This is a genomic window from Nonomuraea sp. NPDC049624, assembly GCF_040675255.1.
GTDB lineage: Bacteria > Actinomycetota > Actinomycetes > Streptosporangiales > Streptosporangiaceae > Nonomuraea.
Map to the genome: position 1 here is coordinate 712,706 of NZ_JBFAOR010000001.1, position 110,062 is coordinate 822,767.

The following is a 110,062-nucleotide window of genomic DNA, read 5'->3' on the forward strand; positions in this document are numbered from 1 at the left end:
AGCCCGAACGCCCACCTCCACGCGGCCCTGGCCACGGGACCGTCCCCGAGCGGGCAGCCATACCCGCAGGGGGGCTACCTCACCGCCTCCTCCACCCGCCAGGACGGCCTGGTCACCATCACCGACCTCACCGCCACCGCCGTCCAGCTCCTGGGCCTGACGGCCCCCCGCGACGTGGTCGGCCGCGCCTGGCAGCCCGACGGCAACGCCCCCGCGCCGGCCGCCGCCGCGGTGACCCGCCTCGCCGACGGCGACCTGGCCAGCCAGGTGCTCCGGGAGGTACGCGGGCCGTTCTTCACCGTCCTGGTGAGCGTCCAGCTGCTCTTCTACGCCCTGGCCGCCCTGGCGCTGCGCCGCCGCCGCTCCTCCCGCGTCCGGCAGGCCGCACCCGCGTCCGACGTCGGCTCGTCCGCCGCCGCCGACCGCACGCCCCCGGCGACCGCCGCCGTGACGGGCGCTCCCGAGGCCGACGGCCGCCCCGCCCCGGCTGCGGGCGGCGACCCGGCCGGCGCCTCGAAACTGCTGGCCGCCATCCAGGTGGTGGCGACCGTCAGCGGCGCCATCGCCGTCTCGACGTTCCTGGCCCAGCTCGTGCCGTGGTGGAGCCTGCCGAAGCCGATGGTCTCGGTGATCGTGACGATCCTGGCCATCGCCGCCCTGATCACCGGTCTCGCGTTCGCCGGTCCCTGGCGTGCGCACGTGCTGGGACCGCTCACCGTGGTCGCGGCCGTCACCTCGCTCGCCCTCCTCATCGACGTGATGACCGGCTCGGCCCTCCAGGTGAACGCCGTGACCGGCTACGAACCCGTCACCGGCGGACGTTTCTACGGCTTCAGCAACATCGCCTTCGCCGTCTACGCGACCGGCACGGTTCTCGGCCTGGCCGGGGTGGCGCATTGGCTGCTCGGCAGAGGCGTCTCCAGGACGGTGGTCGTGGCGCTGTGCGCCCTGTACGGCGCCTTCGCCGTCTTCGCGGACGGTTCGCCCTCGTGGGGCGCGGACTTCGGCGGTGTGCCGGCGTTCGTCATCGGGGTGGCGGTCTTCCTCATCCTGCTGTCCGGCAGGCGGGTGTCGGTGGTGAAACTCCTGCTCGTGGGGGTGGGCGCGGTCGCGCTGATCGCCGCCATCTCGGTCTTCGACTGGATGCGCCCGGCCGACAGGCGCACGCACCTCGGCGCGTTCGTGCAGCAGATCATCGACGGCCAGGCGTGGACCGTCGTCGGACGCAAGTTCGGGGCCATGATCGGCGTGACCGTGGGCAACTGGCCGCTGACCCTGCTCTCGCTGGTCGCGCTGGCGTTCCTGTTCCTGGTGCTGGCCCGCCCGTCGCGCTGGGGCGCCTCGGCGCTGGGTCAGGCGTACACGCTGGCCCCGCCGCTCAGGGCCGGCCTGTTCGGGACGCTCACCTGCGCCTTCATCGGCTTCCTGATGAACGACTCGGGCATCGCCATCCCGGCCATGGCGCTCACGGTGGCGGTGCCGCTGACGCTCGCGGCCTGCGTACGGGCCCTCCAGCTCGCCACGCCCACACCACCAGCAGAACGGTCAACGCCAGCAGCGCCCACCCGATCTGAGGCCTGAGCACGCCGCTGAGCCATTCGACGCCCGGCGGCTGCCCGTCGACCCGGGCGGGCAGGTAGGCCAGGGACAGGACCAGCAGGTGGGCGACCATGAACCCGTCGACGGCCGAGGCGCCCACCAGGGCGAGCATGCCGAACGCCAGCCCGTCGTACCAGGGCAGGATGTACGGCGTGGCGAACAGGTAGGCCACGACGAGCGCCGCCGCCACGACCGGCGCCTCCAGCCCTGCGGAGGTCCCCGGCCCCTGGAGAGCGGCGGACCGCCGGGACGCCAGCCGGAGCAACGACCAGGCGACGAGCGCGAGCACTGCCAGCGCGCCGACCTGGATCTCGCCCCGGTACGCCCGCCCCGGGCCGACCAGGGCCCAGAGCCACCCCTGAACCAGCTTCCAGAACGAGGCGTGCGAGATCGCCTTGCTGGTGGTCGTCACCGGCGTGATCGCCTCGGGCCCGACGACCGCGTAGCCGACGACCACCACGGCCAGCGCGGCGGCCGCCATGACGGCGAGCCGCCCCGGACGGCGGCGCAGCTCCCACGCGGGCCCCAGCGCCACCAGCCCCGCGTTGAGCTTCGTCGCCACCCCGAGCCCGAGCAGCACCCCCGACGCGACCGGACGTGCCCTGGCCAGCAGCGCGGCCACCATGCAGGCGATGGCCAGCGTGTCGGCGTGCATGCCCGCGACCAGGTGGTAGAGCAGCAGCGGATTGACCGCCCACAGCAGGGCGGCGCGCAGCCGCCGGGCCGGGTCGTCCCTGGTGAAGCGGTCGATGAGCAGGGCCGTGACGACGAAGGCGGCGGCGTTGAACACCGCCAGCACGAAGATGGTCAACCGGAGCGAGTCGCCCCCGATCCAGCTCGCCAGCGCCTGGAGAGCGGTGGCGACGGGCCCGTAGACGCTGGGTTCCTCGCGCCACGGCCGCTCGACCGCGTCGGCGATGGGATCGCCCGGCAGGTCGACGGCGCCGTGCGTGTAGGGGTTCAGCCCCAGCGTGACCATCCGGCCGTACACGGCGTAGTTGAGATGGTCGCCGGAGCCCGAGGGAGGCAGGAACGCGAGCACCCCCGCGGCGAGACAGCCGAGCAGCACCAGCGGCCGAGCACGCAGCCCGGGACGCGCCCCGGCGGCCAGCGCCGCCAGCAGCCCGACCCCGCCGATGACCAGAGCCGCGGCGGCCAGGAGGAGCACCGCATAAGGATCAGGACGGGCAGCCAGCCAGTACGGCGGCTGCCACCCCGGCCCGCCCAGCGCGGGAACCATGGGAGAGGGCCCGAGCAACCCGATCGTGATCGTCAGGAGCACGGAGACCGCGATCATCACCAGCCCGGGAACCGCGAGCCGCGCTCGAACGGCGTCGACGAACCGCCCCTGTCGAGGAGTCACCGCCCGCCCACCGGCCGCGGAGGCCCGCGCGAACACCGGCCGCCCACCCCACGCGAGAACCCCGCCCGCCGAGAAGCGGCGCCGGTCGGCGGCGGACCACGGAAGCCGCAGCGATACCACCCACAAGGGTGGGGCTTGTGCCTGTTTGCGGCGTCTCTCCGAAGTCACCCGCAAATTCCAGCACACTCCTCACGGCCGCAGCCCCAGATCATCCACGCCTGTGGACAACCCGGAGGCCGACCTCACCGCTTGGGGAGAAGTTTGCCGAGATTTTCGACGACCACCGGCTCCCGGCTCGCCAGAGCCAGAGCGACGTCCCGCAACTGCCGGGCGCGGTGCAACTGGGCCCGCCAGTCGTTGCCGGTGGCCCGGTGGGACATCTCCACCTCGACCTCGACGACCCTGAACCCCTTGCGCAGCAGGTCGATCGTGAGCGCCGTCTCCACGCCGAACCCGTGCGCCAGCGGCCGGGCGGCCTCGAAGGCGGCTCTGGTCAGGCAACGCTGGCCGTTGAGCGGCTGGGCGGCCTCGAAGCCGGTGGCGCGGCGGATGCCGTCCTTGGACACGCGCACGACTAACCCATGGCCGCCGAGCTTCACCCGCGTGCCGAACAGCGCGATCGTCATGTCGGCCTTGCCCTCGCGCACGGGCTCCACCAGCGGCGCCGCAGCGCTGGCCGTGTCACCCAGGTCGGCGTCGAGGAAGAGCAGGTGGCGAGGGGTACGGCCGTCGTCGAGGAGGCGTACGGCCTCCGCGCCCGTCTCCATGGCCGCGGCCTTGCCGCGGTTGCGGCTGTGGCGGACCACCCGCGCGCCCGCCGCCCGCGCCACCTTGCCGGTGCGGTCCGTCGAGCCGTCGTCGACGACCACGACGAGATCGACGCCCGGCAGGCCGGCCGCCGCCGCGACGGTGGCGGCGATGCGGTCGCCCTCGTTCACCGCGGGAATGACGACAGCCGTGTCAGCCTGCGTCATGATCCCTCGGTGATGAGGAACTCCTGCGGCAGCTCGTCATGCACGGTGAACACCGAGACGAGCCCCGTCACCTGCAGGATCTTGCGGACGGCCGGACGCGGCGCGGCCACCTCCAGCACACCTCCCCGCTCTTTCATGCGCTTGAGCGCCGAGAGCAGCACGTTCATCCCCGTGGAGTCGCAGAAATCCACGGCGGACATGTCGATGACCACCCGGCTGGGCTCGTCCTGCAGCAGCCGAGTGAACTCGGCCTGCAGGTGAGGCGCCGTATAGAGGTCGATTTCTCCGGTGATGGCAACGAGTGCGCACCCGGCATGTGATCGAGTCGAGACCTTGAGCTCCACATGGGCAGGCTAGCGGCGCGGAGGCTTCCGGTCACGTTGTCACGCCGAGAGGGGAACGACAGGTTTTTGTCCTCCGTTTGGGCTCCATCAAAACGGAGAGTACGCGAAGCTTGACAGCGTGACACCGGAACCGGCAACGCTTCACGGAGAAGGAGGGGCTGTGGCCCGCCCCATGGGCCTCGTATCGATGAATGCAGAGAAACCTGAAGATCCACAGCGTCAGGGGCTCCGGGAACGGCTGGAGACCATCCTCATCCGCACAGAAAAGGCCACGTCATGGCATGACGAAGCAGCGCGCCTGCGCGGTCTGCTGAACCACGAGGGCTACGTCCCGATCCGCACCAGGCTGGCGAGCGAAGACCTCGACTTCCTGGCCGGCTCCCGCGCCGACCTGCTCAGGTTCGCCGAGCTCGGGCTGCGGCTGCTCGACCTGCACCAGCCGCGCGACGCGGGTGGCATCACGAGCGACACCGCCAACCCGATCCTGCGGTGCCGGAGCTGCATGTGGCGCTGGCCCTGCCCGACGTTCCGGGCGATGTCGGAGTCGTTCGGGCAACGCGACACCGCGCTCCCCGAACCCGCCTGACCCGGGCGACCCACGTTCGAGGAAGCGAGATCACAGCGGAAGATCGAGGCAGGACACCATGCGGGAACGTCAACTTCCGGACACCAGGGGCAACCGGATCTCGAACCGGCACCCCGGTCCTTCGTTGACCACCCCGATCATCCCATCATGCGCCTCGACGATCCCCTGGGCGATCGCCAGCCCGAGCCCGGCGCCGCCGTCGGCGGTGGGCGTACGCGCGGCCTCCCCCCGGAACGCCACCTCGAACACCCGAGGCAGATCCTCCTCGGGAATCCCCCCGCAACCGTCGGCCACCGAGAGGCAGGCCATCCCCTGCTCGTCCACCCCGACCCGCAGCACCACGGCCCGTTCCGACGGCGTGTGCCGGATGGCGTTGACGACCAGGTTCCGCAGGGCCCGGCCCAGCGCCGCCGCGTCGGCCTCCACGGGCACGGCCCCCGCCGCCTCCGCCGTGAGCACCACCCCCTTGGCCCTGGCCAGCGGCTCGACCCCGGCCAGCGTGTCCGCGACGAGGTCGGCGAGCCCGATCCTGGCCCGCGAGAGCCGCAACGCGCCCGCGTGGATGCGCGACAGCTCGAACAGGTCGTCCACCATGGCCGAGAGCCGTTCGACCTCCAGCTTGATCTGGCCGTGGTAGCGCGCGACCGTCTCGTGGTCGGCCACCACCCCGTCCTCCAGGGCCTCGGCCATGGCCCGCAGGCCGGCGAGCGGTGTGCGCAGGTCGTGGCTCACCCAGGCGACCAGTTCCCGGCGCGCGCCTTCGAGCGCGCGTTCCCGCGCGTACGCCTCCTCAAGGGTGCTCGCGATCTCCTGGAGCTCGGCCGGCAACCCCTGCGGCGCCCTGAACGGCACGTCGCGCACGGCCGCCACCAGCCGCCTGCTCTCCCCCACCACCCGCCTGGCCAGCACGAACGCGACCCCGAGCCCCACCAGCCCGCCCACCGCGACCACGCTGAGCACGAAGTCCTTGACCGCCCCCTCGATGATCATTTTCATGGTGATCGCGACCACGCCCGCCAGCGTCGCCGCCACGGCGACCACCACCACGACGGCCAGCATCACCCCGATCGACCTGGTCCGCAGCCGTCCCATGGCCCATACGCCGGCGGCGGCGACCAGCAGCCCCAGCCCCGCCGAGACGGCCACGACCATGGGCAGCTCGCTCACCGACACCATGGCCGGCGGGCACGTCCCGCCCAGGCAGGGCTCGGGAGGCGTCACCCCGCGCTCTCCAGCGGCTCGTACCGGTAGCCGACACCCCAGACCGTGACGATCCGCCGCGGCTCGGTCGGGTCCGCCTCGACCTTCTCCCGCAACCGCCGCACGTGCACGGTCACGGTCGAGGAGTCGCCGAACGACCACCCCCACACCTGGTCGAGCAGCGCCGACCGGCTGAACGCCTGGCGCGGGTTGCGCATGAGGTAGGCCAGCAGGTCGAACTCCCTGGCCGTCAGCAGCACCTGCGCGCCGCCGAGCCGCACCTCGTGGGCGCCGACGTCCACGACGAGGTCGCCGTCGCGCAGCACGCCGGTGCCGGCCGTGACGGACGCCCCCCGCGCCCGGCGCAGCACCGACTGCACGCGCAACGCCAGCTCCCGGGGGCTGAACGGCTTCGTCACGTAGTCGTCGGCCCCGGTCTCCAGGCCCACCACCCGGTCGATCTCCTCGCCGAGCGCGGTCAGCATGATCACCGGGACCGGCCACCGCTCCCTGAGCTTCCTGCACACCTGGAGCCCGTCGATCCTGGGCAGCATCAGGTCGAGCACCATGAGGTCGGGCGGGTCGGCCAGGGCCCTGCGCAGCGCCTCGGCGCCGTCGCCCACGCACTCCACCTCGTGCCCGTCGCGCTCCAGATAGCGCGCCACGACCTCGGACACGGTCGGATCGTCGTCGACCACCAGGATGCGGGTGTTCACCGTCTCACCGTACGGCCAGGCCCACGTGGCGGACATGGTGGCGGACGTGGACGTCACAGGTTCGTAAGCCTCGCGGATCATGCTCGGAGGACGTACGGTGGCCTCATGAGTAGAGTCGTGATGCTCGTTTTAGGGACCCTTCTCGGTCTCTTCGTGCTGTTCAACTTCCTCCTGCCCCTGCTGGCAGGTCTGTTCAAGCTGGTCCTGATCGTCGGGGTCGTCGCCCTGGTGGTCTTCATCGCGGTCACCGTCGTCGGTAAGTCCCGTTCGTCGCAGTGACCTCGCTTCTGTTCGATCCGTGGCTGGTGGGGATCACCATGATGGCGATCCTCCTGCTGGCCACGTGGGCGGCCACGTTGCCGCCCGTCCTCGGCGGTGAGTCTCCCGGCTTCCCGCTGACCTACGCGCGCCGCACGGCCTTCCAGCGGCTGCGCGATCCTGACGCGGCTGGACGCCCGCGTCCACGAGCGCCTTAGGCGAGCCCCGCTTCCGTCAAAGCGGGGCTCATCGTCATGTGTGAGCCCTGATCCGTCGTCATGTCTGAAGGGCTCATGATCGATTCACTTGTCACGTTCGTCATCGGCGCGTCCGGGGGCCATGCCGCGCTCGCCATCGTGCTGTTCACGCTCGCCGTACGCCTGCTTCTGCTGCCGCTCAACGTCCGGCAGGCGCGGGCCGGCCAGGTCCGGCAGCGGCTCGCGCCCAAGCTGCAGGAGCTGCGCGAGCGCCACGGGCGCGATCCGGAGCGGTTGTCCAAGGAACTGACCGCTCTGTACGCCCGGGAGGGCACGTCACCGTTCGCGGGGATCTTGCCGATGCTGGCGCAATTGCCGTTCCTGTGGCTGATGTTCAGGGTGGCCACGCATCCGACGGCACTGGCCGGTCACACTCTGTTCGGGGCACCGCTGGGACAGCAGCTCGCGGGTGTGGTGGCCAATTTCGGTCTGATCAGTTGGCCGGTTTCGGTCTTTGTCGTCGTGATCGCGGGGCTCGTGCTGCTGGCATGGCTGTCGGCACGCTCGATCAAGGTGTCGGAGGAGCAGCCGGAGTTGCTGCGCAAGGTCATGCCGCTGATGCCGTACGGCTCCGCGCTGGCCGTGCTCGTGCTCCCCCTGGCGGCCGGCCTGTACCTGCTGGTCTCCACGGCGTGGGCCGTCACCGAACGGGCCGTACTGGCGGCCAGGACCGCCTAACCGGCCTCCTTCAGGGCCGCGACCTGCCCGTTCACCGCCGCCCCGTGGGGTGCGGGCAGGATGGCCCACACCGTCGTCGTGTCACCGTCGTGACGAACCCCCCAGCTCTCAGCCACGTATTCGACGATCCCCAGCCCCCGGCCCCCGAGCGAAGACAGGGTCGGGCGGCCCGCCCGCGGCTCTGTCGCCGCACCCCCGTCGCTGACCGCCACCTCTATGTGATCGTCGCTACGCATCCAGGCGACCCTCACCATGCCTGAAGGCAGCGGATGCGCGTGCCGCAGCGCGTTGCTCAGCAACTCGCTCACCACCAGCACCGCATCGTCGATCGCGGCGGTGTAGACCCCACAATCCTGCAGGTCAGTGCTCAGACGCTGGCGGGCGACGGCGACGCTGGACGGCGCGTACGGCAGCAGCACCACGCTTGACACACCCACCTCCCCGTTCCCTGTGCCCCCCGCGGGAACACTCCCCGGTACGACCGAAATGCCCCGTTAGCCAATCGCAGAAACCGCATCTCGATCACAGCTTGTACACATTGGACGATAGATCAGCTCAACTGTGACCACCTCGTTACCGCATCGGTGTGTCGGATCGGATAGGGGAAGCGCGCCTCAGGATCAACCGCATCCTCGTACCCCCTCCGGGCCTCGGTTGAGCACTCACTTCTCCCCCCTGCGCCCTGGCCAGACTGCGGACGATGTAGAGGCCGAGCCCCACTCCACCAAAGCGCCTCCGGTCCCCGCTGTCCACCTGGACGAAGCGCTCAAAGATCCGTTCGCGGTCAGGCGGTGCGATTCCGACCCCCTCGTCATCCACCACTACGACCACGCCGTCGTCTTCGGGCCAAGCTTCAACACAGATCAATCCACCCATTGGGGAATATTTAAACGCGTTCTCCAGCAATTGCCCCAAAACGATGTCGGTTGCCAGGGCGTCCCCCAGCACCGGTGGCAAGTCGTCCGGGATGCGCACTTCGACGCGGTGGCGGTCGGACAACACGGGGAGGCCGAGCGTGGCCGCGTGGATGCGGGCCGCGAGATCGAACGCCTCGATGCGGACGGCCAGCTCGTCCGCGCCCGCCCTGGCCCCCAGCAGCAGGTGGTCCATGAGCTGGCCCAGCGATCCGGCCCGCTCGGCGATCGTGTGCACGGCCGACCGGCGTTCCGCGTCGCTCATCTTGTCCCAGCGCGCGTCGAGCGTGCCGGCGAACCCGCGCACGATCGTGATCGGCGTGCGCAGCTCGTGGCTGGTCGTGGCCAGGAAGAGGTCCTTGGCCTCCTCCAGCTCCTTGGCCTGGGTGACGTCGCGGAAGTCGATGACGATCTCGCCGGTCTCCTCGATCCGCGCGCTCACCACGTCCAGCCAGCGGCCGTTCTCCATCTGGAAGGTGAGCTTCTCGCCGGGGCTGGGCAGCGGGAACGGCGGCGGACCGCCGATCACCGCGTCGGCGGGGAAGGCGGTCAGCTCGGCCGCGGCGGGGTTCCAGCGCACGACCCGGCCGGCGCCGTCCAGCACGGCGATGCCGTCGGCGCTGGCGTCGAACACGGCCCGCTCGTGCGCCCGCTGCCGCACCGCCTCCTGGTAGGCCACCGCGTTGCCGACCGCGATGCCGGCGTGCCCGGCCAGCAGCTCCAGCAGCTCCAGCTCCAGGTGGCCGGGGGCGGGCCCGGCGAACAGCGCGTAGAGGGCGCCGTAGGGGCGGCCGCCGACCGCGGCCAGGCCGAGCGCGATCGTGTGCAGCCCGTCGAGGCTGGCCCACACCAGGTCGCCGAGCCCCTGGGACTCCAGCATGACGGTCTTGCCCGTGCGTAAGAGTTTGTCCACCAGGCTCGTCCGCAGGCCGGTGGTGGTGCCCCTGAGCGTCTCCGGCAGCCGGTACGTGCTGACCAGCCGCAGCCGCTCCCCCTCGATCAGCACGAACCCGCCCGCGTCCGCACCCGTGAGCTCGGTGAGGCTGGCCGAGATGCGGTCGAGCACGGCCGGCAGCTCCAGCTCCGAGTTGATGTCGCCGACCACGTCGGTGAGCCGGCGCACCAGCCTCGCCCGGCGTTCCATGCGCAGCCCGGCGACCTCGTCGGCCCGCGCGGGATGGTGGGCCAGGACGTAGCCGACCACGGAGTTGCCCATGCGCAGGGCGTTGATGTCCACGCGCAGATCGAGCGGCCTGCCGTCCTTGTGGACGCGCTTGGTGCGCAGCGACACCTGCCCCCCGGTGCGTACGCGCTCCAGCACCGCGTTGTGCTCGGCGGCCAGCTCGTCGGGGACGATCGGCGCCCGGCGACCCAGTATCTCGGCCGCCGTCCAGCCGAACAGGTGCTCGGCCGCCGCGTTCCAGACCAGCACGCTCTGGTCGCGGTCGAGCGCCACCACGGCGTTGGGGGACCCGGCGAGCACGGCGCGAGCGATCTCCTCGTCACTCCCGACCCATGCGTATCCCACACCTCCATAGTGCACGTGGCGTGGTGGGTCTGACGGGCGATCCGTCCGATACGCTGCGCTCACGAAGATTCCGGTGGCTGAAACGGGTGAGCGGCATGTCGAGCAGCGATCTCGATGCCCTGCTGAGAGTGACCTCCAGTACCTACAAGGGCGAGGGGCCCCCGGACATCGCGTTCGGCACCTACGACGGCGCGGTGGGCAGGCTGGTGCTCGCGGTGACCGGCAAGGGCATCGCGGCCTGCAGTTTCGAGGCCGAGAACACCGTGTTCGAGCGGGTGGCCAAGGAGGTCGGCACGTTCATCGGGCCCGACGCCCGCCGCCTCGACCCGGTGCGCCGGGAGCTCGACGCGTACTTCTCCGGCCGGCTGCGCACCTTCGCCACGCCGGTCGACCTCGCGCTGGCCACGCCGTTCGCCCGTACCGTGCTGCAGAAGACCATGGCCGTGCCCTACGGCACGACCACGACGTACGAGGAGATCGGCGCGAGCATCGGGCGGCCGCGCGCCCTGCGCGCGGTGGGCAACGCGGTCGGCGCCAACCCCGTGTGCGTGATCGTGCCCTGTCATCGGGTGGTCCGTGAGGACGGCGAGCTCGGCGACTACGCCGGAGGCGTGGCCGCCAAGCAGCACCTGCTCAACGTCGAACGCCGGGCCTCAGCGGGCCGCTGAGCGACGCCGGCCGAGCACGCCGATGACCAGCGTCACCACGGCCGCGACCAGCGCGCCGCCGAGCGCGCCGTTCATCCACGGCTCCCGCGTGAAGCCGACGGCGTCGCGGGCCGACGCCCAGAAGCCGTCCCAGCCCGCGACCGTGGGCGTCGAGGTGGTGAACCAGTAGGCGGCGAAGCCCAGCGCCCACGGCAGCAGCATCAGCCAGCGCGAGGGCGCGTCCTCGGCGGTGTTCCAGCGGGCGGCGCCGCCGAGCACGAAGTAGTCGACGGCCAGCACCGCGAACATCGGCACGAACACCGCGCCGATCACCCCGAGGAACGCGCCGTAGGAGGTGACGTCCACGACCAGGGCGATCGCGGTGGTGAGCACGCCGATCGCGGTGGAGACGATCCGGCGGTCGACCTTCGGCATCAGGTTCTGCAGCGAGACGGTGGTGGAGTAGACGTTGGCGAAGGACTGGTCGGTCTCGCGCAGCACCAGGATGCCGAAGAACAGCGCGCCCAGCGGCGCCGCGACGAACGGCTGGAAGACGACCATGCCGTCGGCCGCGACCGCCTGGGCGCCCGCGATGGCCACCGCGTACACGCCGAGGGCCAGGCAGGCCACCTGGGCGACGGTGTAGCCGCCGACGACCCCGGTGAAGGCGGCCCTGCTGGAACGCGAGTGCCTGGCGAAGTCGGCGGCCATCGGCACCCACGACACCGACAGGGCGATGACGTAGTCGACGGCCGGAGCGAAGGCCGTCCACGACCCGCCCGTGTACGTCGGCGCCTCGCCCAGGAACGACACGGTGAACCAGATCAGCGACACGATCACGCCGGCGGTCACGTACCGGCGCAGCAGCCTGATCGATCCGAGCGGCCAGACGGCGAGCGCGGTGGTCAGCACCCCCGCCACCACCACCCACACCTGGTACGGGACGCTCCCGAAGATCGCGTTCGCGGCCTTGGCGATCACCCAGAGCTCGAAGGCCCCCCAGCCGAGCATCTGCACGATGTTCAGCACGGACGGGACGTACGACATCTTCGCCCCGAACAGCCCGCGCAGCAGCACCATCGCCGGCCGCCCGGTCTGCGTGCCGGGGATGGCCGACAGGCCGACCATGGCCGTGCCGATGAGGCTGCCGACCACGGCGGCCGTGAGCGCGGCCACCAGGCTGAGCGGCGCGTTGCCCAGAGGGTCGATCAGGACGAGCGCGCCGGAGAAGCCGAGGAGGCTGACACCGAGGTTGGCCCAGAGCGCGCCCTGGTCGAGGACGCCGAGGGTCTTGGGGGGCGCGCCGTCAAGGGTCAGCGGAACTTCGTCGACGACATGCGTCATCGCACACTCCCTACGCCGGCATTACCCGGACAGGTTCAGGCGGTCGGCAGCGGCTGTGTTGCTGCCCTCTCAGCCCGGCACCCCGAGCTCCCGCGACTATGCAGTTGGCGCCCTCATCATGCCTCAATGGCGGCGGAACCGCCACAGTGGGGCATTCAGGCCACGAAAGGATCCTGCCCGGTCTCGCTGACCATCGGACGGCGCGCGAACTCCCACGACTGCATGCCGCCGCCCACGTTGACGGCGTCGCGCCCGAGCTGGTTGAGCCACGCCGTGACCTGCATCGACCGGCCGCCGACCCGGCACACGACGTAGACCGTGCGGTCGGCGGGCACCTCCTCGACCCGGCCCTGGATCTGCGACATCGGGATGTGCACGGCCTCGGGGGCGTGGCCGGCGAGCCATTCGTCCTGCTCGCGGACGTCGAGCAGGTAGGCGTCGTCGGGAACGGCGGTGACGTCGATCTCTGGAACGGTCATGCCTCCATCATCCCGCGCCTGGGACCCTACTTGAGCAGGCGCGACATCCGCCGGTCGGCCAGCGGCTTGCCGCCCGTCTGGCAGGTCGGGCAGTACTGGAGCGCGGAGTCGGCGAAGGACACCTCGCGGATGGTGTCGCCGCACACGTCGCACGGCTGGCCGGCCCGGTTGTGCACGCGCAGCCCGGACTTCTTCTCCGCCTTGAGGTCTTTGGCGGCCAGCCCGTGCGCCCGTTCGACGGCGTCGCGCAACGTCGTCACGATGGCCTCGTGCAGGTCGGCGATCTGCGCGTCGGTCAGCGTCGCGGCGATCTTGAACGGTGACATCCTCGCCGCGTGCAGCACCTCGTCGGAGTAGGCGTTGCCGATGCCCGCGATCACCTTCTGGTCGCGCAGCAACCCCTTGATCTGGGTGCGGTTGCCGCCCACGATGCGCTTGAGCGCCTCGACGGTGAAGGCGTCATCGAGCGGGTCGGGGCCCAGGGCGGCGACGCCGGGCACGTCCTCCGGTTTGTCGGTGACGTAGACGGCCAGCCGTTTCTGCGTGCCGGCCTCGGTCAGCTCGAACCCGGGGGCCAGGCCGTCGTCGTCGGGCGCCAGCCGTACGCGTACGGCCAGCGGCCCCTTGCCCGGCCGCACCGGCCGCGCGCCGGTCAGGTCGTCGCGCCAGCGCAGCCAGCCGGCGCGGGCCAGATGGATGATCAGGTGCAGGCCGTCGCAGTCGAGGTCGATGAACTTGCCGTGCCTCGACACGCCCGTGACGGTGAGCCCGCCGAGCGCGGTGACCGGCGGGTCGAACGTCTTGAGCGCCTGGAAGCCGACGACGTCTACGCCGGCGATCGAGCGGCCGACCGCCCGCTCGCGCAGGAAGTTGGTGAGCGACTCCACCTCGGGAAGTTCCGGCATGCCCCCAGGGTATGGCGCGTACCGGACCGGCACGCGACTACGGCACGTCCCAGAAGGCGAGCTCGTGTGCCATGCCCTCGGCGAACAGCGCCTCCGCCCGTACGGGGTCGGGGTCGGCCTCGTCGATCATCTGCCCGATCCGTACGGTCAGCGCCGCGAACGCCGGGTCGGCGTAGGTGTCCACCCAGGCCCGGTAGCGCGGCTCGGCGGGCGGGTTCTCGGCGAGGATCTTCCCAAGACTCGAATATCCCCACATACACGGATAAAGCGCCGCCAGCCCCTCCCCGTACGCCCCCGCCGCCTCCAGCAGGAACGCCGTGTACGCCGCACACGCCGGCCCCTTCACCGCATTGTCCAGATCGGCCCCGAACTCCGCCGACAACGACCGATGCAGACGCAGTTCGTCGTGGTACGTCGAGTACGCCAGATCCACCAGGTCGCCCAGATGCCCGTCCGGCGCCTGCCAGGCCAGCCTGGAGAACACCCGCACGTAGTCGAGCAGGTACAGGTAGTCCTGCTCCAGCCAGGACCGGAAGACCGGCTCGGCCAGGTCGCCGCGCCCGATGCCGGCCACCGTGGGATGGTCGAGCTGCGCCTGGAGCAAGGGCCAGCCGATCGCGTGAAGTCTTTCCGAAATGCTCATGCCTGGGAGGTTAGTGTCGGGACATGACCGTGACGATCGCTGAAGAACTCCTCCTCCTCGCCCACGACGAGGCAGAAGGCAAGCAGCTCATCGGGGGCGTGCAGCTCGACCCCGCGCTCGGCGGCGCGATCCTCGCCGAGCTGGCCGCCGCGGGCCGCGTCGAACTGGCCGACGACAAGGTGACGGTGACGGACCCCACCCCGCTGGGGGACGCCGAGCTCGACGCCGCCCTCGCCCGCATGGCCGAGGACGGCAAGGCCAGGAAGCCCGCGTGGTGGGTGCAGCGGCTGCAGTCGGACAAGCTGCGCAGGCGCCTGCTCACCAGGCTCGCCGAGGCGGGCGTGCTGGCCGAGGAGCGCGGCCGGGTCCTGGGCATCTTCCCGACCACGCGGTGGCCGGAGGCGGACCCTCAGGTGGAGGCCGACGTGCGCGAACGCGTCACGGCCGTCCTCGCGGGCGCCGACCCCGACGAGCGCACCGCCACGCTCATCGCGATCATGCACGCGGCGAAGCTCGACCGCAAAGCCTTCCCGGGCGCCGACCGCAAGCGTGTCAAGGAGATCGCCGAGGGCGAGTGGGCCGGCCAGGCGGTCGCCAAGACGATCACCGCCATCACCGCGGCCATCGCCGCCACCGCCTCCACCGCCGCGGTCGTCGCCGCCACCACGACCTGAGCCGGGCCCGGCTGCTTCCCGCGAGGCTCGCGCCTACGCGGGAAGCGGGTCAACCGGCGTCGACGATCTCCTTCGGCACCGGCTTGTCGGCCTTCAGCGCGTCGAAGAGGGCCAGCGCCTTGAGCCGGTCCCACTTGACCGCCGCACCGCCGCCGGCGACGATCTCGTTCCCGCCGAACGGCACCACCGTCGTGACCGGGCTGTCGCCCATCGCCAGCCCCAGCGAGAGCATGTCGAACGCGCCCGTGCTGGAGTCGACCTCGACCGCGTCCGTGGCGCTCATGGCCAGCGGGATCGAGGTGAACGGATTGATCAGCACGCCCGGGCTGGCGGCCTTCTTCACCACCGCGCCGAGGAACTGCCGCTGCCGCTTGGTGCGCTCGAAGTCCGGCAGCGCGCCGCCCTTGCGGGTGCGTACGTAGCCGAGGGCCTGGGCGCCGTTGAGCACCTGCTTGCCCTTCTTGAGCTTGAGCCCGGCCTTGGGGTCGTCGACGTCGGCCCGGACGTTGATCTCGACGCCGCCGATGGCGTCCACGATGTCCACGAAGCCGGCGAAGCCGATCTCCATGTAGTTGTCGACGTGCACGCCGGTGACCGTCTCGACCGTGCGGACCAGCAGCTTCGGCCCGCCGGACGCGTACGCCGCGTTGAGCTTGTCGCGCCCGCGCCCCGGAATGGTCACCGCCGAGTCGCGCGGAAGGCTGACCAGGGTGGGCTTGTCGCCGTTGTCGGAGATGTGCAGCAGCATCATCGAGTCGGTGCGCTGCCCGACCGCGCGCCCGGTGGCCAGCTTCTTGCGCTCGGCCGCGGTCAGGCCCTTGCGGCTGTCGGAGCCGACCAGCAGCCAGTTGGTGCCGGGTGTGTCGGCGGGCCTGCCCTCGTAGTCGTCGAGCACCCCGTCGATGCCGGCCAGCCGGGAGTCGATCCAGAAGAACAGGCCCACGGCCGCCACCAGGAGCAGCGCGACCAGGCCCGCGACGATCTTCAGGACGGTCCGGCCGCGCACCCGCGGCCCCCTGGGCCCGCGCGGCTCCTTCGGCGCGGGCTCGCCCGCCGCCCTGAGCGGTTTGACCGGGCTGCTCCCGGCGCGCTCGCGTCCGTAGACCTTGCCCGACCGGGAAGGCGGCGGAGGCGGCGGCGACTGCTGGTCCTCGGAGTAGGCGGGCAGCTTGGACGTGGCCGCGTTCGGCACGCCCGGCGGGACCCGGTGGGCGGGTGCGCCGCCGGAGCGCGGCCCGTCGCCGGGCCTCGGCGGCAGCGGGCGGCCGTCGCCCGGCGAGCGCATGGCCCGCGTACGGTCGTCCTCAGACACTTCGCCTTCTTCCCTTCGGTATGCCATAGACGCTACGTCCAACCCCCTGGCAGTGAAGACATCTCACCAAGTTTCTTCCACGGACAAGTACACACAACTGGCGGAGAGTCACTGCGGAAACATAGACGCGGACTGCGTCGTTAGCGTTATGGACGACCTCTATCGAAGGGATGATCGTGTCCGCTCCGGACTCGTGGAGTCTTGGCCCGTGCCTCGGCACGGGTTTCTCTGAGGGCTCACTCAGGTGAGCGCCTATCTCGGCCTGCTGGCCCTTTTCCTGCTCACCGCCGCCACCGGGTACTTCGTCGCCCAGGAGTTCGCCTTCGTCGCCGCCGACCGGGGCCTCCTGCGCGAGCAGGCCGCGGCCGGTGACACCCAGGCCGAAAAGGCACTGCAGGTGACCTCCCGGCTCTCGTTCATGCTCTCGGGCGCCCAGCTCGGCATCACCGTCACGGCCCTGCTCGTCGGCTTCCTGGCCGAGCCGGCCATCTCCGTCCTGGTACGGCCCTGGCTCGACGGCACGGGCCTGCCCGACGCGGCGATCACGGGGCTGTCCGTGGCCGCCGGCGTGTTCGTGGCGACCGTGGTCCAGATGGTGCTCGGCGAGCTGGCGCCGAAGAACCTCGGCATCGCCAGGCCCGAGCCGGTGGCCAAGTTCCTGGCCGGCTCCACGCTGGTCTACCTGGCGGTCGTGGGGCCGGTGGTCAAGCTGTTCGACTCGGCCGCCACCGGGCTGCTCCGCCGCGTCGGCATCGAGCCGGTCGAGGAGGTCGAGCACGGGGCCACCCCCGAGGAGCTCTCCCGGATCATCGAGGAGTCGACCCAGGCGGGCGAGCTGCCCCCGAGGTTGTCGGAGCTGCTGGAGCGCGCCCTGGAGTTCGGCGACCACAGCGCCGAGGAGATCATGGTGCCGCGCCCCCGCGTGGTGGCGCTGCGCGACTCCCAGCCCATCTCCGAGCTGCTGGAGGTCATGCGCGAACGCGGCCACTCCCGCTACCCCGTCGTCGGCGACGACGGCGACGTGGTGGGCGTGACGGGCGTGCGCGAGCTGCTGGAGTCCGGCCTGGACGAGGGCCTGGTCGCCAGCATCACCCGCCCCGCGCTGCTGGTGCCCGACTCGCTGCCGCTGCCGGCCGTCCTCGACCGGATGCGGGCGGCCAACGACGACATCGTCTGCGTCATCGACGAGTACGGCGGCCTGGCCGGTGTGCTCACCGTCGAGGACCTGGCCGAGGAGCTGGTCGGCGAGCTCGTCGACGAGAACGACCCCGAGCCCGCGGGCGCCGTGGAGCGGCCCGGCGGCGTCTGGGAGGTGCCCGGCTGGCTCAGGCTGGACGAGGTCGAGCGCGCGACCGGCGTCGCGCTGCCGGAGAGCGACGACTACGACACCCTCGCCGGCCTGGTGCTGGCCCGACTGGGCCGGATGCCCGACCCCGGCGACGTGGTGACCGTCCCGATCGAGGGGGACGCCGACCCGTTCGCCGACGACGCGGCCGAGCACCTGGCCGAGCTGACCGTCATGTCGCTCAACCGCCGGGTGCCCGAATGGGTGCGGCTCGCGCCCGTGCAGCACGCGGAGGCGTCCCGATGACGATGATCCTGGTCAGCCTCGCGCTGCTGTTCTTCAACGCGCTGTTCGTGGCCGCCGAGTTCGCGTTCGTCTCCTCCAGGCGGCACCGTCTGGAGGAGATGGCCTCGGGCGGCAACCGCCTGGTCCGGGTCGCGGCCAAGTCGGCCGTGGGCGGCGGGCGTCAGCTCTCGCTCATGCTGGCCGGCGCGCAGCTCGGCATCACGCTGTGCACGCTGGGCCTCGGCCAGGTCACCGAGCCGGCCATCGAGCACTTCCTGGAGCCGGTCTTCGCCGCCGTCGGCGTGCCGGAGTCGCTGCGCATGCCGATCGCGCTGACGATCGCGCTGGCGCTGGTGACGTTCCTGCACATGGTGGTGGGCGAGATGGCCCCCAAGTCGTGGGCGCTGACGCACCCCGAGCGGGCGGCGCTGGTTCTGACGCTGCCGTTCCGCGGGTTCACCCAGCTCATGCGCCCGCTGCTGTCGTCGCTGAACGCGCTGACCAACCTCATCCTGCGCCTGTTCGGCGTGCAGCCGCGCGACGAGCTGGCCACCACCAGGACGCCCCGGCAGCTCGCCATGCTGGTGGGCGAGTCGGGCCGGATGGGCCTGCTCGACCGGGAGGAGCACGACCTGCTCACCCGCGCGCTGCGGCTGCAGGCCGAGGGCATCGAGCGGCTGATGGTGCCGATCGACCGGGCCGTGAAGGTGCCGCCGGCCGCCGGGTCGGCCCAGATCAGGGCCAGGGCGGCGGGCAGCGGCCACCTGCGGCTGCTGGTGGGCGGCCCGGCCGGCATCGAGGGCGTCCTGCACGCCCGTGACGCCCTCCTTCAGCCCACGCGTACGGCCGGTGAGCTCGCCAGGCCGCTGCCGAGGCTGGCGTGCGTCACGCAGGTCCCCGAGGCCGTGACGGCCCTTCAGGAGGCCCGCGCGCACCTGGCGCTGGTCACCGGCCAGGGCGGCGCGGTCATCGGCATGGTGAGCCTCACGGACCTCCTGGGCGAGCTCCTGGACACCAAGGCCGCCTCGCGCGCCTACTCCCCGGCGGCGAACCCGTCGAGGTAGGCGGCGTGCTGCGCCCGCTCGGCCTCGACGAGCGGGTGCGGCTCGGCGTAGACGTGTTCGAAGATCGCCGAAGGGGCGGGGTCGGGCAGTTCGAGGAGCCGCCTGCGCAGCTCGGCCCCGACCTTGGCGGCGTCGGCCTCGACCGCGCGGAAGAAGTCGTCGCCGGTGCCGGCCGCGGTCAGGTACGCCCTGACCCGCTCGATGGGGTCGCGCCGCCGCCACGCCTCGACGTCGTCCTTGGCCCGGTAGCGGGTGGGGTCGTCGGAGGTGGTGTGCGCCCCCATCCGGTACGTGAACGCCTCGACGAGCGTGGGCCCCTGCCCCGACCGGGCGTCGGCCAGCGCCTTGCGCGTGACCGCGAGACAGGCCAGCACGTCGTTCCCGTCGACCCGGACGCCGGGGAACCCGAAGCCCTCGGCCCGGCGGTACAGCGGGATCCGCGACTGGCGTTCCTGGGGCTCGGAGATCGCCCACTGGTTGTTCTGGCAGAAGAACACGATCGGCGCGTGACAGGCGCCGGCGAAGACGAACGCCTCGTTCACGTCGCCCTGGGAGGTGGCGCCGTCGCCGAAGTAGACGATGGTCGCCCCGGCCTTGTCGGTGCCGATGACGCCGTCGCGCTGCATGCCCATCGCGTAACCGGTGGCGTGCAGCGCCTGCGTCCCGATGACGATCGTGTACAGGAAGAAGTTGTGCCGGGACGGGTCCCAGCCGCCGTGGTTGACGCCGCGCCACATGGCGACCACGTCGAGGGGGTCCATTCCCCGGCAGTAGGCGACCCCGTGCTCCCGGTAGGAGGGGAAGACGGCGTCCAGATCGCCGACGGCGCGCCCGGAGCCGACCTGGGCGGCCTCCTGCCCGAGCAGGGACGTCCACAGCCCCAGCTCCCCCTGCCGCGCGAGCGCGACCGCCTCGGAGTCGATCTGCCGGACGGTCACGAGATCCCGATAGAGGTCCCGGATCTCGTCATCCGAGACGACCAGCGGATATTCCGGATGCTCCACGCGCTCACCTGAGGGCGTGAGCAGCTGAACCATCGAGTCATCCATGTGCGGCAACCCCCTGAACAGAAACCCAGCGGCCACAGTTTGCCGTAGCCCTCAGGATCACCCGAACTCGCCCACCACACCAATGTGACCTAAATCACGCAAGCCACCGGAAAGTTCCCTGCAAGGCGCCTGACCTAAAGTCCAAGAGCCACGTCACAAGAAAGAAATCCCAGGACCCTTGCGCAGCAAGACCCGGTACGAAACCGTGGGCCAGCCCCAGAAACCAGGGGCCAGGCCCAGGAGACGAGCAACCCTCATGGACGGGGGCCCGGGGGAGAATCCCCCGAACGCTTGTCCCCCTGGGGGTCCGGGGGTTATCCCCCGGGCAGATATGACGAGGGGACCCGAGGAAGCCGACCTGTAAGGCCGGCGACCAAGGATCCCCTAGTCACCGAGTGGGCGAGGAGGGATTTGAACCCTCACGTCCTTTCGGACACACGGACCTGAACCGTGCGCGTCTGCCGTTCCGCCACCCGCCCGTTTGTGGGTGCGGAGAAACAGTAGCACGGAACAGCCACTGGTACTGAACCCGGATACGATCGCAGAAGACACGGAAGCGGAGGAGCTGGGCGCGACTGGCAACGAGCGTCACGACGCCGCCACGTGGGACGAGCGGAAACCGGGCGCCGGAAGCGTCTGGGGCCGCGATCATATGCAGGGAAGAAGGGAGGTACCCGGTGGGAGTCCTTCAGCGCTTCGAGCGAAGGCTCGAAGGCTTGGTTGAGGGGGCCTTTGCGCGGGCGTTCAAATCTGACCTTCAGCCGGTCGAGGTCGCCAGCGCGGTTCAACGGGAGATGGACGAGCGGGCGGCGATCGTCGCACAGGGCCGGACGCTCGTGCCCAACGACTTCGTGGTGGAGCTGTCCACGACCGACAGCGAACGGCTTGAGGTCTACGCCGACAGCATCAGCCACGAGCTGGCCAACCTCGCCAGGGAGTACGCCAAGGAACAGGGCTACTCCTTCGTGGGACCGGTCCGGGTGCGCTTCGAGACCGCCGGAGACCTGGCTGTGGGCCTGTTCCGCATCCGGTCCGGCGTCATCCGCGGCGCGACGGTCGAGCAGGACGAGATCCGCCAGCCGGCGAGCGACCTGCCCCCGTCCAGGCCCGGGGCCTTCAACGGGCGGCCCAGGCTGCTCGTCTCCACCCAGGACGACCCGCAGGGCGACCGCTCCTACGAGCTCACCACGCCGGTGACCTTGCTGGGCAGGGGCACCGACTGCGATCTTCGTCTTGTCGATCCGGGAGTGTCGCGGCACCATGCGGAGCTGCGCGTCGAGGGGCAGCTCGTGGCCCTCGTCGATCTCGGTTCGACGAACGGTACCTTCGTCAACGGCCAGCCGGTACGCAGAATCGAGCTCCAGAACGGCACGCGAGTGACGCTGGGACGCACGACTCTGGTGTTCCGGCGCGATTAGGGGTAGACAGACGGTCCATGTCCGAGCTCACGCTGCTGCTGATCCGGCTCGCCTTCCTGGCGGTGCTGTGGTTTTTCGTCATTGCCGCAGTCGGCGTGATCCGGACTGACTTGTTCGGTTCACGCACGGCTCCCGCGGGCCCGCGCAAAGCCATGAAGCCCGCCAAACCGGTGGCCAAGCCCAAGAGCAAGAAGGGCGAGCCACGCCAGCTCATCGTTACCGGTGGCCCATTGCAGGGCACCACCATTAACCTCACGGAGACGCCCATCACCATTGGCCGGGCGAACGACGCCACGCTGGTAGTCAGCGACGACTACGCATCCAGCCGGCATGCCCGGCTCTTCCCTCAGGACGGTCAATGGATCGTGGAAGATCTCGGTTCGACCAACGGCACGTATCTCGACCGCTCGAAAGTCACCCGTCCGACCCCGGTGCCGCTCGGTGTTCCGATCCGCGTCGGCAAGACAGTCATTGAATTGCGCAAATGACCATCGCACTCCGCTACGCCGCCCGCTCGGACGTCGGCCTCCTCCGCGAAGGGAACGAGGACTCGGCGTACGCTAGCGGCCGCCTGCTGGCCGTCGCCGACGGCATGGGCGGGCACGCACACGGCGAGGTGGCGAGCTCTGTCGCCATCGCCGCCATGGCCTCTCTGGAAGAGGCCCAACAGGGGGGTGACCTGCTCAACGCCATCGAGGCAGCGGTGCGCGACGCCAATCGCCGGCTGCACGAGATGGTCGGGCGGGATCCCAGCCTCAAAGGCATGGGCACGACGCTCACCGCCATGCTCTGGAACGGCACCCAGGTAGCCCTGGTGCACGTGGGCGACTCGCGCGCCTACCTCCTGAGACGCGGCGAGCTCTACCAGATCACCCATGACCACACCCTGGTGCAGCAGCTCGTCGACGACGGGCGCATCACGCCCGAAGAGGCGGCCACGCACCCCCAACGATCGATCCTGCTGCGCGCGCTCGACGGCAGCGGCGAGGTCGATCCCGACCTCACCCTGCGCGAGGCGCAGGTGGGCGACCGCTACCTGCTCTGTTCCGACGGCCTGTCGGGCGTGGTGAGCGCCGAGACGCTGCACGCCACGCTGACCAACATCGACGACCCCGAAGAGGTGGTCCGCCAGCTCATCGATCTGGCGAACCGGGGCGGCGGGCCCGACAACATCACGTGCGTGCTCGCCGACGTGCTGGAGATCAGCGACGGCCAGGAAGTCCCCGTGGAGGCGGCGGTCGTCGGCGCCGCGGGGATGACCAGGCTACGAGGAGGCGCCCCGGAGACCCAGCCGGGGCGATTGAGCGCGGTGACCGCACCCCAGCCGGCGATCACCGACGGTGACGACTTCGACGAGCCGGTCGCGCAGGCGACCCGGCGGTCGGGGCGGCGCCGTCGTGTGTGGCCCGTGCTGGTCACCGTGCTCGGGGTGGGCGCCGTCGCCTTGGGCGCCGGCGGTTACCTCGGATGGCAGTGGACCCAGGACCAGTTCTTCGTCGGTGCCAGGGGCGACGAAGTGGTCATCTTCCAGGGGATCAAGCAGGAGGTGGGGCCGATCGAGTTCTTCCACGTGGAGAAGCGCACCGGCCGTCCGCTCTCCAAGCTGTCCCCGGCGGATCAGGCCCTGATCAAGAGCGGCATACCCGTCACCGACGTCAACGAAGGCGTGACGAAGATAAACGGATTGAAGTTCTCCCAGGACGACAAGGGCGACACGGGCGACACGAGCTCCACCACGGCCACGTCCCCGACTCCCTCCGCCACCAAGACGAAATCGCAATAAATGGCAGAAATGCTCGCGACCCCCGTCCCGATGCCGGCCAAACGGCGGGTGGCCCAGCTGGTCCTGCTCGCCATGGCGGTGCTGATCATCATGGGCGCCTACGCCAACGTCGGCCTGGCCGTCGACGGCAAGGTGCCGGCCGGCATGCTGGCCTACGGCCTGGGCCTCGGCGGCCTGATGCTGGCGGCCTACCTGGTGCTGGCCAAGTTCGCGCCATGGGCCGATCCGCTGATCCTGCCGCTGGTGACCCTGATCAACGGCCTCGGGCTGGTGATGATCTACCGGCTGGAGTCGGCCGACATGAAGGGCGCCTCCGCGGCCAACCAGATCATGTGGACCGGCGTCGGCGTCGTGATGTTCTCGATCACGCTGATCGTGCTGCGCGACCACCGTATGCTGCAACGCCTCACGTACACGGCGGGCGCGGTGGGCCTGGTGCTGCTGGCGATCCCGGCGCTGCTGCCCGGCTCGCTCAGCGAGGTCCAGGGCGCCAAGATCTGGATCCGCGTCGGCGGCTTCTCCATCCAGCCGGGCGAGTTCGCCAAGCTGGCGCTGGTGGTCTTCTTCGCCGGTTACCTGGTGGCCAAGCGCGACGTGCTGGCGCTGGCCGGGCGGCGGCTGCTCTTCATCGACCTGCCGCGCGCCCGCGACCTCGGCCCGGTCCTGGTCACCTGGGGCCTCAGCCTGCTGGTGCTGGTCTTCGAGAAGGACCTCGGCACCTCGCTGCTGCTGTTCGGCACGTTCATCGCGATGCTCTACATCGCCACCCAGCGCACCTCGTGGGTGCTCATCGGCATCCTGTTGTTCGTCGGCGGCGCCTTCCTCGCCGGGCAGGTCTTCGACCACGTCGGCGCGCGTTTCGACGCCTGGCTCGACCCGAGCGACCCGGTCAACTTCGGCACCGCCCCCATCTGCCTGGAGGACCCGCCGGGCGACCCGATGTGCAGCAAGAGCTACCAGATCATGCAGGGGCTGTTCGGGTTCGGCGCGGGCGGCATCCTCGGCACCGGGCTCGGCCAGGGCCACCCCGATCTGATCCCGCTGAGCTTCTCCGACTTCATCTTCGCCGCGACCGGCGAGGAGCTCGGGCTGACCGGCCTGATGGCGCTGCTCATGCTCTACGCGCTGCTGGTCGAGCGCGGCCTGCGCACCTCGCTCGTGGCCCGCGACCCGTTCTCGAAGCTGCTGGCCGGCGGCCTGTCGTTCATCCTGGCCTGGCAGGTGTTCATCATCGTCGGCGGCGTGACGAACCTCATCCCGCTGACCGGCCTGGTCACCCCGTTCATGTCGCAGGGCGGCTCGGCGCTGCTGGCTAACTGGATCCTTATCGCGCTGCTGATACGCATGTCAGACGCGGCGCGACGGCCCCCGCCCCAGGCGATCCAGAACGAAGGACTCACCCAGGTGTTCCAGCGATGAACAGCACTCTGAAGCGTGCGGCCGTGGCCTGCCTGGTCATGTTCGCGCTCCTGATGATCAACGTGAACATCCTCCAGGCGGTCCGGGCCGACGACTACCGCTCCAACCCGAGCAACCGCCGCAACTACTACGAGCGCTACGCCGTCGAGCGCGGCCGCATCACCGCCGGCGGCAAGGTGATCGCCCAGTCGGTGGAGACCGACAGCAAGAACTTCAGGTTCGTCAGGAAGTACACCGACGGGAAGCTCTACGCGCACGTCACGGGCTACTTCTCGCCCGAGAGCGCGAGCGCGATCGAGGGGGCCGAGAACAAGCTGCTCGACGGCTCCAGCGCCGACCTGCTGCTGCGGCGCAGCATCGACCTGTTCACGGGCGAGCCGACCAGGGGCGCGAACGTCGACCTCACGATCAACCCCAAGGCGCAGAAGGCGGCCTACGACGCGCTGCGCGCCAGCGGCAAGCGCGGCGCGCTGGTGGCGCTCGACCCGCGGACGGGCGGGATCCTGGCGATGGTGTCGCTGCCCACCTTCGACCCGGCCGAGCTGTCGGGCACCGACAAGGGCACGGTGTTCACCCGGTACAACCAGCTGGACAAGGACAAGAGCCAGCCGCTGCTCAACCGGGCCATCGCCCAGACGTACCCGCCGGGGTCGACGTTCAAGGTGGTGACGGCGGCGGCGTACCTGGAGGACGACTCCTCGCGCGGCGGCGACACCACGGTCGACGCGCCGCAGCGGCTGCCGCTGCCCAACACGAACATCAGCCTGCCCAACTACGGCGGCGCGGCCTGCGGCGCCGGCCAGGTGCCGCTCGTGTACGCGCTGGAGAAGTCCTGCAACACGCCGTTCGCCAAGATCGGCATGCAGCTGGGCTACGACAAGCTCAACGAGCAGACCGAGAAGTTCGGCATGGGCAAGCAGATCGGCGTGCCGATGTCGGTGGCCCAGAGCGACTTCGGCAGCAAGTACGACGACGCCGCGCTCGCGATGGCCTCGATCGGCCAGCGCGACAACCGGATGACGCCCCTGCAGATGGCCATGATCGCGGCCGGCATCGCCAACGACGGCAAGGTGATGAAGCCGTACCTGGTGAACAAGATCACCGACTCCAAGAACGACGTCATGGAGGAGGCCAAGCCCGAGGAGCTGACCGAGGCGGTCAGTTCCGAGACGGCGGCCAAGCTGCGCGACATGATGGTCAGCGTGGTCAAGAACGGCACGGCCAACCTCGCGCAGGTGCCGGGCGTCCAGGTGGGTGGCAAGACCGGCACCGCGGAGACCGCCGACGGCGCGCCGCCGCACGCCTGGTTCATCTCCTTCGCGCCCGCCGAGGACCCGAAGGTGGCGCTGGCGGTCATCGTCGAGTCGGGCGCGGCCAACGTCGGCGCGGAGGCCACGGGCGGTCACACCGCCGCCCCGATCGCAAAGGCTGTGCTGGAGGCGGTGCTGAACAAGTGAGTGACGGTAACGTGCTGGGTCATGCGGCTCCGTAACCGCTACCTCCTGCTCTCCCGCATCGCCACGGGCGGTATGGGAGAGGTGTGGCGCGCCCGTGACGAGCTCCTGGGCCGCGAGGTCGCGGTCAAGATCCTGCGCAGTCACATGCACGCCGACCCCACGTTCCGCGAGCGCTTCCGCAACGAGGCGCGGCTCACCGCCGCCCTGGCCGATCCCGGGGTGGCCCAGATCTTCGACTACGGCGAGCAGAGCGACCTGGCCTATCTCGTGATGGAGCTGGTGCACGGCGAGCCGCTGTCGGCGATCCTGGGGCGCAACGGCGCGCTCGGGCCCGAGGTGGCCCTCGACGTGGTGCACCAGACCGCCAAGGCGCTGCACGCGGCCCACTCCTCCGGGATCATCCACAGGGACGTCAAGCCCGGCAACCTGCTGGTCACCCGCGAGGGCACGATCAAGGTGACCGACTTCGGCATCGCCCGCGCCCTGGAGGCGGCGCCCGTCACGCAGACCGGCACCGTCCTCGGCACGGCCCAGTACGTCAGCCCCGAGCAGGCCCAGGGCTTCCCGCTCACGCCCGCGACCGACCTGTACTCGCTGGGCGTGGTGGCCTACGAGTGCCTGGCCGGCCACACGCCGTTCCGGGCCGACAGCCAGGTGGCGATCGCGCTGCTGCACCTCAACGAGCAGCCGCCGCCGCTCGGCGCGGACGTGCCCGTCCCGGTGCGCGACCTGGTCATGACGCTGCTGTCCAAGGAGCCGGGGATGCGTCCGGCCTCGGCGCTGGAGGCGGCCGACCGGGCGTACGTGCTGCGTCAGTCGCTGGTCGAGGGCGTCGAGCAGGGCGCCGACCTGAGCATGTACACCGATCCGGCGGGTTTCCGGGTGCGCGAGCCGGCCACGGAGGACCAGCGGGCGACCGAGAGCCTCGCCCCGGCCACGACGGTCCAGAGCCCGCCCGATCCGCCGGCCCGCGGCCGCCGCGGCGCGCGGACGCTGGCGCTGGTCGCGACGGCCGGCTGCGTGGCCGCGGTGGGGCTGAGCGCGATCACGTTCGCCAACCGCGATACGACGCCGCTGCCCCTGCCGGAGATCGCCGAGCCCAGCCACTCCCCGATGCAGTCGCCCGAGCTGCTCAGGCCCACGCGGGTGAAGAAGCACACGCGCCGACCCCCTGCGCTTCCGGTGAAGTCGACGCGGCCGGTACCCTCGCGGTCGGCTACGGTAAGCAAGTCGGCTACTCCCACGAAGAAGCCGACACCGAAGCCAACCCCGACCACCCGTACCCCGACTCCCACCCCCACCACCCCAACGCCCAGCAGGACACCGACAACTCCGACACCAACCGCTTCGCCGGACCCGGGTGGCACAAACCCGCCGAAGGAGGAGACGTGATGCGCTACGGGGTCGATGATGGACACCGGCGGCCCCCCGAGCAGGCCGGTACCCAAGATGAACGGTAAGGGACAGTGCAGGAAATGACTCAGCCTCGGCTACTCGGAGGTCGTTACGAGCTCGACGGTGTCGTCGGGCGCGGCGGCATGGCCGAGGTGTATCGCGCCCGAGACATCCGGCTGGACCGCATAGTCGCGATCAAGACCCTCCGCTCCGACCTGGCGCGCGATCACACCTTCCAGGCCCGCTTCCGCCGCGAGGCGCAGTCGGCGGCCTCACTGAACCACCCCGCCGTCGTCGCGGTCTACGACACCGGCGAAGACGTCACCGACGGCACCCCGGTGCCCTACATCGTGATGGAGTACGTCGACGGCCGGACGCTGCGCGACCTGCTGCGCCAGGACCGCCGGCTGCTGCCCGAGCGGGCGGCCGAGCTGGTCGACGGCATCCTGCGCGCGCTCGACTACAGCCACCGCGGCGGCATCGTCCACCGTGACATCAAGCCGGCCAACGTGATGATCACGCGCGCCGGCGACGTCAAGGTGATGGACTTCGGCATCGCGCGCGCGATGGCCGACTCGGCCGCCACCATGACCCAGACGGCGCAGGTGATAGGGACCGCCCAGTACCTGTCGCCCGAGCAGGCCCGCGGCGAGCGCGTCGACGCCCGCAGCGACATCTACTCCACCGGCTGCGTGCTGTACGAGCTGCTCACCGGCCAGCCGCCGTTCACCGGCGACTCCCCGGTGGCGATCGCCTACCAGCACGTCCGCGAAGAGCCGATCCCGCCCTCGCAGATCGACCGCGAGATCCCGGCGTGGGCCGACGCGATCGTGCTCAAGGCCATGGCCAAGGACCCGGCCCACCGCTACCAGAACGCCGGCGAGATGCGGGCCGACATCCAGCGAGCCATGTCCGGCATGCCGGTCGACGCCCAGACGATGGCGATGACCGGTAACTTCAACCAGGGCACCCGCATGATGACCGCCACCCAGGCGGCCCAGGGCCCGGCCACTCAGCGCACCGGCGCGGTCCCGCCGTACGAGTACGGCGACGGCGACGGCACCCGTGTGGGGCGGCGCAGGGCCTCCGGCGGCGGCGGCAACGCGGTCAAGACAGCGTTGTGGATCATCATCCCGCTGCTGATCATCGGCGCCTTCGTCACGGTCGGCTACCTGGTGTTCGGCACCAAGACCACGCCCACCGACGCCTCGGTCACCATCCCGGCCCTGGCCACGCAGAAGCTGGATCCCGCGCAGAAGGCGCTCGTCACCCTGGGCCTGAAGCCCGAGGTGGTGCAGGAGGCCAGCGACGAGTTCGGCAAGGGCACGGTGATCCGCACCGAGCCGGCGGAGGGCGAGAAGGTCGAGAAGGGCGCCACGGTCAAGCTGGTCGTGTCCAAGGGCAAGGAGAAGGTCGCCGTCCCCGACGGGCTCATCGGCATGAGCACCCAGGACGCGATGAAGGCCCTCGACGACGTCGGCCTGAAGGGCGTGGTCAAGACCAAGCAGTCCGCCAAGCCCCAGGGCAAGGTCTTCGAGACCAAGCCGGCGGCCGGCACCGAGATCGAGAAGGACGCCAGCGTCACCCTCTACGTGCCGTTCGAGCTCACCGAGCTGCCCGACGTGACCGGCTACACCCAGAAGGACGCCATCGCCGCGCTCAAGGGCGCCGGTTTCAAGGTGAAGGTGTCGCCGCAGGCCGACAACCAGGCCGAGGGCACGGTCATCCAGCAGAACCCGGGCGCGGGCCAGAAGCTGCCGCCGAACACGACGATCACGATCGTGGTGTCCACCGGCCCCGAGACGGCTCCGCCGCCCACCAACGAGCAGCCCACCGACGAACCGACCGACGACCAGACGGACTTCCCGTCCGACGAGCCGACCGAGGACAACCCGATCGGCGACGACGGCCTCAACGGCTGACCGAGCACCCAGGGCCGCCCTCCCCACGCGGGAAGGGCGGCCCTTCGGCGTTCCCCGAGCACGAAAGAACGCCCCCGCCGCTCGGGGGCAACGGCGGGGGCGTTCCTTTGGTAGTCGCTCTGTGCGAGCCGGGCGTTACACGATCCCGCGCAGCCAGTTCCCGAGCAGCCGGTGGCCGTGCTCGGACAGCACCGACTCCGGGTGGAACTGGATGCCCTCGATGGGCGCCCGGCGGTGGCGCAGGCCCATGATGACCCCGTCGTCGGTGCGGGCGGTCACGTCGAGGACCTCGGGGACGGTCTCCGGCAGCACGGCGAGCGAGTGGTAGCGGGTCATCGGCACCGGCGACGGCAGGCCCTCGAAGACCCCCTTGCCGTCGTGGTGCACCGCGCTGGTGCGGCCGTGGACCAGCTCGGGCGCGCGGGCCACGGTGGCGCCGAAGGCGACCGCGATGGCCTGGTGGCCGAGACAGACGCCGAGCAGGGGCGTGCCGCGCTCGGCCGCGCGCAGCACCAGGGGCACGCTCACGCCGGCCGCCTCCGGGGTGCCCGGCCCGGGGCTGACGAGCACGCCGTCGAAGGCGTCGCCGTCGCGCACGCCCACGACGTCGCGGGGGCGCACGTCGCAGTCGGCGCCCAGCACGCGCAGGTACTGGACGATCGTGTGGACGAAGCTGTCGTGGTTGTCCACGACCAGCACGCGGGTCATCTTCTTACGGTCACCTCGTCGAGCGTCACCGCCGGCTCCAGGAGCGGGAACACGGCATACCAGAGTACGACCCCCACGACCGCGACCAGCACGGCGGCCACCAGCACCTTGCGACGGGTGTCGCCGGGCAGTCTGCGCCAGATCCAGCCGTACATGTCAGTCCTTTCTGAGCTCGGTCTTCTTGAGCACGCCGTACACGATGAGGCGCTGGGCGGCGGAGTACTCGGGATGGCAGGTGGAGAGGGTGATGTAGGCGCGGATGGGACGGATGTCGGGCTTGCCGGGGACGGGGGCGAGCACCTCCACCTCCGTGGGCTCCACGACGTCCTGGGACGTGACGCGGTAGGTGTAGCGGGCCTCGCGGGCGTCCACGATGATCTCGTCGCCGCGTTCGAGCTCGTCGAGCTCCTTGAACGGGGCCGCGTACGTGGTCCGGTGGCCCGAGACCACGAAGTTGCCGACCTGGCCGGGCATGGCGCTGTCGGGGTAGTGTCCCGGGCCCTTCTTCAGGTGCTCGGCGTCCACGCCCTCGACGATGGCGTACCGGTAGTCGCGGCCGAGCCTCGGGATGCTCAGCATGGCGACGGCCTTGCCGAGCTCGATGTTGTCGATGCGGCCGCGGTCGCGCTCCGCCTTCTCGGCGGCCAGCTCGCGCTGGAGCAGCAACTGCTGGCTCTTGGTGTAGGCGCCGGTGCCCCAGAGCAGGTAGGCGCAGAACAACATGAGGACCAGGCCGGCGGTGATGCTCAGCTCCCCCACGGCCCGGAAGATGGACCGCATGTCGTCAGCGTATTCATGACATCTCCCGACGTGGGGGATCGCCATGTCGTGCGCGTGGCGACTATCCTGGGGCACGCTTCAACTACGCTTAACGAAGAGCCTGTGGACGATCCGGAAGCCCAGGCCCTCAGCAGGAGTTACCCAGTGCCCAAGTCCAAGGCTCGCAAGAAGGCGGTTTACACCCCGCCGCAGAAGTCCCAGCAGGTCAAGGTCAGCCCGCGCTGGCTGGCGCCCACCATGGTGGTGTCCTGGATCATCGGCATCCTGTGGATCGCGATCTACTACGTCGCCCCGCAGGCGCCCTTCTTCAGCGACCTCCAGAACTGGAACCTGCTGATCGGGTTTGTCTTCATCATCTTCGGTGTGGTTCTTTCCACCCGCTGGCGTTAGTTCTTTCCACAGTCTTTTCCACAGCCTGGGGAAGTCAGATCGAGCTCAGGATCGCCGAGGTCCGGGCCATCACGAGCACGGCTAGCACGGCCAGCGCTCCCGCGATCGCCAGCACCTGCCACAGGGTCCGGTTGTTCTTGGGGGCGTAGGCCATCGCTCCCGCCAGCACCGAGCCGGTGATCAGGCCGCCGACGTGCCCGGTCCAGCTGATGCCGGGGAACACGAAGGTGATCACCAGGTTGATCACGATGAGCATGGCGATGCCGCGTACGTCCATGTTGAGCTTTCGGCCCACCACGAAGACGGCGCCGAAGAGGCCGAAGATGGCGCCGGACGCGCCCACGGTCGGCTGGCCGAGCGGGTCGAGCCAGAGGCTGAGCACGCTGCCGCCGACGGCGCTGACGAGGTAGAGGGCCGTGTAGCGCACGTGACCGAAGGCGCGCTCCAGATAGGGCCCCACGACGTAGAGCGCCCAGCAGTTGAACAGGATGTGGAAGACGCCGGCGTGCACGAACGCGGCGCTGACCAGCCGGTAGTAGTCGCCGAAGACCGCCACTCCGGCCGGCCACATCTGCAGCGCCCCGGTGACGGCGGGCACGAGGTACTGGGCGCCGAAGACGAGGACGTTGAGGGCCAGGATGGCCCAGGTGACGTACGGCGTGCCGACGACCTGGCCGCCGAAGGTGGAGCGGGCCTGGCGGAAGCCCTGGTTGCCCTGGGCGACGCATTCGGGGCACTGGAAGCCCACGGCGGCGTCGCGCATGCAGTCGGGGCAGATGGGCCGGTCACAGCGCTGGCAGCGGACCCAGGTCTCCCTGCCGGGATGCCGGTAGCACGTGGGGACCGCCTCGGCGGGCTGCTCGGGCTGCGAGGGCGGGCTGGGCGGCTGGCTGGTCATGTCCAGAGCCTATGACGTACCGGACCCAGCTGTGTGCCGTCGATCAGGGCTGTGACATGCCTGCCCGAAGGGGGCGGGACCCGTGGGTGGCCCGCCCCCGTCAGGGACGGGCTCAGCCCTGTACGCGCTCGATGGTGACCGACTCCAGGACGACGTCCTGGACGGGACGGTCGCGCCGGTCGGTGTCGGTCTTGGCGATGGCGTCGACGACGTCCTGGCCCTCGACGACCTCACCGAAGATCGTGTGCTTGCCGTTGAGATGCGGCGTGGGCACGACCGTGATGAAGAACTGCGAGCCGTTGGTGCCCCTGCCGCCCCGGACGCCCGCGTTGGCCATGGCCAGCAGGTAGGGCCGGTTGAAGTAGAGGTCGGGGTGGATCTCGTCGTCGAACTCGTAGCCGGGGCCGCCGATGCCCTGGCCGAGCGGGTCGCCGCCCTGGATCATGAAACCGGAGATGACCCGGTGGAAGACGGTCCCGTCGTACAGCCGGGCCGTGCTCTTCTCGCCCGACTCCGGATGCGTCCACTCGCGGGTGCCCTCGGCGAGCTCCACGAAGTTGCGGACGGTCTTCGGCGCCTGGTTCGGGAAAAGCTCGACCTTGATATCGCCGCGATTGGTCTTCAGTTTTGCGATCAGCTTCTCAGCCACGAGACAGCTGCCCCCCTCTATGTACAGGGTTGTATGTGATGTTCTGCGGAATATGGCCGTTCGGCCTCCTGAGCCATCCTCCCATGGACCGCCATGATTGAGCCGCCTTGTCCAGGGAAGGTCAAGCGCGGGGCCCCAACGACAGGGGAGGTTGTCGTGTCCCTGACACTGAAGAGACGCCGCGTGGTAATAGAGGTACCCGCCACGTGGATGGGCCGCATGAAGGCCCAGGCCGTCAAGACCGGCCATCGCATGGCGCCAATGGCGGACCAGGCCAAGGTGGCCACCGCACAGCGCATCGAAGACGCCCGTTACTGGGCGGCGCCCAGGCTCGACGCCGCGGCGCACGGGTTCGAGGATCAGGTCGCCCCCAAGGTCAGCAGGATGCTGTCGGCGGCGGCCAGGAGAATCGATCCGAAACCGTCCCGGTCACGGCGGTGGCCGACGATGGTGCTGCTGACCGGTCTTGCGGTCGGCGCGATCGGCTACATGGCCTACCGCCGCAACGCCCAGCAGTGGACCGAGCACATGAAGGACTCTGCCTCCGATGCATCACGCTGGGTCGGTGAGAAGGCGGACAGGACCGCGCATTCGGCGGACCGGATGGCGTCCAACGTGCAGAACAAGACGGACCAGGCATCGCACAACATGCCCTGATCCGGACTGGAAGCGCGCCCCCGCTCTCGTGAGAGCGGGGGCGCGCTTCCGCGTTCCGGCCCATTGACGTTTCACCAAGCGCTTGCTACAAACCCGGGCATGGCGCTGTCACCGCTCGACGATCACCCCGTGCACCAGACCGCCCAGGTCATGCGGCACGTCGCCACCTCCGACCGCAACTTCTACGACCGCTACTACTTCAACTGCCACGCCAGCACCGACGAGCTCATGCTGATCGTCGGCCTCGGCCAGTACCCCAACCTCGGCGTCACCGACGCCTTCGCCTGCGTACGGCACGGCGACCTGCACCGGGTCGTGCGAGCCTCGCGCGAGCTGGGCCCCGACCGGATGGACACCAGGATCGGCCCCTTCCGGGTCGAGGTGATCGAAGGGCTCAAGCGGCTCCGGGTGATCCTGGAGCCGACCGAGCATGGCCTGTCCTTCGAGCTCGACTGGGAGGGGACGATCCCGGCGACCCTCGAACCCCGCCATTTCCTGCGCCGGCAGGAACGGGTGATGTTCGACTCGGTGCGGCTCGCCCAGACCGGCCGCTGGTCCGGCAGCATCACCGTCGGCGACCAGGTGATCCCGGTCACCCCCGACCGCTGGCTCGGCACCAGGGACCGGTCATGGGGTGTGCGGCCGGTGGGCGAGCCCGAGCCGCCCGGCATCCAGGCCAACAGCCCCGGCACGTTCTACTGGCTGTACACGCCGATGAAGTTCGACGACCACGCCATCCTGTGCATCGTCCAGGAGGACCACCGTGGCCGGCGGCTGCTGGAGGAGGCCGTACGCGTCTGGACGGACGGGCGGGAGGAGGAGTACCTCGGCCGGCCGGACTACCGCCCGGTCTACGCCCCGGGCACCCGGGACGTCGTGGACGCCGTGATCGCCTTCTCGCCGCCCGGCGGCAGGCCGTTCGAGGTGCGCTGCACGCCGGTGCTGCCGGTGCACCTCATGGCCGGCACCGGATACGGGCTGGAGCCGGAGTGGCGGCACGGCATGTACCAGGGGCCGGGGACGGTCGTGCAGGGGGTGACGTACCGGCTGCCCGACGACGCCGCCAGGATGTGGGGCCTGGTCGACGCCGTCGGCCGCTTCGAGTACGACGGGCTCGTCGGCCACGGCCTGTTCGAGTACTGGGCGCTCGGCCCGCACCCGTCGTTCCTCGGGTGAACTACTTGACGGACTCGGCGGGGGCGCAGACGATGCGGACGACCTTGCTGGGGTCGTCCAGCTTCACGGCGCCCGGGGGAAGCTCGGTCGCGGGCAGCGCCGGGAGCATCCGCGCCGCCTCGCCTTCAGGAAGGGCGGCGGGCCCGGTCTCGGCATCGGTCAGGGGCGTCGCCGGGACGGCGGGCACGGCCTCGCCCTCGGGAAGGGTGGCGCTCGGCGTGGTGGGCGCGGCCTCGGTGCCGGACTGAGGGGCGGCCGGGGCGGAGGGGGTGGCCGGGGTGGCCTCGGTGCTGGTCCGGGGTGCGAGCTCGATCACGCGGCCCCGCTCGGCCTTGAGCTCCGGCGCGCCGTCCGCCCGCTCCCCCTTCTCGTCGCGCATGACGAACACGCGGGCCGCCGGGCCGTCGGCGAGCTTGACCTCCTTGCCGTCAGGTGTCCGGCAGGACACAGCCATAGTGGTGGTGGTGGCGTCGGGGGCGGGGGTCCCGTCGGCCAGGGCGGAGCCGCCCAGGCCCGCGAGCGCGAGCACCCCCACCGTGCCGAGGACCGCGAGACGTCGCTTGAACATGCAATCTCCTCAGTGGGATCCATCCGAACGCCCCGAGCGTGCTCGCCCGCACCTGAAGCGTCCCTGAACGCGCCCTAAATGATCTTCAGGTTGGCTTTAGGTTCGCTCAGGCACTCTGGACGTCGTGCGAGTGCTGCTGGTGGAGGACGAGGAACGGCTGGCCGGCCTGATCAAGGGCGGGCTGGCGGGCGAGGGCTTCGCCGTGGACGTGGCCCACGACGGGCGCGACGGCCTGTGGATGGCGACCGAGAACTCCTACGACGTGATCGTCCTGGACGTGATGCTGCCCAGGATGAACGGCTACACGGTCTGCTCCCGGCTGCGCGAGGCGGGCGACTGGACCCCGATCATGATGCTCACCGCCAAGGACGGCGTCCACGACGAGGCCGAGTCGCTGGACAACGGCGCCGACGACTACCTGGCCAAGCCGTTCTCGTACGTGGTGCTGCTGGCCCGGCTGCGCGCCCTGGTGCGGCGCGGCGGGACCGAGCGGCCGGTCACGATCACGGTCGGCGACCTGGTGGTGGACCCGGCCGGCCTGCGCTGCCGCAGGGGCGGGGTGGAGGTCGGGCTGACGCCGAAGGAGTTCGCGGTGCTGCACGCGCTCGCCCGCCGCCCCGGAGAGGTGGTCTCCAAGAGCGAGCTGCTGGCCCAGGCGTGGGACTTCTCCTACGACGGCGACCCGAACATCGTCGAGGTCTACATCAGCGCACTGCGCAGGAAGATCGACCTGCCGTTCGGGCGGACGACGCTGGTGACCGTCCGGGGAGCGGGCTACCGGTTGGAGGCGGCATGAGGGCGCTGCTCGAACGGAGGCCGAGCTGGGCGCGGGTGCCGGGCGGGCTGTCGTCGGTGCGGGTGCGGGCCACCGTCGCGGCGACGCTGGTGGTGGCCCTGGCGCTCGGCGTCGCCGCCCTGGTGCTGGTCATGGCGTTGCGCGGCACGCTGGAGGGCAACGCGGGCGAGGAGGCGGCCAGGCGCGCCGCGGCGGCGATGCCGTACGCGGAGACGGTGCCGATCATGCCTGAGGGGGTGACGCCGGCGGCCACGACGAGCGCCGCCCAGACGACCACGATCATGGCGGACGACCTGTCCGTGGTGCGGCTCGCCGATCCCGACCTCGTCCTGGCCGGCCGCGCCACCGGCTCGCCCGCCCTGTGGGCGCAGCCGGCCGAATACGCCGTCGCGGGGCTGCAGGTGAGCACGCCGACCGGCCCGGCCACGCTCTGGTCGCGGGTCTCCCTGGACGGCGTCCAGAAGGCCGTCCAGGCCCTGTACGGCGCGTTGTTGCCGGGCGTGCCCGCCCTGCTGCTCGTGGTGGCCGGGATGACCTGGTTCTCCGTGGGCCGCGCGCTGGCCCCCGTGGCCGCGATCAGGGCCAAGGTGGCCGACATCACGGCCCGCGACCTGCACCAGCGCGTGCCGGTGCCGGGTTCCAAGGACGAGATCGCGGCCCTGGCCACCACCGTGAACGGCACGCTCGACCGCCTGGAGACGGCCGTGGGCCGGCACAAGCGGTTCGTCGCCGATGCCGCCCACGAGCTGCGCAGCCCCATCGCCACCCTGCGGGCCCGGCTCGAACTGGCCGAGCAGAGCGAGCTCACCCGCGAGGCGCTGGCCGACGTCGAACGCCTGCAGTCGCTGGCCGCCGACCTGCTCATGCTGGCCAAGCTGGACGCCGGCGAGCCGCTGCGCACCGGCGAGCTGGACCTGGGTCAGGTGGCGGCCGAGGAGTCGCTGCGGGCCAGGCGGCGGCCGGAGATCAGGGTCGAGCTGGACATCGAGCCCGACGTGGTGCTGAACGGCTCCCGCGCGCACCTCGACCGGCTGGTCACCAACCTGGCCGACAACGCCGTACGGCACGCCGCCTCGGCCGTACGCGTGCGGGTGCGCGCCGAGGAGGGCCAGGCCGTGCTGGAGGTGCACGACGACGGCCCGGGGATCCCGCCGGAGCACCGCGAGGCCGTCTTCGGCCGCTTCACCCGCCTGGACGAGGCGCGGGCGAGGGACGCGGGCGGCGCCGGGCTCGGCCTGCCCATCGCCAGGGACATCGCCCACCTGCACGGCGGCACGCTCACGTACACGGACGCCGGTTTCGTGGCCCGGTTCCCCCTCGCGGAGGGGGCGCTCAGCCCCGTTTGACGACCAGGGCGTAGTTCGTGCTGCGCTGGAAGATCTCGAAACCGGCGCGGGAGTAGACGCTGACGGCTCCCGTAGGGTTGTCGGCGTCGACGCCCAGCCCGGTCGTGTCGAACCCCTGTGCGCGGAAGGCGGCCAGGGCGTGCGCGATCAGCGCACCGGCCACGCCCTTGCCGCGCCACTCCCGGAGCGTGCCGACGATCTGGATCCAGGCCCGGCGCTCGCCGGCCAGCTCGTTGTAGCCCTCGAAGGTGTGGGTGATGAGCGTGCCCACCGCCCGGCCGTCGTGCAGGGCCACGAACGACGATTCCGGCAGGAAGTTCTGGGAGCCGACGATGTAGTCGCGCCAGCTCTCCGGGGTGTGCGGAACGCTGCCCCAGTGGTCGAGGAACGCCTCGTTGCGTACGCGGCGGGCGCCCTCGTCCAGCTCGGGCGACCAGGGGGCGACGGTCACCCCGGCGGGCGGCGCGAAGGCCGGCAGGTCGCCCGACAGCGAGCGTCCCATGTGGGCGAACCAGCGGTTGGCGACGAAACCGGCGCCCTCGGCCAGCGCCTTCAGCCCGACGTTGGTGTCGGGCACGTGGAGGTGGATCTCCGGCTGGACGCCGGGGAAGGCCCGCTCGCTCAACCCAGGCGCCACGGCCAGGCTCCAGTCGACGATCCGCCGGCCGAGCCCGCGCCTGCGGTGGGCGGGGTGCACGCCGCCCGACAGCCGCATGACGTGGCTGTCGGTGACGGACTGCCGGACCGGCAGGTAGCCGTAGGCGACGATCTCGCCGCCCTGCCTGGCCGCGAGCGTCCCCGCGGCCAGGTCGATCAGGCGGTGGCCTAGCTGCTCCCTGACGTCGTCGAGGTCGGGGACCTCGCCCGTGCGATCCTCGGCCTCGATCGCGGCCAGGAGGGCGGCGAGCGCCTCGGCGTCGTCAGGGGTCAGCGGTTCCCACACCAGGCTCATGGCCAGCAGCCTAGGACAGCCTGGCGAAACACCCCAGTTCTTTCCCTATGCGGGCGATGCCTTCGGCGAAGCCCTTCCTCGTCCGCTGCCCGAACCCGATGAAGAACCGGTTGGCCAGGGGCACGGCCCAGCGTCCCCACTCGGCCACGTCGTAGACGCGGTGCTCCACGCGGGCGCCCTCCGGGTGCGGGAGCACGGCCCATTCGCCCCGGTACCACCAGCCGCCCTGGAAGGCGACGGTGTACCCGTCCTTCTCGACGGTCATCGGGTGTGTGGGCAGTGAGCGCATCAGGGCCTGCCACACCTGCTCGACCGGGGCGCCGACCACCCCGGCCACCTCGGTGATCAGCCGCTTCCTCACGGCTTGCGCACCCGGCTGTTCTGGAAGGAGGCGAACCGCCAGCCTTCCGGCATGCGCAGCGCGGTCAGCGTGACGACGGACTGCCTGCTCGGGTCGGGCACGCCGGCCACCGACGAGCTGCCGCCGACGATCACCAGCGCGACGTCGTCGGTCAGCGGCCGGACGATCGGCGCGGGGCCGCCCTCGGCCAGCTTGATCGAGGTCTCGAACAGCGCGCGGTGGGTCTCCTCGATCGCCTTCCTGCCCCGCAGGTGCAGGCCGAAGAAGGTGATGTAGTCGGCGTCCTCGGTGAACAGACCGGCGTAGGCGGCGGAGTCGCCGGCGTTCCAGGTCTCCGTCATCCGCTCCACCAGGCGGGTGATCTCTTCGGACATGGCACAGCTCCTTTCGTCGCGGCGCCTATCCTGGGAGTTGCGCGTCCGGGCAGGGCAGGCGCCGTGTTCGGATGTCGGCCGCCGGGGTGTTGGCGCACCCCGGCGGCCCTTCTCTCACCCCTCGGTCGTGCTCGTCCAGGCGAGCTCGCCCTGGTCGAGCCGGTCGAGAAGTCTTCTGATCCAGGCGAGCTCGGCGGCGTGCAGCGCCTGCTCGCACTCGACCTCCAGCATGAGGATCTCGGGCAGGCCGCTGTCGTGCATGGCCTTGATGTGCCCTTCCATCCCGGCGAGCGTGCCTTCCAGGGTGGCGGCGCGGGTGCGCAGCGCCCGCTGCGCCTCGGGCAGCGGCAGGCAGCCGATCAGCGAGATGGCCGCCACGAAGGCGCGCCGGTCGGGGTCGGGCTGCTCCAGCAGCCGCCGGAGCCGGGTGATCAGCTCCTCGCGGCCCTCGTCGGTGATCTCGTAGACCGTGCGCTCGGGACGGCGGCCCTCGCGGCCGGTCGCGGCGGGGACGATCAGCTCGTCCCTGGCCAGCCGCTCGACCGCGTGGTAGAGGCTGCGCGGCAGGCCGGTGATGTAGTCCTTGTGCGTGTCGATGATGAAGCGGTGGAGCTCGTAGGGGTGGCTCGGGTGCACCGTGAGCAGGGCGAGCACGGTCAGGTCGACCAGGCCCTTGCGTTGTGCCATGTTGCCTCCCCCTATATTGCAATTTGCAATATAGCTCACCTGTCGAGCTGGAGGAAGGCCCGCTCGATCGCCTGCCGCGACACCTCCTCCGGGTACGGGAACCGCGTGATCGAGTCCCGCAGCCCCTCCACGTGGGCCTTCGCGGCCAGCTCCGCCACCAGCGCCAGCTCGGCCTGCTGCTCCTGGACGAAGGCCCGGCCGACCACCGCGCCGTGCCCCGGCACGAACACCTGCTCGGGCAGCGCGTCGAGCATCGCGGCCGTCGTGTTGGGCCAGTCGAGCGGGTAGGAGTCGCCGAACGCCGGCGGCGCGCCCTCCTCGACCAGGTCGCCGGCGAACACCACGCCGGCGTCCGGCACGTGCACGACGATGTCGTTGCTGCTGTGGCCGAGCCCGAAGTGCCGCAGGTGCACCATGCGTCCGCCGATGTCGAGGCTGGCCGAGACGGTGAAGGTGTGGTCGGGCGGCGTGATGGCGATCTCCTCCATCTCCGCGCGGCGGTCGGGCCGCCGTTCCATGACGTCCGCGCGGTGCCGCTCGCCGTACACCTCGATCTCCTCGGCGCACCGGACGTGGCTCCAGATCTCGGCGGGACGGAAGAGCGCGTTGCCGAAGTAGTGGTCGAAATGCGAATGGCTGTTCACGACCGTCCACGGGTGGCCGGTGATCGTCCTGATCGCGTCGATCAGGTCGGCGGCCTCCCGGTGGGAGCTTCGGGTGTCGAGCACCAGACAGTGCCCGTCGCCCACGATGAGGCCCGTGTTCAGGTCGAAGGACTCATGGCGACGCACGTAGACCCGGTCGCCGACCTCCTGCCACTGCTCGTTCATGGCAACGAACCTTACTTTTCGGACTTCCCGCCGGTCATCCCCGGAGGTAGGCCAGCACGGCCAGGACCCGGCGGTGGCCGTCGGACTCCGGCGGCAGGTCGAGCTTGGTGAAGATGCCGGCGATGTGCTTGGCCACCGCGGCGTCGGTGACGACCAGCTCCCTGGCGATCGAGGCGTTCGCGCGGCCCTCGGCGATCAGGGCGAGCACCTGCTGCTCGCGCGGGGTGAGCCGGGCCAGCGGGTCGCGCCGGCGGCGCAGGAGCTGGCGCACCACCTCCGGGTCCACGACCGTGCCGCCCGCGGCCACCCGGTCGAGCGCGTCGACGAACTCGCGCACGTCGCCGATCCGGTCCTTCAGCAGGTAGCCGACGCCCGCGCCGGCGCCGGACTCCAGCAGCTCGGCCGCGTACGTCTGCTCGACGTACTGGCTGAGCACGAGGACGGCCAGCTCGGGGTGGCGGCGGCGCAGGCCGAGCGCGGCGCGCAGGCCCTCGTCGCTGAAGCCCGGGGGCATGCGCACGTCGGTCACCACGGCGTCGGGGCGGTGTTCGGCGACCGCCGCGACCAGGGCGCCGGCGTCGCCGACCGAGGCCGCCACGGTGTGGCCGAACCGTTCGAGCAGCCCCACCAGCCCCTCGCGGAGCAGCACGGCATCCTCGGCGATCACGACGCGCACGGGATCTCCACTCGTACCAGGGTCGGGCCGCCCGGCGGGCTGGACACCGACAATCGTCCCGCCACCACGGCCAGCCGGTCGGCCAGGCCGGTCAGCCCGGTGCCCCTGGCCGGGTCCGCGCCGCCGACGCCGTCGTCGCGCACCTCGACGGCCAGCGTGCCGGCCGCCGTCCGGGCGGTGACCGCGGCCCTCGTGGCTCCGCTGTGCCTGGCCACGTTCGCCAGCGCCTCGGTGACCACGTAGTACGCGGTGACCTCGACGGGCGCGGGCAGCCGTCCGAGCTCGTCGGCGTCCACGTCCACGGGGACGGGCGAGCGTCCGGCCACGTCGCGGATCGCCGCGCCGAGCCCCCGGTCGGTGAGCACCTGCGAGTGCACGCCCCGGATCAGCTCGCGCAGCTCGGCCAGCGCCTGCCTGGCCTCGTCGTGCGCCACGTCGAGCAGCCGGGCCGTCGGCGAGCCGTCGGGCACGTCCAGCCGGGCCAGGCCGAGCGTCATCGACAGGGCGACCAGCCGCTGCTGCGCGCCGTCGTGCAGGTCCCGCTCGATCCGGCGGCGCTCGGTCTCGAACGCGTCCACCAGGCGCGCCCGCGACCGCATGACCTCGCTCAGCTCCGACCCGGCCGGCGCGAGCACCGCCCTGACCATCGCGCCGCGCGCCCCGCCCCACGCCGTGATCGTGTACGCCGCCACCGGCAGCAGCAGCACCCCCGCCACGCCCGCCACGGCGCCGAGCACCGGCCCGGCCTCCGGCTGGACCACGGGGGACAGGATCAGCAGCACCGGCCCCCCGACGGTGAACCCCAGCATGACCAGGTCGATCCACCACATCGCGAACACCGTCATGACCGCGACCCCGGCCGCCCGCCGGCGCCGGTCGGGCACCGGCGGCAGCGGCACGGTGTCCACCAGGCGCAGCCGCACCCGTTCGAACCGGGCGACCGGCGGCACCACCAGCGCGAGCAGCACCGGCACGAGCAGCAGGCCGACCGGCGGCCCGGCGAGCCCGACCGCGATGACCCCGAGCCCGACGGCCGCCCCCGGCAGCACGCTGCCCACCAGGTACGCCACGCACCGCCACGGCCAGGCCGACCGGAGGAAGGCGGCCGGCCGCTGCGTGAGCGCTTCGAGCGCGGTCCTGTTTCCCACCCGGCGACCGTATCCGGGGACGGGAACGGCCCGCAGTAGTGCAGGGTCTACCCTCGGCGGCTCAGCCCGCCATCAGCGGCTCGGCGGCGGTACGCAGCTCGGCGCTGAACGGCGTGGGCCGGAAGGTCTGCGGATCGAGGTTGACGTTGACGCGGTAGCCCTCGGCGTGCACGACCGAGCGGTCCTCGGACAGGACGCGGAAGCCGTACACGCCGCTGGTGCGGCCCATGCGGTCGATCCAGAAGTCGACCTGCACCTGGCCCGCGCCCATGACCGGCGCGTTGTAGGTGATCTTGAACTCGCGGACGGCCAGGTAGAGGTCCTTGAACTTGGAGATCGCCGGGTCGAAGCTCCAGCCCTGCTCGGCCCAGTAGGCGGAGATCGCGCGCTCGACCAGCAGGGCGTAACGCGAGTTGTGCAGCAGGCCCATCGCGTCGAGGTCGTCGAAGTGCACCTGGGCGGGTCGGGTCTGGGTCACGCGAGCTCCTTCAGTCGGTCGTGGACGGCGCGGCGGGCCCGCTCGTAGGCGGCCTCGCCCCTGCCGAGCAGGCGGGTGTGGGTGACCGCGGCCTCGCCGAGGGCGTCGATCTCGTACGCGAGCTGCGCCGGGTCGGTCTCCGGACGCAACTCCCCCAGCTCGACCGCCTCCCGGACCAGCCGCTCGACGAAGTGCAGCCAGTCGGCCATCGACTCGGCCACCCGGTCCCTGACCGGGCCGGGACGGTCGTCGAACTCCACCCGCGCCGTGTAGAAGAAGCACCCGCCGGGCAGGACGCCCCTCTCGTAGAAACGCAGGCGCGCCTCGTGCAGGGCCAGGACGCGGGCCACGCCGGGAGGGGCCTTGAGCGCGGGCTTGACGATCTCGTCGGTCCATTGGCGGACGGCCCACTCGATGGTGTCGAGCTGAAGTTGCTCTTTATCTCGCCAGTGAGCGAAAAATCCGGATTTGCTGACACCGGCGGCTTCGGCCAGCCGGCCCAGGGTCAGCCCGTCCAGACCGTGCACCGAGGCCAGCGACACGGCCTGTCCGAGGATCGCCTCACGGCTGCGCTGCCCGCGCGCCCGGCGACCGTCTTCCTTCACGTCGGCCATGCCGCCAGCATACATTAACGACCGATCGTTCAGATTGGTGGGGTCAGACCCTCCCGTAGCGCACCGCGACCGCGTCGAAGATCCGGACCGCCGCCGCCGCGTCCGCTTCCATGATCGGGCAGTCGAGCTGCGGGTCGTTGCCGTCGAGCCCCGACTCCCGCTCGACGATCCGCGCCACCTGGTACATCAGGTCCACGACCCGGCCCGCGGCCTCACCGTGCCACCAGTACGGCACGCTGATCCCCCAGCCGCCCGCCCAGTGGTCCACGGAGATGCCGGTGCCCTCGTGTTCGAGCTCCCAGTTGGGCGGGTCCTCGAAGACCGTCACGTCGCCGAGGAGCGCGCGGGCCTGGGTGACGACGTTGTTCCAGGCCACCAGGTCCGGCGGGCGCGGCTCGTCGCTCTCCGAGCCGAAGTACAGGTCGTAGCTCATGGTGGACGAAACTAGCGCCCACCCCCGACGAAACCCCGCAGAATACGCCGAACGACAACGACCAGCGCGAGCGCCACCCCGACCCTCACCACCACGGAACTTCCCCCGCGGGGCGCCTGCGCGGCCACGGGCGCCGCCTCGCCGGCGGTGACCTCCGAGTAGACGTCGTCGATGATCAGATTGAACCGGCGTTCCCTGCGCGACCCGGCGCTCGTCGTCCGCAACGTCCGCACCTGACGCCAGAAGTCGCGACCGATCGGCCCGGCGAGCACGGTCGCGGCGATCTGCCGCAGGTGCGCCTCGGTGATCGAGCGCAGCTCCCACATCAGCAGCCAGTGGTTGAGGATCATGTTCACGTACAGGTGGGCCCGCTGCCCCTCCTCGTCGCCGGAGGCGAAGAACGCTCCCCAGCAGGCCCGGTAGAGCGGGTCGTCCATCGCCATCTTCATCAGGTCGCCATGCAGCGTGCGCAGCGCCTGCTCCCTGGCGGACTTGGCCTCTCTGGCCTGGAGCACGAGCGAGAACGCCACGCCGATGAGCGCGAGGACGGCCAGGATGGCCGAGGCCGCGCCGTACGTCTGGCCGATGTCGCCGAGCACCGACCAGTCGCCGCGGCTGCGCCCCAGGGCGGCCAGGAAGAAGGGCGAGGCGACGACCAGTCCGGCGGCGGCGACGACCGACAGCAGGAGCAGGATGGTCACCCAGTAGCGCCCGAACGACCGTCTGTTCACCGCGCTAGAACGTGGCGGAGTGGCGCAGGGGCGGGGGGAGGACGTCGCGTTCGGCGGTCATGTACGGGATGAGCTCCACTCCCTGACCGAAAAGCTTTTCCAGCTCGTCTCCGCAGCTCTCGATCAACGGCCGGTCGAGGATCTTGCGCGCTCCGGTCAGTGTGCCGTCCTCGTTGTAGAGCACCTCGTACATGACGGTCGAGTCGAGGACGACCAGCTCGGGCAGCGGCCCGGGGAAGCCGAGAGCGGGCAGGCGGTCGGCTTCGAGCACGCGGATGTGCTCACCGGCCAGCGCCCGCAGGCGGATGTAGTAGAGCTCCCACTGCAGGTAACGGCTGAAGGGCCGCTCGACCAGCCGCACGCGCCGCATCGCGAACTTCCCCGCCTCGCGCAGCGGCCGCTGGATCTCGTGGCGACGCTCGTCGATGAGCCGGATCGCCTCTCCCCAGTCGCCGGCGTCGAGGGCCAGCCAGCTCGGCTCGTCCGGCTCGCGGTAGCTCTGGCGGGTCTCCAGTTTCCAGAAGACACGTTCGAGCTCGCGGAAGTATGGCCAGAAGTCGGAGAAATACTCATCTGGAGTGAGCTGCTGGGACTGCGCCGCAGCGACGTTTCTAAGCATCAGGGATATCCGGCTTGGCGGCTACGAGCATCTTGCGGGGAATGACGACCAGGCGTTCGTCTCGGGCAATACTAACCCCCTCGGGCAGGCGGCCACGATAACTCTCCGTGAGGTCGCGTCCTATCACCGCGATATCGCCGTTGGATAGCTCCCAGATATCGGGACATGAGGGGCTTGCCGTGGTATCGCCCAGCTCAAGGGCCGACCTCCCCAGGCGTCGTCGCAGTTCGGCCGATGCGTCAGCTTCCCATGGACGCGCCACGGCAAAACCCCTTTTCCCTGGTGGCGTTACGCATGAGTGTGACATCGAATGCCATGACCGACAATGTCCCCGTCACGGAAGAGTGAATTCACTGCGGCGGCAGTAATGTTCCGGCGGGGAGCGCCGGATCATTCTCCCGCTGCGTGCTTGCGGAACTCCAGCCCCTCGAACGTTCCCGACGTGCGCCAGCCGTCGATGTAGGCGAAGTACGCCATCGCCCCCTGGGGATGGCCGATGTTCAGCCGGCCTTTCATGCCGGCGTCCTGGCCCTCGTTGTTGTAGTAGCCGGGTGTGCAGTCGGCGGAGGCGCCCAGGATGCTTCCCGGGCCCGACAGCAGCAGCTCGATCCAGGCGTCCTCGGCCTCCCGGGTCGCCTCGACCTCGTCGAAGCCCTGGCCGAGCGCGTGGCTGACGATCGTGGCGATGGTCCGGCCGGCCTCGGTGAGGTTGTGCGGGATGTTGGAGATGAGGTTCGCGCCCTGCGTGGGCTGGACGACGAAGGCGTTCGGGAAGCCGTGCACGTGGATGCCGTGCAGGGTGCGCATGCCGTCCGCCCAGCGGTCGGTGAGCCGCAGGCCGTCGCGGCCGGTCAGCTCGTAGCCGGCGCGCCGGGTGTAGTCGGTGGTCACCTCGAAGCCCGAGGCGTAGATGACGCAGTCGACCTCGTACTCGACGCCCCCGGCCACCACCCCGCGCCGGGTGACGCGCTCGACGCCCTTGCCGTCGGTGTCCACCAGGTGGGTGCCCGGCACGTTGAAGGACTGCAGGTACTCGTCGTGGAAGCAGGGACGCTTGCAGAGCTGGCGGTACCAGGCCTTGAGCTTCGCGGCGGTCCGCGGGTCGGCGACGATCGCGTCGACGCGGGCCCGGATCTCCTCCATCTTCTCGAAGTCGGAGTCCTCGTACGCCTGCGCCATCTTCTCCGGGGTCAGGTCCTCGGGCGGCAGGGCCGCGATGCGGGCGCGGACGCGGCGGGCGATGTCGGTCCAGCCGTCCATCACCAGGTCCTCGTCGACCAGGCCGCCGGTCTGGTTGCCGGTGAAGTTCTCCAGCCAGCGCTGCTGCCAGCCCGGGGTGGCGATCCCGGCGAACCAGGCGGGGTCGGTGGGCCGGTTGTCGCGTACGTCCACCGAGGAGGGGGTGCGCTGGAACACGTACAGCTCGGCGCAGGCGCGGGCCAGGTGCGGCACGCACTGCACGGCCGTCGCGCCCGTGCCGATGACGGCGACGCGCTTGTCCGCCAGCCGGTCCATGGGCGCGCCGGTGGGGTCGCCGCCGGTGTAGTCGTAGTCCCAGCGGCTGGTGTGGAACGAATGCCCCCGGAAGTGGTCGATGCCCGGGATGCCGGGGAGTTTGGGCACGTGCAGCGGACCGATGCCCATGACCACGAACCGGGCGGTGAAGGCGTCGCCGCGGTTCGTGCGCACGGTCCAGCGCGACCGGGAGGCGTCCCACTCCAGGTCCTGGACCTCGGTGTGGAAGAGCGCGTCGTCGTACAGGCCGTAGTGCTTGCCGATGCGGCGGCAGTGTTCGAGGATCTCGGGGGCGTGCGCGTACTTCTCCGTCGGCATGTGGCCGGTCTCCTCCAGGAGCGGCATGTACACGAACGACGCGGTGTCGCACTGGGCTCCCGGGTAGCGGTTCCAGTACCAGGTGCCGCCGAAGTCGCCGCCCTTCTCGACGATCCGCACGTCGCCGACCCCCGCCTCCCTGAGCCGGGCGCCGGTGACGAGCCCGGCGAACCCGCCGCCGACGACGGCCACCGTCACGTGGTCGGTCTTCGGTTCGCGCTCGGTCCTCGGCGTGTACGGGTCGTCGAGGTAGTGGGCGAAGCGGCCGGTGAGGCGGACGTACTGGTCGTTGCCGTCCGGGCGGAGCCGCTTGTCGCGCTCTTCGAGGTATTTGCGGCGGAGGGCTTCTTTGTCCATACGTCCTCCGGGGACGAGGTTCCGAATTCCAGAATGTCATTCGCGAATCTCGTTCGACAAGGCCCGCGGCCGGGTGAAGCGGGCCCGCAGCCGGCCGAGGACCGGCGGACCGCCCGCGAAGCACCACAACGCGATCACCGGATCGCAGATGGCGCAGCCGAAGGAGGAGTCCGCGGCGAAGGGCAGCAGCGGGCTACCCTGGAGGTGGTGCAGCACGTCCCAGGCGGTGTGCAGCAGCCAGCCGATGCCGATGAACGTCCAGCTCTCCAGCCCGCGGTAGGCGACGTAGGTCATCACGACGGGCAGCAGGAACTCCCAGTAGCCGAGCCCGCCGCCGCTGAGGTACGCGGCGCCCGCGCCGGCCACCAGCACGGCGTTGGCGCGGCGGCCGTGCGGCTCGGGGATCAGGGAGACGAGGGAGACGGCGACCAGGCCGATCAGGATCGGCATGAGGATGGACATGGGGCACTTCCTGCTGGATTCGGGGGAACGCAGCCAGGCTAGGCGGGCCGTCCGGACCCTCCCAGAGGGTGGCTCGACAAACTCCGACGAGTTCCCGCCAACCGCCCGCCGCCTGGCCTAGCGTGGCCGCATGCACACTGTGGCGGTCCTGGCCCTCGATCACGTGGTGGCGGCCGACCTGGCGATCCCGGTCGAGGTGTTCGGCCGCGCCCGGCTGGCCGACGGGAGCCGCCCGTACCGGGTCCAGGTGTGCGCGGCGACGCCGCAGGTGGCCGCCGACGCCTTCACGATCGTCGCGCCCCACGGCCTGGAGGCGCTGCGCACGGCCGACACGATCATGGTGCCCGGCTGCTCGGAGCAGGCCGCCCCGCCGGGCCCCGAGGTGCTCGCGGCGCTACGCGACGCGGCCGCCGCCGGCACCCGCATCGCCTCCATCTGCGCGGGGGCCTTCACCCTGGCCGCGGCCGGGCTGCTCGACGGGCTGGGCGCGACCACCCACTGGATGGCCGCCGACCGGCTGGCCGAGCTCTTCCCCGACGTCGACGTGCGGCCCGACGTGCTCTACGTCGACAACGGCCAGATCCTGACCTCGGCCGGCGCCGCCGCCGGGCTCGATCTGTGCCTGCACCTCGTCCGGCGCGACTTCGGCTCGGCGGTCGCCGCGGACTCGGCCCGCCTGTCGGTGACGCCCCTGGAGCGGGAGGGCGGCCAGGCCCAGTTCATGGCGCACACCCGGCCGCCGGTGCCCCAGGGCTCGTTGCTGGAGCCGGTGCTGGCGTGGATCGAGGACAACCTCGACGGCAAGGTGACCCTGGCCGCGATGGCCGCGCAGAGCGGGATGAGCGAGCGCACGTTCGGCCGCCGGTTCCGCGAGCAGACCGGCACCACGCCGCTGCAGTGGCTGCTGCGCGCCCGGGTGCGGCGGGCGCAGCTCCTCCTGGAGACCACCGACCACGGCGTGGAGCGGATCGCCACGCAGGCCGGGTTCGGCTCGGCGGTCGCCCTCCGCGAGCGGTTCAAGCGGGTGGTCGGCGTGCCGCCGCAGTCCTACCGCGCCTCTTTCCGGCCTCTCGTCACGGACGCGGCTCTCGTCACGCACGAGGCTCTCGTCACAGACGAGGCTCTCGTCACGCACGAGGCTCTCGTCACGGACGCAGCGCCGTGAGGGCGCTCTCCCAGACGTAGGTGTCGTTGCCGTCGCCCGCGCTCGGGGCGTGCGGCTCGAACTGCCCCGGCCCGATCAGGACGCGCACCCCCTCCGACCGCAGCTCCTCGACGCTGCGCCGGAAGGGCGCGCGGGCGGCGAGCGCGCGGTTGACGAACGGCAGGACGACCACGGGGATGCCGAGCCCCGGAGCCTCGGCCAGCAGCCCGAGCGCGTAGGTGTCGGCGACGCCCATGGCGAACTTGTTGATCGTGTTGTACGTGGCCGGGGCGACGATGATGGCGTCGGCCCTCGGCGGCCTGGGCTCGTCCGGCCTGCGGTAGCGGCTGCGGACCGGGCGCCCGGTCAGGCGCTCCAGCTCCGGCACGTCGACGAAGCCGAGCGCCGAGGGTGTGGCGACGATCTGGACGTCCCAGCCCTCTTCTTGAGCCGGGACGACGAGCCTGGCCACGTCGCCGGCCGGGCCCGCCGCGCACACGATGACATGGAGACTGCGTGCCGGTGTCTTCACGGTTGAGATCGTAGGACGCCCGCCGCCCCCTCGGCATCGCGTACGCGGGCGGCGACCTCCGGCGTGAGGTGGCGGGCCAGCACCTCCAGGGCGGCGGTGACCTCGCCGACCGCCTCGGGGCCCGGATCGGGCAGGGCGGCGGCGAGGGCGTCGTCGATCGTGGCGGCCCTGACCTCGGCGACCCGGGCGGAGGGCGTCGCCGCGGGACGGATGAGCCGCCGCCGCCGGTCGGCCGGATCGGGCACGCCCTCGATCGACCCCGTGGACTCCAGCCGGGCGACGGCCGTGGACACCTGGCTCTGCGGCAGGCCGGTCCGGGCCGCGATCTCGCTGACCGTCGTGCCGGAGTGGGCGACCACGTCGCCGAGGACGACGAGCACCGTGCGGACCGAGCCCCGCGGGCCGTCGCCCTTCGGCTGGGGCATCGCCTGCTCGCCGATCTTCATGAGGGTGCGGCCGAGCAGGAACAGTTCGACTCCGTTCATGAAGTCATGATACATCTAGATCGATGCATCGATTTAGATGCTTTTTTTCCCTAGCGGAGGAGACCCGCATGACCGCCCTTCCCGTCCCCGGCGCCACCCTCCACTTCCAGGTCGAGGGCAGCGGCCCGGTCCTGCTGTTGTCGCAGAGCGGCGAGGGCGACGCCGATCGCACCGCCGACCTCGTGCCGCTCCTGGCGGACACCTTCACCGTCATCACCTACGACCGGCGCGGCCTGTCGCGCAGCACCCTCGACCCCGCCGCGCCGCCCGTCACCATGGCCGACCACGCCGACGACGTCGCGCGGCTGCTCGCCGAGGTCGCCGACGGGCCCGCCCTGATGGCCGGGTTCAGCATGGGAGGCGCGATCGGCCTGCGGGTCGCGGCCCGCCACCCCGGCGTGCTGCGCACGCTGATCGCGCACGAGCCCGTGCTGCCGAACCTGCTGCCCGCCGCCGGCCGCGCCGAGCACGTGGCCGAGCTGGCGGCCATCCAGCGGGCGTACGCGGACGGCGGGCTGGCCGCGGCCTTCCCCGCGATCACCCGGCACCTCGGCATCGACCCGGCCCACGACGAGACCGAGGACGGGCTCACCCCGCAGCCGCTCACGGCCAGGCGGCAGGCCAACTTCGGGTTCTTCATCGGGACGGAGTTCACGGCCGTCATGGAGGACGACCTCGCCCCGGCCGAGACGGCGGGCACCGGGACCCGGGTGATCCCGGCGATCGGCCTCGCCACCCGGCCGTCGGTGCACACCTACCGCTGCGCGCTCGCGCTGGCCGAGCTGCTCGGCGTCGAGCCGGTCACGCTGCCGGGCGGCCACAACGGCAACACGGCCTTCCCACGCGCGACGGCTCGTGCGCTCAAGAAGCTCCTCGCTCCCCGTCACGTCCAGGCGTGAACGTACGGGCGTGAACGTCCGGGCGGTCAGCGGCCGGGCGGTCAGCGCCGGGCGGTCAGCGCCGGGCGGTCAGCGGCCGCAGGTGCGGAGCATGTTGGACAGCGCCACACGCTCGCTGCGCGTCACGAACAGCCGGTAGTGGTGCTTGACGGTGATCCACGAGGTCGCGTAGCGGCACCAGTACGCACGGCGGCGCGGACGCCAGCTCTGCGGCCCCTGCCCGCCCTTGGCGATGTTGGCGGAATGGCTGACGGTGACCAGCTCGGGACGGGTGAGGTCGTTGGCGAAGGCCCGCCGCCGCGCCGGGCTCCACCTCTTGGCGCCCGAGCGCCAGGCGTAGGCCAGCGGGACGACGTGGTCGACGTCCACCAGGCGCTCGCTCTTCAGCCGCCTGCCGTCGTACGGGCTGTACCAGACGCCCTTCACCGGATGGCAGGCCGCGTTCCTGCGCACCCGCCGCCCGTCCCGGGCCAGGACGGTCTCGCGTACGTCACACCTTCCCTTGTGACGTCCCCACTTGGGCTGGAACCGGCGATGGGTGTAGCCGCGCAGCGATAAGGGCCTGGCGACCCGCAGCTGGGCCAGCATGCGGCGGGCCCGCGCCGCACTGGCCTGCGCGCCCGCATGGGCGCGTGCGCCGGACTGCGCCGCGGCCGGCTGCGGCGCGGCCACGACCTCGGTGATCGGGATGACCAGGAAGGCGAGGACGGCCATCAGTACGGCCCGTCTCAGGAAGATCATGCTTTACCCCATACCCACCCAGGACGGACCTCCTCCAAGTGGATGGCCAGCCCTCCGCAAGTGGGGGTGCGTACCTTCCCTAACCATGCGAAAGCTCCCTCTCCTCCTCGCCGCCCTGACCGCCGCCTCCGCCGTCGTGCTGCCCGCGACCACGTCCCTCGCGTCGGCCTCCGCCGCCGGGAAGACGCTCTCCTTCCGCGGCATGACGCTGCGGATCCCCGCCGACTGGAAGGTGCACCGGTCGGGTGACCACGTCGTGGTGGTGACCGGGTTGTTGTGCAAGAAGCCGGAGCCGTTCGCGCCCGACTGCGAGAGCTTCTGGATCTTCGGGCCGAAGGACTACACGAACGTGCCGGTCGGCGGCGGTTCCATGACGTACACGGGCAAGCAGCAGTTCCATCCGTTCAGCGGGGTGATCCCGTGCCCGTTCAACTCCAACCTGAGCTGGTATCCCGGCGAGAAGGCGTCCTACCGCGGGCTGCGGCCGGTGGGCGCCGGACACCAGGCGAAGTACACCACCTGGCCGAACCGCTGCGTGACGAACGACACCGGCCGCACCACCAGCAAGTGGAACGAGAAGGAGTGGTTCCTGCCGCAGTCCAGGATCCTGGTGGTGGACGCCTGGAACACCTACGGGCTGGCCGGCGTGCTCAAGCGCGCCACCTGGAGCTGATCCCGCACGTCCCGGCTTCCGGGTGCCGGCTGGCACGATGGGCGGTGGTCCGGGGATGGGGGTGAGGGGTGGCGAGCCGGTTCTTCATCGGTGAGGGGTACGCGTCGTACCAGGGGCCGTCGGCGGACAACTCGCTCCATCGTCACGCCGCTTACCAGGTGACGGCCGCCGTGGAGGGCGAGGTGGCGGTCGTCGACGAGCGGGGGACGTGTCATCGCGGGCCTGCGCTGATCATCCCGCCCATGGTCCGGCACCGCATGCCGGGGGCGCCGGACGTCCGCATCTGGTTCGTCGAGCCGCAGTGCTCGTACGCGTCCGTCCTGCGCGACCGCTGCACCCGGATCCCCGACACCTCGCCCATCGGCTCCGGCCTGCCGCCCGACGACGGCTCCCCTACCGGCTCCGGCCTGCCGCCCGGCGGTGGGGTGATCACCGCGGCTGCCGATCTGCATGCCCTCCGTGAGGAGGACTTCCGTCGGGTCGTGGAACCTCGGCCGTCCCGGGCGCTCGATCCGCGCCTGGTGGTGGCGATGGAGGCGTTGACGTCGCGGAACCTCCTGGTCGCCGACGCGGCCGCGCAGGCCGGGCTCTCCCCCCAGCGCCTTCGCGCCCTGGCCCGGCTGCAACTCGGCATGCCGCTCGCCCGGTGGCGCATCTGGCGGCGGCTCACCCGCGCGGCCCGCGCCCTGGCCGACGGCGGTTCGATCGCCGGGGCCGCGCTCGACGGCGGCTTCGCCGACCAGGCCCACTTCCACCGGCAGTTACGCGACATGCTGGGGCTCACGCCGGCGACCGTGCTGCCGCTGCTGTGCCGGTCAGCCGCGAGCGGCCACGTAGACGGAGATTGAGCCGGTCACCGTCCGCACGACCTCCGCCTCGCGGACGTCCGCGAACCCCGCGTCGGTCATCAGCGCCGGCAGCACGCCGTCGGCGTTGGGCTGCGTGTCCCGCACCCCGTCGGCCAGTTGCACCACCCGGAACGCCAGCCGCATCGACGCCGTCCGCTGCCAACCGTAGTCGGCGATCACCAGCTTGCCGCCCGGCCGCAGCACGGCGTGCATGGAGGCGAGGATCGCGCGTTTCATCGCGAGCGGACACTGGTGCAGGACCAGGCTCGACACCGCCGTGTCGGCCGAACCCGGCCCCAGCAGGCCGGTCAGCGCGTCCCCCATGCCGAGCCGCCATTCCGGGGCCGCACGGCTCGCCCTGCTCTTGCGCCGCGCCTGGGCCAGCGTCTCCGGATCGGGGTCGACACCGACGATCCTGGCCCGCGGTTCGAGGCGGTGGAGCAGCATGGCCTGCGAACCGGTGCCGCAGCCGACGTCCACGATCGTCTCGTCCGGCCTGGGGGCGACGTGCATGGCCACCAGGCTGCGCCACAGCCGTTCCCGCGTCAGCGCGACCACCGGGTCGTACAGGCGGGTGAACTTCAGACGTCCGAGGGCGGGGGTGAAGGTCTGTTCAGACATGGACGCAGTCTCAGCCGCCCGCCGCATCCCGGTCTTGAACGAAACGCTCGCACGACGCCTGCGTGACCGCCGCTACTCGCATGCCCGGGTTCGGGCTCCGACCTTCTTCAGCCCGTACTCCGACCTGAGCCGTACCTCTTGCACGAAGCACTCGTAGTCGAACACCTCCGTGACCCCCGGCATCCTCGCGAGCCGGCGGCGCCAGGGGCCGCGATTCACGTCCGACCGAATCGACAGCCGGTACGACTCAGGCATGTCCGACACCCTGGTGGCCGCGATCAGCGCCTCCCTGTCCGCGTACGCTTCGGCAAAGTTGCGATAAGCCGTCCGCTGGTCCTCGTATTCGTACGATTCGAGGCCGGGAATCCGCTCGATGACGGCGACGATCGCCTTCTTCTCCTTGGCGGTGGCCGACTTTCGGTTCGCAGGTCCCCGCCCGTGCCGACATCCGGACATGACGGTACCGCTCGTGCAGAGGAACACGGAGAGTTCCGCCTCCCAACGCGACCGGGTGGCCCTACGGACCTCCAACTGGTCGACGACCCGCGCCACGCCAGGGCGCAAACCCGCCGCCGACGCGATGCGAGCCCGGTCGGCCGTCTGGGAAACCCGTATCCAGAACGCCTCCGGCAGGTCCTTGGCCCGTACCTCGGCCAGCATCTTCGTCTCGCCGTCGAACTCCCGGCGGAACTCCGCATAGGACGCCGCCCGGCTCACGAACCGCACCTCGGTCACCCCGGGCGCGGATGTCAGGAAAGCCTCGACGTCCCGCCGCTGTTTCGCCGTCACGGGCCGTTCGTGGCAGCCGCGGGCGGACGGCGTACAGAGGAACACCGCGATTTCCCCGTCGTCGACGGCGGCGACATCCGCGGGACCGGGCCCTGTTTCGGCCGACGCGGCCTGCCCGGACATTCCCGACAATGCCACGGCAGCCGCGACCACCACCCGCGAGAACCAGCGCTTCACCGAACTCCTTGTTTCCACGAATCAGTCCCCCTGCGGGGGCGTCGCTGACGTACCGGCGCGGTCGCGGACTCGTAGCCGGACCATCGCACCATCAAGATGCACAGGCCGACGACCGTCGTCATCGCACCGGAGAAGAGGCCCAAAAACGCCAGGACGCTTTCGCCGTCCGGATCGCCTATCCCGGACGGGTCAGTCTCGACCCATTCGCCCATGGCCCATGCCTGAGTGGCGACCAGCAGCCCGAAAAGCGTCGTGACCGTTCCCAGCAGATAACCAGGAGTCCGCGCCCATACCCCTTTCACGGCGAGCACGAGCCCCACGACCAGCGCGATCGGCACGGTGACGAACTGCCCTATCTCCAGGGCCATCAGCGTCGAGAGCCGCGCATGCTGAAAATCGTCCGCACGTAGCGGCGGCCACAGGACCAGGCACAGCGCGGCACCGGCAAGAAGACCTGTCGCCAACAACCGGAACATCGCCACGAGCAGCATGATCCCGGACCAACCCACCCAACCGCCAGACGTTTCCCACAGTCATCAACCGGCGCCCCGCCCGCTGCAAACCGGGTGGTACGGTATGCGTCATGCGGATGATCCACTCATTTCTCGGCTGGTGGCGCCCCTGACCGGGCGGCACTGCTCATCCGCGCAGACCTGACAAAGCGGCCGCCCAGTCCCGGGCGGCCCGTCGGTGTCCTCATTCCTCGGCCGATCCAGGACGACGGGCGGCTCCCGACCTGAGGGAGTTCCACCGATGCCACGACGTCTCACGGGTTTCACGCCGTCCGGCGACCTGCACCTCGGCAACTACTTCGGCGCCATCGCCCCGATCATCGCCGGTCAGACCACCACGGACACCGTCGTCTTCATCTCCGACCTGCACGCGCTCACCCTGGACCACGACCCGACCCAGGTGCGCCGGCGCACCCTGGAATTCGCCACCCTGCTGCTGGCCGCCGGCACCGACCCCGAGTCCTGCCTGTTCCTCGTCCAGTCGCACGTCCCGGAACACACCGAACTGCACTACCTGCTCGAATGCACCACGGGCTACGGCGAGGCCCAGCGGATGATCCAGTTCAAGGAGAAGTCCGGCCGCCAGCAGCAGGTCCGCATGTCGCTGCTGACGTACCCGATCCTCATGGCCGCCGACATCCTGCTGTACGACACCGACGAGGTCCCCGTCGGCGAGGACCAGCGCCAGCACGTCGAGCTGGCCCGAACCGTCGCCCAGCGGTTCAACACCCGGTACGCCCCCGTCTTCACCGTGCCCACGACGGTCAACCCGCCGGTGGCCGCCCGTCTCATGGACCTGACCTCCCCCGCCGACAAGATGAGCAAGTCGGCCGCCACGCCGGGCGGCACCCTGCGCCTGCTCGACGAGCCCGACGTGCTGCGGCGCAAGGTGATGCGCGCGGTCACCGACGCGGACAACACGGTCGCGTACGATCCCGATCGCAAACCCGGCGTCTCGAACCTCCTGGCCATCCTGGCCGCCTGCACCGGCGAGGCCCCCGAGGACCTGGCGTCCCGGTTCGACCGCTACGGCGAGCTCAAGGCGGCGGTGGCCGACGCGGTGGTCGCCACTCTGACCCCCATCCGCGACCGCTACCTGCACCTGTCGGAAGACCCCGGCCACGTCCAGAAGGCTCTGCGGTCCGGCGCCGAACGAGCCCGCGACCTGGCCGGCGCCAAGATCCGCCAGACCAAGGCAGCCATCGGCCTGCTCCCCGCCTGACTGCGACTCCCCCCGCCCGCACCACACCCGCCTCCGGCCCCGCACCGGAGGCGGGCCCACGTCACCCGCCGATCAGGACCTGGGCCCCGTCAGAGCCCTCACGCATCCGGCCGAGCACCCGCAGAAATCGGCGACCATGCGGATACAGGACGTTCCGGGGAAGCCAACCGGTGGTGCGGCTGATACCGGCCTCTTGCAGATCCTGACGGACGCGCCGGCCGAGCAGGCCGCTGACCGCCTGCCCATGGCGGGTGCGGGTGATCGTGAACTCGGTGAGCTCGCACGTGTCCGGTGACGGCTGCTGCAACTGGATCTCCACCGTGCCGAGCACTTCTCTCTCCACCGTGCCGAGCACTTCTCCGGCCACCGGCTCGCCCGGCGGCCGCTTCTCGTAGGACCAGCGGCGAAGGTCCCACACGCGTGGCTCGTCGTGGGGTTGCGCCTCTCGTACGTGCGTCTGGCCGTCGTCCCCCACTACGGCGACGTACCGGAGCCGGTTGTCGGAGCACGGAGTGAGGTACAGGTGGTCACCGGAGCAGAGCGGATCCCAGTGGTAGGCGAACCAGATCAGCGACGAGGCGAGCTCAGGGTGGGCGCCGGCCCATCGATCGTCGAAGAAGAACCACTGCTCGTACGTCCCATGGCCGCCGTGGACGAACATCTGGGCCACGTGTTCACCCGTCCGGACGACGGTCCCGTCGCGATCGGCCTCAAGAAGCCGTAGCGCCTCGGCATGCGAGTAGGGCAGGACATGCTCCTCGCCAGAAACGGCAGATCGTCCAACTGGCCGCGCATAGGTCGTCCGACAAGGACATCGCCGTCCAGCTTTCCTGAGTCCCCGCACGGTGGATCACCACCTGGCCAAGGCCTACCCGGAGCTGGGCGTCCCCTCCTGCGGCGAACTCGCCGCGCTCACCGCTGACCTTGGCTGAGCACCTTCCCCTCCGCCGACTACCCCCTGGTCCAGGCGTCAGAGCAGCGCCAGGCAGACCGCGAACGGCAGCGGGATGAGCACTGCCGTGCCGAGCCGTGCCGCAAGCCCCAGCCCGCGCCGGACCGGGAGAATCACGTCGACCACCACCACCGACGCCAGGATGACGACGCCGGTAACCGCCAGGAGGAACATGACGATGCTCGCGTGATCGAGCGTCGTGTAGTTGCAGTTGACGAGGACGGGTTTGGCGAGGTCTTCCGTGCTCCCGCAGTCCATCGGCAGGTACTCGGTCAGCAGCCAGTGCGCCAGAGCGAGCGGCAGGGTCGCGGGCACGCCGAGCGCGAGGTTGACCAGGGCGGAGCCCAAAAGCCCGCTCGTCGCTCGTCCCTCACGCCGAGAAGGCGGATCCGCCCTGCACACAGCCATCGAAACGCCCTCTGCTCTTTGGTGACCCACCAGGGGCATCATGGCCTACGACGCCCGGCTGACCACGATCGACCGTTATCGGTGACCTGTTCCCCATGCGACGCCTACGGGCAGTTGGAGCGGGCCAGCCCATCAATCGCGCAGGCGAATCGCGGCTTCAATGCGGAGCCCGACACCGATCCCGGCGAAAATGAGCGTCCCGAGGAGAGCATTGGTGGAGAGCTCGTGCTGGAGAATGAGCCCGAAAGCGGTCACGACCGCTGCAAGTATGAAAGCAGCGTTCCCCAGGGACCTCACGGTCAGGGCGTCACTCGCTGCGTCTGTTTGAGGGGGTGGCATCATCCGATTCATTCACACGGCAAAGCATCGCAGAAGAGTTCGTAGCAGCACAGGCAGCAAATGCGCTGTGCTAATTCGTGGACGCGTGGTCTGCCGGGGAGCCAGATGAGCGGAGGCGGTCGGCGAATGCCTCGGCAGTGCCCAGGGGAAGCCGTGCATACACGGTCATCTCGGAATCTCGTCGTGGGACGGCACCTGGTTGTCGTTTATCGAGGCTCGTTCAGCGTCAGTCAGGCCGGCCGCCGCGAGGATGGCCTGCACCGTCGCGTTCTTCCCTCGGCCGTAGTCGTCGATGTCGGCGGCGTTGCCGGCAAGGCGCTTCTTCACCATGGCGTACTCGTCGCGAAGTCTCGCGTTGGTTCGCAGGATGTCCCTGACCGCGAGGTGATTGCGGAGGGACAGCGACCCCTCAACAATGACGTAGGTATGGGTTCCGGCGAGTCGTGCGGGTTCCCTGAAGGCCCATCTCTGAGGGATCCCCAGCTCGCCGCGCGGCGAGAATCCCAGGCCGATCAGGACGTCCGTGGCGGCTGCGACATCTTGCTCCGCCACCACGATGTCGCAGTCGATGATCGGCTTGGCTGCCAGCCCGGGGACTGACGTGCTGCCGACATGTTCGATGGAAATCACTGCGACTTCGGCGGCTGCCAATGCCTCGGCGTACTCCCTGCGCAGCGCCTCGAACCTATCCGGCCAGGTGGGGTCGTAGTCGACTACCTCGATCACATCCGGAGCCTAGTGGGCAGGCCAGGATTCGTGAGTGGCGCGCGGGAAGTTCGGCCGCCGTCAGCGCGTACTCACCTCACCGAACGCGGCGATCAGCTGAGCACGGACGCCGACCGGCCGCGCCGGATCCCGCTCACCGTCCGGGACCGGCGGTGGGATCGGACGTCGCGGTGGGGCCTGCGGTCGGGCGATCGTAGACGCCGATCGCCCACTCGCCGGGCTGCTCGCCGACCTCCGCGGAGAGACGTTCGAGCACGTCCGGGCGAGACAGCGCGACGCCGGCCGCCCGCTCGTCGCACGTCGCCCCCTTCGGAAACGGCTCGCAGCGGCCGAGTGCTTGGACGACCTTGACGACGGGGGCGTCCGACGGGAAGACCCATACCTGGATCGCCTGCCGGTTCTTGAGCCATCTGGCCGGTGCCGACAGCCGGTCGTGGTGGCCGCCGACCCCGGCTCCGCACCGCCCGGACGTGCCGCCCGCTTCACCGCTCTTGAGCAGGACGGAGACGACGACCCAGGCCCGGGGATCAGCACAGACCACCTTGTAACCGGTGGAGACGCTCGTGGGCGTGAACGTCACGGCCTGGCGGACCCCTGTCGTGCCGAAGCGCTCGGAGTGGACGAGGGGAAGGGTGAACCTTTCGGCTCCCAGCACCACGGGGAACGTCTCGGGCGGCTGCGGGGGCGTCTGGATCCGCGCCGAGCTGGGCGGCTGGGCGACCGCGGCCTGGTCGCTACGGTCGGGGCTCGTCAGCATCACGGCGGCGGTGGCGGCGACTGCCAGCGCCGCACCGACGTTCAGCGAACGTCGTGCCCACCGCATCCGGCGGCCTCGGCGGACGATCGCGTCAAGGTGCGGGACCGGTTCCCTACCGGTCGCGTCGTGAGCGTACGTGTCCAGGAGCGTGCGCAGGTTGCTCTCCGTGTGCCTCATCGCTGGAGCTCCTCCAGGTTCATGGTGCGGATGTCGGGATCGACGCGCAGACGGGTCAGGGCCCTGCCGAGCTGACTCTTGACCGCGCCCAGCGAGCAGCCGATGATGTCGGCGATCTGGGTGAGCGTGCGTCCCTCGAAATAGTGCAGGACGATCACCGCCCGCTGGCGGGGCGACAGGGCGGCGATGGCCTTCCACAGCGCCGCCTGGTCCCCCACGGCGGTCGCGTGGTCCTGCGGGTCGGCCGTCTCGGGCAGGGTCTCGACCGGCACCTCGCCGCGCCACAGCCGGCGCCACCAGGTGGCGTGGGTGTTGACGATGATGCGATAGACGTACGGATCGGGGTTGCCCTCGATCCGCCGCCAGGCCACCCACGCCTTGGCCAACGCCGTCTGCACCAGGTCCTCGGCGGTGCCCCAGTCCCGGGTGAGGAGGTACGCCATCCGGCACAGCCGTAGATGGCGATGCGCCACGTACTTGGCGAACCCGTCGTCCATCAGTCATCTCCGTCTCGTCGTCTCCGGCGATGACTACAAGCCGGAGGGCCCGTACGGATGACAGGCACCGCGCTGAGCGCTCTCGCCGAGGCCCGGCAGGCGGAGATCATCAACAGCCAGTGGCGCCGACGTCCTGCGAAAACCCTGATCGCGTCTCCCCTGTCCCCTGTCCCCTCTCCCTTCCCGTCCCATCGGGCACGCGACGGTGTTCTCGCCGAAAGGTCTCCGGCATCGCGCCGCGCTTCCCCGCATGGGTACGGCCTGCCGTAGGCGATCGGGCACAGCGCCGAGGACGCCGGACAGCACCGGAGACCGTCACCACCCTCAGCGCCGCCAGTGCGACCTGGGACCCTGCGGATCAGCCCGGAAGAGACCCGGCCTGGCCCCTCTGGGAGGCCAGGGACCTGTTCGACGGTAGTGCGTCACCAAGCGACGGTCGCTCATGTACGGATAACGTGGCTCAGGAAGGCACGAGTGGTCGTTGCTCAATCCGCGTAGTACTCCGCGTACCAATGCGACCTCGACTCGGGAGAGAAGCCCTCGAAGTCGCCGGCTCCCTCACACGACAGAAGGTAGTCCAACGCCACCAACGCCTCGGGTGAGTTCATCGCGGCGAGATGCGCCTTGGTTCCCTCAAGTCCGGCGCCGCAGAGCAACTGAACGTCGATGGAAGCACCGGCATCCCAGCTCGACCGCTTGGCATCCCAGATCGTCAGCACATCGTCCAGATAGCCGGCGTTGAACAGCTGCACACAGCACAGCTTCATCAACTCGGTATCGCCTTCACCCTGCGCGCTTCGCTCCAACGCCGCTTGGGTTCTCAACGTCTCTCGAATCTCGTTCAGATCATCGCCAGACGGTCGAATCCCGTAACGTCGCAGACTCTCATCCTCGTCCACTACCCCCTCCCTTCAAGACACGGAAAAGCGATGCTTATTCATCTAGCTAACCGTAGGCGTCCGAAAAGCCGTTACGCAGTCACATCACTGCGGCCATCCGGTGGGGAAAGCCGGAACAGATCAAGACCAACCTCGAGAAGTTCCGTACGGCGTCGCTCCGGCAGCTCTGCCACCGAGACCCACGCCGCCTGGTCAGAGCTGCCACCAATCTCGTTTCGAAGGAACCCTCCTACCACGGCCACTTCGTACAACAGATTCGTCGCGTGGATTTCAGCTTCCGGGCTGCGCCATACGTTGGAGTGAACTCCGAGCAGCCGGACGACTTTCACCCGGTATCCAGTCTCCTCATGCACTTCCCGAACAACCGCATCAGCGGGATGCTCGCCGTGCTCCACGCCACCACCCGGCGGACCCCAGCGACAGTCCGGTTCTGCGAACCGGGACAGAAGTATGGCTTCTTCGTCGATGCATATCGCGTAGGCTCCGACCCGCTGAATCGCATCAAGATTGTCCGCCATCTGGAAATGGTGACACATCGCGCCTCGCTGGCAGCAATCCATTTTCGTCGCTGTGCCCCGAAACGCATGCGCTCGCATGGTGTCGCTTTGCCTGATTGAAGGTGAGCCACGCCGCTCAGTGATCCAGGGTAGGAAGACTCGCTCAAGCTCGCCATCAGGAGCCGGATGGGGAGATGGCCTTGGTCTGCTCGGCTTGTCCCGGGTCGGCGGTGGGCGGGATGGTCAGGCTTCCACCTCAACCAGCTACGGACATCTGCTCGTGCTCATGCGCTCATCCCGGAACTGAGGCCCCCGCCGGCGGCATGAAACGGGTGAGGGCTACGAAGGGCTCATTGCGTGCAACCCGTCCCAGGTGGAAGATGCGTGTTCATGATCAGAGAGTCGCAGATCCTGGCCTGTTCCGGGGTGCTGTATCCGCCTGACGGGTTTCGGCACGTCGGCGTTCAGATATGGCAGGCGAGGCAGTTAGCTGGTATGCGTAAGCCGCGGATGTGCCTCATCGCGACGGCGGTCGGTGACTCGCGGGAATTCATCGACGGCTGGTGCGCGAGGGCTGCGTCGTTCGGCGACACGGACTTGTCCCATCTCCAGTTGTTCACGCAGCCGAATGTGAGCGACGTGCGGGCGCATCTCCTCGCCCAGGATGTGATCTTCGTGTCCGGCGGGAGCGTGGTGAATCTGCTGGCGGTGTGGCGGGCGCACCGCCTTGATGAAATCCTGCGGGAGTGCTGGGAGAAGGGCGTCGTGCTGGCAGGTCAGAGCGCGGGCAGCCTGTGCTGGCACATGGGCGGTGTGACCGACTCCTTTGGCGATGATCTCGATGCTCTCAAAGACGGCTTGGGATTCCTGCCGTTCAGCAATGGCGTCCATGACGACTTGGGCGATCAGCCCCGGCGGGCTCGGTTCCGCGCAGCTGTGGGCAACGGGACGCTGCCAGCGGGATACGCCACGGAAGACGGTGTCGCCCTCCGCTACGTGGGCACCGAGCTGCACGAGGTCGTGAGCGTCCTTCCCGACCGGAACGCATGGTTCGTCGAGCCAGACGGCGATGGCGGGTACAGAGAGAAGGCGCTTCCGGCTCGCTGCTGGGTGCCTTGAAACGTTGCGCTTGAGCTTGCCGCGCGGCGGCTGGGCCTGCACTTCCACGATCTTCCCCACACAGGCAACACGCTGGCCGCACAGTCAGGGGCGAGCCTGGCTGACCTCAAAGCGCGGATGGGCCACGACAGCGATCGAGCCGCGCTCATCTACCAGCACGCGACCAAGGACGCCGACCAGCGGATCGCCGACGCTCTCAGCGCGCGAGTGGAGGTGGATATGAGGGATCGCCGCCCTAGCGGCTAATGGCCCGTTAATGGCCTGAACACCCCGTCACAAGATCAGTGGCGGGGTGTTTTCCCTGGTGGAGCCTAGGAGATTCGAACTCCTGACATCCTGCTTGCAAAGCAGGCGCTCTGCCAACTGAGCTAAGGCCCCTTCGACGAAGATAGCTTACCGGGCCGGGGAAGCCACCCGCGTCGTCCCGAGGTCGTCGCTCAGCACCAGGTCCGGGAAGTCCGCGAGGGAGTCCAGGATGTGCGTGGCGCCGCCCTTGAGCAACCGTTCCCTGCTGTGCACGCCGGTCATCACCCCCGCCACCACGGAGGCTCCGGCCCGGCGTCCGCAGAGCATGTCGCTCTCCGAGTCGCCGACGACCGCCACGTGCCGTACGTCCGTCACGCCGAGTCGGAGCACGGCGTGCAGGACCATGTCCGGCCAGGGACGGCCGCGGCCGCCCGCGTCCTCCGGGGAGATGGCCAGGTCGATCTTGTCGTGCCAGCCGAGGACGCCGAGCACGCGGCTGAGCGTCGTACGGCTGAACCCGGTGATCAGGGCGAGCTTGACCCCGGTGCCGCGGAGTTTGTCGAGCACCTCCAGGACGCCGGGCACGGGCTCCAGCCCGGCACGTTCCAGCGCACCCTCGTAGGAGCGCTCGAACGTCAGGTTCGCCGCCTGGGCCTGGGCCTCGTTGCCGGGGAAGATGCCACGGAAGACATCGATCTTGGGACAGCCCCGGGACCGGTGCACGTGAACCATGGCACGCGCGTACGCTCCGGTCCCGGGCACTATGCCCTGGGTGGCGATCGCCTCGGCGAAGGCGCGCTCGACCATGGCGATGTCACCGACTGTGGTGCCTGCCAGGTCCAGGCACGCCAGCTCGATGGGGACGACGTCACTCATCGCCTCGCCGGTCGGTTAGTTCTCGCTGCCGGTCGCCTCGGTCCAGAGATCGAGCTCGGCGCGGTCAGCCTGCACCTTACGCCAGATCAGCAATCCCCCAAGGGCGACCAGCGCCAGAACGAGCAGCTTCTTCACGGTGTGACCCCACTTCTTCGACGGTCTCACCTGCCGGGGTGAGACCCAACGGTTGACATGCAGCCTAGCAAGGGATGGCTGCGCTCCTTGTGTTGCGCACGAACCTGATGTGCGGCTTGTGCGTAGAACGAGCCCTCAGCTGGGCCTGGATCACCCCTTCGACCCCGGCCTGTCTCCATCCCGTCCTGGGCACACCTGCCAATCACTTCGGACAACATCCCGATCATGCCAAATATCCGGACGTCCCGCGCGCGCGGTATACCCCCACAGGTATGTTACATGCCCACCGCCGCCCAGTTCATGGCGATCAGGGACGTGTCCGTCATGGACATCGCATTGCCGGCCTGGTCGACGCGCGACCGGCAGGTCTCCGGCGTGCATTCTCGCAAGGCATGGCCAGGTGGCGTCCGGTGGAGGCTGGTCCTCTGACGGTTTTCGGGCCGCCTTCCCGGGCAACGCGGTGGTGGCCGTCAGGGATGCGGCGCGTCGAGGCGCGGGCCGTCCGTACGCGGAACCGTGAGCTGAATCTCACGCCCTCCGGAATACCCTGGGGGGGTACCGTGTTAGAGTATTCGACAGGAACCGGAACCACGTTGAAGGAGACCGTAATGAGCACCGCCACCTACACCGTCAAGGGCATGACCTGCGGCCACTGCGTGAGCTCGGTGAAGGAGGAGGTCGGCGGCGTGGCCGGCGTCACCGGCGTCGAGGTCGACCTGGCCAGCGGCCGGCTCACCGTGACCAGCGAGAGCCAGGTCGAGGAGTCCCAGATCGCCTCCGCGGTCGAGGAAGCTGGCTACGAGCTGGTCGGACAGTCATGAACACTGCCGCCAAACTCGGCGCCTACGCCCTGGGGCTCGCCGTCGTCTTCGGCGGGGCCCTGGGCGTGGGCCGGGCGGTCGGCCCGGTGGCCGAGCCCGCGCCGACACAGAGCCACGCCGCCATGACGAAGGCCCAGCAGGCCCAGGAGGGCCAACAGGGCCAAGAGGGCCCAGAAGGCCACGAGGGCCAGAAGAGCGAGAAGAGCCAGGAGCACGGGACGCCGGAGCAGGCGTCCGGTGACACCCCCGGGGGGCTGCAAGTGTCGCAGAACGGATACACCCTCAACCCGCTGACCCCGATCGAGACCGGCAAGGCCACCGACTTCCGCTTCGCGGTGACCGGCCCGGACGGCCGCCCGGTGACCGAATACCAAGTGGAGCACGACAAGAAGCTGCACTTCATCGTGGTCTCCCGCGACCTGGCGACCTTCCTCCACCTGCATCCGGAGATGACGCCCGACGGCATCTGGTCGGTCGGGCTGACGCTGCCGGCAGCGGGGGCGTACCGGGCTTTCGCCGACTTCGCCCCGATCGGCGGCGAGAAGCTGACGCTCGGCGCCGACCTGCAGGCCGCCGGCGACTACCGGCCGAAGCCGCTGCCCGAGGCGAGCCGCTCCTCGAAGGTCGGCGACTACACTGTGAGCCTCGACGGAGACCTGGTCCCCGGGCGGGCGAGCAAGCTCACCCTCTCGGTCAGCAAGAACGGCGAGCCGGTCACCGACCTGCAGCCCTACCTGGGCGCGTACGGCCATCTGGTCGCCCTCCGCGCCGGTGACCTGGCCTACCTGCACGTGCACCCCGAGCAGGGCGAGAAGGCCGGTACGCAGATCACCTTCTACGCCGAGGTGCCGAGCATCGGCGACTACCGGCTGTTCCTCGACTTCAAGCACGGGGACGAGGTTCGTACCGCGGACTTCACTGTGCGCGCCACGCAGGGCGACGCGACCGCCGCGGAACCGTCGGCCCCCACGGCCACTGAAAACACACTGAAAGCACACTGAAAAGACTCTGAGACCGGGAAAGGAGAGGTGATGTCTTCCCTCACCGAGGAAAAGGCCGTCGAACTCGCGATCGGCGGAATGACGTGCGCGTCCTGCGCCAACCGCATCGAGCGCAAGCTGAACAAGCTTGAGGGCGTGACCGCGACGGTCAACTACGCGACGGAGAAGGCGAAGGTCACCTTTCCCGACGGGCTCGACCCCCAGGCGCTGATCAGCGAGGTGGAGAAGGCCGGGTACACCGCCGCGCTCCCGGCCCCCAAAGAGCAGGAGGAGCAGGCCGAGCCCGCCGACGAGTTGCGTCCGCTGCGCGACCGGCTGATCGCCGCCGTCACGCTGAGCGTGCCGGTGATCGCGATGGCGATGGTCCCGGCGCTGCAGTTCACGAACTGGCAGTGGTTGTCGCTGGTGCTGGCCGCGCCGGTCGTGGTCTACGCGGGCTGGCCGTTCCACAAGGCCGCCTGGACGAACCTGCGCCACGGCGCCGCCACCATGGACACGCTGATCTCCATCGGCACGCTGGCCGCGCTCGGCTGGTCGCTGTGGGCGCTGTTCTTCGGCACGGCGGGCACGCCGGGCATGACGCACCCGTTCGAGCTGACCATCGAGCGCACCGACGGCTCAGGCAACATCTACCTGGAGGCCGCGGCGGGGGTGACCGCGTTCATCCTGGCCGGACGCTACTTCGAGTCGCGTTCCAAGCGGCGGGCGGGGGCCGCGCTGCGGGCCTTGATGGAGCTGGGCGCCAAGGACGTCGAGCTGGCCGACGGGCGGCGGGTGCCGGTCGAGCAGCTCAAAGCGGGCGACACGTTCGTCGTGCGGCCGGGTGAGAAGATCGCGACCGACGGCGTGATCGAGGAGGGCACCTCCGCGGTCGACGCCTCGATGCTGACCGGCGAGTCCGTGCCCGTCGAGGTGCGTCCGGGCGACGCCGTCACCGGGGCGACGGTGAACGCGGGCGGCCGGCTGGTGGTGCGGGCCACCCGGGTCGGGGCCGACACGCAGCTCGCCCAGATGGCCAAGCTGGTCGAGGACGCCCAGACGGGCAAGGCCGAGGTGCAGCGGCTGGCCGACCGCGTGTCGGGCATCTTCGTGCCGATCGTGATCGCGCTGGCCCTGGGCACGCTGGGCTTCTGGCTCGGCACCGGCAATGGCGCGGGGGCCGCGTTCACCGCCGCGGTGGCCGTGCTGATCATCGCCTGCCCGTGCGCGCTCGGCCTGGCCACCCCGACGGCGCTGCTGGTCGGCACCGGCCGGGGCGCGCAGCTCGGCATCCTGATCAAGGGGCCGGAGGTGCTGGAGTCCACCCGCCGCATCGACACCATCGTCCTGGACAAGACCGGCACGGTCACCGAGGGCAGGATGACGCTGGTCGGCGTGCACCTGGCCGAGGGCGAGAGCCGCGAGGAGGTGCTGCGGCTGGCGGGCGCTCTGGAGCACGCCTCCGAGCACCCGATCGCCCAGGCCATCGCCAGGGAGGCGAAGTCCGACGCGACCGTCGAGGACTTCGCCAACGTCGAGGGCCTCGGCGTGCAGGGCATCGTGGACGGGCACGCGGTCCTGGTCGGCCGGCCGAGGCTGCTGGCCGAGTGGTCGCAGCACCTGCCCGCCGACCTGGCGGCCACCCTTGAGGACGAGCAGGCCAAGGGCCGTACGGTGGTCGCGGCCGGCTGGGACGGCAAGGCCAGGGCGCTGCTGGTGGTGTCCGACGTGGTCAAGGAGACCAGTGCGGAGGCCATCGCCAGGCTGCGCGCGCTGGGACTCACCCCGGTGCTGCTGACCGGCGACAACGAGGCCGTGGCCAGGACGGTGGCCGCCGAGGTCGGCATCGACGAGGTGATCGCCGAGGTGCTGCCCGCCGACAAGGTCGACGTCGTCAAGGAGCTCCAGGGCGAGGGCAAGGTCGTGGCCATGGTCGGCGACGGCGTCAACGACGCGGCCGCGCTCGCCCAGGCCGACCTGGGCCTGGCCATGGGCACCGGCACAGACGCCGCCATCGAGGCGTCCGACCTGACCCTCGTCCGCGGTGACCTGAGGGTGGCGGCCGACGCGATCAGGCTCTCCCGCCGGACGCTCGGCACGATCAAGGGCAACCTGTTCTGGGCCTTCGCCTACAACGTCGCCGCCCTGCCGCTGGCCGCGCTCGGCCTGCTCAACCCGATGATCGCGGGGGCCGCGATGGCCTTCTCCAGCGTGTTCGTGGTCAGCAACAGCCTGCGGCTGCGCCGGTTCAGGTGACCGCCAGGGCCCTGCGCTGAGCCCATCTGACGGCCGGTGCCATCGCGGCGCCGGCCGTCATGAACGCCAGCCCCAGCAGCAACCAGCCGACGGTCCCGCCGTCGAGCACGAGGGTGGTGAGCACGGCGGGGCCGAGCATCCGCGCCACGGCCGTGCCGGTGCCGAAGAAGCCCTGGTACTGGCCCTGCCTGTCGTCCGGGGCCAGGCCGAAGCCGATCTCCCAGGCCCCCGCGGCCAGCAGCATCTCCCCCGCGACCTGCAGACACCCGGCCGCGATCAGGAAGACCCAGCCGTGCGGGCTGAGGGCGAACACCGCGCAGGCGGCGAACAGCACGACACCCGCCCGGCGGACGGCCGTGGATGCGTCCCGCAGGTCGCGCACCCGGCGGGCCACGCGTACCTGGAAGAGCAGCACACTGCCGGTGTTGAGCACGAGCAGCACCGAGACCATCCAGGCCGGCCCGGACGTGCGCTGCGCGATCCACAGCGGCACCACGAGGCTGAGCAGCGGCATGTAGAACAGCATCACGGCGTTGATCACCGTGACCAGCGCGTACGGCCGGTCCCTGAGCACGGCCAGCCGCGGCCCCGGCGCGGCGGGCGCGGGCCGCACGGCGGGCAGCCTGAGCAGGACCAGCGCGGCCACCAGGAAGCTCAGGGCGTCGAGCGTGAACACCGCCATGTATCCGGCACGGGTGCCGACGGCCAGCGCGACGCCGCCCAGCGCAGCCCCGACGGCCATGCCGCCGTTGAGCGTGGACTGCAGCACGGCCCGGACGACCGTGCGGCGGGCCGGCTCGACCAGCCCGGCCAGCAGCGCCTGCCGGGCCGCCGACAGGCCGGTCTGCGCGGTCCCGTAGAGGCAGGCGACCAGCAGGAACAGCGGAAACGAGCGGACGAACACGAACGAGCCGGCCGCCACCGCGGTGGTGAGCGCGAGCAGCACCGCCACGCCGCGCGGCCCCCGCCGGTCGGCCAGGTGCCCGAGCGGCACCCCCGCCACCGAGCCGACCGCCCAGCCCAGCGTGAGGCCGAGGCCGATCTCGGTGGCCGACAGCCCCACGACGTCGGCGAAGTAGAGCGCCGAGGTGACCAGGTACGCGCCGTCGCCGATGGAGTTGGCGAGCTGCGCGGCGGCGAGCACGCGCTGGGTTCTCATGACTTGTATGACTCCGGGGTCATCCGGGTGGCGACGCCCATCCTGTTCCAGGCGTTGATGGTGGCCACGGCCACGGTCAGCGCGGCCATCTGCTGCTCGTCGAAGTGCGCGGCGGCCTGCGCCCAGACCTCGTCGGTGACGTCGTCGGTGGACAGGCGGGTGGCGGCCTCGGTGAAGGCCAGGGCGGCGCGTTCCTGCGGGGTGAAGAACGGGGCCTCGCGCCAGACGGCCACGGCGTGCAGCCTGGCGTCGCTCTCCCCCGCCTGCTTGGCGTCGGAGCTGTGCATGTCCACGCAGTAGACGCAGCCGTTGATCTGGCTGGCGCGCAGCCGTACGAGTTCGAGGAGGGGCTTGGGGAGGGTGCTCTGGGCCACGAACCGGTCCAGGCCGGCCATCGCCTTGTACGCTTCGCCGGCGAACTTCCCGAGTTCCATGCGTTCGGTCATATGCCCATCTTGGCCGTACTCTTGTCCCGACATAAGCTCCAATTTCCGCCAAGTTGATTGGGCCAAGTTGGACGTTCACATCAGCCTTCAAGGGCGCGGTGACCTGGCCGCACAGGTCTACCGGCAGCTGCTCGACGCCATACTCGACGGGCGTCTGCGCTCCGGCGAGCGGCTGCCGCCGACCAGGGAGCTGGCCGGCCGGCTGGAGATCTCCAGGAACACGGTGGCGGTGGCCTACGACCGGCTGGTGGCCGACGGCTTCCTGGTCGGCCGGGCGGGGGCGGGCACGTTCGTGTCGGCCGAGCCGGTGCGCGGCCGGGCCGCGCCCAAGGGGGTGGTCAGGCCGCGGGCGTTCTGGCGGGAGCTCGGGCAGACCGCCGAGGTGCCGCCCGCCCGGTACGACTTCCGCGTCGGCGTGCCGGACGCGCGGCTGTTCCCGATGGAGACCTGGCGCAGGCTGGTGGCCAGGGAGCTACGGGTGGGGCTGGCGACGTACGAGCCGTCGTCCGGTTATAAGCCGCTACGTGAGGCTATTTCGCGTCATATCGGGATCAGTCGGTCGGTGCATGCGGGGCCCGACGACGTCCTGATCACCAACGGCGCTCAGCAGGCCCTCGACCTCATCGGACGCGTCCTGATCGAGCCCGGCACGACCGTCGCCGTCGAGGAGCCCGGCTACCCGCCCGCCCGCCGGCTGTTCCGCTCGCTCGGCGCCCGCGTGATCGGCGTGCCCGTGGACGCCGAGGGCCTGGACGTGGCGGCCATCCCCCGCTCGGCGAGCCTCGTCTACGTCACGCCCTCGCACCAGTTCCCGCTGGGCACGCCCATGTCGCTGGCCCGCCGCGCCGCCCTGCTCGCCTGGGCAGAACGCCGCGCCGCCGTGGTGATCGAGGACGACTACGACAGCGAGTTCCGCTTCGGCGAACGCCCGCTCGAACCCCTGCAGAGCCTCGACCGGTCGGGCCGGGTGATCTACGTGGGCTCGTTCTCGAAGACCCTGCTGCCCATGCTCAGGCTCGGCTTCCTCGTCGCCCCCGCCTCGCTCGGCCCGGCCCTGTGCGCCGCGCGACAGCTCTCCGACTGGCACGGCGACATGCCCACGCAGGCCGCCCTGGCCCGTTTCATCGACGAGGGCCTGCTGGCCAGGCACATCAGGAAGGCGACCCGCGAGTACGCCGCCCGGCACGAGCTGGTCACCGCGGCGCTGGCCGGGGACGAGCGGCTGCGCCTGATCCCGTCCGCCGCGGGCCTGCACGTGTGCGCCCGCCTGGCCCCCGGCGTGTCCCTGGGGCCCGTGCCGGACCTGGCCGTCGAGCAGCTCGACGCCTACTGCGGAGAGACCCCGGCGCAACCGGGCCTGGTGCTCGGATACGGCGCGATCGGGCCGCGCGACATCGGCCCCGGCCTGCGCCTGCTCACCGACAACCTCAGGACGGCGACGCCCGGTCAGTAGTCGCGCCGGCTCCAGAACCGCCGCGCCCGGTCCCCCGTCAGCTCCGGATCGTCCGGCGGCGAGGGCTGCTGCACGATGACGACGGTCGTCTTGGCGTGCCGGGCGCAGTACATGCTGGTGGAGGGCAGCAGGATCCGGCTCAGCAGCCGCCGCCGGCCCCGGCCGAGCACCAGCAGGTCGCCCTCGCGGGCCAGATCGACGAGGTGGTAGCCGGGGTCGCCGACCTTGCTGAGCGTCGCCACGCGCAGGTCGTCGGGCACGCCCCCGGCGACGTCCTCGAACACGCCCGCGATCACCTCCGCGCAGCGGGACTCCTCGCCCTGCCGGATGGCGTGCTGCACGGGCAGCGCCTCGGGAAAGGGATGGACGGGCGCACGACTGACGTGAACGGCCACCAGGGCCATCCGGTGCAGCCTGGCCGCGCCGATGGCCCAGGCGAGTGCCCAACGCGAGGCCGGGGACTCGTCCACCCCCACGATCAGCCTCACACCGCCAGGCAGATCCTGTTCCACGGTGCCTCCTGGAAATGAAGTACGACCATAGTGCGCCAACCGGCCAGTTACCGGGAGGTGGCACTTTGCGAACTCTGGAGTCCCCCGCGAGCCCGGGCGTAGCATGCGGGGGTGGAACGAGGGTGGGTGCAACCCCGTCCCGCCCTCGACCGGCGGCTCGACGGGGCGCTTACGCACAGGCTCACCACGCTCGTGGCCTCTACAGGCTACGGGAAGTCGATCGCGCTCGCCGGTTGGAGCCACGCCGTGGGCGGCGTTCTGCACCTGCTCGGGCCCGCCGACCGCGACCTGCCGACGCTGGCGGGCTCGGTGGCGTCGGCGCTGGCCGAGGCCGTCCCGGGGTTGCCCGCCGACCTGCTGGCCGCGGCCGGCGCGCCGCTCGGCCCCGACGCCGACGAGCTGTCCAGGGCCGCCGCGCTGGCGGGCGCGCTGGCCGAGGCGCTGGCCCGGCGGCTGACCAGGGGGCTGGCGCTGGTCTTCGACGGCGTCGACGCGATCACCGGCGCGCCCGGCTCGGTGCGTTACGTCGAGACGCTGGTCCGCGCCGCGCCCCGGCACCTGCACCTGGTCACCGCCTCGCGGGCGCCGCTGCCGTTCCCGACGGCCCGGCTGCGCCAGGACCACGAGGTGCTCGACCTCGACGCCACCGACCTCGCGCTCACCCCGTCCGAGAGCGCGGCCTGGGCCAGGGAGCGGCTGGGCGAGCAGGGGGCGGGCATCGCCGCCAGGCTGCACGAGGCGTGCGCGGGCTGGCCGGCCGCCGTCCAGGCCGCCCTCGACGCGCTGGCCCGGGAGGAGCCGGCTAGCTGGCCGCGTACCGCGGCGAGCCTGGCCGCCAACTCGGCCACGCTCGAACACCTGACGCTGGCCGCGTTCAAGGACCTGCCGGCGGGCATGCGCGAGCTGCTGCGCGCGGCGACCGTCCTGCCGGTGCTGACGTCCGGACTGGCCGCCACGCTCGGCGCGCCGCCCGACACGCTCGCGGCCCTGACCAGCCGCGGCCTGTTCATCGAGGCCGACCAGGACGGCCACCGGCTGACCACGACCAGCAGGCACGTCCTGGCCAGGCACGCCCCGCTCGACCGGCACGAGGCCCACGACGTGGCCGCCGTCGCCGCCCGCTGGTACGTCGAGCACGACCAGCCCGAGCTGGCCCTGCGCGCCGCCGTCGCGACCGCCCACCCCGACCTGGCCGCGTCGCTGCTCAACTCCCACGGCCCCCGCCTGGCCGAACGCGGCGACGTGATCGCGGCCCTCGACCTGCTGCCCGAGCAGGCCAGAGGCTCGCCGCCGATGCTCAGGCTGGCCGGCATCGCCGAGCAGAACCGCGGCCACTGGACCCGCGCCCACGACCTGCTGGCCCGCGTCGCCGACGGCCCCGCCTTCGACGCGTTCGTGGCCAGGCGGCTCGGCTTCATCGACCACCTGCGCGGCGACCTCGACGCCGCCATGACGATGTACGCCAAGGGGCACGCCTACGGCTCGCCGCCCGCCGACGCCGCCATGTGCACCGCCTCCATGGCCTCGGTGCTGTGGCTGAAGGGCGACCGGGCGGGCTGCGCCGAGCTGGCCGACCGGGCGCTGGAGCAGGCCGGCGGGCTCGGCGACCCCGGCGCGCTGGCGATGGCCAACACGGTCCTGGCCATGCTCGCCGCCCTCGACGGCGACCGCCGCGCCAACGACGCCTACTACCTGCGCGCCCTGGAGTACGCCGAACGCGCCGGCGACGTCGTCCAGCTCATCAGGATCCGGGCCAACCGGGCCTCCCGCCACCTGGACGAGGGCGCCTACGCCGAGGCGCTGGCCGAGACGGAGGCCGCGAGCAGGCTGTGCGACCTGGTGTCGTTCGCGCCGTACGCCGCGCTCAACGTGGCCAACCGGGCCAAGGCGCTGGTCGGGCTCGGCCGGCTGGAGGAGTCGGCGATCGACGCCGCCGACGCGGTGGCCAGGTGGGAGGCGATGGGGTCGCGGCTGGTCAGCGTCGGGCTGGTGCGGCTGGGCGAGATCCACGCGCTGCGCGGCGACCGCGGGCAGGCGGCCGCCGTCTACCGCCGGGTGATCGCCGAGACCGGCCCGCTGGGCGAGGTGCAGACCCGCTCCAACGCGCTCAACGCGCTGGCCGAGCTGCTGGCCGAGGACGATCCCGAGGAGGCGGCCCAGGTGGCCGAGCAGGCGCTCGCGTACGCCGGCGGCATCGCCGGGGTCTCCGCGCGGGTGGCCGCGGCGCACGTGGCCCTGGCCGCCGGCCGTCGTGACGAGGCCGCCCGGCTGGTCGGCGAGACCGAGCCGATCGCCGTGGAGCGCAGGGACCACGCGGCCCAGGCCGTGCTGCACGAGCTGCGCGCCCGGCTCGACGGCGATCCCGCGCAGGCCGACGAGGCGGTGCGCAGGTGGGCGGCGCTCGGCGACCCGATCGGGCGGGCCAGGGCCGAGCTGGTGCGGGCGGCCCTGTCCGACCCGGTGAGCGGGGGCGAGGTGGCCGTACGGGTGCGCGAGCGGATGCACGCGATCGGCTGCCGGGCGCTCGACGACCGGATCGACGAGCTGATCGCCCGCGCGGCGCCCGTGCCGGGGGCGGCGGTGGTGATCGAGACCATGGGAACGTTCCGGGTGCTGCGCGGCGCGGTGCCGGTCCCGCGTACGGCCTGGCAGTCGCGCAAGGCCCGCGACCTGCTGAAGATCCTGGTCAGCCGCCGGGGCGGCGCGATCAGCAGGGAGCGGCTGGTGGAGATCCTCTGGCCCGAGCAGCGCGACGACGCGGTCGGGCTGCGGCGGCTCAACGTCATGGTCTCCACGCTGCGGGCGGTGCTCGACCCGGCCCACGAACGGCCCGCCGACGACGTCGTGGTCTCCGAGGAGGGCGCGCTGCGCCTGGACCTGACGCACGCCGACGTCGACGTGGAGCGCTTCCTCGACCTGACCGCCGGAGCCGTGCGGCTGGAGCAGGCGGGCCGCGCCGCCGAGGCGCTGGAGCGGTGGACGGCGGCCGAGAGCGCGTACGGCGGCGAGTTCTGCGAGGAGGACCCCTACGCCGACTGGGCGGTGGGCCTGCGCGAGCAGGCGCGGCTGGCCTACGTGCAGGCCGCCGCCCGGCTGGCCGCGGCGCGCACCCGCGAGCGGCGCTACGACGAGGCCGCCCGCTACTGGCTGCGCCTGCTGGAGCGCGACGGCTACGACGAGCGCGCTCACCTGGGCCTGGTGCGCGCGCTCGACCTGGCGGGCCGGCGCGGCGACGCCCGCAGGCGCTACCACCTCTACGCCGAGCGCATGCGGGAGCTGGAGGTCGAGCCCGCGCCCTACCCCACCTGAACCAGACCTGAACCGTCCGGGGTGATGGTGATCAGATGAGGACGGTCATCGTACGGCTGGTCGAGCCCGAGCAATCCGGCGGCCAGCTCCGCGGGCTGCTCGAAGAGGTGGGGGGCGAGCCGGTGCCGTTCAGCGGCGCCGACGCCGTGATCACCCTGTTGCTGAACGCGGCCGGCCTGAACCGCGATCCCGCCTGAACCTCGCGCGAACCTCGGCTCGCCACCATCTGTGGTGAGAGGAGGCACGATGAGCGAGCAGCTGGGGAGTGGATGGCCGTTCGTCGGGCGAGGGGGATCGATCGCGACCGTGCGCGCGGCGCTGCGGTCGGGAGCGGGCGCGATGATCGCCGGTGAGGCGGGCGTCGGCAAGAGCAGGCTGGCCGCGCAGGCGCTGGCCGGTCTCGACGGGTACGAGGTCGTGCGCGCGCTGGGCACGGAGACCGCGTCGATGATCCCGTTCGGGGCGTTCGCCCATGTGTTGACGGGGCCGCCGCAGGGCGGCGAGAACCTGCTGCGCTGGGCCGCGCGGCACCTGCGCAGGGGAGAGGGAGAGCTGCTGGTGAGCGTGGACGACGCCCACCGGCTGGACGCGGCGTCGGCGGCGCTGGTGCACTACCTGGCCGCGGGCGGGGAGGCAAGGGTGCTGGTCACGGTGCGTACGGGCGGCCCGCTGCCCGCGCCGGTGGCCGCGCTGTGGAAGGACGAGCTGCTGACCAGGGTCGAGCTGCCGCCGCTCGGCCGGGACGAGGTCGGCCAGGTGCTGGCGGGCGCGCTCGGCGGCGAGGTGGCGGAGGGGACCGTCCGGCGCCTGGCGGCCGTCACCGGCGGGAACGTGCTCTACCTGCGCGAGGTCGTCCATGCCGGGCGCACGTCCGGCTGCCTGGCCGAGAGCGGCGGCGAGTGGCGCTGGCGGGGCGAGCTGTCGCTGACGACCCGGCTGCGCGAGCTGGTCGCCGCCCGGATCGGCCACCTGGACCAGGACGAGCGGGAGGTGCTGGAGCTGGTGGCGTACGGCGAGCCGGTGGGCGCGGAGCTGCTGGTCGCGCTGACCTCGCCGCGCGCGGTCGAGCGGGTCGAGGCCCGTGGCCTGGTCACGGTCGCCGGCGACGGCAGGCGCGAGCAGGTACGCCTCGGCCACCCCCTGTACGGCGAGGTGGTCCGCGGCGACTGCGGCACCCTGCGGGCCAGGCGGCGGCTGCGGACGCTGGCCGAGGCCCTGGAGGCCGGCGGCCTGCGGCGGCGCGAGGACGAGCTGCGCGCGGCCGTCTGGCGGCTGGACAGCGGGTCGGCCGCCGCGCCGGAGATGTTGTTGTCGGCCGCGGGCCTGGCCTGGGCCAGGCGTGACCCGCGGCTGGCCGCCCGGCTGGCCAGGGCCGCGATCGAGGCGGGCGCGGGCGTGGCGGCGGTCGCGCTGCTCGGCCAGGTGCTGATGGTGCTGGGCGACCAGGACACGGCGCTGACGGCGCTGCGGCAGGCGGCCAGGACCGCCGTCACCGAGGGCGAGCGCGCCCAGCACGCCTTCAGCCTGGGCATGAACCTCGCCTGGGCGGGCGCGGACGCCGAGGCGTGCCGGGTGCTCGACCTGGCCGCCGGGTCGCTGACCGAGCCGGCCTGGCGGCAGGAGGCGCACGTCTACCGGGGCGTCGCCGACTTCTTCGCCGGCCGGCTGGCCGGAGCCGCGGACGCGCTGGCGCGGGCGCGCGCCTGCGAGCCGACGACCGTGCGCGGCGCGGCGCACGCGGCCGCGCTGGAGTCCTGGACCGACGCCTACGCCGGGCGCACGGAGAGCGCGCTCGCCGTGGCCGATCGGGCCCTCGCGAGCCGGGACGACTGGGATGACGACGCCCCGTACGCGCTCCCGGCGCTGCTGGACGCGCGCTGCGCCGCCCAGGTGTTCTCCGGCCGCCTGGACGCGGCGGCGCGGACGGCCGCGGAGGGCATGGAGCCGGCGGCGGCCGAGCTGTCGGTGTCGGGGTTCGGGGCGTACCGGTCGATGGTCGCCAGGCTGCGCGGCGACGCGGCCGGCGCGGCCCGCTGGGCCAGGCAGGACGCGGCCCGGCTGCCTCCCGGGACGCCGTACCGGGGGCGCTGCCTGGCCGAGCTGGCCCACGCGCGGGCGCTGCTGGGGGAGACGGCGGCGGCGCGGGCCGCGCTGGCCGAGGCCGAGGGGCCGGCCTCGCGGTGGGCGTTCACCCGGCAGCCGGTGTTGCAGGCCGCGGTGTGGGTGACGGCCTCGGCGGGCGACCTGGACCAGGCGGTGAGCCTGTGCCTGACGGCCGCCGGGCTGGCCGAGCGGCACGAGCAGTCCGGGTACCTGATGTTCGCGCTGCACGACCTGGTGCGGCTGGGCACGCCCGCCCTGGCGGCCCGGCGGCTGGCCGCGCTCGCCGAACGGGTGGACGGGCCGCTGGCCGGACTGTTCGCCCGGCACGCGCGCGCCGCGGGCGACCCGGCCGAGCTGCGGGACGTCGCCGCCGAGTTCGAACGGCTCGGCCTGGTCCTGTACGCCGCCGAGGCCCTCGCCCAGGAGTCGGCGGCCCACCGCCGGGACGGCCGGGGCACGCTGGCCAGGGGTGCGCAGACCAGGGCGTGGGCGCTGGCCAGGCGGTGCCCGGGGGTCTCGACGCCCGCGCTGGTCGAGCTGGCCACGCCGGAGCTCACGCCGCGGCAGCGGGAGATCGTCAAGCTGGCGGCGGCCGGGTTGACGAACCGGCAGATCGCCGACCGGCTGACGCTGTCCACCCGTACGGCGGCCAACCACCTGCAGGCGGCCTACGAGAAGCTGGGGGTCAACGACCGCACGCAGGTGGGCCGCCTGCTGGCGGCGCTTTAAATAAGGCTCAGGAGGCCGTCGTACAGGGGCTGGCGGTCGTCGTCCGTCATGGCCCTGTACGGGTCGGCGGCCCGCCGGTTCGTCTCGGCCTCGATCGCGGCCCGGACGGGACCGTCCCTCAGCGCGACGATCCCGGCCGCGGTCAGCCCGGCCGCGCGCCAGGACTCGGCGTGCGCGTCGGCCCGGTGGTAGCGCAGCGCGGCGAGCCGGTTGAACAGCAGCAGGCCGGCGGGGGCGGCGTCCGGCTCGTACGGCGGCGCCATCACCTCCAGGGCGCCGCCCGGCACGCGTACGGCCCGGTCGAGCACCCCGCCCACCGACCCGGCCAGACCGGCCACGTCACGGCCCGCCCAGACGCGGCCGGCCGCCTGGGCGTGCGCGGCGTACAGGCCGTCCACGAAGGCCCGTCCCTCGGGGGTGAGCCGCAACGCCCCGCCGGCGTCCCGTTCGAGCGTGCCCTCGCGCAGGTGGACGCCGACGCCTTCGGTGACGTCGCCGTACCGGTAGACGGCGGCGAGCGCGGCCGTGGTCACCGGGCGCAGCGGGAGCACGAAGCGCAGGTCGTTGAGCAGGCCGCAGGTCAGGCCGGAGCGTTCGGCCAGGTCCAGGACGGCCCTGCCGGCGGCGGCGTGCACCTCGACGTGGGCCGCGTCGATGACGGGGGCGATCGCCGCGGCGAACTCCTCCAACCCCTGAAATTTCGGCATTGAGCGTCATTATGGCGCTGAATCCGTAGCTCATCAGCAGGAAACCGTAATCGCCTGGCTCCAGGGTGAGGTCAACCGTCCGGCGTCCGCCGGTGTTCTTCCACCGCCCGGTTCCTCCCTCCCCTGGAGTCCCTGATGTCCCTCCGTCCTCGCTGGGCGGCCCTGCCCGTGGTGCTGGTCGCGGTGTTCATGACCACGCTCGACTTCTTCGTCGCGAACGTGGCCGTGCCTTCGATCCGCGCCGACCTGGGAGCGGGCGACGCGGCGAGCCAGTTCGTGGTCGCCGGTTACGGGCTGGCGTACGCGGCGGGCCTGATCGTCTCCGGGCGGCTCGGCGACCTGTACGGACCGCGCCGCCTCTTCGCCGCCGGGCTGGCCCTGTTCACGCTCGCCTCGGCGGCCTGCGGCGGCGCGCCGGACGCCGCCGCGCTCGTGCTCGCCCGGGTGGCGCAGGGCATCGCGGCGGCGCTGCTCGCGCCGCAGGTCCTGACGCTGATCGGGACGCTGTTCCCGGGCGCGGGCCGGGCCAGGGCGTTCGGCTGGTACGGCACGGTGGTGGGCCTGGCCGGGATGAGCGGCCAGGTCGTGGGCGGACTGGTGGTGGCGGCCGACCCCCTCGGGCTCGGCTGGCGGGCGTGCTTCCTGGTCAACGTGCCGATCGGCCTGGCGGCGCTGGCGCTGACCGGGCGGCTGGTCCCCCGCGTCGCCGGGGCCGGGTCGCGTGCGGGGCTGGACCTGCCGGGCGCGGCGCTGGTCGCGGCAGGACTGGCAGGCGTCGTGCTGCCGCTGGTCCAGGGCCGCGAGGAGGGCTGGCCGCAGTGGACGTGGCCGTGCCTGGGCGGCGCGGCGCTGATGCTGGCGGCGTTCGTCCGGCGGCAGCGGCGGCTGGCGGCGACCGGCCGGGAGCCGCTGCTGGACCTGGCGGTGTTCGGCGAGAAGGGGTTCACGGCCGGGCTGGCGGCGGTCGCGCTGCTGTTCGGCACCTCCGCGGGACTGTCGTTCGTGCTCGCCCTGTACCTCCAGGACGGCCTCGGCCTCGGTCCGCTGGCCGCCGGGGCGGTGTGCACCGCGCTGAACGTGGGCTTCTTCCTGGCCTCGCCGCGCGCGGCCCGGGTGCCGCGCCCGGCCGGTCCGCTGGCGTTGCTGCTCGGGCTCGGGCTGCTCCTGCAGGCGGGGGAGTCGCCGTACCTGGTGGCGGGCGCGCTGCTGGTGGCGGGCGCGGGGATGGGGCTGGTCATGTCGCCGCTGCTGTCGTCGGTCCTCGCGTCCGTACGCCGGGAGCGCGCGGGCGCGGCGGCCGGGGTGCTGGGGACCGTGCAGGAGACCGGCGGCGTGCTCGGCGGCACGATCACCGGCGCGGTGTTCTTCGGCTCCCTGGACGCCGGCTGGCCCGCGGCCACCAGAGCGGCCCTGCTCGTGCTCATCGTGGGCGCGCTGGGCGTCCTGGCCCACTCGGTACGCCGCCACCGCCGCCCCCGCCGCCCCGAGCCGTGCCCGGCGATGTCCCTGGAGCCGAACCGCTGACCGCGGGGGCGTCCGGGGCGTCAGCCGTACCGGCCGGCCGTGGGCGGGCACAGGGCGGCGGCCAGGTCGTCGGCCAGGCGCGGCAGTTCGTCGGGCCGCAGCGTGGAGACCGTCAGCCGCAGCGCGGGCGGCGTGCGGACGCGGTTGCGGGCGCCGGGCGCGGCGGCCCAGCCGAGGCCCAGCAGCCGGGTGACGGCGGTGGTCTCGTCGGCGACCGGGACCCAGACGTTGAGCCCGCTGCGGCCGTGCGCCCGCAGGCCACGCGCGGCCAGCGCGTCGATCAGGCCGTCCCGCCGACCGGCGTAGGCGGCGGCCACGGCCGCGGTGTCCACAGCCTGTGCACGCCACAGGTGGGCGACCGCGCGCTGCAGCAGATGGCTGACCCAGCCCGCGGCCAGCCGCTGCCGCCCGCGCAGCCGGTCGAGCGTGACGGGATCGCCGGTGACCAGCGCCAGCCGCAGGTCGGGGCCGAACGCCTTGGCCGTCGAGCGGGTGAGCAACCAGCGGGTGGTCACGCCGGCCAGGGGATGGAGGGGGAGGTCCACCAGGCTCGCGCCGTGGTCGTCCTCGATCAGCACCACGTCGGGGCGGGTGGCGAGCAGGGCGCGCAGGTCCGCGGCCCGCCGGGCGGTGACGGCCGCGCCGGTGGGGTTCTGGGCGCGGGCGGTGATCACCACCGCTCGCACGCCCGCCCGCAACGCCCGGTCCAGCTCGTCCGGCAGCGGGCCCTCGTCGTCCAGGCGCATCGGGACCGGCCGCAGCCCGAGGGCGGCGACCAGGTCGAGCAGGGCCGTCCAGCCGGGGTCCTCGACGCCGATCGCGTCGCCGGGACGAAGGTGGGCGTTCAGGACGCGTTCCACCGCGTCGAGGGTGCCGGAGGTGATCGCCAGCGGTGCGGCGGGCACGCCGTCCGCGCGCAGACGGGCGGCGGCCAGCGAGAGCAGCTCCTCGTCGTCGCCCGTGCCGTACATGGCCGGACGCTGCTCGTGCGCCCTGGCGGCGGCGGCGAGCGCCTCGTGCAGCGGCGGCAGCAGGGCCGGGTCGGGGTTGCCGTGCGACAGGTCGCGCACGCCGGGCGGCGCCTCGACGCGGATCTCCTCGCGGGTCGTGGTGGCCGGGCGCGGCCGGACCCGCGTGCCGCGCCGGCCCGCCGTCTCGACGATCCCGCGCTCCCGCAGCAGCCGGTACGCGGCCGCGGCGGTGTTCGGGCTGACCTCGGCCGTGGCGGCCACCTCGCGCACCGGCGGCAGGTGCGTCCCGGGAGGCAGCAGGCCCGCGGACACCGCGGCCTCGACGCCGGCCGCGATCTCGCTGGCCGTCCCACCGGCGATCCTGTATGTTTCTGACACAAAGTACATTATGTACTAATACAAAGCTCGGCAGGAGGGTTTCGCGTGCTCATTCATCCCTGGGACGCGGCACGGGACGACGACGAGTGGCGCACCTGGCTCGCCACCCGCGACTTCGGCCAGCTGGCCGCGAACGGCCCCGGCGGCGGTCCGCCCGTCGTCGTCCCCACCCACTTCCTCTTCGACGCCGCCGCCGGGGAGGTGCTGCTCCACCTGGCCAGGCCCAACCCGGTGTGGGCGGCGATCGAGCGCGACCCGGCGGTCCTGCTGAGCGTGCACGACGACTACGCCTACATCCCCGGCGGCTGGCGGACGGGCGACCCCGAGACCGGCGTGCCCACCAGCTATTACGCCTCCGTCCAGCTCACCTGCCGGGCCGAGGTGGTGGACGACCCCGAGGGCAAGGCCGAGATCCTGCGCCGCCAGCTCGCCCACTTCCAGCCCGACGGCGCGCACGGCGTCGTGGCGGCCGGCGAGGGTCCGTACCACCGGCAGTTGCCCGGCCTGCGCGGGCTGCGGCTGGCGGTGGTGGAGGCGCGCGCCAAGTTCAAGTACGACGGCCGCCAACCCGTCGAGGTGCGCGAGCGCGTCGCCGGCCTGCTGGCCGAACGCGGCCTGCCGGGCGACGCCGGAGCCAGGGAGCAGCAGCTCAGGCGGATGGCCGAGCGCTGACCCAGGACCCCGCGGCCGAGGTCGGCCGTCACGGACACCAGCATTGGCAGCTCACGTCTCATTGCTCTTAGTATTTGACGACTCACACAGAGCGATGCCGACGGAGAGGGCCCCACATGCAGTCGCCGGACGGTCCGGGCCGGGAGCGGGTGCTCGACTGGGTCGAGCGGGTGGCGGACTTCGTCTCCGACGAGTGGGGGCTGGCCCCGATCACCGGCCGCGTCCTGGGCTGGCTCATGGTCTGCGACCCGCCCGCGCAGACGGCGTCCGACATCGCCGACGCCATCGGCGCGAGCCGCGCGTCCCTGACGACGACCATGCAGCTCCTCACGTCGATCCGGCTCGTCCACAGGCTGCGCAGGCCGGGGGAGCGCAACGTCTACTACCGGATCGAGGACGACGCCTGGTCGAAGGTCCTGCGCCAGAAACTGGCCGCGTTCACGGCCTTCGACGCGCTGGCCGAGGAGGGCCTGCGGCTCGGCTGGACGGACGAGGCCCAGACCGCCCGCATCCGCTCCGCCCACGACTCCATCGCGGCCGTCGCCACCGCTCTCGACAGCCTGTGGAAAACCGACGAGCCTGTGGATAACTAGCCGTCGGCGTCCGGGTACTGGAAGACGTCGTCCAGGGGCACCCGGAACACCCGGGCGATCTGAAAGGCCACCTCAAGAGAGGGTGAATACCGGCCCTGCTCGATGGCGATGACGGTCTGCCGCGTGACACCCACCCGCTGGGCCAGCTCGGCCTGCGTCATCTCCCCGTGCGCGAACCGCAGAGCCCTGATGGAGTTGGTGACCTTGGTCGGTTTGCCCATGCCTACAGGCCCCTCCGGTAGGCGAGCAGCCGCAGCGGGGTGGCCACCAGAGTGGACAGGACGAGTGCGGCGTAGATGGCGTTGGCGATCCAGAAATGGTCGGCTTCCGCCATGGTCAGGCCAAGGGGGACCATCATGGAGGCGGCGAGGACGACGCCTCCGACATGTTGGGCGGAACGGTTGATTTCCCTGTCTCGCACGTCGCTCTTGTGACTCTCGCTGGGCTTCACGATCTCGACCACGATACGGCCCGCGACGGACAGGACGACGCTGATCCCGATCGCCCACGCCATCGGCGCGACATAGGGGACGGCGCTGAGCGGGCCGTCGCCGGCCCGGCTCAGGATGACGATGACGTAGGCCACGTAGGCGCCGGCCGTCGCCACGAGATAGACCCAGGCGCCCTTTTCCTCGTACGACATCACAAGCAGGGAAGGTAAAACGAGCCAGACATCGTGTCAATGATTTCAGACTTGTCCACCACTGTGGACAACTGTCCCCAACCTGTGGATAACTTCCCGCCATCTGTGCGGCCGTCCGCAGGAGCCCTTCCGCGCGCCGCGCACCTCGCCGCGGGCGGGGCGCGTCGCCGAGGCGAAAAGCCTCCGCCGGGGCGGGCCCGTGCACCATGCTTGCACCTGTCCCAGGACAGGAGGCCAACCTTGCGCTACTTCCTCGAGGTACCCCTCGACGACGGCGGCACCGTGCTCGTGGAGGTCAACGATCAGCCCGGCGACGAGCCGCTTCCCGCCGGACGGGCCCGCGCGGCCGTCGAACGCATGCCGGAGGCGCTGGGCGCGGGCCTCCAGCGCGTCCAGAGCTTCGCCGGCGACGTCCTGCGCCGCATGCGGTCATGCCCGGAGCCGCCGGACGTGGTCGCGGTCGAGTTCGGGATGAAGCTGACCGCCAAGGCCGGCGTGGTCGTCGCCGAATCGACGGGGGAGGCGCACCTCAAGGTCACCGCGGAATGGCGGAAACCGGAAGGCGGCTGACCCGGCCTTCCCGCCAAGCCTGGTCAGGTCACGCCTTGATGGCCGTGCCCTGCGCCGAGACCAGCCGCCAGCCCCCGTCGGGGGCGACGGCGTACACGTGCGTGTACCGGCTGCCGGCGCTGAACGTGCTGCCATCGGGGTTCGTGAAGTTCATCCCCGTACGCCCCACGATGATCCCGACGTCCCCGATCACCCGCACGATGGCCTCGTCCGGGAACGAGTCGATCTTCGGGAACCGCAGGTTTCCCGACTTCACCAGGTCGAGCAGGACGTCCTTGCCGGCGACCGCCCCGTCCTCGACCCCCACCAGGACGAAGTCGTCCGCCAGCAGGTCCGTCAGGCGGTCGTGGTCGTTGGCCACCAGGGCGTCGAAGAAGCTCTGGTCCAGCTCGACCAGGGTGGTGCGGTGGGTGCTCACGGGCGTCGTCCGTTCTCGTCGATGTGCGGGCCACGAGGGTAGACGTTGACGCCGGCGGCAAGGTCAAACCGTCAGGCCGCGAACCGCTGCAGCAGCAGCTCCAGCCTGCGTTCGTGCTGCTCGGCCGGCAGCCGCTTGCCGCGCATGAGCGTGACCAGCCCGTGCAGGGCGGCCCAGTAGGTCTCGGTGAGCAGGGGCAGGTCCTCACCCTCGCCGGCGTGCGGGCGCAGCCCCTCGACCAGCTCGCCGAACGCCGCGTGCAGGGCCGGGGGAGCCTCCGGCGTGGCGAACGGCAGGTCGACGTTCTGGCTGAAGATGACGTCGTAGAGCGCCGGACGCCGCTCGGCAAACGCCGTGTAGGCCGCGCCCACGGCCGCGAGGGCGCTGCCGGCGTCCGGAGCCGCGGTACGGGCCGCGCGCAGCTCGTCCGCGAGGATCACGCAGCCCTCCACGGCCACGGCCGCCATGATCGCGCCCTTGCCCTTGAAGTGGCTGTAGAGCACCGGCTGGCTGTACTCGATGCGCTCGGCCAGCCGCCGCGTCGTCACCGCCTCCCAGCCTTCCGCCTCGGCCAGCTCGCAGGCGGCCGTGATGATCAGCTTCTCGCGTTCCGCACGTTCGCGCTCCCGGCGCGCCTGAATCGACATGCTCCCGATCCTAGCATCGCTAGCGCTTCTGTCATCGTTCTGCTAGCGTCGTCCTCGTTCCTAGCAACGCTAGCTTCTGGAGACGGACATGCTCACCACCCTTGCCTACGGCCTCGCCATCGCCCTCAACCTGCTGGTCGTGCTCATCGGCGCCCGCTTCCTGTTCGTCCCGGTCGCCGCGGCCGCCGGATACGGCGTCCCCGCCAAGCAGGACGGCGACCGCGCCTACCTGACCATCAAGGGGCTGCGCGACGGCACGTACGGGCTGCTCGGCCTGGCCCTGCTGGCCTTCGTCGGCGCCCGGGCCGAAGCCTGGTTCATGCTGATCGTCGCGCTGCTCCCCCTGGGCGACACCCTGATCGTGCTCCGCAACGGCGGCACCAAGGCGGTCGCCTTCGGCGTGCACTTCGCGACCGCCGTCGCCCTCCTCGTCAACGCCGCCCTGCTCTTCGCCGTGTGACCCGGCGATCCCGGAGCTACCCCGCCGTCGCCGTCCGTACGTCCCGCTCGATCTCCCGCCGGGACGTGCGCAGCGGCGAGAACCACATGACCACCGGACCGGCCAGCATCCCGGCCGAGAACACGACCAGCGTGCCGCGCATGCCGATCACGCCGGCCAGCGCCCCGGCGAGGACCGCGCCGACCGGCGTGGCGGCCCAGGTGAGCCAGCGGGACGTGGCCGCCAGCCGTCCCTGCATCTCCCTGGGCGTCAGGAGCTGCCGCAGACTGCGCTGGGTGCTCTGGAAGACGAGCGTGACGATGATCATCAACGTCCACGAGACGCCCACCACGAGCTGCCCGGCCGGTCCCGGCCCCACCAGCCCGATCGACCCGCTGCACACCGGGTACGCGAAGGCGGCCCCGAGCAGCACGCGCGGCATGCCGTACCGGTCGGTGAGCGGCCCCGCGATCGCCCCGGCCGCCAGCCCGCCGGCCATGCTCACCCCGAACACCAGGCCGGTCGCCAGTCCCGACCAGCCGAGCTCCCGTACGACGTAGTTGACCTCCAGCGCGCCCAGCCCGGCGAGGCAGAAGCTGACCGTGGCCATGTAGAGCACCAGCGGCCCGATCACACGATGACGGACGACGTACCGCAGCCCCTCCCCGATCTGCTCGCGCAGCCGAGGGGCCCGCTCCTTCCGCTCCGGCCCGGCCTCCGGCGACCGGATCAGCGCGAGCGCGAGCGCGCCTGCCAGGTAGGACAGCGCGTCGGCGAGCACCGCCTTGGCCGGCCCGAACAGCGAGATCAGCACCCCGCCGACCGGCTGCCCCGCCATCCCCGCCACCGTGACCGTGCTGGTGAGCTTGGCGTTCCCCGCCATCAACCGCTCGGGCCCGAGCAACGTCAGCGGGTACGTCTGGTAGGCGGGCGTGAAGAACACCTCACACGTCGCCACCACCAGCGCCACGGCGTAGAGCTGCCCCAGCGTGAGCCCTCCGGTCACGGCCGCCAAGGGGATCGTCCCCATCGCGCACCCGGACACCAGGAACGTGACGATCATCACCGGCCGCTTGCGCCACCGATCGCTCAGGGCCCCCGCCGGTAACGACGCGAACAACACCGGCAACCGCCGCGCCGCCGCCAGCAGCCCGAGCTCCACCGGCGAGGCGTCCAACATGAGCCCCGCGACCAGGGGTAATGCCAGGTAGGAGATCTCGTTCCCGAACGAACTGGTGGTCTGGCTGCTCCACAGGAGCACGAAATCCCGCTGCCGCCACAACGACCCCGCCCTCGACATCCGCGACATTCTGCCACCGAGCCTGGGGTTCCGGCGCTAACTCGCCAACCACCCGAAGTCCGGCGCCGGGACGTCGAGGACCGTCCCTTCACGGATGTGCCAGCATCGTGCCTGGCCGCGCTCGTCGGTGAGCACGAAGACTCCCCGCGGCCGGTCCCCGTCCTCGTCTACCGGCGGCAGGGCGGCCAGTCGTTCGACCTTGGCCCGGATCTCGTGCAGCGCGCCCTCTCGGACGTCGCCGCCGTAGAACAAGTAGAGCGTCCAGTTGAAGGGTTTCGCCGGCCACGCCCAGCCGCCGGAGTAGGGGTCGTCGTCCCCGATGATGCGCTCGGCGTCCGGCTTCTGAGCGAACCCCAGCTCAACCCACCCTCTGACCGAGACGTACATCCCCATGCAGCCGATCCTACGAACCGAGCCGCCGTCGATCAGGGGCCGCGTTGCCGTCAATGCTGACTCTGCGGCGGCTTCCAGATGAGAATGGCCCATCTGGCCCCCTTGGGCGCCTCCACCTTGACGCTCCGGACAGCCACGTCGTCGGGGATCGTGCTGACGCGCACACCCCCAGGGCCGGCAGAGCATTGATGAGGAAGCTGAGTTTCGCCGACGCGGACAATCATCGTCCCGCTTGCTCGCACGCAGTCGACCTCCAGGCGAAACGATGTGCCCATCCTGAGTTTCGTGGACCAGCGGTCACTCCGCCCCTCCTCATCGACCTGTCGAAGCAACACCTTGCCTTTGGCGCTTTTCGCAAGGTCTGCGAGCGGGCGATCCACAGGGCGGGGATCGATCACGAAGCGAGGTGACGGTTCTGCCTGCCGTCCCGGAAACGACATCGCACAACCGGCCATGAGCGACGAGACGACGGCAACGGCCACCACGTATGTGCGCATGCCACCCCTCAGTTGATCAAGCCGCGACAAGGCTACGCCAGCACCACCAGCCCCTCGTAGGCAGTGTGGACGTCCACGCGAGGAGGCCGGGTACTACGCGCCGGGCAGGACCATCGTGGCGGCTCATCCCGACGGCGTGCCCTCCGGCGCCTACACCGGTCTCGTCGACGAGGCCATCCCGATCGACGCCGGCATGTACCGAAACCCCGCACGCCTGGACGTGACGCTCCAGAAATACAGCAAGTAGGAGGCGAGTCCGCACGCCCCCGCCGTTTCACCCGAGTAGGTCCTCAGCCGGGTGCGGCCGTGGAGGATCGGGGATCGAGTGACGGACCGTCCGACCCGCCACTGTTCAACCCAGCCCGCAATTCCCCACGCCAAGCGCCGCCCGGCTGGCGTCAATGCGAATGGACCCCTGTCACCTGATGATCTCGGCGGCACATTGATGGCGAACATTCAAAAGGCCGTCTCCCGATCTCCGGGAAACGGCCTCTGAACTGAGAAAAACCGTGGGGCTACCAGGACTTGAACCTGGGACCTCTTCCTTATCAGGGAAGCGCTCTAACCGTCTGAGCTATAGCCCCGCGCACACCGAACGGTATCGCATTCCCCTGGGGGAGGCGAACCAGTTGTTCGGACGAGAAAAGCTTACCGTGTCCGACGGGCTGCTCGTGCCGTACCAGCCACCCCGGTACGGCACGAGCCCCCGCCCGAACCTGCTATTCGGCCTCGCTGAACGTCACCTCAACGCCCCCGACCAGGTCGGAGGCGATGTTGTAGATGACCGCACCGAGCGTGGACAGAGCGGTGATCAGCACCACGTTCACGGCGCCGATCAGCGCGGTGTACCCGAGGATGCGCACCGGCTCGAACCACGAGGCGATGTTGATCGGGATCGAGCTCTGTCCCTGCTCACCCTTGCCGAGCTGGTTGACCAGGTCGACGAGTGAGTCGAACACCCCCAGGGCCGACAGCACGCCGTACAGGACGGCCACTGCCACGAAGAGCACCACGAAGCAGACCAGTGACACCACGAAGCTGAACTTCATGGCCGACCACGGCTCGATGCGGCGCAGCACCAGGTGTGCCTTGCGGGGCAGCCTGGACCCCGCGTTGTTCGACGACTTCTTCTTGGGCATCTCGACGGGCGGAGGTGCCTCGCTGGTGAGCGACGGACGGATGCGCACCGTCTCGTTGCCCTCCGCCTGCGGCTCGTCCTTGGAGCGGGGCTGAGCGGCGGCGCCCTTCGCGGGCGTCCTGTCCTGCTCGCCGTCAACCGAACTGAAGATCTCCGGCTCAGCGGACTTCTTCGGCTGCTGTCCGTTACCCGACGCCGCCTGGGCTCTGGCGGTGCCACCCTGGGCGCTCATGACTTACTCTCCTCCCCCGTCTTCCTCATTCTCCACCGGAGTCTCCAACGACTCCGCGTTCCGGGCGAGGGCAACCACGCTGTCGCCTTCGGCGAGGTTCATCAATCGCACTCCCATGGTCTGGCGGCCGGACTGCTTGATCTCGCCGGCACTCGTCCGGATCACCCCGCCGGCGGACGTGATCGCGAAGACCTCGTCCTCTGGGTTGACCATGACGGCTCCGACCAGCTTGCCACGGGAACTCACGATTTTCGCAGTCAGCACGCCCCTACCGCCACGTCCTTGAACTGGATACTGCTCCACTGGCGTCCGCTTTGCGTACCCAGCCTTCGTGGCGATAAGCACATCTTGACCGTCGGCGATGCGATTCATGGCGAGAAGTTCGTCTCCTTCGAGGAACCTCATGCCGATGACACCGCTGGTCGCGCGGCCCATGGGCCGCAGCGCCTCGTCGGAGGCGGTGAACCTGATCGACTGCGCGCCCTTGGAGACGAGCAGCAGATCGTCGGTCTCGGAGACCAGGCGGGCGCCGATGACCTCGTCGTCCTCGCGCAGGTTGATCGCGATCAGACCGCCCGACCTGGGGGAGTCGTACTCGGACAGGCGCGTCTTCTTGACCAGGCCGCTGCGCGTGGCGAGCACCAGGTAGGGGGCGACGTCGTAGTCGCGGAGGTCGAGAACTTCCATGACTGTTTCGTCGGGCTGCATGGCCAAAAGGTTCGCGAGATGCATGCCACGGGCGTCACGCCCGGCATCAGGCAGCTCGTACGCCTTGACCCGGTACACCCGGCCCTTGTTCGTGAAGAACAGCAGCCAGTGGTGCGTCGTGGTGACGAAGAAGTGGTCGACGATGTCGTCCTGGCGCAGCTGGGCGCCGCGGACGCCCTTGCCGCCCCGCTTCTGCGCCCGGTAGAGGTCGGTACGGGTGCGCTTGGCATAACCGCCGCGGGTGATCGTGACGACGATCTCCTCCTCGGCGATGAGGTCTTCGATCGACATGTCGCCGTCGTAGGCGATGATCTCGGTCTTGCGCTCGTCGCCGTAGCGGTTGACGACCTCGGTCAGCTCGTCGCCGATGATCTCGCGCTGGCGGGCCTCGCTGGCCAGGATCGAGTTGTACTCGGCGATCTGGGCCATCAGGGCGTCGTACTCGTCCTGGATGGCCTGCCGCTCCAGGGCGGCCAGCTTGCGCAGCTGCATGTCCAGGATGGCCTGCGCCTGGACCTCGTCGATCTCCAGGAGCCCCATGAGGCCCTGCTGGGCGTGCGAGGCCGACTCCGAGGCCCGGATGAGGGCGATGACGTCGTCGAGCCGCTCAAGGGCCCTCAGCAGCCCGCGCAGGATGTGCGCGCGCTCCTCGGCCTTGCGCAGCAGGTAACGCGTCCGGCGGACGATGACCTCGACCTGGTGGGCCACGTAGTGGCGGATGAACTGGTCGAGCCGCAGCGTGCGCGGCACGCCGTCGACCAGCGCCAGCATGTTGGCGCCGAAGGTGTCCTGGAGCTGGGTGTGCTTGTACAGGTTGTTGAGCACGACCTTGGCGACCGCGTCGCGCTTGAGCACGATCACCAGGCGCTGACCGACCCGCGAGGAGCTCTCGTCGCGTACGTCGGCGATGCCCGTGAGCTTGCCCTCGCGCACCAGCTCAGCGATCTTCAGCGCCAGGTTGTCCGGGTTGACCTGGTACGGCAGCTCGGTGACGACGAGCGCCTGCCGGCCCTTGTCCTCCTCGACCTCGACCACCGCGCGCATGGTGATCGAGCCGCGCCCGGTGCGGTACGCGTCCTCGATGCCCCGGCGTCCGACGATGAGCGCCTTGGTCGGGAAGTCGGGCCCCTTGACCAGCCTGATCGAGGCTTCCAGCAGCTCCTCGTCGTCGGCCTCGGGGTTCTCCAGGTACCACCTGACGGCGGCCGAGACCTCGCGCAGGTTGTGTGGCGGGATGTTGGTGGCCATGCCGACCGCGATGCCGCCCGAGCCGTTGACCAGCAGCTGCGGGAACCGCGCCGGCAGGACGTCGGGCTCCTGCGACTTGCCGTCGTAGTTCGGGCGGAAGTCGACGGTGTCCTTGTCGATGTCGCGCAGCATCTCCATGGCGATGGGCGCGAGCTTGCACTCGGTGTACCGCATCGCGGCCGCCGGGTCGTTGCCCGGCGAGCCGAAGTTGCCCTGCCCGTCGACCAGGGGATAGCGCAGCGACCACGGCTGGGCCAGGCGGACCAGCGCGTCGTAGATCGAGGTGTCGCCGTGGGGGTGGTAGGTGCCCATCACGTCGCCGACGACGCGGGCGCACTTGAAGTAGCCGCGGTCGGGACGGTAGCCACCGTCGTACATCGCGTAGAGCACCCGCCGGTGCACCGGCTTGAGGCCGTCGCGTACGTCCGGCAGCGCCCTGGACACGATGACGGACATCGCGTAGTCCATGTAACTGCGCTGCATCTCGGACTGGATGTCCACCGGTTCGATGCGGTCAGCCGGGGGAGTGGTGTTCACGTCCGTCACAGGTTCAGGTCCTTCTTAAACGTCGAGGAAGCGAACGTCGCGCGCGTTGCGGATGATGAAGTCGCGCCGCGCCTCGACGTCCTCGCCCATGAGCACGCTGAACAGGTCGTCGGCCTGGGCCGCGTCGTCGAGCGTGACCAGGCGCAGCAGTCGCGTCGCCGGGTTCATGGTGGTCTCCCAGAGCTGGCCGGCGTTCATCTCGCCGAGGCCCTTGAACCGCTGGACGTTGTCCCGCGGGCGCGGGTCTGCCTTGCCCTGCGCGATGCCGTCGTTGATGACCGCGTCGCGCTCGGCGTCGGAGTAGGCGTAGGAGGCGTCCTCGCCCTTCCGGTCCCACTTGATCTTGTAGAGCGGCGGGCAGGACAGGTAGACGTGCCCGGCCTCGATCAGCGGCCGCATGAACCTGAACAGCAGCGTCAGCAGCAGGGTGTTGATGTGCTGGCCGTCGACGTCGGCGTCGGCCATCAGGATCACCTTGTGGTAACGCAGCTTGGCGATGTCGAACTCGTCGTGCACGCCGGTGCCCAGGGCGGTGATGAGCGCCTGGACCTCGTTGTTCTTCAGGACCTTGTCGATCCGCGCCTTCTCGACGTTGAGGATCTTGCCGCGGATGGGCAGGATCGCCTGGAAACGCGAGTCGCGGCCGCCCTTGGCCGAGCCGCCGGCCGAGTCGCCCTCGACGATGAACAGCTCGCACTTCTCCGGGTCGTTCCACTGGCAGTCGGCCAGCTTGCCGGGAAGGCCGCTGCCGGACTCCAGGAGCGACTTGCGCCGGGTCAGGTCGCGGGCCTGGCGGGCCGCCAGGCGGGCGCGGCTGGCCTGCAGCGACTTGTTGATGATGTCCTTGGCCTCGCCGGGGTTGCGCTCGAACCAGTCGCGCAGGTGGTCGTTGCAGGCCTTCTGCACGAACGACTTGGCCTCGGTGTTGCCCAGCTTGGTCTTGGTCTGGCCCTCGAACTGCGGGTCGGACAGCTTGACCGAGATGATCGCGGTCAGGCCCTCGCGGACGTCCTCGCCGGAGAGGTTGTCGTCCTTGCCCTCCTTGAGGAACTTCTGCTCGCGCGCGTAGCGGTTGACGATGGTCGTCAGCGCCGCGCGGAAGCCTTCCTCGTGGGTGCCGCCCTCAGCCGTGTTGATCATGTTGGCGAACGTGTAGACCGACTCCGAGTAGGAGTTGTTCCACTGCATGGCGATGTCGACCGCGATGCCGTCGCCCTCTTCCTCGAAGGCGACGATCGACGCGTGCGCCGCCTCCTTCTTGGCGTTGAGGTGCTTGACGAAGTCGGCCAGGCCGCCCTCGTAGTGGTATTCGACCGTGTGGGGCTCGCCGTTGACGTGGTCGGGCCGCTCGTCGGTGAACGTGATCGTCAGGCCCTTGTTGAGGAAGGCCGTCTCCTGGAACCGGCGCGAGAGCGTCTCGTAGTTCCAGGTGGTGGTCTCGAAGACGTCGGGATCGGGCCAGAACGTGATCGTCGTGCCGGTCTCGTCGGTCTCCTCGCCCTGGGCCAGCGGCGCGGTGGGCTTGGAGTGCTCGTAGCGCTGCCGCCAGTAGTGGCCGTTCTGCTTGACCTCGACGTCCATGGCGGTGGACAGCGCGTTGACGACGGCCGAGCCGACGCCGTGCAGGCCGCCGGAGACCGCATAGGACTGGCTGTCGAACTTGCCGCCCGCGTGGAGCGTGGTCAGCACGACCTCGACGGCCGAGCGCTTCTCCACGGGGTGGATGCCCGTGGGGATGCCACGGCCGTTGTCGACCACGCGCACGCCGCCGTCGGCCAGCAGCGAGATGTCGATCCTGGTGGCGAAACCGGCCAGCGCCTCGTCCACCGCGTTGTCCACGATCTCGTAGACGAGGTGGTGCAGGCCGCGCTCACCGGTGGAGCCGATATACATACCCGGGCGTTTGCGAACCGCCTCAAGTCCTTCGAGTACGGTGATTGAGCTAGCGTCGTAGGACAACTGCGAAATCCTCCTGCCGCGGACACGCGGCGGGGGAGGCCGTCAACTTCATGCTGCCCCTACCGTGCCCGTCACCGTCGTGAGTGCCCCGATGCGCGGTCACCCGGGGGAGTCGGCTTACTGCCGGGGTGACACGCAAGCGGACGTGTCCGGAATCCTTTTTCATTCTACCGCTTCCCGGAGCCCGTGGTGGCAATACACGCGCCTGTGATGCGCCCTAGCTCGATTTGCCCCCCACTCAAGCATCCCCCCTTCGGAAAGGGGGCTTATCGCGTCTGCGGCTGTCTGATCGCCCCCGGCGCCTAACCATAGGTGTCGCCGGGGCCCCTGCTTCCGGTCACCCGCAAACCCCCTGTGGGCCGGGGTGCGTTCTGCGGCCCCCTGACCTTGACCTTTGTCACCGAACCGTCACCCAGCTCCTCGTTGAGCCTGCGGATGAGGGTGCGCGCGAGCAGCCTGACCTGCGTCGCCCAGGCCGTGGAATCGGCCGCGATGAGCACCTCGCCCTCGTCGAAGGACTCCGGCCGGGTGTGGGCGGCCAGGTCGGGGCCGACGATCTCCTTCCACCGGCCGAACACCGCGCCGACGGCCGCCGAGCGTTCCCAGCCGCGGTCGGCCAGCAGGTCGGCGATGGCCCGGCCGAAGAGCTGGGGATCGCCGGCCTCCCGGCGCGGGCCGGCCTTGCGCCTGGGCTCGCGGCGCGGGAGCTGGCCGCGCTTGGCCGCGTCGGCCTTCGCCTGCGCGAGCTTCTCCCTCGCCATGGCGGCCCCCCTGGCCGCCGCGTTGTGCTGCTCATCGGACACGGGTCACGCTCCCCTCAGCGACATCGAAACGGGCCCCCGCCAGCTCCTTCGGCACGTCGTCGGGCACGGCGGCGGTGATCAGCACCTGTTCGGCCGGCGCGACGATCTCAGCCAGCCTGCGCCGGCGCTGGCTGTCGAGCTCGGCGAACACGTCGTCGAGGATCAGCACCGGGTCGCCGCCGTCGGCCCGCAGCAGGTCGTAGGCGGCCAGCCGCAGCGCCAGCGCGAACGACCACGACTCGCCATGGCTGGCGTAGCCGCGGGCGGGCAGGTCGCCGAGGCCCAGGATCAGGTCGTCGCGGTGGGGGCCGACGAGGGTGACGCCCCGTTCCAGCTCGGCCTGGCGGACCTCCGACAGCCGGTCGCGGAGCTGCTGTTCAAGGGTTTTCCCCAAGTCTGTGGATAACGTCTGCGCCTCGGGAGATCCCCGCTCACCGGCGACTTCGTCCTCCGCGCCGTCCCCACCTGTGGACAACGTGCTGCGGTAGGCCAGCGTCGCGGGGGCGCTCGTGGGGGCCAGCGCGGCGTAGGCCCCGGCCACCAGCGGGCGCAACGCCTCGATGAGCTCCAACCGCGCCCGCAACAGCTCCGCACCGTGCCTGGCGAGGTGGGCGTCCCACACCTCCAGCGTGCTCAGGACGTCGCCGGCGCCCGCCGCGGCGAACGCGGTGTCGCTCTCCGCCCGCCGGGCGCTCCTGCTGCCCCTGCGGGCCTGCGCGGCCGTGCGCAGCAGGGCGCCGCGCTGCTTCAGCACCCGGTCGTAGTCGGCCCGGACCCCGGCGAACCTCGGGGCCCTGGCCACGAGCAGGTCGTCGAGGAAACGGCGGCGCTCCGACGGGTCGCCCTTGGACAACGCCAGGTCCTCCGGCGCGAACAGCACCGTGCGCAGCAGCCCGATGACGTCGCGCGGCCTGGACACGGGGGAGCGGTTGAGCCGCGCCCGGTTGGCCTTGCCCGGGTTGATCTCCAGCTCCACCAGCGCCCGCCGGTCGTCCCTGTGGACGGCGCAGCGCACGATCGCCCGCGCGGCACCCCGCCGCACCAGCGGCGCGTCGTTGGCCACGCGGTGGCTGGAGTGCGTCGCGACATAGCCGAGGGCCTCGACCAGGTTGGTCTTGCCCTGGCCGTTGGGCCCGACGAGAGCCGTGACGCCCGGTTCCAGACCGAGCTCCACGGACGCGTAGGACCTGAAGTCGGTCAGCGAGAGGTGGGCGACATGCACCCCACGAAGGTTAGTCCGCCGCGGGGGCCGCCCGTGTCACCGGCTTGCCGTCCTGTGGAAAACCTCGGGCTTCCCCGGACGGCCTGTGGACCACCGGCCGGACCGACCGGCCGGACCCCGGCTGGGCTGGTCGGCCGGGCTACTCGGCTTCGCGCGGCGGGGCCACGTCGGCGCCGGGCGAGTCGGCGCCCTTGCCGGTGCTGCCCTCGGTCGAGGTGATCGCGTGGCCGCCGAACTGGTTGCGCAGCGCGGCGACGACCTTCATCGCGGGGGAGTCGTCCTGGCGCGAGGCGAACCGCGCGTAGAGGGCCGCGGTGATCACCGGCAGCGGCACGGCGTGGTCGACGGCCGCCTGGACCGTCCAGCGGCCCTCGCCGGAGTCCTGGGCGTAGCCGCGGAGCTGGTCGAGGTGCTCGTCGTCGTCGAGCGCCCGCACCATCAGGTCGAGCAGCCAGGAGCGGATGACGGTGCCGGTGCGCCAGCTGCTGAAGGAGCCCCTGACGTCCTTGACGACGTCGGACGCCTCCAGAAGCTCCCAGCCCTCCGCGAACGCCTGCATCATGCCGTACTCGATGCCGTTGTGGACCATCTTCGCGAAGTGGCCGGCGCCGACGTCACCGGCGTGGACGAAGCCGTCCTCGCCCTCGGGTTTGAGCGTCTCGAAGATCGGCATGAGCCGGTCGACGTCGGCCTGATCGCCGCCGCACATGAGGGCGTAGCCGTTCTGGAGCCCCCACACGCCGCCGCTCACGCCGCAGTCGACGAAGCCGATGCCCTTCTCGCGCAGCTCGGCGGCGTGCTTCTGGTCGTCCACATAGTGTGAATTACCGCCGTCGACGACGATGTCGCCCTCGTCGAGCAGCTCGCCGAGCTCGTCGACCGTCTGCTGGGTGGGCTTGCCCGCGGGAACCATGACCCAGACCGCGCGCGGCGCGGACAGCCGTTCGACCAGCTCCTTCAGGCTGGCCACGTCGCTGATGCCGGGGTCGCGGTCGTAACCGACCACCTCATGGCCGCCGCGGCGCAGCCGCTCGGCCATGTTGCCGCCCATCTTGCCCAGTCCCACCATGCCGATCTGCATGACGCTCCTCTACCCCCTTGTCAGGCTTCCATCATCCCCGATGACGGGATCAGCCCGACAGGCGGATGGGCATGATCAGGTAACGGTAGTCCGTACCTGCGCCTTCGTCCACAGGCTTGCCCCCGGTGAGGATGGCGGGTTTGGTCGAGGTCGTCATCTGCAGGCGCGCCACGTCGGAGTCGATCGCGCCGAGCCCCTCCAGCAGGAACTGGTGGTTGAAGGCGATGTTCATCTCCTCGCCCTCGTAATCCACAGGCAGTGCCTCGACGGCCTGCGCCTCGTCGCCGCTGCCGGCCTCCAGCACGACCTCGCCGCTCCTGAACGCCAGGCGTACGGGGGTGTTGCGCTCGGCGACCAGGGCCACGCGCTTGACCGCCTCGACGAACGGGCCTGTGGACAGGTCGGCGCGCGCGGAGAACTCCGTGGGCAGCAGCGAGCGGTACTTGGGGAACTCGGGGTCGAGCAGCCGGGTCGTGGTGCGCCGGCCCGCGCTGGAGAAGCCGATCATGCCCTCGCCGGTGCCTCCGGCCGAGCTGAGCGCGATCTCCACCTCGGCGCCGGTGGTGCCGAGGGCCTTGGCGGTGTCGGCGAGCGTCTTGCCGGGGATCATCGCGATCGCGGCGAAGTCGGGCTGGCCGGGCTGCCACTTGAGCTCGCGCACGGCGAGCCGGTAGCGGTCGGTGGCGGCGAGCGTGACGGTGTCGCCCTCGATCTCCATGCGCACGCCCGTGAGCATCGGCAGCGTGTCGTCCCGGCCCGCCGCGACGGCGACCTGGCTGACGGCGGAGGCGAACACATCGCTGCCCACCCGCCCGGCGGCCGGCGGCATGGCCGGGAGCGACGGGTAGTCCTCCACAGGCATGGTCAGCAGGGTGAACCGGGCGCTGCCGCACGTGACGACGGCCTTGGCGCCTTCCACCACGAAGTCCACAGGCTGTGCGGGAAGCGCGCGGGTGATCTCGGCGAGCAGCTTGCCCGAGACCAGGACGACGCCCGCCTCACCGGTGTGGAGTTCGAGCGTGACCTCGGCGGAGACCTCGTAGTCGAACCCCGACAGCTTGAGCTGCTGGCCCTCCGTCACCTCCAGGCGCATGCCGGCGAGCACGGGCACCGACGGGCGCGCCGGGAGACTGCGTGCCGTCCATGCCACCGCCTCAGCGAGGACGTCTCGCTCGATTCGGAACATCACGGTGATCAGCCTCCTGGGTTCGTCGTTGATTCAAGTGTTCACTCTCCCGCACCGCGGTTCGGGGAGAACCCCTCTATGGGTCTTTGATTTTCTTAGTAAGAGAGATAAGAGGTCATCACACTAGGGGCTGTGGGAACTGTGGACAACTGATGTCCTCGCAGCTCAGTGCCCCTGTTTTCATCCACCGAGGGTGTGGGTGACGCCTGGGGGAAACTTCGCCGCCTGGGGATGAAGTTTCGTCGCCCACAGGCCGTCCCCAGATCATGGGGTGTTCATCCACCGGTTATCCACGAGGTTTCCACAGGTTGTCCACGGGGTAAGAGGGGGCCTTCTGGAGTCCCAGATCGACTGTTCACAGGCCGTCCACACGTTATCCACGAGTCATCCCCAGGTTCTCCTCAGGATGTCCCCAGATTCGTCCCCAGCCCTTGTGGGTGGATTTTTCCCGGCATTGGTGGTCGTACCGACGCGCCGATTTTGCGTTTCCGCTGGTCCACAGTGTTTTCCACAGGCTGTGTACGACCATCAAGATCCACGCTTGCTCTGTTTGATACGCATTGTCAGCTCGTTGACCTGGTTGTACATCGACCTGCGCTCGGCGATGAGCGACCGGATCTTGCGCTCGGCGTGCATCACGGTGGTGTGGTCGCGGCCGCCGAACTGCTGGCCGATCTTCGGCAGCGACAGCTCGGTCAGCTCGCGCGCCAGGTACATGGCGATCTGCCGGGCGTTGACGAGCGCCCGGCTGCGCGAGGTGCCGCACAGGTCTTCGATGCTGATGCCGAAGTAGTTGGCGGTCTCGGTCATGATGGCCGCGATCGTGATCTCGGTGTCGGACTCCGAGGTGATCAGGTCCTTCAGCACGACCTCGGCGAGCTGCAGGTCCACACCCTGCCTGTTGAGGCTGGCGAACGCGGTCACCCTGATCAGGGCACCCTCCAGCTCGCGGATGTTGGTGGAGATCCGGCTCGCGATGTACTCCAGCACCTCGGGCGGCGCGGCCAGGCCCTCCTGGATGGCCTTCTTCCGCAGGATCGCAATGCGGGTCTCGAGCTCGGGCGGCTGGACGTCGGTGATCAGGCCCCACTCGAACCGGTTGCGCAGCCGGTCCTCCAGCGTGATGAGTTGCTTGGGCGCGCGGTCGCTGGAGATGACGATCTGCTTGTTGGCGTTGTGCAGGGTGTTGAAGGTGTGGAAGAACTCCTCCTGTGTCTGCTCCTTGCCCTCCAGGAACTGGATGTCGTCCACCAGCAGGATGTCGATCGCGCGGTAGCGGCCGCGGAAGCCGTCGGCCTTGTGGTCGCGGATGCTGTTGATGAAGTCGTTGGTGAACTCCTCCGAGCTCACGTATCTCACCCGGGCGCCGTCGTACAGGCTCTGCGCGTAATGCCCGATCGCGTGCAGCAGGTGGGTCTTCCCCAGGCCGGAGTCACCGTAAATGAAGAGCGGGTTGTACGCCTTCGCGGGGGATTCGGCCACCGCCACGGCCGCGGCGTGCGCGAACCGGTTGCTGGCACCGATGACGAATGTCTCAAATGTGTACTTCTGGTTGAGTCTGGCCGGCTCGCTCGGCTTGTTGCTCTTCGCTTCCCAGCGATTCGGCGCCGGCTCCGGCGCTTTCTCCACAGGCGGTGTGTACGGCTGCACCTGTTCAAAAGAGAACGAAGGCTGTGGATATTCGGTGGACGCCGGAGGCTGCTCGGGCTGTGGAGAATAGAACTGCGGGGGCTCGGATGCCTGGTAGTGCTGGGGTTGCACCGGCTGTGTGTAACGCGGCTGGCTATCCACACTCTGGGGATAAGACACATTCACAGGCTGTTGATGGGTGTCCGGCAAAGGCTGTTCGGGAGCCGTGGTGTCGATCATCACGGCCAGCCGCATCGTCATCCCCAGTTCCTGGGACAGCGCGTGGGCCACCAGCGGGCGCAACTTGCCCTCGATGAGGTCCTTGAGGAAATCGTTGGGGACGCCGAGCACGATCGTGTCGTCCGCGAGAGCGATCGGACGGACCATCGACAGCCAGGTGCGCTGCTGGATGGGCACGTTCTCGTTGAGGAAGTTGCCCAGGGCCCTCGCCCATACCGTGCCGAGGTCGACACCACTCATGGTGCGGCTCCCCTCCTTCCTCTCGCGGCCCCCCGCGATCGTTTATCCACATGACCGTGGTCGCCCCGAGCGGTCGGCGACCCCTTCGTCCACAGCGTGGCGGCAGGGCTTCGTACCCAGGTCCTCCACAGGAGATCCACAGGCTGTGCACGGTGTTTCCGGTGGTCCAGAAGGGCCGACAGTATCCATGTGCACAGCTGTGTTCAAGACGTTGTCCACAGCGTAGTGGCACCTGGATGCACAAACTGTGGACGCGGGCCCGGCGGTGGAAAAGTCGCCTGTGGATCAGTGGATAACCCGTTCAGTTTGACCTGGGACGCCGTTGGCCCGTAACGTACGACGGTCGGCTTGCCACGCGACGGCTATTTCGCGTGCCCTCGCTCCCACGGCAGGCCAGCCATGTGTGTATAAGCGCCCCTGGGCGCACCTTCAAGCCTGGAGCCCACCCGTGAGCAAGCGTACTTTCCAGCCGAACAACCGTCGCCGCGCGAAGACCCACGGCTTCCGGCTGCGGATGCGCACCCGGGCCGGTCGCGCCATCCTCGCCGCCCGTCGCCGCAAGGGCCGCGAGAAGCTGTCGGCCTGATCGACCCGCGCCCGAAGTCCGGCCCGTCGGTGTACCTCGCCGACGGGCGTTAGGCGTATACGGTGCTGTCCCGTCAATCCCGCATGCGGCGCGGGGACGAGTTCGAAGCGGCGGTCCGGCGCGGAAAGCGCGCCGGACGCCCCACTTTGGTGGTGCATCTCAACCTTTCTGGGGAAGAGACACCTCTGGTTGGTTTCGTGGTGAGCAAGGCCGTTGGTGGCGCGGTGACCCGGAACAAGGTCAAACGACGGCTCCGACACCTGATGCGCGACCGTCTCGACCGGCTGCCGCGAGGTAGCCTGCTGGTGGTACGCGCCAATCCACCGGCCGCGTCTGCGTGCGTCGAGCAACTGGCCGCCGAGCTCGACGCCGCGCTGGATCGTTTGCTCAGGCGGCGCGAGTCCTCGACGGGTGGACACAGATGACGGAGCAGCCGCAAGGGATGCCGGGCCTCGCCGCCCGGGCGCTGATCATCCCCATTCGGTTCTACCGGGCTTTCATCAGCCCCATGCTCGGTCCACGCTGCCGGTTCTACCCGTCGTGCAGCGCGTATGGGCTCGAGGCGATTGCCGTACATGGGGCATTGCGCGGCACATGGCTGACTGTCCGGCGCATCGGGCGGTGCCACCCATTCCATCCCGGAGGTATAGACCCGGTGCCCCCACGCCCGGTCCGGTCCCACGAAACGCAAGGGAGCTAGCTCGGTGGAGCTGTCCTGGCTCAATTGGCTGTACACGGCCGTCGCCCAAGTCATCACCTGGATCCACCAGGTCTACAGCACTTTCCTCGACCCCAACAGCGGGTTGACCTGGGCGCTGACCATCGTCACGCTGACCGTCTGCATGCGGATCCTCATCTTCCCGCTGTTCCTCAAGCAGATGCGGTCGTCGCGGAAGATGCAGGAGCTGGCACCGAAGGTCCAGGAGCTCCGCAAGCGCTACAAGAACGACAAGCAGCGCATGAACCAGGAGGTCATGGCGCTGTACCAGGGCGCGGGCGCCAACCCCCTCGGTGGCTGCCTCCCCGTCGTGGCGCAGTTCCCGATCTTCATCTCGATGTTCACCGTGCTGCGGGCCATCGCCGCCGACCAGGCCAAGTTCGGCATGTCGCAGGAGCTGGTCGACAGCGCCAAGCACGCGCTGATCATCAACGCTCCGCTGCCCGCCACGTTCTTCGAGGCCCCTGACATCGCCCAGAAGGTCGTCATCGGCTGCTTCGTGGCGATCAGCTCGCTGACCACATTCCTCACCGTCCGGCAGAGCGTGACCCGCTCGATGGCGCAGATGCCGGACAACCCCATGGCACAGCAGCAGAAGATCCTGATGTACATCTCGCCGCTGTTCGCCTTCTTCAGCCTCAACTTCCCGCTGGGCCTGATCCTCTACTGGGTCACCACCAACCTGTGGACGCTGGGCCAGCAGCACTGGTTCTACAGCCGGCACCCCATGCCGCAGTTCGACGCCAAGGGCAACGCCATCCCCGTGACGCCCAAGCCCGGCCTCGTGGCCAAGATGCGCAAGACCACTCCGGCAGAGGAGGCCCCTCCCGCCGCTCCGGAGCCTAAGATCATCAGGCAGCAGCCCAGCCGCCAGTCCCGCAGCAAGCGCACCGGCAGCAAGAAGTCTTGAACACGAAGGAGAGGCCGGCGATGACCGAGGCCGAGCAGGAGAAGGCTCCTGATCTCAACGCGCTTGAGCAGGAAGGCGAGATCGCTGCCGACTACGTCGAGGGCCTTCTCGACATCGCCGACATCGACGGCGACATCGACATGGACGTCGAGGGCGACCGCGCCATGGTCTCCGTCGTGGGGCTCAAGGGCAACGAGCTGGTCGGGCCCGCGGGGGAGGTCCTGGAGGCGCTGCAGGAGCTGACCCGGCTGGCCGTCCACCGGCAGACCGGGGAGCGGTCGCGGCTCATGCTCGACGTCGCCGGCTACCGCGAGCGGCGCCGGGCCGAGCTGAGCAAGCTCGGCACCGAGGTCGCCAACCAGGTCAAGGAGAAGGGTGAGCCGAAGGCGCTGCACCCGATGACGCCGTTCGAGCGGAAGATCGTCCACGACGCGGTGGCGGCCGCCGGGCTGCGCAGCGAGTCCGAGGGTGAGGAGCCGCAGCGGTACGTGGTGGTCCTTCCCGCCTGAAACGTGCATGGTGAGCCGGTTCGGCCGTCTGTCGGCGCTTGGTTGCGCTGATGGGCGGCCGTTTCCGTATCTATAGCTGTACTTACGGGATGCGGGGGTTGTGTGGGCCGCTGGCGGGTTCGCGGGCTTGCCTCCGTGCTTGTGCGGATCGACCCCTGTTCCTTGTATGTGGAGCGATGTTCGGCGCGTTTGTGCGCTGGCGTTTGGGTTCGGTGCTGTTAGCGGGGAAGCGCGGGGTTTTGTGCGTTGGCATTGGTGTTCGTCCCGGAAGATGCCTCTGAGTGTTTCTTTCGGGCGATATGTGCTTTATATCGTTTATAGGGGATTTGGTGTCGAGGGTGGATCAGGAGGGGGCGTGGCGGCGCGCTCGACCGTCACCCACATGCCAGCCCGCTAGTCTTCCAGTGTGATCTCACATCTAGCCTTGGGTGGACACCGCCCCTAGAACGTCGAGACCTCCACCGTCGAACGCCCACCGGCATCACCGCCGAGCAGGCAACCTGAGTACGAACACCACCTGAAACTGAGAAAGGGCCAGCATCCAGTGAGCGAAGAGCTTCCGGCGCCGCCGGACATAGCGCGGGACGTCTTCGCCGGGGAGGCATGGGATCGCGCGAACGCGTTCGCCGCGCTGCTGGCGGGCCCGGGCGTCGTCCGGGGACTGCTGGGGCCGCGTGAGGTGCCGCGTATCTGGGATCGCCACCTGCTCAACTGCGCGGTGGTCGCCGAGGCCGTGCCGCCGGAGGTGCGGCTGGTGGACATCGGCTCGGGGGCGGGACTGCCGGGACTGGTGCTCGCCATCGTCCGCCAGGACATCGAGGTCACGCTGCTGGAGCCGTTGCTTCGCCGTACGGTGTTCCTGGAGGAGTGCGTCGAGGCGCTCAAGCTGGACAACGTCGAGGTGTTGCGCGGGCGGGCCGAGGATCTGGCGGGGGAGCGGGAGTTCGACGTCGCCAGTGCTCGGGCGGTCGCGCCGCTCGACCGGCTGCTGAAATGGGCCATGCCTCTTCTGCGTGAGGGCGGCGAGCTGATAGCCATGAAGGGGGAGCGAGCCGCCGGCGAGCTCGCCGAGGCGGAGTCCCAATTGCGGGCCTGCGGGGCCCGAACGGCCGAGCTTGTGACCGTCGGGCACGGTAAGGTCGAGCCGCCTGCAACATTGGTTCGGGTGGTAGCGGGTCGCGCGCCGGAGCGAGCCAGGCGGCGACGAAGGAGGTGACGGTTGTGCCAGTCGCGTCTTGCGGTCTTGGCTGGCCGGACAGCCGTCTGTCCGAGAGCCCAACCGGGGTTGGATGGCCCGAAATGGGCGTGTCGCAACAGCAAATTCCCGGCACCGGCACACCACTGGTTGAAAGGATGGCCAACGTGACCCAGACCCCCCTGAACCCCGGTGATTCGCCGTTGGTACGAGAGGCGCTCAGTTCAGTGGTTTCACGTGAAACACCTGCCACCACCCAACCGGCCGTCACCCAGCCAGCCGCCGAGCAGCCGGCCGCCACCCAGAGGGGCGGCACCAGCGGCGACGGCGACAACGCCTGGCCTCGGCCGGCGAAATGCAGAGTGATCGCGGTGGCCAACCAGAAGGGCGGCGTCGGCAAGACCACCACCTCGGTGAACATTGCCGCGGCCCTGTCGATGCACGGCCAGCGCGTCCTCGTGGTGGACCTCGACCCGCAGGGCAACGCCTCGACGGCCCTGGCCACCGAGCATCGCGGTGACGTACCGGATGTCTACCAGGTGCTCGTCGACGATCTGCCCATGGTGGAGATCGTCAAGCAGGTCCCCGAGATGCCGAACCTCTACTGCGCGCCCGCCACGATCGACCTGGCCGGCGCGGAGATCGAGCTCGTCTCGCTGGTGGCGCGGGAGGCCCGGCTCCGGCGGGCGCTGGCGGCGTACGAGGCGGAGTTCGACTACATCGTCATCGACTGCCCGCCGTCCCTCGGCCTGCTGACGGTCAACGCCCTGGTCGCGGCGGAGGAGGTCATGATCCCGATCCAGTGCGAGTACTACGCGCTGGAGGGCCTCGGGCAGCTCCTCAGGAACGTCGACCTCATCAAGGCGCACCTGAACCCGGCTCTGCGGCTCTCCACGATCGTCCTGACGATGTACGACGGACGTACCAGGCTGGCCTCGCAGGTCGCCGACGAGGTGCGGTCGCACTTCGGGGAGACGGTGCTGAAGACGGTCATCCCGCGCAGCGTCCGGCTGTCGGAGGCGCCCAGCTATGGGCAGTCGGTCATGACGTACGATCCGGGGTCGAGCGGGGCGATGGCGTACATGGACGCGGCCCGGGAGATCGCCCACCGCGCCACCGTGGCCTGACCTCTGGCCGCTTGCCGGTCTTTTTTGGGTACGGCTTGAGGGCGTGGGTTCCCATGCCCGTGTTCCGGTGTTCCTCCGCCAGGTTGGTACGGTGGACTCCGGTGGTGGGTGGTCTCGTTCGGCTCGAGTCGTGAGTTGGGCAGATTTGTAGCCGTGTCGGCGTAAATCCCACAGGACTGTGTGTGGCGTGGCGGCACCCCGCTGGGCCCGCAACGGTAACCTCTCCTGGAGTGACCGGAATCGACCGGCTGGATGAGGAGACGCAGTGAGTCAGCAGCGGCGGGGATTGGGCAAGGGACTCGGGGCGCTCATCCCGACCGGACCCATCGTTGACGGCCCGGGTGCGGCGCCCGCTCCCTCGAACGGTTCCACGGTCGAGGCAGGCCCGAAGCCGATCGCTGGAGCGTATTTCAAAGAGGTCGCGCTGACCGCGATCGTGCCCAACCCTCGTCAGCCGCGTGAGGTGTTCGACGACGAGCGCCTCCAGGAGCTCGCCGACTCCATCCGCGAGGTCGGCCTTCTGCAGCCGATCGTGGTGCGCTCCGTGGGTGGCGGCCAGTACGAGCTGATCATGGGGGAGCGGCGTTGGCGGGCGTGCCAGCAGGTCGGTCTTGACCCGGTCCCGGCGATCGTCCGGAACACCCAGGACACCGACCTCCTCCGGGACGCGCTCATCGAGAACCTCCAGCGCGAGCAGCTGAACGCTCTGGAAGAGGCGGCCGCCTACCAGCAGTTGCTGGACGATTTCCAGGCGACCCACGAGCAGCTGGCCAGCAAGGTGGGGCGCTCTCGATCGCACATCACCAACACGCTGCGGTTGCTCAACCTCCCGCCCGAGGTTCAGCTCCGCGTGGCCGCCGGCACCATCAGTGCCGGGCACGCTCGCGCTCTGCTCGGCCTGAGCAATGCGGAGGAGCAGGTTGAGCTGGCCAAGCGCATCGTGGCGGAGCTGCTGTCCGTGAGGGCGGTGGAGGAGATCGTCGCCATGGGCAGTGCGAAGGCCGCTCAGAAGGCGCCGCGGGAGCGGCCGGCGCCCAAGCCTACGGCTCCTGGCCTGACCCATCTGGCGGACCGACTCTCCGATCACTTCGAGACGAAGGTCAAGGTCGACCTGGGGCGGCGTAAGGGGCGGATCGTGGTGGAGTTCGCGACGATCGACGACCTTGAGCGCATCATCGGGACGATGGCGCCTGAGGCGGCACGGGCGATACGGGAGCGCGAGGACTGACCTTGCCAGTTTCACGTGAAACCACTCGCCGTTTCACGTGAAACCGCATCGCTTCCTCCGGCCTTCTCTTCTCTTCGGCTCTCTCCTCTTCTCTGTGCGCCGGTGTCCCGTCTTGCTTCGTCTTGCAGGTGTGTCCGCAGGGTTGCGCCGTGGGTGCTGTGGGCGGGGCAAGCGTGATAGCCGGTCAGGCTGCCGCCTTGAGGTCTCGCCAACTCGCTCCAGCTCGCCGGACGCTCTGCTTCTAGCTCCGCGGGCTCGCCGGACTCTCCGCCTTGCGGCTTCCGGGCCTTGCGGCTTCCGGGCTTCCGGCCCTCCGGGCTCCCTGGCCTCCCGGCTCTCTGGGCTCCCCGGTTCTCCGGCCTCCCGGCCCACCGAGTTCCCCGGCTTGCCCGCCCTGGCCTTTCGGCTCCTCGGTTCGGTCGGCTCTCCGGGCTGGCCGGCTCCCCGGATTGTGTCTAGCTCGGTCAGTGTCATGTGATGGCGCCGGATCGCGGCGACCGTCGGATAGCGGGCGAACCCGGCTAGGAACAGTGCCAGCGTCGCCGTCTGCGCGAAGGCCGAGTCCTACCACGCGGGAGGCGGCGTACTGAGAGTCCTTCGCCTGGACGGGCGCGGGCCCCGGAACCTCCGTGACTGGAGCGTGAGCCGAGATCGCCTTCGCCGGCCACCCAGCCGCCCGGTGGCTCCGGTTACCTCGGAGCGGCGTGGCTGTGGTCGCCCTGGAGGTGTTGTTTGGTCTTGGACGCTAGGGGCCGCTGTTGAGCCTCGGTCGCTTCGCGGGCCGGGGCGTGGGCGGTTGGGCCCTCCACGCCCGCGCCCCACGGCCCGGGCCCCACGGCCCGCGCCCCACGTCCCGCGCATCCGCTCATGGATGGGTGAGTGGGTGTGTTTCACGTGAAACCCCTGCGGGACTCCGACGGGGGAGCGTGGTGGGAGGCCGTGTTTCACGTGAAACGGCGTCGGCGGTTAGAGGGCGGCTGCCTTGTGGAGGGCGGCTAGGAAGTCGTCCACGTGTTCTTCGGTGGTGTCGAAGGCGGTCATCCAGCGGACTGTGCCTGCGGTCTCGTCCCAGTAATGGAAGAGGTAGTTCTGCAGGAGGGCCTGAGAGGTGGCGTGCGGGAGGGTGGCGAAGACGGCGTTGGATTCCACGGGGTGGGTGAGGGTGACGCCGGGGATGTCCGCGAGGCCGTTCGCCAGGCGGAGGGCCATCTGGTTGGCGTGGGAGGCATTGCGGCGCCACAGATCGTCGGTCAGGAGAGCGGAGAGCTGGGCTGAGACGAAGCGCATCTTGGAGGCCAACTGCAGTGACTGGCGACGGAGGTAGGGGACTGCGTCCGTCAGGGACGGGTCCAGGACGACCACCGCTTCGGCGGCCATGGCGCCGTTCTTGGTGCCGCCGAAGCTGAAGACGTCCACGCCGACGTCCGTGGTGATGGCCTTCAGGGAGCAGTTCAGGTGGGCGGCGGCGTTGGCGAGGCGGGCACCGTCCACGTGGAGGCGTAGGCCGGAGGCGTGAGCCGTTTCGGCCAGGGCGGCGATCTCGGTGGGGGAGTAGCAGGTGCCCAGCTCGGTCACCTGGGAGATGGAGACGACCGTCGGTTGGGGCTCGTGGTGCTGGCCGATGAGGTGGAGGTGGGCCTTGATGTCGTCCGGGTGGAGCTTGCCCTGGGGGGTGGGGATCGTTCGCAGCTTCACGCCCAGGAGGCGTTCCGTGGCGCCCGTTTCGTGGGTGGCGATGTGGGCGGTGTCGGCGCAGAGGATGGCGTCGTAGCGTCCGAGCATGAGGGCCAGGCCGACCATGTTGGCGCCGGCTCCGTTGAGTACGGCGAAGCCTTCCGCCGCGGGGCCGAACGTTTCCTTGATTTTGTGCTCGAAGGTTGAGGTCCAGGTGTCGTCGCCGTAGGCGGGGGCGTCTCCCTGGTTGGCGGCGGTCATGGCGTTGAGGATGTCGGGGTGCACGCCTGCGTGGTTGTCGCTGGCGAAGCTCTTCGGGTGGGCGGGATTGATCGGCACACCGTAAGGCTATGCAAGGCGCTGATGCTGAGGCCGGGAGGGGCGGGGGTGCTGGGGATGGTTCTCGCCGTTGCCTCGTGGCCGGCCGCGACCAGGCGGTCGTAGCGGGCACCGTGCTCCTGCTGTCGTTGGTGGTGGTGGTGCCTCCCGGCGGCATGCGCCGATGCTTCAAACGCTGGCCGTCGTCGGGAGCTCTGGGGCGGTGCGGCTGGGACCGGTCGCCTGTGCGGTACGGCAGCGGATGGTGCGCGGGGGCAAGGGGGGGCCGGTGGGCGAATCCATGGCTGCTCTTCATGGGGTAGCGGTCGCAGTCAGTCGCGATATCGAGAAAAGGCAGGGACGCCGCGTCGGAGAGGAAGGCGGCCGGTGGGGGAGAGGAAGTGCGGTGACGTCGGAGGCATGCGGTTCCGGCACTCGGGGGGATGGAACAGCACCACGCGGAGCAGGAGAGCGCTCGTTGCCTGGCGGACGACGAGAGCTGTCGTGGGGGATAACGGGAGGCGCAGCACCAGGGACGAGAGAGTAGTAGCTGCCGCAGGGCGGAGGCGAGAGCGGTCGGCTTCTGACGGATAAGGCGGCTGTCGTGCCGCGGACGACGGGCCGCGCCCGCGGCACGACAAGAGGGCAGCAGCCGCGCGGCGGCGAAGAACAGCAGCCGCGCGATGGCGGAGAACAATCACCGCGCGGCGGCGGAGAACAGCAGCCGCGCGGCGGCGGAGAACAGCACCGCGGTAGCGAAGAACAGCACCGCGGTAGCGAAGAACGGCCTCCGCGTGGTGGAGCGGACGCGCAGGGGGAGAAGTGGGCGAGGAGAGGGGTTAGAGGCGGGGGCGGTGGGCGGCGTTTTGGAGGAGGGTGCGGCAGAGGTCGCCGAGGTCGCGCCCCGCTGCCTCCGCCGCCATCGGCAGCAGCGACGTCTCCGTCATCCCCGGCGCCACGTTCACCTCAAGGAAGTGCGGGTCGTCGGACGCGTCCACGATCAGGTCGGTACGGGAGATGTCCCGCAGCCCCAACGCCGTGTGCGCCGTCACGGCCATCCGGGCGCAGGCTTCGGCGGCGGCCGCGGAGAGGCGGGCGGGGGCGAAGAACTCGGTGTGCCCGGCGGTGTAACGGGCGGCGTAGTCGTAGACGCCGGCGTCGGGGACGATCTCCACAGCGGGCAGCGCCACGGGCCCCTCACCGAGGTCGACGACCGAGACCGACACCTCGACGCCCTCGACGTACCGCTCGATGAGGGCGGTGTCGCCGTAGGCGAAGCAGCCGACCATGGCGGCGGGCAGCTCGTCGGCCGTACGGACGATGGACGCGCCGAGCGCCGAGCCGCCGCGGGCGGGCTTGACGAACAGGGGGAGGCCGAGCCGGTCGATGATGCGGCCGAGCACGACGGTGGCGCCGAGGTCGTGGAAGGTCTCCCTGGGGAGGGTGACGGACTCGGGGGTGCGCAGGCCGACCGAGCGTACGACGGCCTTGGCGGTGGGCTTGTCGAAGGCCACGCGGCAGGCGTCGGGACCGGCGCCGACGTAGGGCACGTCGAGGAGTTCGAGCACGGATCGGATCGCGCCGTCCTCGCCCGCGCCGCCGTGGAGGGTGACGAACACCGCCTCGGGCGGGTCGGCCAGGATGGCGGGCACGAGGGAGGCGTCGGTGTCGCGGGCCTCCACGTCGATGCCCGTGGCGCGCAGCACCTCGCTCACCCGGCGGCCGGAGCGCAGGGACACCTCCCGCTCATAGG

120 protein-coding genes, 3 tRNA genes and 1 riboswitch (2 of these 124 cut by a window edge) are annotated in these 110,062 nt (G+C 70.6%); of the genes, 48 read left to right on the forward strand and 75 right to left on the reverse strand.

Annotation, left to right across the window (positions count from 1 at the left end):
- Positions 1–1,581: the 3' portion of a hypothetical protein gene (locus AB0J76_RS03810; RefSeq protein ID WP_352318248.1), read on the forward strand. Its footprint begins 645 nt before the window's first position; only the last 1,581 of its 2,226 coding nucleotides appear in the window; its start codon lies beyond the left edge, outside the window; its stop codon occupies positions 1,579–1,581.
- On the opposite strand, the gene mptB is transcribed toward AB0J76_RS03810, so the two are convergent.
- The 3 genes from mptB to AB0J76_RS03825 all read right to left on the reverse strand — a co-directional run bounded on the left by mptB (position 1,466) and on the right by AB0J76_RS03825 (position 4,280).
- Entirely contained in the window at positions 1,466–2,962 is a 1,497-nt protein-coding gene (gene mptB / locus AB0J76_RS03815; protein WP_352318250.1) for a polyprenol phosphomannose-dependent alpha 1,6 mannosyltransferase MptB, read from the reverse strand. The two genes, AB0J76_RS03810 and mptB, sit on opposite strands and share 116 nt — an antisense overlap.
- Positions 2,963–3,204: 242 nt before the next feature.
- Positions 3,205–3,936 carry a glycosyltransferase gene (locus AB0J76_RS03820; protein ID WP_352318252.1) on the reverse strand — a complete coding sequence of 244 codons (732 nt, stop codon included), beginning with the start codon at positions 3,934–3,936 and terminating at the stop codon, positions 3,205–3,207.
- On the reverse strand, positions 3,933–4,280 hold the full coding sequence (locus AB0J76_RS03825) for an STAS domain-containing protein (protein WP_352318253.1): 348 nt from the start codon (positions 4,278–4,280) through the stop codon (positions 3,933–3,935). The genes AB0J76_RS03820 and AB0J76_RS03825 overlap by 4 nt, the downstream gene beginning before the upstream one ends.
- Positions 4,281–4,440: 160 nt before the next feature.
- On the opposite strand from AB0J76_RS03825, the gene AB0J76_RS03830 reads away from it, so the two are divergent.
- On the forward strand, positions 4,441–4,866 hold the full coding sequence (locus AB0J76_RS03830) for a hypothetical protein (protein ID WP_352318255.1): 426 nt from the start codon (positions 4,441–4,443) through the stop codon (positions 4,864–4,866).
- 69 nt (positions 4,867–4,935) lie between these two features.
- Here AB0J76_RS03830 and AB0J76_RS03835 read toward each other — a convergent pair whose 3' ends face one another.
- Entirely contained in the window at positions 4,936–6,087 is a 1,152-nt protein-coding gene (locus tag AB0J76_RS03835) for a HAMP domain-containing sensor histidine kinase (protein WP_352318257.1), read from the reverse strand.
- Positions 6,084–6,782: a response regulator transcription factor gene (locus tag AB0J76_RS03840; RefSeq protein ID WP_352318259.1), complete on the reverse strand. Its 699-nt coding sequence runs from the start codon at positions 6,780–6,782 to the stop codon at positions 6,084–6,086. Before AB0J76_RS03840 ends, AB0J76_RS03835 begins: the two co-directional genes overlap by 4 nt.
- A gap of 105 nt (positions 6,783–6,887) precedes the next feature.
- Between AB0J76_RS03840 and AB0J76_RS03845 the strand changes: the two genes are divergently transcribed.
- The 3 genes from AB0J76_RS03845 to AB0J76_RS03855 are packed head-to-tail and all read left to right on the forward strand — an operon-like array spanning position 6,888 to position 7,975.
- Positions 6,888–7,061 (forward strand): hypothetical protein, encoded by a 174-nt coding sequence (locus AB0J76_RS03845; protein ID WP_352318261.1) that lies wholly within the window; start codon positions 6,888–6,890, stop codon positions 7,059–7,061.
- A complete protein-coding gene (locus AB0J76_RS03850; RefSeq protein WP_352318263.1) occupies positions 7,058–7,258 on the forward strand; it encodes a DUF6412 domain-containing protein in 201 nt (66 codons plus the stop codon). Before AB0J76_RS03845 ends, AB0J76_RS03850 begins: the two co-directional genes overlap by 4 nt.
- Before the next feature lie 60 nt (positions 7,259–7,318).
- Positions 7,319–7,975: a YidC/Oxa1 family membrane protein insertase gene (locus tag AB0J76_RS03855; protein ID WP_352318264.1), complete on the forward strand. Its 657-nt coding sequence runs from the start codon at positions 7,319–7,321 to the stop codon at positions 7,973–7,975.
- Here AB0J76_RS03855 and AB0J76_RS03860 read toward each other — a convergent pair.
- The gene (locus AB0J76_RS03860) at positions 7,972–8,397 is read right to left on the reverse strand and encodes an ATP-binding protein (protein WP_352318266.1); all 426 of its coding nucleotides are present in this window, start codon (positions 8,395–8,397) and stop codon (positions 7,972–7,974) included. The genes AB0J76_RS03855 and AB0J76_RS03860 overlap by 4 nt on opposite strands.
- Before the next feature lie 151 nt (positions 8,398–8,548).
- Positions 8,549–10,417 (reverse strand): PAS domain-containing sensor histidine kinase, encoded by a 1,869-nt coding sequence (locus tag AB0J76_RS03865; protein ID WP_352318268.1) that lies wholly within the window; start codon positions 10,415–10,417, stop codon positions 8,549–8,551.
- A 128-nt stretch (positions 10,418–10,545) separates the two neighbouring features.
- Between AB0J76_RS03865 and AB0J76_RS03870 the strand changes: the two genes are divergently transcribed.
- A complete protein-coding gene (locus AB0J76_RS03870) occupies positions 10,546–11,085 on the forward strand; it encodes a methylated-DNA--[protein]-cysteine S-methyltransferase (RefSeq protein WP_352318270.1) in 540 nt (179 codons plus the stop codon).
- Here the strand turns inward: AB0J76_RS03870 and AB0J76_RS03875 are convergent.
- The 4 genes from AB0J76_RS03875 to AB0J76_RS03890 form a co-directional block, all read right to left on the reverse strand.
- The gene (locus AB0J76_RS03875; RefSeq protein ID WP_352318272.1) at positions 11,071–12,408 is read right to left on the reverse strand and encodes a cytosine permease; all 1,338 of its coding nucleotides are present in this window, start codon (positions 12,406–12,408) and stop codon (positions 11,071–11,073) included. The genes AB0J76_RS03870 and AB0J76_RS03875 overlap by 15 nt on opposite strands.
- A riboswitch (TPP riboswitch) is annotated at positions 12,399–12,512 on the reverse strand. It overlaps the preceding gene by 10 nt.
- A gap of 51 nt (positions 12,513–12,563) precedes the next feature.
- The gene (locus AB0J76_RS03880; protein WP_352318274.1) at positions 12,564–12,887 is read right to left on the reverse strand and encodes a rhodanese-like domain-containing protein; all 324 of its coding nucleotides are present in this window, start codon (positions 12,885–12,887) and stop codon (positions 12,564–12,566) included.
- 26 nt (positions 12,888–12,913) lie between these two features.
- A complete protein-coding gene (locus AB0J76_RS03885; protein WP_352318276.1) occupies positions 12,914–13,792 on the reverse strand; it encodes a DNA-formamidopyrimidine glycosylase family protein in 879 nt (292 codons plus the stop codon).
- Between the two features lie 37 nt (positions 13,793–13,829).
- The gene (locus tag AB0J76_RS03890) at positions 13,830–14,435 is read right to left on the reverse strand and encodes a TenA family protein (RefSeq protein WP_352318277.1); all 606 of its coding nucleotides are present in this window, start codon (positions 14,433–14,435) and stop codon (positions 13,830–13,832) included.
- A gap of 23 nt (positions 14,436–14,458) precedes the next feature.
- Between AB0J76_RS03890 and AB0J76_RS03895 the strand changes: the two genes are divergently transcribed.
- Entirely contained in the window at positions 14,459–15,109 is a 651-nt protein-coding gene (locus AB0J76_RS03895; RefSeq protein WP_352318279.1) for a GPP34 family phosphoprotein, read from the forward strand.
- A 49-nt stretch (positions 15,110–15,158) separates the two neighbouring features.
- Here AB0J76_RS03895 and AB0J76_RS03900 read toward each other — a convergent pair whose 3' ends face one another.
- Positions 15,159–16,421 carry an LCP family protein gene (locus tag AB0J76_RS03900; RefSeq protein ID WP_352318281.1) on the reverse strand — a complete coding sequence of 421 codons (1,263 nt, stop codon included), beginning with the start codon at positions 16,419–16,421 and terminating at the stop codon, positions 15,159–15,161.
- Between the two features lie 244 nt (positions 16,422–16,665).
- Here AB0J76_RS03900 and AB0J76_RS03905 point away from each other — a divergent pair, with 244 nt between their 5' ends.
- Positions 16,666–18,012, forward strand: coding sequence for a hemolysin family protein (locus AB0J76_RS03905; protein ID WP_352318283.1), 1,347 nt, complete (start codon positions 16,666–16,668; stop codon positions 18,010–18,012).
- The gene (locus AB0J76_RS03910; protein WP_352318285.1) at positions 18,009–19,055 is read left to right on the forward strand and encodes a hemolysin family protein; all 1,047 of its coding nucleotides are present in this window, start codon (positions 18,009–18,011) and stop codon (positions 19,053–19,055) included. Before AB0J76_RS03905 ends, AB0J76_RS03910 begins: the two co-directional genes overlap by 4 nt.
- Here AB0J76_RS03910 and pdhA read toward each other — a convergent pair.
- Complete coding sequence (pdhA, locus tag AB0J76_RS03915) at positions 19,025–20,092, reverse strand: pyruvate dehydrogenase (acetyl-transferring) E1 component subunit alpha (protein WP_352318286.1); 1,068 nt, start codon at positions 20,090–20,092, stop codon at positions 19,025–19,027. The genes AB0J76_RS03910 and pdhA overlap by 31 nt on opposite strands.
- A gap of 408 nt (positions 20,093–20,500) precedes the next feature.
- Positions 20,501–20,583, reverse strand: a tRNA-Leu gene (locus AB0J76_RS03920).
- A gap of 198 nt (positions 20,584–20,781) precedes the next feature.
- On the opposite strand from AB0J76_RS03920, the gene AB0J76_RS03925 reads away from it, so the two are divergent.
- The 7 genes from AB0J76_RS03925 to pknB all read left to right on the forward strand — a co-directional run bounded on the left by AB0J76_RS03925 (position 20,782) and on the right by pknB (position 29,498).
- The gene (locus AB0J76_RS03925) at positions 20,782–21,522 is read left to right on the forward strand and encodes a DUF3662 and FHA domain-containing protein (RefSeq protein ID WP_125640997.1); all 741 of its coding nucleotides are present in this window, start codon (positions 20,782–20,784) and stop codon (positions 21,520–21,522) included.
- Between the two features lie 17 nt (positions 21,523–21,539).
- On the forward strand, positions 21,540–22,010 hold the full coding sequence (locus AB0J76_RS03930) for an FHA domain-containing protein (protein ID WP_352318288.1): 471 nt from the start codon (positions 21,540–21,542) through the stop codon (positions 22,008–22,010).
- Positions 22,007–23,305 carry a Stp1/IreP family PP2C-type Ser/Thr phosphatase gene (locus tag AB0J76_RS03935; protein ID WP_352318290.1) on the forward strand — a complete coding sequence of 433 codons (1,299 nt, stop codon included), beginning with the start codon at positions 22,007–22,009 and terminating at the stop codon, positions 23,303–23,305. Before AB0J76_RS03930 ends, AB0J76_RS03935 begins: the two co-directional genes overlap by 4 nt.
- A complete protein-coding gene (locus AB0J76_RS03940; protein WP_352318292.1) occupies positions 23,306–24,724 on the forward strand; it encodes an FtsW/RodA/SpoVE family cell cycle protein in 1,419 nt (472 codons plus the stop codon).
- On the forward strand, positions 24,721–26,181 hold the full coding sequence (locus AB0J76_RS03945) for a penicillin-binding protein 2 (protein WP_352318294.1): 1,461 nt from the start codon (positions 24,721–24,723) through the stop codon (positions 26,179–26,181). The genes AB0J76_RS03940 and AB0J76_RS03945 overlap by 4 nt, the downstream gene beginning before the upstream one ends.
- Positions 26,182–26,202: 21 nt before the next feature.
- Positions 26,203–27,573: a protein kinase gene (locus AB0J76_RS03950; protein ID WP_352318295.1), complete on the forward strand. Its 1,371-nt coding sequence runs from the start codon at positions 26,203–26,205 to the stop codon at positions 27,571–27,573.
- A gap of 83 nt (positions 27,574–27,656) precedes the next feature.
- Complete coding sequence (pknB, locus tag AB0J76_RS03955) at positions 27,657–29,498, forward strand: Stk1 family PASTA domain-containing Ser/Thr kinase (protein WP_352318296.1); 1,842 nt, start codon at positions 27,657–27,659, stop codon at positions 29,496–29,498.
- A 135-nt stretch (positions 29,499–29,633) separates the two neighbouring features.
- On the opposite strand, the gene AB0J76_RS03960 is transcribed toward pknB, so the two are convergent.
- From AB0J76_RS03960 to AB0J76_RS03970, 3 genes are read right to left on the reverse strand one after another with little or no spacing between them, the layout of a single operon-like run.
- Positions 29,634–30,206 (reverse strand): gamma-glutamyl-gamma-aminobutyrate hydrolase family protein, encoded by a 573-nt coding sequence (locus AB0J76_RS03960; protein ID WP_352330479.1) that lies wholly within the window; start codon positions 30,204–30,206, stop codon positions 29,634–29,636.
- Entirely contained in the window at positions 30,203–30,361 is a 159-nt protein-coding gene (locus AB0J76_RS03965) for a hypothetical protein (RefSeq protein ID WP_352330478.1), read from the reverse strand. Before AB0J76_RS03965 ends, AB0J76_RS03960 begins: the two co-directional genes overlap by 4 nt.
- Before the next feature lies 1 nt (position 30,362).
- Positions 30,363–30,986 (reverse strand): class E sortase, encoded by a 624-nt coding sequence (locus tag AB0J76_RS03970; RefSeq protein WP_352330476.1) that lies wholly within the window; start codon positions 30,984–30,986, stop codon positions 30,363–30,365.
- A gap of 144 nt (positions 30,987–31,130) precedes the next feature.
- Here AB0J76_RS03970 and AB0J76_RS03975 point away from each other — a divergent pair, with 144 nt between their 5' ends.
- A complete protein-coding gene (locus AB0J76_RS03975; RefSeq protein WP_125640971.1) occupies positions 31,131–31,376 on the forward strand; it encodes a cell division protein CrgA in 246 nt (81 codons plus the stop codon).
- A gap of 34 nt (positions 31,377–31,410) precedes the next feature.
- Here AB0J76_RS03975 and AB0J76_RS03980 read toward each other — a convergent pair whose 3' ends face one another.
- Together AB0J76_RS03980 and AB0J76_RS03985 are read right to left on the reverse strand one after the other, a co-directional pair.
- Positions 31,411–32,274 carry a rhomboid family intramembrane serine protease gene (locus AB0J76_RS03980; RefSeq protein WP_352330474.1) on the reverse strand — a complete coding sequence of 288 codons (864 nt, stop codon included), beginning with the start codon at positions 32,272–32,274 and terminating at the stop codon, positions 31,411–31,413.
- Between the two features lie 112 nt (positions 32,275–32,386).
- A complete protein-coding gene (locus AB0J76_RS03985; RefSeq protein WP_352330472.1) occupies positions 32,387–32,923 on the reverse strand; it encodes a peptidylprolyl isomerase in 537 nt (178 codons plus the stop codon).
- Between the two features lie 219 nt (positions 32,924–33,142).
- On the opposite strand from AB0J76_RS03985, the gene AB0J76_RS03990 reads away from it, so the two are divergent.
- Positions 33,143–33,580, forward strand: coding sequence for a hypothetical protein (locus AB0J76_RS03990; protein ID WP_352330470.1), 438 nt, complete (start codon positions 33,143–33,145; stop codon positions 33,578–33,580).
- 99 nt (positions 33,581–33,679) lie between these two features.
- A complete protein-coding gene (locus AB0J76_RS03995; protein ID WP_352329832.1) occupies positions 33,680–34,756 on the forward strand; it encodes a hypothetical protein in 1,077 nt (358 codons plus the stop codon).
- A 1-nt stretch (position 34,757) separates the two neighbouring features.
- On the opposite strand, the gene AB0J76_RS04000 is transcribed toward AB0J76_RS03995, so the two are convergent.
- The gene (locus AB0J76_RS04000; protein ID WP_352329834.1) at positions 34,758–35,324 is read right to left on the reverse strand and encodes a hypothetical protein; all 567 of its coding nucleotides are present in this window, start codon (positions 35,322–35,324) and stop codon (positions 34,758–34,760) included.
- Positions 35,325–35,448: 124 nt separating this feature from the next.
- Here AB0J76_RS04000 and AB0J76_RS04005 point away from each other — a divergent pair, with 124 nt between their 5' ends.
- Both AB0J76_RS04005 and AB0J76_RS04010 read left to right on the forward strand, forming a co-directional pair.
- A complete protein-coding gene (locus AB0J76_RS04005) occupies positions 35,449–36,120 on the forward strand; it encodes a response regulator transcription factor (protein WP_352329836.1) in 672 nt (223 codons plus the stop codon).
- Positions 36,117–37,466, forward strand: coding sequence for an ATP-binding protein (locus AB0J76_RS04010; protein ID WP_352329838.1), 1,350 nt, complete (start codon positions 36,117–36,119; stop codon positions 37,464–37,466). The genes AB0J76_RS04005 and AB0J76_RS04010 overlap by 4 nt, the downstream gene beginning before the upstream one ends.
- Here the strand turns inward: AB0J76_RS04010 and AB0J76_RS04015 are convergent.
- The 15 genes from AB0J76_RS04015 to AB0J76_RS04085 all read right to left on the reverse strand — a co-directional run bounded on the left by AB0J76_RS04015 (position 37,453) and on the right by AB0J76_RS04085 (position 48,021).
- Positions 37,453–38,418, reverse strand: coding sequence for a GNAT family N-acetyltransferase (locus AB0J76_RS04015; RefSeq protein WP_352329840.1), 966 nt, complete (start codon positions 38,416–38,418; stop codon positions 37,453–37,455). The two genes, AB0J76_RS04010 and AB0J76_RS04015, sit on opposite strands and share 14 nt — an antisense overlap.
- Positions 38,419–38,428: 10 nt before the next feature.
- The gene (locus AB0J76_RS04020) at positions 38,429–38,779 is read right to left on the reverse strand and encodes a hypothetical protein (RefSeq protein WP_352329842.1); all 351 of its coding nucleotides are present in this window, start codon (positions 38,777–38,779) and stop codon (positions 38,429–38,431) included.
- The gene (locus AB0J76_RS04025; protein WP_352329843.1) at positions 38,776–39,153 is read right to left on the reverse strand and encodes an SgcJ/EcaC family oxidoreductase; all 378 of its coding nucleotides are present in this window, start codon (positions 39,151–39,153) and stop codon (positions 38,776–38,778) included. Before AB0J76_RS04025 ends, AB0J76_RS04020 begins: the two co-directional genes overlap by 4 nt.
- A gap of 114 nt (positions 39,154–39,267) precedes the next feature.
- Entirely contained in the window at positions 39,268–39,840 is a 573-nt protein-coding gene (locus AB0J76_RS04030) for a PadR family transcriptional regulator (protein ID WP_364388691.1), read from the reverse strand.
- Between the two features lie 35 nt (positions 39,841–39,875).
- Positions 39,876–40,670 carry an MBL fold metallo-hydrolase gene (locus tag AB0J76_RS04035; RefSeq protein ID WP_352323818.1) on the reverse strand — a complete coding sequence of 265 codons (795 nt, stop codon included), beginning with the start codon at positions 40,668–40,670 and terminating at the stop codon, positions 39,876–39,878.
- 34 nt (positions 40,671–40,704) lie between these two features.
- Complete coding sequence (locus tag AB0J76_RS04040; RefSeq protein WP_352323819.1) at positions 40,705–41,346, reverse strand: response regulator transcription factor; 642 nt, start codon at positions 41,344–41,346, stop codon at positions 40,705–40,707.
- Positions 41,334–42,494: a histidine kinase gene (locus AB0J76_RS04045; RefSeq protein WP_352323820.1), complete on the reverse strand. Its 1,161-nt coding sequence runs from the start codon at positions 42,492–42,494 to the stop codon at positions 41,334–41,336. The genes AB0J76_RS04040 and AB0J76_RS04045 overlap by 13 nt, the downstream gene beginning before the upstream one ends.
- Positions 42,495–42,555: 61 nt before the next feature.
- The gene (locus AB0J76_RS04050) at positions 42,556–42,972 is read right to left on the reverse strand and encodes a thioesterase family protein (protein ID WP_352323821.1); all 417 of its coding nucleotides are present in this window, start codon (positions 42,970–42,972) and stop codon (positions 42,556–42,558) included.
- Positions 42,969–43,586, reverse strand: coding sequence for a TetR/AcrR family transcriptional regulator (locus AB0J76_RS04055; RefSeq protein ID WP_352323822.1), 618 nt, complete (start codon positions 43,584–43,586; stop codon positions 42,969–42,971). Before AB0J76_RS04055 ends, AB0J76_RS04050 begins: the two co-directional genes overlap by 4 nt.
- A 43-nt stretch (positions 43,587–43,629) precedes the next feature.
- Positions 43,630–44,019, reverse strand: a complete 390-nt coding sequence (locus AB0J76_RS04060; RefSeq protein ID WP_352323823.1) for a hypothetical protein — start codon at positions 44,017–44,019, stop codon at positions 43,630–43,632.
- An 11-nt stretch (positions 44,020–44,030) separates the two neighbouring features.
- A complete protein-coding gene (locus tag AB0J76_RS04065; protein WP_352323824.1) occupies positions 44,031–44,750 on the reverse strand; it encodes a DUF6082 family protein in 720 nt (239 codons plus the stop codon).
- A 4-nt stretch (positions 44,751–44,754) separates the two neighbouring features.
- Positions 44,755–45,369, reverse strand: a complete 615-nt coding sequence (locus AB0J76_RS04070) for a DUF6879 family protein (protein ID WP_352323825.1) — start codon at positions 45,367–45,369, stop codon at positions 44,755–44,757.
- The gene (locus AB0J76_RS04075; RefSeq protein ID WP_352323826.1) at positions 45,362–45,631 is read right to left on the reverse strand and encodes a hypothetical protein; all 270 of its coding nucleotides are present in this window, start codon (positions 45,629–45,631) and stop codon (positions 45,362–45,364) included. Before AB0J76_RS04075 ends, AB0J76_RS04070 begins: the two co-directional genes overlap by 8 nt.
- A 128-nt stretch (positions 45,632–45,759) precedes the next feature.
- Entirely contained in the window at positions 45,760–47,559 is a 1,800-nt protein-coding gene (locus tag AB0J76_RS04080) for an NAD(P)/FAD-dependent oxidoreductase (protein ID WP_352323827.1), read from the reverse strand.
- A 36-nt stretch (positions 47,560–47,595) separates the two neighbouring features.
- Positions 47,596–48,021, reverse strand: a complete 426-nt coding sequence (locus AB0J76_RS04085; protein WP_352323828.1) for a DUF6010 family protein — start codon at positions 48,019–48,021, stop codon at positions 47,596–47,598.
- Positions 48,022–48,151: 130 nt separating this feature from the next.
- Here AB0J76_RS04085 and AB0J76_RS04090 point away from each other — a divergent pair, with 130 nt between their 5' ends.
- Positions 48,152–49,186, forward strand: coding sequence for a helix-turn-helix domain-containing protein (locus tag AB0J76_RS04090; protein WP_352323829.1), 1,035 nt, complete (start codon positions 48,152–48,154; stop codon positions 49,184–49,186).
- Here AB0J76_RS04090 and AB0J76_RS04095 read toward each other — a convergent pair.
- The gene (locus AB0J76_RS04095; protein WP_352323830.1) at positions 49,167–49,697 is read right to left on the reverse strand and encodes a flavoprotein; all 531 of its coding nucleotides are present in this window, start codon (positions 49,695–49,697) and stop codon (positions 49,167–49,169) included. The two genes, AB0J76_RS04090 and AB0J76_RS04095, sit on opposite strands and share 20 nt — an antisense overlap.
- Complete coding sequence (locus AB0J76_RS04100) at positions 49,694–50,182, reverse strand: MarR family transcriptional regulator (protein WP_352323831.1); 489 nt, start codon at positions 50,180–50,182, stop codon at positions 49,694–49,696. The genes AB0J76_RS04095 and AB0J76_RS04100 overlap by 4 nt, the downstream gene beginning before the upstream one ends.
- 68 nt (positions 50,183–50,250) lie before the next feature.
- Between AB0J76_RS04100 and AB0J76_RS04105 the strand changes: the two genes are divergently transcribed.
- A complete protein-coding gene (locus AB0J76_RS04105) occupies positions 50,251–51,081 on the forward strand; it encodes an alpha/beta hydrolase (RefSeq protein WP_352323832.1) in 831 nt (276 codons plus the stop codon).
- A gap of 69 nt (positions 51,082–51,150) precedes the next feature.
- Here AB0J76_RS04105 and AB0J76_RS04110 read toward each other — a convergent pair whose 3' ends face one another.
- On the reverse strand, positions 51,151–51,822 hold the full coding sequence (locus AB0J76_RS04110) for an HNH endonuclease family protein (RefSeq protein ID WP_352323833.1): 672 nt from the start codon (positions 51,820–51,822) through the stop codon (positions 51,151–51,153).
- A gap of 85 nt (positions 51,823–51,907) precedes the next feature.
- Between AB0J76_RS04110 and AB0J76_RS04115 the strand changes: the two genes are divergently transcribed.
- Together AB0J76_RS04115 and AB0J76_RS04120 are read left to right on the forward strand one after the other, a co-directional pair.
- Complete coding sequence (locus tag AB0J76_RS04115) at positions 51,908–52,495, forward strand: hypothetical protein (protein WP_352323834.1); 588 nt, start codon at positions 51,908–51,910, stop codon at positions 52,493–52,495.
- A gap of 68 nt (positions 52,496–52,563) precedes the next feature.
- Positions 52,564–53,343, forward strand: coding sequence for an AraC family transcriptional regulator (locus tag AB0J76_RS04120; protein ID WP_352323835.1), 780 nt, complete (start codon positions 52,564–52,566; stop codon positions 53,341–53,343).
- On the opposite strand, the gene AB0J76_RS04125 is transcribed toward AB0J76_RS04120, so the two are convergent.
- The 3 genes from AB0J76_RS04125 to AB0J76_RS04135 form a co-directional block, all read right to left on the reverse strand.
- A complete protein-coding gene (locus AB0J76_RS04125; RefSeq protein ID WP_352323837.1) occupies positions 53,311–53,964 on the reverse strand; it encodes a methyltransferase domain-containing protein in 654 nt (217 codons plus the stop codon). The genes AB0J76_RS04120 and AB0J76_RS04125 overlap by 33 nt on opposite strands.
- A 72-nt stretch (positions 53,965–54,036) precedes the next feature.
- Complete coding sequence (locus AB0J76_RS04130; RefSeq protein ID WP_352323838.1) at positions 54,037–54,930, reverse strand: permease-like cell division protein FtsX; 894 nt, start codon at positions 54,928–54,930, stop codon at positions 54,037–54,039.
- A complete protein-coding gene (locus AB0J76_RS04135; protein ID WP_352323839.1) occupies positions 54,927–55,421 on the reverse strand; it encodes a hypothetical protein in 495 nt (164 codons plus the stop codon). The genes AB0J76_RS04130 and AB0J76_RS04135 overlap by 4 nt, the downstream gene beginning before the upstream one ends.
- 262 nt (positions 55,422–55,683) lie before the next feature.
- On the opposite strand from AB0J76_RS04135, the gene trpS reads away from it, so the two are divergent.
- Positions 55,684–56,664 (forward strand): tryptophan--tRNA ligase, encoded by a 981-nt coding sequence (gene trpS / locus AB0J76_RS04140; RefSeq protein WP_352323840.1) that lies wholly within the window; start codon positions 55,684–55,686, stop codon positions 56,662–56,664.
- Between the two features lie 61 nt (positions 56,665–56,725).
- Here the strand turns inward: trpS and AB0J76_RS04145 are convergent, their stop codons facing one another.
- The 8 genes from AB0J76_RS04145 to AB0J76_RS04180 all read right to left on the reverse strand — a co-directional run bounded on the left by AB0J76_RS04145 (position 56,726) and on the right by AB0J76_RS04180 (position 61,937).
- Complete coding sequence (locus AB0J76_RS04145) at positions 56,726–57,325, reverse strand: hypothetical protein (RefSeq protein WP_352323841.1); 600 nt, start codon at positions 57,323–57,325, stop codon at positions 56,726–56,728.
- Positions 57,326–57,634: 309 nt separating this feature from the next.
- The gene (locus AB0J76_RS04150; RefSeq protein WP_352323842.1) at positions 57,635–57,964 is read right to left on the reverse strand and encodes a hypothetical protein; all 330 of its coding nucleotides are present in this window, start codon (positions 57,962–57,964) and stop codon (positions 57,635–57,637) included.
- Between the two features lie 192 nt (positions 57,965–58,156).
- Complete coding sequence (locus AB0J76_RS04155) at positions 58,157–58,279, reverse strand: hypothetical protein (protein WP_352323844.1); 123 nt, start codon at positions 58,277–58,279, stop codon at positions 58,157–58,159.
- A gap of 249 nt (positions 58,280–58,528) precedes the next feature.
- Positions 58,529–59,089, reverse strand: coding sequence for a GrpB family protein (locus AB0J76_RS04160; protein ID WP_352323845.1), 561 nt, complete (start codon positions 59,087–59,089; stop codon positions 58,529–58,531).
- A gap of 133 nt (positions 59,090–59,222) precedes the next feature.
- Entirely contained in the window at positions 59,223–60,023 is an 801-nt protein-coding gene (locus AB0J76_RS04165; RefSeq protein ID WP_352323846.1) for a hypothetical protein, read from the reverse strand.
- On the reverse strand, positions 60,020–60,520 hold the full coding sequence (locus AB0J76_RS04170) for a SigE family RNA polymerase sigma factor (protein WP_352323847.1): 501 nt from the start codon (positions 60,518–60,520) through the stop codon (positions 60,020–60,022). The genes AB0J76_RS04165 and AB0J76_RS04170 overlap by 4 nt, the downstream gene beginning before the upstream one ends.
- A 485-nt stretch (positions 60,521–61,005) precedes the next feature.
- Positions 61,006–61,419: a hypothetical protein gene (locus AB0J76_RS04175; protein ID WP_352323848.1), complete on the reverse strand. Its 414-nt coding sequence runs from the start codon at positions 61,417–61,419 to the stop codon at positions 61,006–61,008.
- A gap of 71 nt (positions 61,420–61,490) precedes the next feature.
- Positions 61,491–61,937: an NUDIX domain-containing protein gene (locus AB0J76_RS04180; protein WP_352323849.1), complete on the reverse strand. Its 447-nt coding sequence runs from the start codon at positions 61,935–61,937 to the stop codon at positions 61,491–61,493.
- Positions 61,938–62,306: 369 nt separating this feature from the next.
- Here AB0J76_RS04180 and AB0J76_RS04185 point away from each other — a divergent pair, with 369 nt between their 5' ends.
- The gene (locus tag AB0J76_RS04185) at positions 62,307–63,035 is read left to right on the forward strand and encodes a peptidase E (RefSeq protein WP_352323850.1); all 729 of its coding nucleotides are present in this window, start codon (positions 62,307–62,309) and stop codon (positions 63,033–63,035) included.
- A 302-nt stretch (positions 63,036–63,337) separates the two neighbouring features.
- On the opposite strand, the gene AB0J76_RS04190 is transcribed toward AB0J76_RS04185, so the two are convergent.
- The 3 genes from AB0J76_RS04190 to AB0J76_RS04200 form a co-directional block, all read right to left on the reverse strand.
- Positions 63,338–63,413, reverse strand: a tRNA-Ala gene (locus AB0J76_RS04190).
- A gap of 15 nt (positions 63,414–63,428) precedes the next feature.
- Complete coding sequence (locus tag AB0J76_RS04195; RefSeq protein ID WP_352323851.1) at positions 63,429–64,157, reverse strand: HAD-IA family hydrolase; 729 nt, start codon at positions 64,155–64,157, stop codon at positions 63,429–63,431.
- Between the two features lie 15 nt (positions 64,158–64,172).
- On the reverse strand, positions 64,173–64,292 hold the full coding sequence (locus AB0J76_RS04200; protein ID WP_013130296.1) for a DLW-39 family protein: 120 nt from the start codon (positions 64,290–64,292) through the stop codon (positions 64,173–64,175).
- A gap of 608 nt (positions 64,293–64,900) precedes the next feature.
- Between AB0J76_RS04200 and AB0J76_RS04205 the strand changes: the two genes are divergently transcribed.
- From AB0J76_RS04205 to AB0J76_RS04215, 3 genes are read left to right on the forward strand one after another with little or no spacing between them, the layout of a single operon-like run.
- A complete protein-coding gene (locus AB0J76_RS04205) occupies positions 64,901–65,113 on the forward strand; it encodes a heavy-metal-associated domain-containing protein (protein WP_352323852.1) in 213 nt (70 codons plus the stop codon).
- Positions 65,110–66,114, forward strand: coding sequence for a hypothetical protein (locus AB0J76_RS04210; RefSeq protein WP_352323854.1), 1,005 nt, complete (start codon positions 65,110–65,112; stop codon positions 66,112–66,114). The genes AB0J76_RS04205 and AB0J76_RS04210 overlap by 4 nt, the downstream gene beginning before the upstream one ends.
- Before the next feature lie 30 nt (positions 66,115–66,144).
- The gene (locus tag AB0J76_RS04215; protein ID WP_364388712.1) at positions 66,145–68,349 is read left to right on the forward strand and encodes a heavy metal translocating P-type ATPase; all 2,205 of its coding nucleotides are present in this window, start codon (positions 66,145–66,147) and stop codon (positions 68,347–68,349) included.
- On the opposite strand, the gene AB0J76_RS04220 is transcribed toward AB0J76_RS04215, so the two are convergent.
- Both AB0J76_RS04220 and AB0J76_RS04225 read right to left on the reverse strand, forming a co-directional pair.
- Positions 68,342–69,508: an MFS transporter gene (locus tag AB0J76_RS04220; protein ID WP_352328681.1), complete on the reverse strand. Its 1,167-nt coding sequence runs from the start codon at positions 69,506–69,508 to the stop codon at positions 68,342–68,344. The genes AB0J76_RS04215 and AB0J76_RS04220 overlap by 8 nt on opposite strands.
- The gene (locus AB0J76_RS04225; protein ID WP_352328679.1) at positions 69,505–69,954 is read right to left on the reverse strand and encodes a carboxymuconolactone decarboxylase family protein; all 450 of its coding nucleotides are present in this window, start codon (positions 69,952–69,954) and stop codon (positions 69,505–69,507) included. Before AB0J76_RS04225 ends, AB0J76_RS04220 begins: the two co-directional genes overlap by 4 nt.
- A 67-nt stretch (positions 69,955–70,021) precedes the next feature.
- On the opposite strand from AB0J76_RS04225, the gene AB0J76_RS04230 reads away from it, so the two are divergent.
- Positions 70,022–71,407, forward strand: a complete 1,386-nt coding sequence (locus AB0J76_RS04230) for a PLP-dependent aminotransferase family protein (RefSeq protein ID WP_352328677.1) — start codon at positions 70,022–70,024, stop codon at positions 71,405–71,407.
- On the opposite strand, the gene AB0J76_RS04235 is transcribed toward AB0J76_RS04230, so the two are convergent.
- Entirely contained in the window at positions 71,401–71,919 is a 519-nt protein-coding gene (locus AB0J76_RS04235) for a universal stress protein (RefSeq protein WP_364388717.1), read from the reverse strand. The two genes, AB0J76_RS04230 and AB0J76_RS04235, sit on opposite strands and share 7 nt — an antisense overlap.
- Before the next feature lie 111 nt (positions 71,920–72,030).
- Between AB0J76_RS04235 and AB0J76_RS04240 the strand changes: the two genes are divergently transcribed.
- From AB0J76_RS04240 to AB0J76_RS04250, 3 genes are read left to right on the forward strand one after another with little or no spacing between them, the layout of a single operon-like run.
- The gene (locus tag AB0J76_RS04240; protein ID WP_352328672.1) at positions 72,031–75,228 is read left to right on the forward strand and encodes a BTAD domain-containing putative transcriptional regulator; all 3,198 of its coding nucleotides are present in this window, start codon (positions 72,031–72,033) and stop codon (positions 75,226–75,228) included.
- Between the two features lie 35 nt (positions 75,229–75,263).
- On the forward strand, positions 75,264–75,425 hold the full coding sequence (locus AB0J76_RS04245) for a hypothetical protein (RefSeq protein WP_185844989.1): 162 nt from the start codon (positions 75,264–75,266) through the stop codon (positions 75,423–75,425).
- A gap of 49 nt (positions 75,426–75,474) precedes the next feature.
- Positions 75,475–78,060 carry a LuxR C-terminal-related transcriptional regulator gene (locus tag AB0J76_RS04250; protein ID WP_364388720.1) on the forward strand — a complete coding sequence of 862 codons (2,586 nt, stop codon included), beginning with the start codon at positions 75,475–75,477 and terminating at the stop codon, positions 78,058–78,060.
- On the opposite strand, the gene AB0J76_RS04255 is transcribed toward AB0J76_RS04250, so the two are convergent.
- A complete protein-coding gene (locus tag AB0J76_RS04255; RefSeq protein ID WP_352324575.1) occupies positions 78,057–78,767 on the reverse strand; it encodes a hypothetical protein in 711 nt (236 codons plus the stop codon). The two genes, AB0J76_RS04250 and AB0J76_RS04255, sit on opposite strands and share 4 nt — an antisense overlap.
- A 135-nt stretch (positions 78,768–78,902) precedes the next feature.
- On the opposite strand from AB0J76_RS04255, the gene AB0J76_RS04260 reads away from it, so the two are divergent.
- Complete coding sequence (locus AB0J76_RS04260) at positions 78,903–80,291, forward strand: MFS transporter (protein ID WP_352324574.1); 1,389 nt, start codon at positions 78,903–78,905, stop codon at positions 80,289–80,291.
- A 20-nt stretch (positions 80,292–80,311) separates the two neighbouring features.
- Here the strand turns inward: AB0J76_RS04260 and AB0J76_RS04265 are convergent, their stop codons facing one another.
- Positions 80,312–81,640, reverse strand: coding sequence for an aminotransferase class I/II-fold pyridoxal phosphate-dependent enzyme (locus tag AB0J76_RS04265; protein WP_364388725.1), 1,329 nt, complete (start codon positions 81,638–81,640; stop codon positions 80,312–80,314).
- A 45-nt stretch (positions 81,641–81,685) separates the two neighbouring features.
- Here AB0J76_RS04265 and AB0J76_RS04270 point away from each other — a divergent pair, with 45 nt between their 5' ends.
- Complete coding sequence (locus AB0J76_RS04270) at positions 81,686–82,312, forward strand: FMN-binding negative transcriptional regulator (protein WP_352324572.1); 627 nt, start codon at positions 81,686–81,688, stop codon at positions 82,310–82,312.
- A 116-nt stretch (positions 82,313–82,428) separates the two neighbouring features.
- Entirely contained in the window at positions 82,429–82,905 is a 477-nt protein-coding gene (locus tag AB0J76_RS04275) for a transcriptional regulator (protein ID WP_352324571.1), read from the forward strand.
- Here the strand turns inward: AB0J76_RS04275 and AB0J76_RS04280 are convergent.
- Entirely contained in the window at positions 82,902–83,126 is a 225-nt protein-coding gene (locus tag AB0J76_RS04280) for a helix-turn-helix transcriptional regulator (RefSeq protein WP_352324570.1), read from the reverse strand. The two genes, AB0J76_RS04275 and AB0J76_RS04280, sit on opposite strands and share 4 nt — an antisense overlap.
- A gap of 2 nt (positions 83,127–83,128) precedes the next feature.
- Positions 83,129–83,548 (reverse strand): hypothetical protein, encoded by a 420-nt coding sequence (locus tag AB0J76_RS04285; RefSeq protein ID WP_352324569.1) that lies wholly within the window; start codon positions 83,546–83,548, stop codon positions 83,129–83,131.
- Between the two features lie 240 nt (positions 83,549–83,788).
- On the opposite strand from AB0J76_RS04285, the gene AB0J76_RS04290 reads away from it, so the two are divergent.
- Complete coding sequence (locus AB0J76_RS04290; protein WP_352324568.1) at positions 83,789–84,118, forward strand: CU044_2847 family protein; 330 nt, start codon at positions 83,789–83,791, stop codon at positions 84,116–84,118.
- Between the two features lie 28 nt (positions 84,119–84,146).
- Here the strand turns inward: AB0J76_RS04290 and AB0J76_RS04295 are convergent, their stop codons facing one another.
- Both AB0J76_RS04295 and AB0J76_RS04300 read right to left on the reverse strand, forming a co-directional pair.
- A complete protein-coding gene (locus tag AB0J76_RS04295) occupies positions 84,147–84,536 on the reverse strand; it encodes a nuclear transport factor 2 family protein (protein WP_352324567.1) in 390 nt (129 codons plus the stop codon).
- A 71-nt stretch (positions 84,537–84,607) separates the two neighbouring features.
- Positions 84,608–85,183: a TetR/AcrR family transcriptional regulator gene (locus AB0J76_RS04300; protein WP_352324566.1), complete on the reverse strand. Its 576-nt coding sequence runs from the start codon at positions 85,181–85,183 to the stop codon at positions 84,608–84,610.
- An 88-nt stretch (positions 85,184–85,271) separates the two neighbouring features.
- Here AB0J76_RS04300 and AB0J76_RS04305 point away from each other — a divergent pair, with 88 nt between their 5' ends.
- Positions 85,272–85,643, forward strand: coding sequence for a DUF4267 domain-containing protein (locus tag AB0J76_RS04305; RefSeq protein WP_352324565.1), 372 nt, complete (start codon positions 85,272–85,274; stop codon positions 85,641–85,643).
- Positions 85,644–85,659: 16 nt separating this feature from the next.
- Here the strand turns inward: AB0J76_RS04305 and AB0J76_RS04310 are convergent, their stop codons facing one another.
- The 3 genes from AB0J76_RS04310 to AB0J76_RS04320 are packed head-to-tail and all read right to left on the reverse strand — an operon-like array spanning position 85,660 to position 87,812.
- Complete coding sequence (locus tag AB0J76_RS04310; protein ID WP_352324564.1) at positions 85,660–86,922, reverse strand: MFS transporter; 1,263 nt, start codon at positions 86,920–86,922, stop codon at positions 85,660–85,662.
- A 36-nt stretch (positions 86,923–86,958) separates the two neighbouring features.
- The gene (locus AB0J76_RS04315) at positions 86,959–87,315 is read right to left on the reverse strand and encodes a hypothetical protein (RefSeq protein ID WP_352324563.1); all 357 of its coding nucleotides are present in this window, start codon (positions 87,313–87,315) and stop codon (positions 86,959–86,961) included.
- Between the two features lie 50 nt (positions 87,316–87,365).
- Positions 87,366–87,812, reverse strand: coding sequence for a hypothetical protein (locus AB0J76_RS04320; protein WP_352324562.1), 447 nt, complete (start codon positions 87,810–87,812; stop codon positions 87,366–87,368).
- Positions 87,813–87,927: 115 nt separating this feature from the next.
- On the opposite strand from AB0J76_RS04320, the gene AB0J76_RS04325 reads away from it, so the two are divergent.
- A complete protein-coding gene (locus AB0J76_RS04325) occupies positions 87,928–88,059 on the forward strand; it encodes a hypothetical protein (protein ID WP_352324561.1) in 132 nt (43 codons plus the stop codon).
- A 263-nt stretch (positions 88,060–88,322) separates the two neighbouring features.
- On the opposite strand, the gene AB0J76_RS04330 is transcribed toward AB0J76_RS04325, so the two are convergent.
- The 9 genes from AB0J76_RS04330 to dnaA all read right to left on the reverse strand — a co-directional run bounded on the left by AB0J76_RS04330 (position 88,323) and on the right by dnaA (position 100,044).
- Positions 88,323–88,396: transfer RNA gene (locus tag AB0J76_RS04330), tRNA-Ile, on the reverse strand.
- A gap of 135 nt (positions 88,397–88,531) precedes the next feature.
- Complete coding sequence (locus AB0J76_RS04335) at positions 88,532–89,182, reverse strand: DUF3566 domain-containing protein (RefSeq protein ID WP_352324560.1); 651 nt, start codon at positions 89,180–89,182, stop codon at positions 88,532–88,534.
- Between the two features lie 3 nt (positions 89,183–89,185).
- On the reverse strand, positions 89,186–91,684 hold the full coding sequence (gyrA, locus tag AB0J76_RS04340; protein ID WP_352324559.1) for a DNA gyrase subunit A: 2,499 nt from the start codon (positions 91,682–91,684) through the stop codon (positions 89,186–89,188).
- 15 nt (positions 91,685–91,699) lie between these two features.
- The gene (gene gyrB / locus AB0J76_RS04345; RefSeq protein WP_352324558.1) at positions 91,700–93,643 is read right to left on the reverse strand and encodes a DNA topoisomerase (ATP-hydrolyzing) subunit B; all 1,944 of its coding nucleotides are present in this window, start codon (positions 93,641–93,643) and stop codon (positions 91,700–91,702) included.
- Between the two features lie 302 nt (positions 93,644–93,945).
- Positions 93,946–94,446, reverse strand: a complete 501-nt coding sequence (locus tag AB0J76_RS04350; RefSeq protein ID WP_352324557.1) for a DciA family protein — start codon at positions 94,444–94,446, stop codon at positions 93,946–93,948.
- On the reverse strand, positions 94,436–95,668 hold the full coding sequence (gene recF / locus AB0J76_RS04355; protein ID WP_352324556.1) for a DNA replication/repair protein RecF: 1,233 nt from the start codon (positions 95,666–95,668) through the stop codon (positions 94,436–94,438). Before recF ends, AB0J76_RS04350 begins: the two co-directional genes overlap by 11 nt.
- 139 nt (positions 95,669–95,807) lie before the next feature.
- A complete protein-coding gene (gnd, locus tag AB0J76_RS04360) occupies positions 95,808–96,749 on the reverse strand; it encodes a phosphogluconate dehydrogenase (NAD(+)-dependent, decarboxylating) (RefSeq protein WP_352324555.1) in 942 nt (313 codons plus the stop codon).
- Positions 96,750–96,798: 49 nt separating this feature from the next.
- Positions 96,799–97,938, reverse strand: coding sequence for a DNA polymerase III subunit beta (gene dnaN, locus AB0J76_RS04365; RefSeq protein ID WP_352324554.1), 1,140 nt, complete (start codon positions 97,936–97,938; stop codon positions 96,799–96,801).
- A 525-nt stretch (positions 97,939–98,463) separates the two neighbouring features.
- On the reverse strand, positions 98,464–100,044 hold the full coding sequence (dnaA, locus tag AB0J76_RS04370) for a chromosomal replication initiator protein DnaA (protein ID WP_352324553.1): 1,581 nt from the start codon (positions 100,042–100,044) through the stop codon (positions 98,464–98,466).
- Between the two features lie 448 nt (positions 100,045–100,492).
- Between dnaA and rpmH the strand changes: the two genes are divergently transcribed.
- From rpmH to AB0J76_RS04410, 8 genes are all read left to right on the forward strand, one after another.
- The gene (gene rpmH, locus AB0J76_RS04375; protein ID WP_043614899.1) at positions 100,493–100,630 is read left to right on the forward strand and encodes a 50S ribosomal protein L34; all 138 of its coding nucleotides are present in this window, start codon (positions 100,493–100,495) and stop codon (positions 100,628–100,630) included.
- Between the two features lie 62 nt (positions 100,631–100,692).
- Entirely contained in the window at positions 100,693–101,055 is a 363-nt protein-coding gene (rnpA, locus tag AB0J76_RS04380; RefSeq protein ID WP_364388738.1) for a ribonuclease P protein component, read from the forward strand.
- Between the two features lie 17 nt (positions 101,056–101,072).
- Positions 101,073–101,330 (forward strand): membrane protein insertion efficiency factor YidD, encoded by a 258-nt coding sequence (gene yidD / locus AB0J76_RS04385; RefSeq protein WP_352322972.1) that lies wholly within the window; start codon positions 101,073–101,075, stop codon positions 101,328–101,330.
- A 4-nt stretch (positions 101,331–101,334) separates the two neighbouring features.
- A complete protein-coding gene (gene yidC, locus AB0J76_RS04390; RefSeq protein WP_352322969.1) occupies positions 101,335–102,258 on the forward strand; it encodes a membrane protein insertase YidC in 924 nt (307 codons plus the stop codon).
- 20 nt (positions 102,259–102,278) lie between these two features.
- Positions 102,279–102,767, forward strand: coding sequence for a R3H domain-containing nucleic acid-binding protein (locus tag AB0J76_RS04395; RefSeq protein WP_352322968.1), 489 nt, complete (start codon positions 102,279–102,281; stop codon positions 102,765–102,767).
- Between the two features lie 544 nt (positions 102,768–103,311).
- The gene (rsmG, locus tag AB0J76_RS04400) at positions 103,312–103,983 is read left to right on the forward strand and encodes a 16S rRNA (guanine(527)-N(7))-methyltransferase RsmG (RefSeq protein WP_352322967.1); all 672 of its coding nucleotides are present in this window, start codon (positions 103,312–103,314) and stop codon (positions 103,981–103,983) included.
- Between the two features lie 146 nt (positions 103,984–104,129).
- Positions 104,130–105,089, forward strand: a complete 960-nt coding sequence (locus AB0J76_RS04405; RefSeq protein WP_352322966.1) for a ParA family protein — start codon at positions 104,130–104,132, stop codon at positions 105,087–105,089.
- Between the two features lie 265 nt (positions 105,090–105,354).
- On the forward strand, positions 105,355–106,317 hold the full coding sequence (locus AB0J76_RS04410; protein WP_352322965.1) for a ParB/RepB/Spo0J family partition protein: 963 nt from the start codon (positions 105,355–105,357) through the stop codon (positions 106,315–106,317).
- A 966-nt stretch (positions 106,318–107,283) separates the two neighbouring features.
- Here the strand turns inward: AB0J76_RS04410 and AB0J76_RS04415 are convergent.
- Positions 107,284–108,330, reverse strand: coding sequence for an aminotransferase class V-fold PLP-dependent enzyme (locus AB0J76_RS04415; RefSeq protein ID WP_352322964.1), 1,047 nt, complete (start codon positions 108,328–108,330; stop codon positions 107,284–107,286).
- A gap of 818 nt (positions 108,331–109,148) precedes the next feature.
- On the reverse strand, positions 109,149–110,062 hold the 3' portion of the coding sequence (locus AB0J76_RS04420; RefSeq protein WP_352322963.1) for a D-alanine--D-alanine ligase. It continues 43 nt past the right edge of the window; the window shows 914 of its 957 coding nt (coding positions 44–957); its start codon lies beyond the right edge, outside the window; it ends in the stop codon at positions 109,149–109,151.

Bases quoted from the DNA above. Each gene is read 5' to 3' on its own strand.
- AB0J76_RS04070 (WP_352323825.1), bottom strand. From the start codon at position 45,369: ATGCTTAGAAACGTCGCTGCGGCGCAGTCCCAGCAGCTCACTCCAGAT.
- AB0J76_RS03980 (WP_352330474.1), bottom strand. From the start codon at position 32,274: ATGACCAGCCAGCCGCCCAGCCCGCCCTCGCAGCCCGAGCAGCCCGCC.
- AB0J76_RS04210 (WP_352323854.1), top strand. From the start codon at position 65,110: ATGAACACTGCCGCCAAACTCGGCGCCTACGCCCTGGGGCTCGCCGTC.
- AB0J76_RS04260 (WP_352324574.1), top strand. From the start codon at position 78,903: ATGTCCCTCCGTCCTCGCTGGGCGGCCCTGCCCGTGGTGCTGGTCGCG.
- AB0J76_RS03890 (WP_352318277.1), bottom strand. From the start codon at position 14,435: ATGAGCATTTCGGAAAGACTTCACGCGATCGGCTGGCCCTTGCTCCAG.
- dnaA (WP_352324553.1), bottom strand. From the start codon at position 100,044: ATGAGTGGTGTCGACCTCGGCACGGTATGGGCGAGGGCCCTGGGCAAC.
- AB0J76_RS04015 (WP_352329840.1), bottom strand. From the start codon at position 38,418: ATGAGCCTGGTGTGGGAACCGCTGACCCCTGACGACGCCGAGGCGCTC.
- AB0J76_RS04315 (WP_352324563.1), bottom strand. From the start codon at position 87,315: ATGGGGATGTACGTCTCGGTCAGAGGGTGGGTTGAGCTGGGGTTCGCT.
- AB0J76_RS04115 (WP_352323834.1), top strand. From the start codon at position 51,908: ATGCGAAAGCTCCCTCTCCTCCTCGCCGCCCTGACCGCCGCCTCCGCC.
- AB0J76_RS03935 (WP_352318290.1), top strand. From the start codon at position 22,007: ATGACCATCGCACTCCGCTACGCCGCCCGCTCGGACGTCGGCCTCCTC.
- AB0J76_RS04225 (WP_352328679.1), bottom strand. From the start codon at position 69,954: ATGACCGAACGCATGGAACTCGGGAAGTTCGCCGGCGAAGCGTACAAG.
- AB0J76_RS04060 (WP_352323823.1), bottom strand. From the start codon at position 44,019: ATGAGCTACGACCTGTACTTCGGCTCGGAGAGCGACGAGCCGCGCCCG.
- AB0J76_RS03885 (WP_352318276.1), bottom strand. From the start codon at position 13,792: ATGCCGGAACTTCCCGAGGTGGAGTCGCTCACCAACTTCCTGCGCGAG.
- AB0J76_RS04145 (WP_352323841.1), bottom strand. From the start codon at position 57,325: ATGTTCGTCCACGGCGGCCATGGGACGTACGAGCAGTGGTTCTTCTTC.
- AB0J76_RS04335 (WP_352324560.1), bottom strand. From the start codon at position 89,182: ATGAGCGCCCAGGGTGGCACCGCCAGAGCCCAGGCGGCGTCGGGTAAC.
- AB0J76_RS03845 (WP_352318261.1), top strand. From the start codon at position 6,888: ATGAGTAGAGTCGTGATGCTCGTTTTAGGGACCCTTCTCGGTCTCTTC.
- AB0J76_RS04100 (WP_352323831.1), bottom strand. From the start codon at position 50,182: ATGAACGGAGTCGAACTGTTCCTGCTCGGCCGCACCCTCATGAAGATC.
- AB0J76_RS04255 (WP_352324575.1), bottom strand. From the start codon at position 78,767: ATGCCGAAATTTCAGGGGTTGGAGGAGTTCGCCGCGGCGATCGCCCCC.
- AB0J76_RS04165 (WP_352323846.1), bottom strand. From the start codon at position 60,023: ATGAGGCACACGGAGAGCAACCTGCGCACGCTCCTGGACACGTACGCT.
- AB0J76_RS04215 (WP_364388712.1), top strand. From the start codon at position 66,145: ATGTCTTCCCTCACCGAGGAAAAGGCCGTCGAACTCGCGATCGGCGGA.
- AB0J76_RS03875 (WP_352318272.1), bottom strand. From the start codon at position 12,408: ATGACGCATGTCGTCGACGAAGTTCCGCTGACCCTTGACGGCGCGCCC.
- AB0J76_RS04320 (WP_352324562.1), bottom strand. From the start codon at position 87,812: ATGCGCACATACGTGGTGGCCGTTGCCGTCGTCTCGTCGCTCATGGCC.
- AB0J76_RS04275 (WP_352324571.1), top strand. From the start codon at position 82,429: ATGCAGTCGCCGGACGGTCCGGGCCGGGAGCGGGTGCTCGACTGGGTC.
- AB0J76_RS04180 (WP_352323849.1), bottom strand. From the start codon at position 61,937: ATGGCGGACAATCTTGATGCGATTCAGCGGGTCGGAGCCTACGCGATA.
- pknB (WP_352318296.1), top strand. From the start codon at position 27,657: ATGACTCAGCCTCGGCTACTCGGAGGTCGTTACGAGCTCGACGGTGTC.
- AB0J76_RS03930 (WP_352318288.1), top strand. From the start codon at position 21,540: ATGTCCGAGCTCACGCTGCTGCTGATCCGGCTCGCCTTCCTGGCGGTG.
- AB0J76_RS04195 (WP_352323851.1), bottom strand. From the start codon at position 64,157: ATGAGTGACGTCGTCCCCATCGAGCTGGCGTGCCTGGACCTGGCAGGC.
- AB0J76_RS03990 (WP_352330470.1), top strand. From the start codon at position 33,143: ATGAAGGCCCAGGCCGTCAAGACCGGCCATCGCATGGCGCCAATGGCG.
- AB0J76_RS04185 (WP_352323850.1), top strand. From the start codon at position 62,307: ATGATCAGAGAGTCGCAGATCCTGGCCTGTTCCGGGGTGCTGTATCCG.
- AB0J76_RS04310 (WP_352324564.1), bottom strand. From the start codon at position 86,922: ATGTCGAGGGCGGGGTCGTTGTGGCGGCAGCGGGATTTCGTGCTCCTG.
- AB0J76_RS04135 (WP_352323839.1), bottom strand. From the start codon at position 55,421: ATGCTGCTCGTGGCGATGTTCCGGTTGTTGGCGACAGGTCTTCTTGCC.
- AB0J76_RS03895 (WP_352318279.1), top strand. From the start codon at position 14,459: ATGACCGTGACGATCGCTGAAGAACTCCTCCTCCTCGCCCACGACGAG.
- yidD (WP_352322972.1), top strand. From the start codon at position 101,073: ATGCCGGGCCTCGCCGCCCGGGCGCTGATCATCCCCATTCGGTTCTAC.
- AB0J76_RS04080 (WP_352323827.1), bottom strand. From the start codon at position 47,559: ATGGACAAAGAAGCCCTCCGCCGCAAATACCTCGAAGAGCGCGACAAG.
- AB0J76_RS03910 (WP_352318285.1), top strand. From the start codon at position 18,009: ATGACGATGATCCTGGTCAGCCTCGCGCTGCTGTTCTTCAACGCGCTG.
- AB0J76_RS03965 (WP_352330478.1), bottom strand. From the start codon at position 30,361: ATGTACGGCTGGATCTGGCGCAGACTGCCCGGCGACACCCGTCGCAAG.
- AB0J76_RS04090 (WP_352323829.1), top strand. From the start codon at position 48,152: ATGCACACTGTGGCGGTCCTGGCCCTCGATCACGTGGTGGCGGCCGAC.
- AB0J76_RS04025 (WP_352329843.1), bottom strand. From the start codon at position 39,153: ATGTCCGAAGAGATCACCCGCCTGGTGGAGCGGATGACGGAGACCTGG.
- AB0J76_RS04220 (WP_352328681.1), bottom strand. From the start codon at position 69,508: ATGAGAACCCAGCGCGTGCTCGCCGCCGCGCAGCTCGCCAACTCCATC.
- AB0J76_RS03940 (WP_352318292.1), top strand. From the start codon at position 23,306: ATGGCAGAAATGCTCGCGACCCCCGTCCCGATGCCGGCCAAACGGCGG.
- AB0J76_RS03995 (WP_352329832.1), top strand. From the start codon at position 33,680: ATGGCGCTGTCACCGCTCGACGATCACCCCGTGCACCAGACCGCCCAG.
- AB0J76_RS04055 (WP_352323822.1), bottom strand. From the start codon at position 43,586: ATGGCCGACGTGAAGGAAGACGGTCGCCGGGCGCGCGGGCAGCGCAGC.
- AB0J76_RS04285 (WP_352324569.1), bottom strand. From the start codon at position 83,548: ATGTCGTACGAGGAAAAGGGCGCCTGGGTCTATCTCGTGGCGACGGCC.
- pdhA (WP_352318286.1), bottom strand. From the start codon at position 20,092: ATGGTTCAGCTGCTCACGCCCTCAGGTGAGCGCGTGGAGCATCCGGAA.
- AB0J76_RS03970 (WP_352330476.1), bottom strand. From the start codon at position 30,986: ATGCGGTCCATCTTCCGGGCCGTGGGGGAGCTGAGCATCACCGCCGGC.
- AB0J76_RS03945 (WP_352318294.1), top strand. From the start codon at position 24,721: ATGAACAGCACTCTGAAGCGTGCGGCCGTGGCCTGCCTGGTCATGTTC.
- AB0J76_RS04085 (WP_352323828.1), bottom strand. From the start codon at position 48,021: ATGTCCATCCTCATGCCGATCCTGATCGGCCTGGTCGCCGTCTCCCTC.
- AB0J76_RS04105 (WP_352323832.1), top strand. From the start codon at position 50,251: ATGACCGCCCTTCCCGTCCCCGGCGCCACCCTCCACTTCCAGGTCGAG.
- AB0J76_RS03855 (WP_352318264.1), top strand. From the start codon at position 7,319: ATGTCTGAAGGGCTCATGATCGATTCACTTGTCACGTTCGTCATCGGC.
- AB0J76_RS04000 (WP_352329834.1), bottom strand. From the start codon at position 35,324: ATGTTCAAGCGACGTCTCGCGGTCCTCGGCACGGTGGGGGTGCTCGCG.
- AB0J76_RS03820 (WP_352318252.1), bottom strand. From the start codon at position 3,936: ATGACGCAGGCTGACACGGCTGTCGTCATTCCCGCGGTGAACGAGGGC.
- AB0J76_RS04245 (WP_185844989.1), top strand. From the start codon at position 75,264: ATGAGGACGGTCATCGTACGGCTGGTCGAGCCCGAGCAATCCGGCGGC.
- AB0J76_RS04395 (WP_352322968.1), top strand. From the start codon at position 102,279: ATGACCGAGGCCGAGCAGGAGAAGGCTCCTGATCTCAACGCGCTTGAG.
- AB0J76_RS04125 (WP_352323837.1), bottom strand. From the start codon at position 53,964: ATGTCTGAACAGACCTTCACCCCCGCCCTCGGACGTCTGAAGTTCACC.
- AB0J76_RS04250 (WP_364388720.1), top strand. From the start codon at position 75,475: ATGAGCGAGCAGCTGGGGAGTGGATGGCCGTTCGTCGGGCGAGGGGGA.
- AB0J76_RS04300 (WP_352324566.1), bottom strand. From the start codon at position 85,183: ATGTCGATTCAGGCGCGCCGGGAGCGCGAACGTGCGGAACGCGAGAAG.
- AB0J76_RS04110 (WP_352323833.1), bottom strand. From the start codon at position 51,822: ATGATCTTCCTGAGACGGGCCGTACTGATGGCCGTCCTCGCCTTCCTG.
- AB0J76_RS04010 (WP_352329838.1), top strand. From the start codon at position 36,117: ATGAGGGCGCTGCTCGAACGGAGGCCGAGCTGGGCGCGGGTGCCGGGC.
- AB0J76_RS04030 (WP_364388691.1), bottom strand. From the start codon at position 39,840: ATGGCACAACGCAAGGGCCTGGTCGACCTGACCGTGCTCGCCCTGCTC.
- AB0J76_RS03960 (WP_352330479.1), bottom strand. From the start codon at position 30,206: ATGACCCGCGTGCTGGTCGTGGACAACCACGACAGCTTCGTCCACACG.
- AB0J76_RS04170 (WP_352323847.1), bottom strand. From the start codon at position 60,520: ATGGACGACGGGTTCGCCAAGTACGTGGCGCATCGCCATCTACGGCTG.
- AB0J76_RS03880 (WP_352318274.1), bottom strand. From the start codon at position 12,887: ATGACCGTTCCAGAGATCGACGTCACCGCCGTTCCCGACGACGCCTAC.
- AB0J76_RS04305 (WP_352324565.1), top strand. From the start codon at position 85,272: ATGCTCACCACCCTTGCCTACGGCCTCGCCATCGCCCTCAACCTGCTG.
- AB0J76_RS04205 (WP_352323852.1), top strand. From the start codon at position 64,901: ATGAGCACCGCCACCTACACCGTCAAGGGCATGACCTGCGGCCACTGC.
- gnd (WP_352324555.1), bottom strand. From the start codon at position 96,749: ATGCAGATCGGCATGGTGGGACTGGGCAAGATGGGCGGCAACATGGCC.
- AB0J76_RS03950 (WP_352318295.1), top strand. From the start codon at position 26,203: ATGCGGCTCCGTAACCGCTACCTCCTGCTCTCCCGCATCGCCACGGGC.
- AB0J76_RS04035 (WP_352323818.1), bottom strand. From the start codon at position 40,670: ATGAACGAGCAGTGGCAGGAGGTCGGCGACCGGGTCTACGTGCGTCGC.
- trpS (WP_352323840.1), top strand. From the start codon at position 55,684: ATGCCACGACGTCTCACGGGTTTCACGCCGTCCGGCGACCTGCACCTC.
- AB0J76_RS04280 (WP_352324570.1), bottom strand. From the start codon at position 83,126: ATGGGCAAACCGACCAAGGTCACCAACTCCATCAGGGCTCTGCGGTTC.